The 115,343-nt window shown below is 63.8% G+C and carries 96 protein-coding genes and 1 riboswitch (1 of these 97 only partly in view); of the genes, 19 read left to right on the top strand and 77 right to left on the bottom strand.

What is annotated here, in order from left to right; translation table 11 throughout:
• From fabD to sppA, 6 genes are all read right to left on the bottom strand, one after another.
• Positions 1-262: the 5' end (the start) of an ACP S-malonyltransferase gene (gene fabD, locus H7688_RS20660; RefSeq protein WP_183363170.1), read on the bottom strand. It extends 668 nt beyond the left edge of the window; 262 of the gene's 930 nt are visible here — the first part of the coding sequence; the start codon lies at positions 260-262; its stop codon lies off the left edge, out of view.
• A 167-nt stretch (positions 263-429) separates the two neighbouring features.
• The gene (locus H7688_RS20655; RefSeq protein WP_183363169.1) at positions 430-1,413 is read right to left on the bottom strand and encodes a beta-ketoacyl-ACP synthase III; all 984 of its coding nucleotides are present in this window, start codon (positions 1,411-1,413) and stop codon (positions 430-432) included.
• Positions 1,410-2,468 (bottom strand): phosphate acyltransferase PlsX, encoded by a 1,059-nt coding sequence (plsX, locus tag H7688_RS20650; RefSeq protein ID WP_183363168.1) that lies wholly within the window; start codon positions 2,466-2,468, stop codon positions 1,410-1,412. Before plsX ends, H7688_RS20655 begins: the two co-directional genes overlap by 4 nt.
• Before the next feature lie 51 nt (positions 2,469-2,519).
• Positions 2,520-2,702, bottom strand: a complete 183-nt coding sequence (rpmF, locus tag H7688_RS20645; RefSeq protein ID WP_183355610.1) for a 50S ribosomal protein L32 — start codon at positions 2,700-2,702, stop codon at positions 2,520-2,522.
• Positions 2,703-2,714: 12 nt separating this feature from the next.
• Complete coding sequence (locus tag H7688_RS20640; protein ID WP_183363167.1) at positions 2,715-3,251, bottom strand: YceD family protein; 537 nt, start codon at positions 3,249-3,251, stop codon at positions 2,715-2,717.
• Positions 3,252-3,623: 372 nt separating this feature from the next.
• On the bottom strand, positions 3,624-4,502 hold the full coding sequence (gene sppA / locus H7688_RS20635; RefSeq protein WP_183363166.1) for a signal peptide peptidase SppA: 879 nt from the start codon (positions 4,500-4,502) through the stop codon (positions 3,624-3,626).
• A 190-nt stretch (positions 4,503-4,692) separates the two neighbouring features.
• Here sppA and H7688_RS20630 point away from each other — a divergent pair, with 190 nt between their 5' ends.
• Positions 4,693-5,157: a metallophosphoesterase family protein gene (locus tag H7688_RS20630; RefSeq protein ID WP_183363165.1), complete on the top strand. Its 465-nt coding sequence runs from the start codon at positions 4,693-4,695 to the stop codon at positions 5,155-5,157.
• 123 nt (positions 5,158-5,280) lie between these two features.
• On the opposite strand, the gene H7688_RS20625 is transcribed toward H7688_RS20630, so the two are convergent.
• From H7688_RS20625 to H7688_RS20575, 11 genes are all read right to left on the bottom strand, one after another.
• Positions 5,281-5,670: a hypothetical protein gene (locus H7688_RS20625; RefSeq protein ID WP_183363164.1), complete on the bottom strand. Its 390-nt coding sequence runs from the start codon at positions 5,668-5,670 to the stop codon at positions 5,281-5,283.
• Between the two features lie 167 nt (positions 5,671-5,837).
• Positions 5,838-6,224 carry a response regulator gene (locus H7688_RS20620; protein WP_183363163.1) on the bottom strand — a complete coding sequence of 129 codons (387 nt, stop codon included), beginning with the start codon at positions 6,222-6,224 and terminating at the stop codon, positions 5,838-5,840.
• A 16-nt stretch (positions 6,225-6,240) separates the two neighbouring features.
• Positions 6,241-7,167 carry an ABC transporter substrate-binding protein gene (locus tag H7688_RS20615; RefSeq protein WP_183363162.1) on the bottom strand — a complete coding sequence of 309 codons (927 nt, stop codon included), beginning with the start codon at positions 7,165-7,167 and terminating at the stop codon, positions 6,241-6,243.
• A 50-nt stretch (positions 7,168-7,217) separates the two neighbouring features.
• Positions 7,218-9,344: a hypothetical protein gene (locus tag H7688_RS20610; RefSeq protein ID WP_183363161.1), complete on the bottom strand. Its 2,127-nt coding sequence runs from the start codon at positions 9,342-9,344 to the stop codon at positions 7,218-7,220.
• A 24-nt stretch (positions 9,345-9,368) separates the two neighbouring features.
• Positions 9,369-10,370, bottom strand: coding sequence for a DmsE family decaheme c-type cytochrome (locus tag H7688_RS20605; protein ID WP_183363160.1), 1,002 nt, complete (start codon positions 10,368-10,370; stop codon positions 9,369-9,371).
• A 3-nt stretch (positions 10,371-10,373) separates the two neighbouring features.
• A complete protein-coding gene (locus tag H7688_RS20600; RefSeq protein ID WP_183363159.1) occupies positions 10,374-11,207 on the bottom strand; it encodes an ABC transporter ATP-binding protein in 834 nt (277 codons plus the stop codon).
• A gap of 487 nt (positions 11,208-11,694) precedes the next feature.
• On the bottom strand, positions 11,695-12,129 hold the full coding sequence (locus H7688_RS20595) for a hypothetical protein (RefSeq protein ID WP_246329909.1): 435 nt from the start codon (positions 12,127-12,129) through the stop codon (positions 11,695-11,697).
• Between the two features lie 40 nt (positions 12,130-12,169).
• Positions 12,170-12,577 (bottom strand): CoA-binding protein, encoded by a 408-nt coding sequence (locus tag H7688_RS20590; RefSeq protein ID WP_183363158.1) that lies wholly within the window; start codon positions 12,575-12,577, stop codon positions 12,170-12,172.
• 275 nt (positions 12,578-12,852) lie between these two features.
• Entirely contained in the window at positions 12,853-13,797 is a 945-nt protein-coding gene (locus H7688_RS20585; protein WP_183363157.1) for a tetratricopeptide repeat protein, read from the bottom strand.
• Position 13,798: 1 nt separating this feature from the next.
• Positions 13,799-14,614, bottom strand: a complete 816-nt coding sequence (locus tag H7688_RS20580; RefSeq protein WP_183363156.1) for a hypothetical protein — start codon at positions 14,612-14,614, stop codon at positions 13,799-13,801.
• A complete protein-coding gene (locus H7688_RS20575; protein ID WP_183363155.1) occupies positions 14,595-15,749 on the bottom strand; it encodes an acetoin utilization protein AcuC in 1,155 nt (384 codons plus the stop codon). The genes H7688_RS20580 and H7688_RS20575 overlap by 20 nt, the downstream gene beginning before the upstream one ends.
• Before the next feature lie 239 nt (positions 15,750-15,988).
• Between H7688_RS20575 and H7688_RS20570 the strand changes: the two genes are divergently transcribed.
• From H7688_RS20570 to H7688_RS20560, 3 genes are all read left to right on the top strand, one after another.
• A complete protein-coding gene (locus H7688_RS20570) occupies positions 15,989-17,209 on the top strand; it encodes an ammonium transporter (RefSeq protein WP_183363154.1) in 1,221 nt (406 codons plus the stop codon).
• A gap of 125 nt (positions 17,210-17,334) precedes the next feature.
• Positions 17,335-18,204, top strand: a complete 870-nt coding sequence (locus tag H7688_RS20565; RefSeq protein WP_183363153.1) for a response regulator — start codon at positions 17,335-17,337, stop codon at positions 18,202-18,204.
• A 303-nt stretch (positions 18,205-18,507) separates the two neighbouring features.
• Entirely contained in the window at positions 18,508-18,780 is a 273-nt protein-coding gene (locus H7688_RS20560; protein ID WP_183363152.1) for a PilZ domain-containing protein, read from the top strand.
• Between the two features lie 30 nt (positions 18,781-18,810).
• Here H7688_RS20560 and hypE read toward each other — a convergent pair whose 3' ends face one another.
• From hypE to hypB, 5 genes are all read right to left on the bottom strand, one after another.
• Positions 18,811-19,821: a hydrogenase expression/formation protein HypE gene (hypE, locus tag H7688_RS20555; RefSeq protein WP_183363151.1), complete on the bottom strand. Its 1,011-nt coding sequence runs from the start codon at positions 19,819-19,821 to the stop codon at positions 18,811-18,813.
• A gap of 63 nt (positions 19,822-19,884) precedes the next feature.
• Positions 19,885-20,976, bottom strand: coding sequence for a hydrogenase formation protein HypD (gene hypD, locus H7688_RS20550; RefSeq protein ID WP_183363150.1), 1,092 nt, complete (start codon positions 20,974-20,976; stop codon positions 19,885-19,887).
• Complete coding sequence (locus tag H7688_RS20545; protein WP_183363149.1) at positions 20,973-21,203, bottom strand: HypC/HybG/HupF family hydrogenase formation chaperone; 231 nt, start codon at positions 21,201-21,203, stop codon at positions 20,973-20,975. Before H7688_RS20545 ends, hypD begins: the two co-directional genes overlap by 4 nt.
• Positions 21,204-21,273: 70 nt before the next feature.
• Positions 21,274-23,559 carry a carbamoyltransferase HypF gene (gene hypF, locus H7688_RS20540; protein ID WP_183363148.1) on the bottom strand — a complete coding sequence of 762 codons (2,286 nt, stop codon included), beginning with the start codon at positions 23,557-23,559 and terminating at the stop codon, positions 21,274-21,276.
• Positions 23,560-23,575: 16 nt separating this feature from the next.
• Positions 23,576-24,226 carry a hydrogenase nickel incorporation protein HypB gene (gene hypB, locus H7688_RS23000; protein ID WP_443093460.1) on the bottom strand — a complete coding sequence of 217 codons (651 nt, stop codon included), beginning with the start codon at positions 24,224-24,226 and terminating at the stop codon, positions 23,576-23,578.
• A gap of 57 nt (positions 24,227-24,283) precedes the next feature.
• Between hypB and H7688_RS22995 the strand changes: the two genes are divergently transcribed.
• Positions 24,284-24,670, top strand: coding sequence for a hypothetical protein (locus H7688_RS22995; RefSeq protein WP_443093459.1), 387 nt, complete (start codon positions 24,284-24,286; stop codon positions 24,668-24,670).
• Positions 24,671-24,744: 74 nt separating this feature from the next.
• On the opposite strand, the gene H7688_RS20530 is transcribed toward H7688_RS22995, so the two are convergent.
• The 11 genes from H7688_RS20530 to H7688_RS20480 all read right to left on the bottom strand — a co-directional run bounded on the left by H7688_RS20530 (position 24,745) and on the right by H7688_RS20480 (position 35,277).
• The gene (locus tag H7688_RS20530) at positions 24,745-24,924 is read right to left on the bottom strand and encodes a twin-arginine translocase TatA/TatE family subunit (protein WP_183363146.1); all 180 of its coding nucleotides are present in this window, start codon (positions 24,922-24,924) and stop codon (positions 24,745-24,747) included.
• A 103-nt stretch (positions 24,925-25,027) separates the two neighbouring features.
• On the bottom strand, positions 25,028-25,513 hold the full coding sequence (locus tag H7688_RS20525) for a HyaD/HybD family hydrogenase maturation endopeptidase (protein ID WP_183363145.1): 486 nt from the start codon (positions 25,511-25,513) through the stop codon (positions 25,028-25,030).
• Between the two features lie 264 nt (positions 25,514-25,777).
• Positions 25,778-27,460 carry a nickel-dependent hydrogenase large subunit gene (locus tag H7688_RS20520; protein WP_183363144.1) on the bottom strand — a complete coding sequence of 561 codons (1,683 nt, stop codon included), beginning with the start codon at positions 27,458-27,460 and terminating at the stop codon, positions 25,778-25,780.
• 21 nt (positions 27,461-27,481) lie between these two features.
• Complete coding sequence (hybB, locus tag H7688_RS20515; protein ID WP_183363143.1) at positions 27,482-28,813, bottom strand: Ni/Fe-hydrogenase cytochrome b subunit; 1,332 nt, start codon at positions 28,811-28,813, stop codon at positions 27,482-27,484.
• Positions 28,813-29,742, bottom strand: coding sequence for a hydrogenase 2 operon protein HybA (gene hybA, locus H7688_RS20510; protein WP_183363142.1), 930 nt, complete (start codon positions 29,740-29,742; stop codon positions 28,813-28,815). Before hybA ends, hybB begins: the two co-directional genes overlap by 1 nt.
• The gene (locus H7688_RS20505; protein WP_183363141.1) at positions 29,726-30,841 is read right to left on the bottom strand and encodes a hydrogenase small subunit; all 1,116 of its coding nucleotides are present in this window, start codon (positions 30,839-30,841) and stop codon (positions 29,726-29,728) included. The genes hybA and H7688_RS20505 overlap by 17 nt, the downstream gene beginning before the upstream one ends.
• Positions 30,842-31,048: 207 nt before the next feature.
• Positions 31,049-31,381 (bottom strand): hydrogenase maturation nickel metallochaperone HypA, encoded by a 333-nt coding sequence (hypA, locus tag H7688_RS20500; RefSeq protein WP_183363140.1) that lies wholly within the window; start codon positions 31,379-31,381, stop codon positions 31,049-31,051.
• A 93-nt stretch (positions 31,382-31,474) separates the two neighbouring features.
• A complete protein-coding gene (locus tag H7688_RS20495; RefSeq protein WP_183363139.1) occupies positions 31,475-31,834 on the bottom strand; it encodes a PilZ domain-containing protein in 360 nt (119 codons plus the stop codon).
• A 245-nt stretch (positions 31,835-32,079) separates the two neighbouring features.
• Positions 32,080-32,952: a sensor histidine kinase gene (locus H7688_RS20490; RefSeq protein WP_246329908.1), complete on the bottom strand. Its 873-nt coding sequence runs from the start codon at positions 32,950-32,952 to the stop codon at positions 32,080-32,082.
• A gap of 90 nt (positions 32,953-33,042) precedes the next feature.
• Positions 33,043-33,408 carry an STAS domain-containing protein gene (locus tag H7688_RS20485; RefSeq protein ID WP_183363137.1) on the bottom strand — a complete coding sequence of 122 codons (366 nt, stop codon included), beginning with the start codon at positions 33,406-33,408 and terminating at the stop codon, positions 33,043-33,045.
• Positions 33,409-33,435: 27 nt separating this feature from the next.
• Entirely contained in the window at positions 33,436-35,277 is a 1,842-nt protein-coding gene (locus H7688_RS20480) for an MEDS domain-containing protein (RefSeq protein ID WP_183363136.1), read from the bottom strand.
• Positions 35,278-35,496: 219 nt separating this feature from the next.
• On the opposite strand from H7688_RS20480, the gene H7688_RS20475 reads away from it, so the two are divergent.
• On the top strand, positions 35,497-35,775 hold the full coding sequence (locus H7688_RS20475; RefSeq protein WP_183363135.1) for a hypothetical protein: 279 nt from the start codon (positions 35,497-35,499) through the stop codon (positions 35,773-35,775).
• Positions 35,776-35,869: 94 nt separating this feature from the next.
• Here the strand turns inward: H7688_RS20475 and H7688_RS20470 are convergent, their stop codons facing one another.
• Both H7688_RS20470 and rsgA read right to left on the bottom strand, forming a co-directional pair.
• Positions 35,870-36,589, bottom strand: a complete 720-nt coding sequence (locus tag H7688_RS20470; protein ID WP_183363134.1) for a spermidine synthase — start codon at positions 36,587-36,589, stop codon at positions 35,870-35,872.
• Positions 36,590-36,636: 47 nt separating this feature from the next.
• Entirely contained in the window at positions 36,637-37,527 is an 891-nt protein-coding gene (gene rsgA, locus H7688_RS20465; RefSeq protein WP_246329907.1) for a ribosome small subunit-dependent GTPase A, read from the bottom strand.
• A gap of 405 nt (positions 37,528-37,932) precedes the next feature.
• Here rsgA and H7688_RS20460 point away from each other — a divergent pair, with 405 nt between their 5' ends.
• On the top strand, positions 37,933-38,370 hold the full coding sequence (locus tag H7688_RS20460; RefSeq protein WP_183363133.1) for a GSU0071 family protein: 438 nt from the start codon (positions 37,933-37,935) through the stop codon (positions 38,368-38,370).
• On the opposite strand, the gene H7688_RS20455 is transcribed toward H7688_RS20460, so the two are convergent.
• The 5 genes from H7688_RS20455 to buk form a co-directional block, all read right to left on the bottom strand.
• Positions 38,339-38,992 carry an HAD family hydrolase gene (locus tag H7688_RS20455; RefSeq protein ID WP_183363132.1) on the bottom strand — a complete coding sequence of 218 codons (654 nt, stop codon included), beginning with the start codon at positions 38,990-38,992 and terminating at the stop codon, positions 38,339-38,341. The two genes, H7688_RS20460 and H7688_RS20455, sit on opposite strands and share 32 nt — an antisense overlap.
• Before the next feature lie 86 nt (positions 38,993-39,078).
• Positions 39,079-41,253 (bottom strand): alpha/beta fold hydrolase, encoded by a 2,175-nt coding sequence (locus tag H7688_RS20450; protein ID WP_183363130.1) that lies wholly within the window; start codon positions 41,251-41,253, stop codon positions 39,079-39,081.
• A 50-nt stretch (positions 41,254-41,303) separates the two neighbouring features.
• The gene (locus H7688_RS20445; RefSeq protein ID WP_183363129.1) at positions 41,304-42,050 is read right to left on the bottom strand and encodes a glycerophosphodiester phosphodiesterase; all 747 of its coding nucleotides are present in this window, start codon (positions 42,048-42,050) and stop codon (positions 41,304-41,306) included.
• Positions 42,051-42,060: 10 nt separating this feature from the next.
• Complete coding sequence (locus H7688_RS20440; RefSeq protein WP_183363127.1) at positions 42,061-43,593, bottom strand: phosphate acyltransferase; 1,533 nt, start codon at positions 43,591-43,593, stop codon at positions 42,061-42,063.
• Entirely contained in the window at positions 43,590-44,663 is a 1,074-nt protein-coding gene (gene buk, locus H7688_RS20435; RefSeq protein ID WP_183363125.1) for a butyrate kinase, read from the bottom strand. Before buk ends, H7688_RS20440 begins: the two co-directional genes overlap by 4 nt.
• A gap of 525 nt (positions 44,664-45,188) precedes the next feature.
• On the opposite strand from buk, the gene H7688_RS20430 reads away from it, so the two are divergent.
• On the top strand, positions 45,189-46,469 hold the full coding sequence (locus H7688_RS20430; protein ID WP_183363123.1) for a sigma-54-dependent transcriptional regulator: 1,281 nt from the start codon (positions 45,189-45,191) through the stop codon (positions 46,467-46,469).
• 263 nt (positions 46,470-46,732) lie between these two features.
• The gene (locus tag H7688_RS20425; protein ID WP_183363121.1) at positions 46,733-48,781 is read left to right on the top strand and encodes a methyl-accepting chemotaxis protein; all 2,049 of its coding nucleotides are present in this window, start codon (positions 46,733-46,735) and stop codon (positions 48,779-48,781) included.
• 63 nt (positions 48,782-48,844) lie between these two features.
• Here H7688_RS20425 and H7688_RS20420 read toward each other — a convergent pair whose 3' ends face one another.
• From H7688_RS20420 to H7688_RS20405, 4 genes are all read right to left on the bottom strand, one after another.
• Positions 48,845-49,726, bottom strand: coding sequence for a Rossmann-like and DUF2520 domain-containing protein (locus H7688_RS20420; RefSeq protein ID WP_183363119.1), 882 nt, complete (start codon positions 49,724-49,726; stop codon positions 48,845-48,847).
• A gap of 187 nt (positions 49,727-49,913) precedes the next feature.
• The gene (locus H7688_RS20415) at positions 49,914-50,135 is read right to left on the bottom strand and encodes a hypothetical protein (RefSeq protein WP_183363117.1); all 222 of its coding nucleotides are present in this window, start codon (positions 50,133-50,135) and stop codon (positions 49,914-49,916) included.
• Between the two features lie 150 nt (positions 50,136-50,285).
• Positions 50,286-54,764: a translocation/assembly module TamB domain-containing protein gene (locus tag H7688_RS20410; RefSeq protein ID WP_183363115.1), complete on the bottom strand. Its 4,479-nt coding sequence runs from the start codon at positions 54,762-54,764 to the stop codon at positions 50,286-50,288.
• A complete protein-coding gene (locus tag H7688_RS20405; RefSeq protein WP_183363113.1) occupies positions 54,761-56,530 on the bottom strand; it encodes an autotransporter assembly complex protein TamA in 1,770 nt (589 codons plus the stop codon). Before H7688_RS20405 ends, H7688_RS20410 begins: the two co-directional genes overlap by 4 nt.
• 306 nt (positions 56,531-56,836) lie before the next feature.
• On the opposite strand from H7688_RS20405, the gene H7688_RS20400 reads away from it, so the two are divergent.
• Together H7688_RS20400 and H7688_RS20395 are read left to right on the top strand one after the other, a co-directional pair.
• Positions 56,837-57,349, top strand: a complete 513-nt coding sequence (locus tag H7688_RS20400; protein ID WP_183363111.1) for a GNAT family N-acetyltransferase — start codon at positions 56,837-56,839, stop codon at positions 57,347-57,349.
• On the top strand, positions 57,346-58,470 hold the full coding sequence (locus tag H7688_RS20395) for a M20 family metallopeptidase (protein WP_183363109.1): 1,125 nt from the start codon (positions 57,346-57,348) through the stop codon (positions 58,468-58,470). The genes H7688_RS20400 and H7688_RS20395 overlap by 4 nt, the downstream gene beginning before the upstream one ends.
• An 83-nt stretch (positions 58,471-58,553) precedes the next feature.
• On the opposite strand, the gene H7688_RS20390 is transcribed toward H7688_RS20395, so the two are convergent.
• Together H7688_RS20390 and H7688_RS20385 are read right to left on the bottom strand one after the other, a co-directional pair.
• Complete coding sequence (locus H7688_RS20390; RefSeq protein ID WP_183363107.1) at positions 58,554-61,004, bottom strand: methyl-accepting chemotaxis protein; 2,451 nt, start codon at positions 61,002-61,004, stop codon at positions 58,554-58,556.
• 76 nt (positions 61,005-61,080) lie between these two features.
• Positions 61,081-61,836 carry a substrate-binding domain-containing protein gene (locus H7688_RS20385; RefSeq protein WP_183363105.1) on the bottom strand — a complete coding sequence of 252 codons (756 nt, stop codon included), beginning with the start codon at positions 61,834-61,836 and terminating at the stop codon, positions 61,081-61,083.
• A gap of 352 nt (positions 61,837-62,188) precedes the next feature.
• Between H7688_RS20385 and H7688_RS20380 the strand changes: the two genes are divergently transcribed.
• Together H7688_RS20380 and murB are read left to right on the top strand one after the other, a co-directional pair.
• Complete coding sequence (locus tag H7688_RS20380; protein WP_246329906.1) at positions 62,189-63,445, top strand: exo-beta-N-acetylmuramidase NamZ family protein; 1,257 nt, start codon at positions 62,189-62,191, stop codon at positions 63,443-63,445.
• Between the two features lie 122 nt (positions 63,446-63,567).
• Positions 63,568-64,518, top strand: a complete 951-nt coding sequence (gene murB / locus H7688_RS20375) for a UDP-N-acetylmuramate dehydrogenase (RefSeq protein ID WP_183363103.1) — start codon at positions 63,568-63,570, stop codon at positions 64,516-64,518.
• Here murB and H7688_RS20370 read toward each other — a convergent pair.
• The 11 genes from H7688_RS20370 to H7688_RS20320 form a co-directional block, all read right to left on the bottom strand.
• Positions 64,515-67,361, bottom strand: a complete 2,847-nt coding sequence (locus H7688_RS20370) for a response regulator (RefSeq protein WP_183363101.1) — start codon at positions 67,359-67,361, stop codon at positions 64,515-64,517. The genes murB and H7688_RS20370 overlap by 4 nt on opposite strands.
• The gene (locus H7688_RS20365) at positions 67,358-67,954 is read right to left on the bottom strand and encodes a TOL_0243 family YfiR-like periplasmic protein (RefSeq protein WP_183363099.1); all 597 of its coding nucleotides are present in this window, start codon (positions 67,952-67,954) and stop codon (positions 67,358-67,360) included. Before H7688_RS20365 ends, H7688_RS20370 begins: the two co-directional genes overlap by 4 nt.
• Positions 67,955-68,286: 332 nt before the next feature.
• Positions 68,287-69,042 carry a hypothetical protein gene (locus H7688_RS20360; protein ID WP_183363098.1) on the bottom strand — a complete coding sequence of 252 codons (756 nt, stop codon included), beginning with the start codon at positions 69,040-69,042 and terminating at the stop codon, positions 68,287-68,289.
• A 257-nt stretch (positions 69,043-69,299) separates the two neighbouring features.
• Positions 69,300-69,992 carry a lipid-binding SYLF domain-containing protein gene (locus tag H7688_RS20355; RefSeq protein ID WP_183363097.1) on the bottom strand — a complete coding sequence of 231 codons (693 nt, stop codon included), beginning with the start codon at positions 69,990-69,992 and terminating at the stop codon, positions 69,300-69,302.
• 70 nt (positions 69,993-70,062) lie between these two features.
• Positions 70,063-70,323, bottom strand: a complete 261-nt coding sequence (locus H7688_RS20350) for a YMGG-like glycine zipper-containing protein (RefSeq protein ID WP_183363096.1) — start codon at positions 70,321-70,323, stop codon at positions 70,063-70,065.
• 29 nt (positions 70,324-70,352) lie between these two features.
• Positions 70,353-70,796, bottom strand: coding sequence for a hypothetical protein (locus H7688_RS20345; protein WP_183363095.1), 444 nt, complete (start codon positions 70,794-70,796; stop codon positions 70,353-70,355).
• A 331-nt stretch (positions 70,797-71,127) separates the two neighbouring features.
• Positions 71,128-71,850 carry a hypothetical protein gene (locus H7688_RS20340; protein ID WP_183363094.1) on the bottom strand — a complete coding sequence of 241 codons (723 nt, stop codon included), beginning with the start codon at positions 71,848-71,850 and terminating at the stop codon, positions 71,128-71,130.
• Between the two features lie 132 nt (positions 71,851-71,982).
• Positions 71,983-73,440 carry an efflux transporter outer membrane subunit gene (locus H7688_RS20335; protein ID WP_183363093.1) on the bottom strand — a complete coding sequence of 486 codons (1,458 nt, stop codon included), beginning with the start codon at positions 73,438-73,440 and terminating at the stop codon, positions 71,983-71,985.
• 67 nt (positions 73,441-73,507) lie between these two features.
• The gene (locus H7688_RS20330) at positions 73,508-76,642 is read right to left on the bottom strand and encodes a multidrug efflux RND transporter permease subunit (protein ID WP_183363092.1); all 3,135 of its coding nucleotides are present in this window, start codon (positions 76,640-76,642) and stop codon (positions 73,508-73,510) included.
• Between the two features lie 218 nt (positions 76,643-76,860).
• Complete coding sequence (locus H7688_RS20325) at positions 76,861-79,932, bottom strand: MdtB/MuxB family multidrug efflux RND transporter permease subunit (protein WP_183363091.1); 3,072 nt, start codon at positions 79,930-79,932, stop codon at positions 76,861-76,863.
• Positions 79,929-81,350: an MdtA/MuxA family multidrug efflux RND transporter periplasmic adaptor subunit gene (locus tag H7688_RS20320; protein ID WP_183363090.1), complete on the bottom strand. Its 1,422-nt coding sequence runs from the start codon at positions 81,348-81,350 to the stop codon at positions 79,929-79,931. Before H7688_RS20320 ends, H7688_RS20325 begins: the two co-directional genes overlap by 4 nt.
• Before the next feature lie 369 nt (positions 81,351-81,719).
• Here H7688_RS20320 and H7688_RS20315 point away from each other — a divergent pair, with 369 nt between their 5' ends.
• Positions 81,720-82,433: a PilZ domain-containing protein gene (locus H7688_RS20315; protein WP_183363089.1), complete on the top strand. Its 714-nt coding sequence runs from the start codon at positions 81,720-81,722 to the stop codon at positions 82,431-82,433.
• Positions 82,434-82,451: 18 nt separating this feature from the next.
• Here the strand turns inward: H7688_RS20315 and H7688_RS20310 are convergent, their stop codons facing one another.
• Entirely contained in the window at positions 82,452-82,916 is a 465-nt protein-coding gene (locus H7688_RS20310; RefSeq protein WP_183363088.1) for a metallophosphoesterase family protein, read from the bottom strand.
• Positions 82,917-82,960: 44 nt separating this feature from the next.
• Positions 82,961-83,404 carry a tetratricopeptide repeat protein gene (locus tag H7688_RS20305; protein WP_183363087.1) on the bottom strand — a complete coding sequence of 148 codons (444 nt, stop codon included), beginning with the start codon at positions 83,402-83,404 and terminating at the stop codon, positions 82,961-82,963.
• A 615-nt stretch (positions 83,405-84,019) separates the two neighbouring features.
• Here H7688_RS20305 and H7688_RS20300 point away from each other — a divergent pair.
• Entirely contained in the window at positions 84,020-84,337 is a 318-nt protein-coding gene (locus tag H7688_RS20300; RefSeq protein WP_183363086.1) for a hypothetical protein, read from the top strand.
• 196 nt (positions 84,338-84,533) lie between these two features.
• On the opposite strand, the gene H7688_RS20295 is transcribed toward H7688_RS20300, so the two are convergent.
• From H7688_RS20295 to ccsA, 4 genes are all read right to left on the bottom strand, one after another.
• Positions 84,534-85,040 carry a hypothetical protein gene (locus H7688_RS20295; protein WP_183363085.1) on the bottom strand — a complete coding sequence of 169 codons (507 nt, stop codon included), beginning with the start codon at positions 85,038-85,040 and terminating at the stop codon, positions 84,534-84,536.
• A 101-nt stretch (positions 85,041-85,141) separates the two neighbouring features.
• The gene (locus H7688_RS20290; RefSeq protein ID WP_183363084.1) at positions 85,142-86,593 is read right to left on the bottom strand and encodes a B12-binding domain-containing radical SAM protein; all 1,452 of its coding nucleotides are present in this window, start codon (positions 86,591-86,593) and stop codon (positions 85,142-85,144) included.
• A gap of 161 nt (positions 86,594-86,754) precedes the next feature.
• Complete coding sequence (locus tag H7688_RS20285; RefSeq protein ID WP_246329905.1) at positions 86,755-87,150, bottom strand: HsmA family protein; 396 nt, start codon at positions 87,148-87,150, stop codon at positions 86,755-86,757.
• Between the two features lie 60 nt (positions 87,151-87,210).
• On the bottom strand, positions 87,211-88,047 hold the full coding sequence (gene ccsA / locus H7688_RS20280; RefSeq protein WP_183363083.1) for a cytochrome c biogenesis protein CcsA: 837 nt from the start codon (positions 88,045-88,047) through the stop codon (positions 87,211-87,213).
• 208 nt (positions 88,048-88,255) lie between these two features.
• On the opposite strand from ccsA, the gene H7688_RS20275 reads away from it, so the two are divergent.
• Positions 88,256-90,100 carry a tetratricopeptide repeat protein gene (locus H7688_RS20275; RefSeq protein WP_183363082.1) on the top strand — a complete coding sequence of 615 codons (1,845 nt, stop codon included), beginning with the start codon at positions 88,256-88,258 and terminating at the stop codon, positions 90,098-90,100.
• Between the two features lie 276 nt (positions 90,101-90,376).
• On the opposite strand, the gene H7688_RS20270 is transcribed toward H7688_RS20275, so the two are convergent.
• From H7688_RS20270 to H7688_RS20215, 12 genes are all read right to left on the bottom strand, one after another.
• Positions 90,377-90,793 carry a hypothetical protein gene (locus H7688_RS20270; protein WP_183363081.1) on the bottom strand — a complete coding sequence of 139 codons (417 nt, stop codon included), beginning with the start codon at positions 90,791-90,793 and terminating at the stop codon, positions 90,377-90,379.
• A 17-nt stretch (positions 90,794-90,810) separates the two neighbouring features.
• A complete protein-coding gene (locus H7688_RS20265) occupies positions 90,811-91,881 on the bottom strand; it encodes a WG repeat-containing protein (RefSeq protein WP_183363080.1) in 1,071 nt (356 codons plus the stop codon).
• A 29-nt stretch (positions 91,882-91,910) separates the two neighbouring features.
• Positions 91,911-93,272, bottom strand: a complete 1,362-nt coding sequence (locus H7688_RS20260; protein ID WP_183363079.1) for a cytochrome c biogenesis ResB family protein — start codon at positions 93,270-93,272, stop codon at positions 91,911-91,913.
• Positions 93,273-93,281: 9 nt separating this feature from the next.
• Entirely contained in the window at positions 93,282-94,118 is an 837-nt protein-coding gene (locus H7688_RS20255; protein WP_183363078.1) for a cytochrome c biogenesis protein, read from the bottom strand.
• Between the two features lie 26 nt (positions 94,119-94,144).
• On the bottom strand, positions 94,145-95,317 hold the full coding sequence (locus H7688_RS20250; protein WP_183363077.1) for a cytochrome c biogenesis ResB family protein: 1,173 nt from the start codon (positions 95,315-95,317) through the stop codon (positions 94,145-94,147).
• Positions 95,318-95,489: 172 nt separating this feature from the next.
• Positions 95,490-95,999 (bottom strand): hypothetical protein, encoded by a 510-nt coding sequence (locus H7688_RS20245; RefSeq protein ID WP_183363076.1) that lies wholly within the window; start codon positions 95,997-95,999, stop codon positions 95,490-95,492.
• 56 nt (positions 96,000-96,055) lie between these two features.
• Positions 96,056-97,312: a hypothetical protein gene (locus H7688_RS20240; protein WP_183363075.1), complete on the bottom strand. Its 1,257-nt coding sequence runs from the start codon at positions 97,310-97,312 to the stop codon at positions 96,056-96,058.
• On the bottom strand, positions 97,309-98,640 hold the full coding sequence (locus H7688_RS20235) for a DUF2318 domain-containing protein (RefSeq protein ID WP_183363074.1): 1,332 nt from the start codon (positions 98,638-98,640) through the stop codon (positions 97,309-97,311). Before H7688_RS20235 ends, H7688_RS20240 begins: the two co-directional genes overlap by 4 nt.
• A complete protein-coding gene (locus H7688_RS20230) occupies positions 98,640-99,314 on the bottom strand; it encodes an ABC transporter ATP-binding protein (RefSeq protein WP_183363208.1) in 675 nt (224 codons plus the stop codon). The genes H7688_RS20235 and H7688_RS20230 overlap by 1 nt, the downstream gene beginning before the upstream one ends.
• A 139-nt stretch (positions 99,315-99,453) precedes the next feature.
• Positions 99,454-100,614, bottom strand: coding sequence for an ABC transporter permease (locus tag H7688_RS20225; RefSeq protein ID WP_183363073.1), 1,161 nt, complete (start codon positions 100,612-100,614; stop codon positions 99,454-99,456).
• Position 100,615: 1 nt separating this feature from the next.
• The gene (locus H7688_RS20220; RefSeq protein ID WP_183363072.1) at positions 100,616-101,845 is read right to left on the bottom strand and encodes an ABC transporter permease; all 1,230 of its coding nucleotides are present in this window, start codon (positions 101,843-101,845) and stop codon (positions 100,616-100,618) included.
• Positions 101,846-102,301: 456 nt separating this feature from the next.
• Positions 102,302-102,724 (bottom strand): hypothetical protein, encoded by a 423-nt coding sequence (locus H7688_RS20215; RefSeq protein WP_183363071.1) that lies wholly within the window; start codon positions 102,722-102,724, stop codon positions 102,302-102,304.
• 522 nt (positions 102,725-103,246) lie between these two features.
• On the opposite strand from H7688_RS20215, the gene H7688_RS20210 reads away from it, so the two are divergent.
• The 3 genes from H7688_RS20210 (at position 103,247) to H7688_RS20200 (ending at position 113,694) form a co-directional block, all read left to right on the top strand.
• Positions 103,247-103,690, top strand: coding sequence for a tetratricopeptide repeat protein (locus tag H7688_RS20210; RefSeq protein ID WP_183363070.1), 444 nt, complete (start codon positions 103,247-103,249; stop codon positions 103,688-103,690).
• Positions 103,691-104,366: 676 nt separating this feature from the next.
• Positions 104,367-104,460: riboswitch (cyclic di-GMP riboswitch) on the top strand.
• A 210-nt stretch (positions 104,461-104,670) separates the two neighbouring features.
• On the top strand, positions 104,671-112,857 hold the full coding sequence (locus H7688_RS20205; protein WP_183363069.1) for an InlB B-repeat-containing protein: 8,187 nt from the start codon (positions 104,671-104,673) through the stop codon (positions 112,855-112,857).
• Positions 112,858-113,262: 405 nt separating this feature from the next.
• Entirely contained in the window at positions 113,263-113,694 is a 432-nt protein-coding gene (locus tag H7688_RS20200; protein ID WP_183363068.1) for an FKBP-type peptidyl-prolyl cis-trans isomerase, read from the top strand.
• Between the two features lie 111 nt (positions 113,695-113,805).
• On the opposite strand, the gene H7688_RS20195 is transcribed toward H7688_RS20200, so the two are convergent.
• On the bottom strand, positions 113,806-114,357 hold the full coding sequence (locus tag H7688_RS20195; protein ID WP_183363067.1) for a YkgJ family cysteine cluster protein: 552 nt from the start codon (positions 114,355-114,357) through the stop codon (positions 113,806-113,808).
• 172 nt (positions 114,358-114,529) lie between these two features.
• Positions 114,530-114,919: a hypothetical protein gene (locus tag H7688_RS20190; protein ID WP_183363066.1), complete on the bottom strand. Its 390-nt coding sequence runs from the start codon at positions 114,917-114,919 to the stop codon at positions 114,530-114,532.
• Positions 114,920-115,343: the final 424 nt, after the last annotated feature.

Raw genomic sequence — 115,343 nt, 5'->3', positions numbered from 1 at the left:
CCACGAAGCTCGCGGCAAGCGGGGACTCCTGCTTCAGTACCCGGTAGGCCGCGACACTGGCGGCCAGGATGGCCGGCTGGGTGTTGGCGGTGAGCTTCAGGTCCTCCTCGGGACCCTCGAAGCACATGGTGGAGAGTTTGAACCCGAGGGCGTCGTCCGCCTCCTGGAAGCTCTCCTTGGCGATCTTGAAGTTCTCGGCAAGCTCGCGCCCCATGCCCGGATGCTGCGACCCCTGGCCGGGGAAGATGAATGCATGACTCATGTCGATACCTCGCGATTTTCCGGCCGGTACCGCGCCGGGAGATGTCAGGCCGCAGCGAAGGCCGCCCTAGGAAACTTTTACGTAAGCGGCAGCCGGTGCTACGGCGCAAAGAAGGCGGATCTAAGACCCGCCCCCCAAGCTTTTAAAAGAGTAAGTTGTCGGTCCAGCTACCAGCGCAGGAGTGCGGAACCCCAGGTGAGACCGCCGCCGAATGCGGAGAGCAGCACCAGGTCGCCTTCCTTGACGCGTCCGCCGCGCACCGCCTCGTCGAGCGCAATGGGAATCGACGCGGCCGAGGTGTTGCCGTAACGGTCCAGGTTCACGAAGACCCGCTCGCCGGTCAGGTTCAGGCGCTTGCCCACCGCATCGATGATGCGCTGGTTCGCCTGGTGCGCGATGAAGAGGGTCAGGTCTTCGCCGGTCACGCCGTTTTTCTCCAGGGCCTCCATCGAGACCTCGGCCATGGCGCGCACCGCGTACTTGAACACCTCGTTCCCCTGCATGGTCAGGTACACAAGTCCTGCGTCCAGGTTCGCCTGGGTCGCGGGATTGCGGTTGCCGGAACCGGTCTGGTAGAGGATCTCCCAGAAGTTGCCGTCCGAGTACATGTGGGTCGACAGCAGGCCGTGGTCGCCATCTTCGACGGCCTCGAGCACCACGGCACCGGCGCCGTCACCGAAGAGCAGGCAGGTGTTGCGGTCCTTCCAGTCGATGATGCGCGAGAGCACCTCCGCACCGATCACCAGCGCCTTCTTGTGGGTCCCGGAGAGCAGGTACTTCTCGGCGGTGGCCAGGGCGTAGACGAAACCGGAGCAGGCTGCGGAGAGGTCGAAGCAGAAGGCGTTCTTAGCGCCCAGGTTCTGCTGCACCAGGCAGGCGGTGGCGGGGAACGGGAAATCCGGGGTGAGCGTGCCGAGGATGATCAGGTCGATCTCTTCGGCACTGACGCCGGCGGCCTCGAGGGCACGCTGGGCGGCCTGGGTGGCGAAGGTTGAGGTGTACTCCCCTTCCGAAGCGATGCGCCGCTGGCTGATGCCGGTGCGGGCGACGATCCACTCGTCGGAGGTGTCGACCATCTTCTCCAGGTCGAAGTTGGTGAGTACCTTCTCGGGAAGTGCCGATCCCGTTCCGGTGATCTTTGCTCGAATCATGAGACTACCCTCTCCTTAGCGTCGGCGGGGGCCTCGTTGGCCTCGCGTTCGCGCACACTCTTGGGGAAGCTCTCGTCCAGCTTTTCGGCCATCCGGGAGTTCACGCCCTTGAGCGCATAGTCATAGGCGAAGCGGATCGCGTTCTTGATCGCCTTGGGATTGGAGCCGCCATGGCAAATCATGCCCACGCCGTTGATACCCAGCAGGGGGGCGCCGCCGTACTCCGCGTAATCTACCGTTTTTCTGAAATTATTGAAAGCCTTGCGGCAGAGGAGGTAGCCGATCTGGGACAGGAGGCTCGATTTGATCTCGGCCTTGAGCATCTTGCCGACGGTCTCGGCAAGCCCTTCGGAGAGCTTTAAGACTACGTTGCCGACGAAGCCGTCGCACACCACCACGTCGACCGAGCCGTTGAAGACGTCGCGCCCTTCCACGTAGCCTATGTAGTTGAGCGGCTTTTCGCGCAACAGCACGCTGGTTTCCCGGGTGAGTTCGTTCCCCTTGCTGGCTTCCTCGCCGTTGGAGAGGATGCCGACCCGGGGGGACTGCAGCCCCATGACGAAGCGGGCGTAGACCTCGCCCATCACGGCGAACTGCACCAGGTGGTCCGGCTTGCAGTCCACGTTGCCGCCCACGTCCAGGACCAGCGTCGAGCCGGTCAGGGTGGGGAGCAACTGGGCGATGGCAGGACGATCGATGCCGCGCATCCGTTTCAGCACGAACATCCCGGCCGCCATGGTGGCGCCCGAGTTACCCGCGCTGACTACCGCGGCCGCCTCGCCCCCTTTGACCAGTTCGAAGGCGACGCGGATCGAGGAATCTTTCTTCTTGCGAACCGCGTCGGAGGCGGAGTCGTGCATCCCCACGACCTCGGAGGCATGCCACAACTCGATATCAAGTCCAGTGCAGTCGTGGCGGGCCAATTCGGCCTCGACACGCTCGCGGTCACCGACCAGGGTGAGCGGCACGCCGAATTCGCGCGCCGCCGCCACTGCACCTTCAACTTCGACATGAGGGGCGTTGTCGCCCCCCATCACATCCACTGCAACTCTCATATTTCCCCTACGGAGCGGATTCCGAACAGTCACGGCAGGTTCAACGCGACGTTAGACTTCTTCGGCTTTCAGCACCTGGCGACCTTTGTAGGTGCCGCAGGAGGGGCAGACGCAGTGCGGAAGCTTGGGAGCCTTGCACTGGGGGCAGGTCGAGACGGTGGGAGGGGTCAGGAAGTCATGAGCACGCCTCATGTTTTTACGCGATTTGGAGGTTTTCTTCTTAGGTACAGCCATCGGTTTCTCCTTTTACTTGTCTATGCTTAACTTCTTCAGGGCACTCATTTTCAAACTCACCGTACCACGATCGCAGCCGCAGTCGCCCTGGTTCAGGTCTGCGCCGCACTCGGTGCACAGCCCCTTGCAATCCTCGCTGCACAGAGGTTTGAAGGGTATTTCCATCATTACCTGCTCGGCGATCTCGAAGTCCACCTCGATCTCGTCTCCCTGGTAGGAGACCGAGATGAGGTCTTCGTCGCTGAGCTCCACCTCTTCGTCGAGCTGATCACCCGACGTCTGGGTGTAGAAAATTGTGAAGTTGGAACTGACCGGTTTCTCGTACTCGGCCAGACAGCGCGAGCAGGAGAGTTTCGCAGCGGTGGTCACCTTGCCGGTGGCACGTACGTGGTCGTATTCCCAGACCGCCGAAAGCTCCGTATGTACCGGCGCCGTGAAGCTGCACTCGCCGGCTTGTTCCATTTCAACCAGATTCGGATAGTGGGCCGCTGGTTCCTCTTCGTTGAGGTCGACCCGCTTTTTCTTAACCTCATCGATACGTATCTTCAAGGACGTAGTCCCCCTTTTTTCGAAGCAACTGAGTATATATACGCTAGCGTTTTTGTCAAGGTAAATCTAGGGGCTAGGGGCTAGGGGTTGGGGACTCGAGAAACAGGGACGAGGGACTGCAGGTTCGGGGCTAGGTAAAACCGAGAGTTAGTTAAGCACCTCCCTCGCCGGGTACGCAGGCGCCTTCAGTAATCTGAAGCATCTCGTTAAGACAGCAGGATGTTACTCTAACCCTTCCAGTCCCTGTTTATCCTCACCCTTTGCTTTTGCCTTTCCCTAGTCCCTAGTCCCCAGCCCCTGCTTTCAGTCCCTAATCCCCAGCCCCTAGCCCCTGCCTCTCAGTCCCTAATCCCTGCCCTTCACCCCCTGCCTCTACTGCATCCGGTAATCGACACTGACGCCGTCGCCGGTGCCTTTCAACAGCCCCAACTGGCCGGCGGCAGTTTCCACCAGGAGGTCCCAGGCCGAGGTCCGTTTCTTGGGCGGCTTTATAATGGAGGGCTCACCGGTCACCCCGCCCAGGCGGGCCGCCTCCTCGATGGCGTCCTGCATGCTCCCCAGACGGTCCACCAGCTTCAAAGCCAGGGCCTGCTCCCCCGAGAAGATCCGGCCGTCGGCGATGGCGGCCACCGTGGCAACCGGGAGTTTTCTCCCCTCGGCGACGGCACGCACAAACTGGCTGTGGGTGCTGTCGATCACCCCCTGCAACATGGCCCGCTCCTCGGCGGTCATCTCGCGGTTCGGGGAGCCCACATCCTTGAACTGGCCGCTTTTGATGGTGTAGGCCTTCATCCCCACCTTGTCCATGAGCCCTTCCAGGTTGGAGAACTTCATGAGCACGCCGATGGAGCCGGTGATGGTGCCGGGGTTGGCGAAGATCTTGGTGGCCGGGGCGGAGATGTAGTACCCGCCCGAGGCGGCGACGCTCCCCATGGAGACCACTACCTTCTTCACCTTGGCGACCTCGCGCACCTGGGCACTGATCTCCTGAGACGGCCCGACGACACCGCCGGGGGAGTCGACCCGCAATACCACCGCCTTGACCCGCTTGTCCTTTTTCAGGGCCCGCAACTGGCGCACCGTGTCCTGGCCGTCCACGATCACCCCTTTCACCTCGACCAGCCCGACGCCGTCGCCGCTCCCCCCCTCGTTGTCTCCCATGAGGGCGGTAGCGACCAGCACACAGATCCCAAAGAGCAGCAGGATCCCGCCTGTCCCGAAGGCGGTCCAGATCAGCCACCTGTTTCTCATGATACCTCCAGAAAATTTTTACTTGTCAGCGGACCTACACCTGTCCTATATCAGTGGACCGGCCCTTCATGAAAAAGCCTCCGGCCCGGAAGCACGGAGCGGTTCGGCCGAAGTAGCGAGGACCAGCAGGAATTCTAGCATTATTTCGGCGCAAGGCGCGAGCCGGTTATGCAACGACGCTGAGGAGATCATGAGGATACTGGTCATTTCGGACAGCCACGGCAACTTCCCCCTGGCACTAAAGGCTCATGAACTGGCGGGCCCGGTAGATCATATCATCCACCTGGGTGACGGGGCCGACGACGCGGAGCTTTTGGCGGAAGTCCTGGAAGTTCCCGTGTTGCGGGTGGCGGGAAACTGCGACTTCGATGCGAGCCTCCCCCGCGAACTCATCCTGGAGATCGGTCCCTGCCGGGTCCTGGCGACCCATGGCAACCACCAGGGGGTCAAGTCGGGGCTGAGCTTTTTGATCGAGAGAGGGATCGAGGTGGGAGCCGGGGTGATTCTCTACGGTCACACGCACCTGCCGGCAGTTCAGATCGAATCGGGGATGCTTTTGGTAAATCCGGGGACGCTGAAGCAGGGGTTTCCGGCGAGCTACGCCATCCTGACGGTACAGCACGGAGAGCCGAGGGCAGAGCTTTTCAACATCTAAACCAGAGCAGAGAGGGCGAACTTGCGTTCGCCCTCTCAGTTTCCCTTTCACCCTTTGCCTACCACCGACAGTGCCGCACGGGATTGCCCTACCCACCTTGCGACGCCTTAATCCGCAACTACTCTAGCAGCCGCAGCCGCAGTTGTGGCAGGCCCGGCGGTTCTCGTCGTCGGGGGGGACGGTCTCCGGCGCGAAGGCAATCCGGTTTACCGCGCGCTTGATGTCCTCCTGCGGGTCGAGGTGCGGGCTCTTGCCGATGACGTGACCGACGCAGACGTTGCTGATGCCGTCCGAGGGCGAGGCGATGCGCACCGCGTTCAAAAGGTCTGCGTAGCTTTTCACCTCGATGACCTGCCCGGAGCCGTCGCCGCGCTCCAGGGTGATCCCGAAACGGGCCAGGTCCTGTACCAGTTCCGCAAAGAAGAGCTCGAACCCGACACCGCTGATGGCGTCCTGCCACTCCGGCCTCAGGTGTTTCTGCTCGTAGCAGGTTAACCGCATCATCTTTCCCATCGAAACTCCTCCAGCACCACCGCCAAGACGTGCCAAACCTGGTTGGGCACCTCCTTCAGGGTCAGAAATAAAAGCCCCCGGGAGACCGGGGAGCTGGAACTGCGCCATCTTGTGGGGAATCGGCCCCGCATCGGGAGGCCCCCTGCCGGGGCCAGCCCCCTCGCGCCTCAGCCGCCTGCCGCCTTGCGCTGCATCGAGCTGAAGATCATGTCCAGGACCGCCTTCTGCTTGGCCTCATACTTGTTGAGGACCGCAAGACAGGTCCCCATCGGGAACTGCTCGTGCAGGTAGTCGGAATCGCGCCCGGAAAGGATCACGATCCGGTTCTTGTCCATCCCCAGCGACACCGCGAAGTTGAAGATCTTGGTACCGTCCATGACTGGCATTTCCAGGTCGACCAGCAAGAGATCCACCGCCTCCTGCCTGAGCACGGCCAGGGCCTGGAAAGGGTCGGTACAGGTCACCACCGCAAGCAGCGGATAGAGCGAACGGATCTGCTCCCTCAGGGCATCCAGGTACGGAGCATCGTCGTCCACAATCAGGATTTTTCTCATTACCACCTCAAACCGATTACTTAAGCACCCGGGTCGCCGCGGAGAGCACCGGGAACGGCACGTGCAGGTCCAAAGCCCGGGCCACCTTCATGTTGACCACGAGCTCGACCTTCTTGGGCGTGGCGACCGGCAGCGTGGCCGCCTTTTTGCCGCCGAGGATCCGCGCCGCATAGTCCGCCGCCACCTGCCCCTGCTCGGCCGGGTCCGCCTCGAGGGAGAGCAACGCCCCTTTCTGCGCCGCTCCCGGCATCTGCGAGAAGGTAGGTATCTTCGACTCGGCTGCACGGTGCACGATCTTCTCGAAGCCGCGCGACCCGGCGGTGCACTCGGTGACGTAGATCCCCTCGACCCGCGCGTTGAACATGGTGGCCAGCGCGGCATCGATGCCGCTGGTCCCCGCCAGGTTCACCTCCACCAGGATCACCCCGTACTGGGCTGCGATCTTGCGCAACTCCTTGAGCTGCACCATGGAGCCTTCCTCGCGCCCCGTGTACACCACCCCGAGTTCCTTGATCGGCTTGATCTCCAATGCGGTCTTCACCAGGGTGACCAGCGGCACCTTGCAGCTCACCCCGGCCATGTTGTGGCCCGTCGACGTGAGGCTGCGTGCCACACCGGCTTCCACCGGACCGTAGACGTCGGCGAAGACCACCGGGACGTCGCCCGCCTCGTGCAGTGCTGTCATGGTGGCCGGCGCGCCGTAGGTGACGATGAGGTCGGCGCCGATCGCATTGAATTTCCGGATGCTGTTGGCCCAGGAGATGGGGTCGGGATTGGGGGTCTGGGTGATGACCTCGATGTTGCTCTGATCGTACCCTTTCTGTACCAGTGCCTTGACGAAAGCCCGGTGCGCATCGCGGTAGCGCGGGATATCGCAGGTCAAAAGCGCTGCCACGAGCTTTCCGGCCGCACGGGTATCCGCGGCGGGGAGCAGGGCAGCCATGACCAACAGCAGCAGTATAGTACGGATCAGTTTCAGGGGCTACCTCTTTGTCACCACTTGGCTGCCAGGTAAGCCACCACGGCGTGCACCGTACCGTTTTGGTAGCTATAAGCCTGATTTCGTTCGTGGTAATCCTGCAGGGTGTACTCGAGCTTGCCGGAAAACTGCCTGGTGAAACGGTACTCGCCGCGCCAGGCGACTGAGCTTATCACGGTGTCCTGCCGGGTGATCTCGCGGATCCCCGAGGTGTCTCCCGAGTTCCCTGCGAAGGTCACCTGTTGCGGACTGAACGCCGACTGGGAACGGATCTGCTGCAGGGAGAGCGCGAGGTCGAGGTCCTCGGTCGCGGCCAGGGTCGCGTTGACCCCGTAGACGTGGGCGCGGCTTAGGTAGTTGCTGGCGGCCTCGCTCCCCACAGCGACGCCGGTGAAGAGCACCGCCTGGTCCACGGAATTGCTGAGCCAGCCGTAGTTTGCCGACAGGGCGAGCCGCTTCACGGGATTCACCCAGGCGCTCAGGTTCACGTCTTGGACCGCGCGGGTGCGCGACAGCGGGCTCGAGGCGCTCCAGCCGGCGGGATTGCTGAACGGGGGCGGGCTCACGATGAAGTGCTCGATGCTGTCGTTCCATTCCCGGCGCGCCCGGACGTTGGCACTCGCACCCCAGCGGCTGGCCGTGTAGGTCGCCAGGAGCTGCCCCTCGTGGTGCTGCTGGTAGGAGTTGCCGTAGGCCGGGTGGTCGGTGGTCGCGTAGGCGTACTTGGCGGTAATCCGCAACCCTTTGATCGGGTGGTAGAGCAAGGCCAGGGATCCCTTCTGGGTGGCAGTGTTGGCCGGCAGTGCCCAGGTGGTAGTACTGGGGAGGTCCGAGACGTGGTCGCGGTGCACCATCTCCCCGCGGTACTCGGTGTTGAGTGTGATACCTGTGAGCGGCTTGAAGGCCATGTTCACCAGCACCAGGTCCTTCGTGCTGTCCACCGGCGCTTTCACGCTTTGCTGCGGGTCGACGAAATTGCTGCTGAGCAGTGCGCCGCGGTTGTCGTTCTCCAGTTCCTGGCGGCGGTACTTGACCGCCAGCGAAAACTCCTTGCACGGGGTATAGACGAAGTCGCCGGCGGCGTTTTGCAGGTTCACCTGGGCGTGCTTGATCCCTGCGGTATCGATGAGCCGGGAGAGGTTCTCGCGCTGGTCGATGCTGTAGGACGCGCTCCCGACGATGCCGCCGGTGAGCGAGGTGTGCAGTTTCACGGTGTTCGAGAAGAAGATGCTGTCGGGGTTCTCGTTGTGCTGCTGGACGCCCCCGACGCTCTCGGGGGTAGCGACGGTACCGAAACCGCTGTTGCGGGCGAGGTAGTTCGCGGTGGGGATGGGCACCTGGTCCTCGAAGGCCCTCACCCTGAAGTCGTAGATGAGATCGACCCACCCCAGGTGGGCATCGACCCCGAGGCGCCCTTCCTGGGTCACCTGGCGGATCTGGCGTGCCTCGGCGAGGATCCGGTTGGTATCCCCCTCGAAGCCGGTGTCGGCATAGCGCTGCTGCAGGGTCCCCTCGCGCACCAGCCGCCAGTAGCCCAGGTTCACGTGCAGCGGGAAGTTGTGCAGCCGGTAGCGGAACTCGGCGATATCCTGGGTCACCGTGATGCCGTAGTCGGTGGCGGGATCCTGGAACGAGGTGTAGCTGGCCGGCTGGCCGAGCAGCGGGGGGTCCACCCGGGCCGAGTTGAAAGGCTGGGAGAACAGCAGCTCGCGGTCCAGGTTGTGGTAGAGCGCCTCGGTACGCAGGTGCAGCCGGTAGTCCCCCTTGTAGTCGATCAGGAGGTCGCCGTGGTAGTCGTTCTCGTTTAAGAAGTTCCCCTCGAGCTCGAAGTTGCCGTCCTTCTCGAGGGACCGGTAGAAGAGCCCCCCCGATCGCGAGGAGTGCAGATAGCCGTACGGGGCGGCGCGCCCACCGTAGTTGCGCACGTCGAGGAAGCTGTAGCCGATCTGCCCCCCCTTCTGCTCCAGGGTCTCCACTACCCGTTCGTCAGCCCCGTAGACCCGCCCTTCCTCGGCGACGGCTACCCGCTCGGCTTCCGGCGCGATCTCGCGCGGTTCGGCTTCGGCCTGGGCACTGCCGGCACTGAGCAGCAAAAGCAGCAGCAGTGAGGGGGCGCCGTATGCAGGATGCAGGTTTTTCATCTGGTCCTCGAGGCTCCTTTGCCGTTACTGACGCAGGGTGCCCCTCCCGGTGACTCCCTGGGAGGGGGTATCGGTGCCGTGGATCTGCGAGTGGCAGTCAGTACAGCGGTTGGTGAAGAGCTGCTTTACGTTGGTATTGGTGACCAGGTGCCCGGTGTGGCACTGCAGACAGAGAAAGGGGAGTGCCGCGTTCAGGAGGTGGTTGTTCACCGAACCGTGCGGGGTGTGGCAGTTGGCACAGTTCTCGGTGACGTCGCCATGCTCGTAGGCGAAGGGCCCCTGCTTCTCCATGTGGCAGCGGGTGCAGGTTTCCTTGGGGGTGTTCCCCTTCAAAAGCTTCTCCTGGGTCGAGCCGTGCACCTCGTGGCAGTCGACGCAGACCATCTTTTTCTCGCGCAGCGGGTGGTGCGAGTAAAGCGCGTTCTCGGCGCGCACCTCGGGGTGGCAGCCGAAACACATCTCGGCCATCTCTTCGCGGCTCACCTTCTGCTGGGGGCCCTTGTGGAGTTTGTGGCAGTCAAAACAGCTCACGTCGTTCACCGCGTGGGCCGAGGCGTTCCAGTGGGCCAGGGCGGGGATCGAGGCTGCGGAATGGCATTTGAGGCAGATGAGGGACTGGGCCTGGGGGGGGAGGTTCATGATGTCCAGGAACTTCGAGGTGTCGCACTTCTTTTGCAGCTGGATGTTCTTTTCGCGGTCGTCGTCCAGGTGGGCGATGGCGAGGCTGCCGGGACCGTGACAGGATTCGCAGTTCACCAGGGGGAGCCCGGTCTCCGGCTTGATCTGCTCGCCGTGCACCGAGTGGCTGAAGTCGCTGGTGATCTTGTCGTGGGCGTGGCACTTGGAGACGCAGTTGTTGGTACCGACGTACTCCGCATCAAGGCGTCCCACGATCATCCTCTCGTACTCGCGCACCGGGAGGATGGGCTTGGACTGCTTGAGCGAGGCGCACGAAACCAGCAAGAGCGCACTTGAAAGCGCTATGAGGAAGGCTCGTTTCTGGCGCACAGTGCCCGGCAGTGCCATGTTCTAATCTCCCCTGATCCCCTTGGTGGTGGTGTAGATGAAGCCGCGCACGATGGGGTTTTCACTCTTCTTGATCTCGCGTGGCGTCCCCACCTCGACGATGGTGCCGCCGTGCATCATGGCGATGCGGTCCGAGATGTAGAGCGCGAAGTTGAGGTCGTGGGTCACGATCACCGTGGTGTTCCTGGTACTCTCCTTGAGCTTCAGGATCGTGTTGGCCAGCTCGTCCGTGGTGACCGGGTCGAGTTCCGCGGTCGGCTCGTCGTAGAGGATCAGGTCCGGGTTCATGGCAAGCGAGCGGGCGATGGCCACGCGCTTTTTCATGCCGCCGGAGAGCTCCGAGGTGCGCAGCTGCTCCTTCCCCACCAGGCCCACCATCTCCAGTTTCTCCCGGATGATCTCCCGGATGCGCTGTTCCTTGCAGACCCGTTTTTCCCTCAGCCAGAGCCCGACGTTCTCCCCCACGGTAAGCGAGTTGAAGAGTGCCGAGGACTGGAACACCATCGAGTAGCGGTAGTCGCGCTGTTCGCCGCCGCGCGGCTGGTTGAAAATCGGGATGTCGTCGATGAAGATCTCGCCGGAGTCCGGAGATTCCAGCTTGACGATGTGCTTTAAAAGGACGCTCTTGCCGGTACCCGAGGGGCCGATGATGCTGAAGGTCTCGCCGGATTTGATCTCCAGGTTGATGTCTTTCAGCACGTGGTGGCCGTCGAAGTACTTGTTGAGCGCTTCGATTCGGATGCCGACGCCGCGGGTGTCGTCGAGGTTGATCGGTCGGTCCGCGTTGTCGGCGTGAAAGAATGAGCCGGTCAGACCATGTTTGAGCTTGGCAAACACTATAGTTCCTCGTCGGCGCAATAAGTTGGTGTCGGAAAAGGTGCCTGTGAGCTCGAACCGGTGCCGGTTGACTGCGGCGGGTTCTGGTGCCTTAAACGGCGCACATACTAGCAGAGATTACAGGTACCTGGCAAGAGGAGATTCTTGGCTGACACTAACCAGTTAGCGCATAAGCTGATATTTTCTGAATCGGGTACAGAGAAAGGGACAAACTCCTACAGTACCTGCCCGAATCGCACCTTGTACTAAGGGAGACAGCCATTGTCTACCGGCGTGTCTGCTTGTTCAGCGAGCTGCGTTTTTTACCTGTCAGCCGCTTCCCTGGTAGGGTCGCCACCGATAAGCGAGTGGTCGGCGCCGCGGTTGTGAGCCAGCAGGCTCTTCCCAGTACCTTGGCCCCTCCCCGCTTGAGCCAATGTGGACCCTTCAGGAATAATCGGCAGCGGCTCGAGAAACTGAAGCGGGACCGGAAAGCGTCGGCAGGTTGCTAAAAAAGGTACAGCGAGCGGTTGTAAAAGTGGCGCCGGTTGCGAAAGACGTAAAGGTTGAGCAGCATGAGCAGCACCGCGGCGACCAGGGTGTTCAGGCGCAGGTCGTCTTCGGAGATAGCTGATTCGGCGAAGCGGGCGTACTCGGAGGCGGAGATGCGGGCGAGGTTCACGCAGGCGTTCAGGATATCGAACAGGTTGTAGCCGATGATGAGCCAGACGGTAAGCTGCTGCCTTTTCAGGACGCCGAGCCACAGGTACAGCGAGATCATGCTGTCGGCAAAGACCAGCCACTGGGCGGCGGACCCGTTGTAGAACCGCCCCCACAGCGGAAAGGGGGCGCCGTAACTCGACATGGTGAGGATGAGGAACAAGAAGTAAGCCGCCGAAAGGGCACTAAGGCCCCAGGGGCGGCTTTCCGGTTGGTACGACATGGGTGGCTTCCTTACGGTTGGCTGAAGTGCTCGGCCCGGGTCACCGGGTGGTCTTGTGCAGCTTGTAGTGCTCCTTGAGCATGCAGTGGTCCATCACCACCAGAAGGCCGGCCGCCTCGGCGCGCTGGGCCGCCTCCTGGTTCACCACCCCTTCCTGCATCCAGATGGCCTTGACCCCTTTCTTGATGGCATCTTCCACCACCTCCGGGACGAACTCGGAGCGGCGGAAGATATCCACCACCTCGACCTCTTCCGGGATTTCCGAGATGCTCGGGTAGCAGCGCTCGCCCAAGACCTCCCGGCAGGCCGGGTTTACCGGGATGATCCGGTAGCCGGCCTTTTTCAGGTAGGAGGCCACCTCGTAGCTCGGCTTGCCGGGGTCGGGGGAGAGCCCCACCACCGCGATGGTTTTGTAGCTGGTGATGATCTGCTCGATCGGTTTAAACATGGCGAACCTCCTTTTTGGGTAAAACCGTCGGGTGGTTGAGTCGTTGAGTGGTCCCAGCTACCTTTTACTGGATGAGGGACCGGGGTGCCTGTGAACCAAGTCCGGCATCCCCCTTCCCCCCCCCGACTCAACTACTCAACGTCGTTCACGGTTTTAGCACCTACAGGATATCATCTCTTCCTCATGCCGCTTATGGCAACACAGAAAAAAATCACCGCCATTACCCCGGCTATGAAGATCCAATCGGCTGGACTAAAGCCAAACATCGCCCCCTCCTACTCGGTCAGTTTATCCAGGGCCTCGCGCGCCTCGGCGAAGTCCGGGTTCAGTTTGAGCGCCTGGCGCAGCAAGAGCCGGGCATCCCGGCCACGCCCCAGGTCGTTGCAGCACAGGGCGCACAGATAGGGGATCTCGGCCATCGGGAACTCGGCAGCGAACTTCTCGTCGGCCATGATGTCCCCGAAGATCGCCGCAGCCTCGTCGCTCGCCCCGTTTTGCTGCAGCGACAGCGCCACCGCCACCGCCTCCAGGTAATCGACCGCCGGCACCCGGGGGAGCTCGTTGTTCGCGATCTTCTCCAGGCGCAGGCGCACCACCTCGGCCGCTTCGGGGGCGAGCCCCGGCAAAAGCCGCTGCCACAGCTCGGCCGCCCGCGGGTACTTGCCGAGCAGGAACAGGACCTCCGCCAGGGTGGAGAGCACCTTGGGGTTGTCCGGGGAGAGCGCGAAAGCCCGCTCCAGGTGCTCCTCGGCACGGTACAGGGTGACCGTGGAGAGGTGCAGCGCCGAGAAGCGGCACCCCTTGTCCAGGAGCGTCGCGCCGATTTCCAGCGGGAAGTGGGCGTTGTCCGGCTCCACCAGGGCGAAGATGCGCAACAGGTTCACCCGGCGGTCCAGGTAGGGGATCTCGACGTCCTTTTCACCGAGCATGAGGATGTGGCTCGCCAGCTCGGAGAGGTAGTGCGGATACCCCTCCTTGAGAAGCTGGGCGTAGTCGGCGGCGTTCAGGCAGCCGGGGTCAGTGCGCAGCGCCTGGTAGATGCCGCGCCCCAGTGCGTCGTAGCCGAGCTCGCCGGAAAGGGCCAGGAAGTCCTGCTCCAGAAGCGGTATCGGCAGGTTGCCGACCTGGAGCACGACCTTGTCGTCCAGCCCGGTGACCACGGTCCCGGGAGGGGGGGTGAAATAGACGATCCCGGGGAGCGGGGTGGTTTTCCTCTCCATGCTAGATCTCCTTGCGTTCCCGTGACGGGAAGGTATCCACGCCGGCATGGACGCCGACGGTCTTGTAGATGCGCACGCCGTCCCAGGGCTCGTCGAGGATCCCGTCGTGGATCGCCCAACTGCGTCCCAGGACGCTCTTCTCGGCACCGGGCCTGCGAAAGGGGGTGGAGCCGTCCAGGCGGCGGGCCAGGATCCCCCCCGGGGCGAAGCCGGCATCGATCTCCTGCATGAGCCGCTTTCCCACCAGGTAATCGAAGCCGTAGTGCTCGTAGCGGATGGCGTTGTCGTAGGTAAGCGGCTCGGCGACGATGAACTGCATGTCGAGGCTCGCGGTGAAACGCTCCAAAAGCGGCAGGAACTCGCGGAACATGCGCAGCCCGTGCCGGGTCTGGTTCGGGAAGAGGCCGGCCGCCATGGCGCGCTCCTCCTCGGGGAGGTTCCTCCCCAGGGTGGCGAAACAGTTGTCGCGCCCCCTTTCGTCCAGGTCCACGTCGAAGCGCGGCGCAAAGGGGTCGCTTATGATGCAGAAGGAGAGTTCCATCTGGCGGTGCTGGGTGTCGCAGAGCTCCACGAAGAAGACCAGGTCCCGGTCCTCGGGCTTCAGGCGCACCTCGATGCGCACCAGGCGCAGCCCGTCGGGGGCGATGAAGCGCACCGAGCCGCCGGCGCCGTCCAAAAGTTCCACCAGGCGCTGCGGCAACAGGACGCGGTAGATCGCCTCCTTCTCTTCCGGCTCGAGCCGGTTGATGTCGTTCAGCGAGTAGAGCTCGCGCCCGCGCGCGTCCCTGAGGATATGCTCAGCGCTTGCCGCTGCCATAGGGACCGATCAGGACCGGGAAGACCCGGGCCCGTACCTGGGCGATGCTCTTTTGCACGGCGTCCAGCGCCACGTTGCGGTCGTCCTCCTGGGCCCAGTGCATGGCGTCCAGGAGCATGCGGTGCGGAAATCCCAGTTCCCCGCTCAGGGTGAGGAAGGACTGGGGGAGCCGGGGCGAAATCTCGCGATCGTTCATGATGGCCCAGGCGATGGTCCAGGCGCGCGCCACGTTCATCATGTCGTACCCCCCGCCCCCCACGGCGACCCAGGGGATGGCGAGGGCCCTCAGCTTTTTCATGATGTAGGCGTAGGCGTGGGTGGTGACCTCGAGCCGGGTCAGGGGATCGGTGCGGAAGGTGTCCGCCCCCAGCTGGGTGAAGAGCACGTCCGGGTTGTAGGCCGCGATGAGCGGGAAGGCCACCTCGTCGAAGGCCTTCATGAAGAGGGCGTCGTCGGTGTGGGCCTGCAGGGGGACGTTGACGCAGTACCCCTCCCCCGCCCCCACGCCGGTCTCGTCCTCGAACCCGGTCCCCGGGAAGAAGTACATGCCGCTTTCGTGCAGCGAGATGGTGAGCACCCGATCGGTGTCGTAGTAGGCGTTCTGGACGCCGTCGCCGTGGTGGGCGTCGAGGTCCAGGTAGACCACGCGCTTTCCCTGGGCCACCAGGTGGTTGATGGCGACCACCGCGTCGTTTAAGTAAGAGAAGCCGGAGGCGCGGCTTTTCTGGGCGTGGTGCCAGCCCCCCAGCGGGTTGAAGGCGGCGGCGAACCCCTCCTCGCTCACCAGCCGGGCCGCCTCCAGGGTCCCCGAGACCCCGAGGCAGGCCCAATCGAAGACGCCGGGGAAGATCGGGTTCTCCAGGTCACCCAGCCCGAAGCGGAAATCGGCACGCGACTCGCTGGCGGCGCTGAACTCGCGCAGGCGCTCCAGGTACTCGGCGCTGTGGCCGGTGAGCAGCTCCTGATAGCTCACCGGGCGCGGTCGGCGCAGTTCCATCCCCGGGAGCTGCAAAAGGCCGTAGGCCCCCATCAGGTCGTGCGCCAGGCGGAAGCGCTGTACCTTGAAAGGGTGCGCCTCCCCGTAGCTGTACCCGCCCAGGTCGGTGCAACTGATGAGTGCTGTCTTGCGCGACACGACTCCTCCCTCTGGAAACCGGTTGAATGTACCCCGTGCCGCAGGGGAGGTCAACCCCTATTCACTGCCCATTCATTAGGCATGAACGCCCAGCAAATAGGCAGCCCTGCCGTTTAATTAGGCGACAGCGACAGGTGCCCTCACGACATTCCAGCAGGTTAGCAACTTGGCAGGAAGCTTGCTGTCTCTGGGCGCCTTGGTCAGTGCTGACCTGGCCATTTACCAACGGAGGTAACTCAATGAACGGGATGTCAATGACGACCCCACTGGGCAACAGCAGCGATGTGCTTTTCCTCATGCTCGGCGCGGTCATGGTGTTCGCCATGCACGCCGGCTTCGCCTTTCTCGAGGTGGGGACGGTCCGCAAGAAAAACCAGGTCAACGCCTTCGTGAAGATCCTCACCGACTGGTCGGTCTCCACGGTCGTCTACTTCCTCATCGGCTTCCCGATCGCCTACGGCATCAGCTTTTTGAAGCCGGTCAAGCAGATCCTGGGCGAGAACCAGGGCTACGACATCACCCACTACTTCTTCCTGCTCTGCTTCGCCGCCTGCATCCCCGCCATCATCTCCGGCGGCATCGCCGAGCGCGCCAAGTTCTGGCCCCAGGTCACCGCCGGCGCCGTCTTCGCGGGTCTTAGCTACCCCCTCTTCGAATCGCTCATCTGGGGCAAGAACATGTCCCTCCTGCAGGACGTCTTCAAGTCCCTGGGCGGCGCCGAGTTCCACGATTACGCAGGTTCGGTCGTGGTGCACTCCATCGGCGGCTGGCTCGCCCTCCCCGCCGTCCTGATCCTCGGCCCCCGCATGGGGCGTTACGTGCGCGGCAAGTCGCACCCGATCCCGGTCAGCAACATCCCCTTCCTGGCCCTGGGCTCCTGGATCCTCGCGGTGGGGTGGTTCGGCTTCAACGTGATGAGTGCCGGACACCTCGAAAAGATCTCCGGCGTGGTGGCGGTCAACTCGCTCATGGCCATGGTGGGCGGCGTCCTGGCAGCCCTCGTTGCCAGCAAGAACGACCCCGGTTTCGTGCACAACGGCGCCCTGGCAGGCCTCATCGCGGTCTGCGCCGGCAGCGACATCATGCACCCCCTGGCCGCCTTCGTCACCGGCGCCATCGCCTCGATCATCTTCGTCTTCGGCTTTCACATCGAGCAGGAAAAACTCAAGATCGACGACGTCCTCGGCGTCTGGCCGCTGCACGGGATTATCGGCTCCTGGGGCGGCCTCGCCGCCGGTATCTTCGGCAGCGAGGCGCTGGGCGGACTGGGCGGCGTCACCTTCGTCTCCCAGCTCTTGGGCACCGTTTCCGCGATCGTCTTCGCCCTGGTGAACGGCTTCCTCATCTACGGCGTCCTGGCCAAGACCGTGGGGATCCGTCTCGACCCGGAGGCCGAGTTTGCCGGTGCCGACCTCTCCATCCACAACATCGGCGCCTACCCGGAAGACAGCATCCGCTAGGCACTACTTCAGCAAATGCAGCACCGAAAGGCCCGGAAACGGGCCTTTTTTATTTTGCTATTTTCGGGAAAGAGGATATATTCTTGGTGAGTTATTTCTAATTACAATAAAAGGTCCGGATAATAATGAAAAAGCACCTCGGCGAATTGTTGGTTGAATCCGGCATCATAACGGCGAAGACCTTGGAGCGCGCTCTCATCAGACAGCAGGGTACCGGCAAAAAATTAGGAGCCGTACTCGACGAGATGGGGGTGGTCTACCAGGAGGAACTGGTGGAGGCACTGGCCCGCCAGTTCGGCTTCCAGACCCTGGGCGACACGGCCTGCCACCAGATCCCCGAGGCGCTGCTCGAGTTGATCCCCCAGGAGATCGCCCTGCAAAAGCTGGTCTTTCCGCTACGCCATGAAGACGGCAAACTGACCCTTGCCATCACCGACCCCTTCGACCAGGAGACCATCGACCTTCTGGAAGCGAAGACCGCGCTGCGCATCGTTCCGGTGCTCGCCACCCGCGCGGCGATCCTGGATGCGTTGCGTCAGCACTACCTGCGTGACGAGTGCGCCGAAAACTGCCAGTTGACTGTGCTGGTGGTCGACGATTCGCAAGAGATCACCGACCTCATCAGCTCCGCACTGCGCAGCGAGGGGTACCAGGTGCTTACCGCGGGCGACGGCGTCGAAGGGCTGCGCGCCACCTTCGCCGAGCAACCGGACCTGATCCTGTGCGACTCGGCAATGCCCAAGCTGGACGGCTACGGCCTGATGCGTGCCATCAAGGCCAACCCGGCGTCCGCGCACATCCCGATGATCCTGTTGAGCGCCAAGGCCTCGCCGGAAGAGGAACACCGCGCGCTCAAGTCAGGGTTCCACGACTTCATCGGCAAGCCGATGACCACGGTCCGGATGGTGGCCCGGGTCAAGCGCGCTTTCGAGCTGGTGCAAAAGGTGAGATCCCGCAACACGGCCGCCCTAACCCGCAGCGTTCAAGGGGCCTGAGACGCCAGGTTCTCGGCCCCCCCACCCTAAACCGCCGTACCACACGGATCCCACCGAAGCCTTACGCCCCTTCTCCGCCTCCCCCCCGCCCGCGTCCCACCAGGGGCAGGTTTTCCCCATGAGAACGAGATTAAACCGCAAGAGTCAGCTGACTCATGCGAGCATCGGCGCCGCTCGAATCAGCAGCAGTGCAGCTTTATCTTTTCAGACCACGCCGCTTGCAATCAGACTTTATTAGATTAGACTAATCAAGGTCGATTTGGCGCCACGAAACCCTACTTTTGCTGTCACGCGGGAGGGCCGATGTACAAGGAGAAACGGAATTTTGCCAGGCTGGCACTGCATGCGAAGGCGAACATCCATGTGGATGACGAGATGGTCGAAGCCGAAGTGGAGAACCTCAGCATGAAGGGGGTTTTTGTGACCTCGACGCGCAAGATGGAGATCGAGGACAAGGTGTCGGTCACCATCTACCACACCCTGACGCCGCAGATCCTCTGCGACCTCAAGGCGAAGGTGGTACGGGTTACCGACCGCGGCATGGGTCTGCAGTTCGAGAAGACCCTCCTCGATTGAGGAGGGCCAGGTTTTCCGGTTCTTCGGGGGTCAGCAGATGCGTGGCAGTTGTTCGCCGGCCAGCATCTCGACCCCCCGCAGGCCGCCCACCGAGGTCCGCATCTGAACCCGCCCGTCGGCGGTCCCGGTCACTTCCCCGATGACAGCGGCGTCTTTCCCGAGCGGGTGGCGCCGCATGATCTCCAGAGCCTCCCCGGCACGCTCCGGTGCCACGATTGCCAAAAGTTTCCCCTCGTTCGCCACGTAGAGCGGATCCAGCCCGAGAATCGAGCAGACCCCTTTGACCCCCAAATTGATCGGCAGGCTTTCCTCGTCTAGGACGATGTTCACCTCCGACTGTGCAGCGATCTCCTTGAGCGTGGTGGCCACCCCGCCGCGGGTAGGATCGCGCAAGACGTGCAGCGACTCGCCCAGGGCGAGCAGTTCCTGGACCAGGCCGTTGAGCGCCGCGGAATCGGTGACGATGCCGCTGTCGATCTCCAGCCCCTCGCGGGCCGAGAGTACCGCGATCCCGTGGTCGCCGATGCTGCCGTTCACCAAGACCTGGTCGCCGGGCTGGGCCGAGGCGCCGTCGATGGTGAGGGTGTGCTCGATGACGCCGATCCCCGAGGTGTTGATGAAGATGCGGTCTCCCTTCCCCTTGGGCACCACCTTGGTGTCGCCGGTGACGATGCTCACCCCGGCGCTCTCGGCCGCGGCAGCCATCGAGTCCAGGATGGCGGCGAGTTCCGCCTTGGAGAACCCTTCCTCGAGGATGAGCCCCACGCTTAAGAAGCGGGGGCACGCGCCCATCATGGCGAGGTCGTTCACGGTGCCGTTCACGGCAAGGTCGCCGATGTTCCCCCCCGGGAAAAAGATGGGATCCACCACGTAGGAGTCGGTGGTGAAGGCGAGCTTGGCGCCGGCGAGCTCCACCAGCGCGGCGTCGTTCTGGCCGCGCACCGGGGTGCGGGAGAGTTTGGCGATGATCAGGTCGTCCAGCAGCTGGTGCGACAGCTTGCCGCCGCTGCCGTGGCCCAGGAGAATGAGATCGTTGTTCAAGCGGTGCTCCTTATCGTGTTCATCGGTCCGACCGGTCGGATAGGACCGATCAGTTTTGGGGTGCTACCTGCCGTACTTGTAGGCCGCGGCGCAGGTCCCCTCGGAGGAGACCATGCAGGCTCCCACCGGGGACTCCGGGGTGCAGGCCTTGCCGAACAGCGGGCAGTCAAACGGCGACACCTTCCCTTTGAGGATCTCGCCGCACAGGCAGCCGCGGTGCTCCTTGAGCGGCTCCACCTCGACCGGGATGGCCCGCTCGGCATCGAATGCCGCGTAGCGCTCGGCGATCTTCAACCCGGATCCCGGGAGTACCCCGATGCCGCGCCAGTCGGCATCGAAGGGGGTGAAGACCTCCGCCAGAATTGCCTGGGCCTTGGGGTTCCCCTCCCAGCTCACCACCCGCGAATACTGGATCTCCACCTTGGCCTCGCCGGCCAGGCGCTGCCTGACCAGCATCTCGACACCCTGCAGCACGTCGGCCGGCTCGAACCCGGTGACCACGCAGGGGACCCCGTACTCCTCGCAGAGGAACCGGTAGGCGTTGCCACCGATAATGGCGCTCACGTGCGCGGGGCAGAGGTAGCCGTCCACCGAGAGTTCCGGATCTGCCGAGAGGATCCCCATCGGCTGGGGCATGGTCTTGTGCGAGGCAAGCACGAAGTAGTTGGTAAGCCCGAGTTTCTGGGCGCTCAGGATGCTTCCGGCGATGGTGGGCGCCGTGGTCTCGAAGCCGACGCCGAGGAAGATCACCCGCTTAGACGGGTTCTTAATCGCGATCTGCACGGCATCGAGCGGCGAGTAGACGATGCGCACGTCGGCGCCCTTGGCACGCTCCTCCATGAGCGAAGAGCTGGAGCCGGGCACCCGGAGCATGTCGCCGAAGGTGGTGATGATCACGTCGGAGAGCCGGCTCAAGGCGAGCGCGCGGTCCAGGTAGCCGTTGGGGGTGACGCAGACCGGGCACCCCGGACCCGAGATGAGCCGCACCTGGGGGGGCAAGAGCGTGCGCAGGCCGAACTGGTAGATCGCCATGGTGTGGGTGCCGCAGACTTCCATGAAGGTGAGCGGCTCGCTCAGACCGGCGGTCAATTCGGTGATGCGCCGGGCCAGCCCCTTGACGATCTCCTTGTCGCGAAACTGGTCGAGGTAGTTCATCCCATGCTCTCCGGCGTGAACACCTCGCGCATCAGGGCCAGGGTCTCCCGGGCATCCTCCTCGTCCAGCTTGGAGATGGCAAACCCGGCGTGGACGATCACGAAATCACCCACCGTCACCTCATCGTTCAAAAGCATGAGGCTCGCCTCGCGCTTCACGCCGTCGACCTCGGCCACGGCCTGATCGCCGTCGATACTGATTACCTGCATGGGAACTCCAACACACATAAGCTAACTCCCTTGTTCGTGCACCGGGCACGCGTGAAAGTGAATGGTTTGCGACGGAGGCGCCGACGGTTCAGGCCGCCTCGGGGGGGTCCGGTCGCCAGCGCCGCGCCGCGATGGCTGCCTGCCCCAGTGCGATCCCGCCGTCGTTGGGCGGCACCAAACGGTGGCAGTAGGTGGTAAAGCCCGCCTGGTTCAGCAGGGTGGCGGTCTCCTCGGTCAAGAGCCGGTTCTGGAACACCCCGCCGGAGAGCACCACCCGGTCCCGGCAGCTTTCCCGGCGGATCCGGCTGCAGACCTCGACGACGGCCTCCGCCACGGTGCGGTGGAAGGCGCGCGCCAGCTCGGAGCGGTCCAGCCCCGCCGCGACGTCGGCAACCAAGGCCGCGATCATCGGGGCGAAATCGACCTGGTGGCAGGGGGCATCGGAGACCAGGAACGGGTAGCTCCAGACCGCACGCCCCCCCTCGGCCTGGGCCTCCAGCTCGATCGCCGCCTGCCCTTCGTAGCTGATCCGGTTGCGTACCCCGACCAGCGCCGCCACCGCATCGAAGAGCCGGCCGCAGCTCGAGGTGAGCGGCGAGTTGATGCCGCGCTCCAGCATCTTCAGAAACAGGGAGCGCTCCATGGCGCTCAGCTCCGGGAGGTGCGCCGGCATCTTCTGGAAGAGCCCCGCCCCGAAGCAGTCGTAGAGCGTGGAAAGCGCCATGCGGAACGGCTCCTTCACCGCGGCGTCGCCGCCGGGAAGCCGCAGGTACTTGAAGTGGCCGCGCCGCTCGAAGCTCTCGTAACCGCCGAGGAGGAACTCCCCGCCCCAGATGGCGCCGTCCTCACCGTAGCCGGTGCCGTCCAGGATCACCCCGATCAGCTCACCCTCCAGGTGGTTCTCCGCCATGCAGGAGGCGAGGTGGGCGTGGTGGTGCTGCACCCCGAGGCGCGGCAGGTCGAGCTTTTCGGCGAAACCGGTGGAGAGGTAATCCGGGTGCAGGTCGTGGACCACCACCTCGGGTGTCACCTCTAAAAGCCGCCCCAGGTGCGCTACCGTTTCCTCGAGGGACTGCAGGGTAGAGGCGTTCTTCAGGTCGCCGATATGCTGGCTCAGGTAGCCGCGGCCGTCCCGGGTCAGGCAGATGGTCCCCTTCAGTTCGGCACCCACCGCCAGCACGTTCGCCTCCGCCTGCTGCAGCATGACGCTGCGCGGCACGTAGCCGCGGGAGCGCCGGAAGAAGAGCGGTTCTCCGAGGCTCAGGCGCAGCACCGAGTCGTCGGTGCGGGTGTGGATCTCGCGGTTGTGGGTGAGGAACAGGTCGGCGATGCTCGCCAGCCGCTCCAGGGCGTCCTGGTCCAGGTGGGCTATCGGCTCGTCGGACAGGTTGCCGCTGGTCATCACCAGGGGACCGGCGCATCCCTGGATCAAAAGGTGCTGCAGGGGGTTTCCCGGGAGCATGATCCCGAACCAGCCGTTACGCGGCGCGACCTGCGGGCTTACCGGGTTACCCTCCAGCTTGCGCATCAGGACGATGGGGCGCTCGACCCCGGTCAAAAGCCGCCCCTCGAGTTCCGAGCAGTGCACCAGGCGCCGCACCGCATCGAGGTCCGTCGCCAAAAGCGCAAAGGGCTTCTCGTCGCGCTTCTTGCGCTGACGCAGGCGCGCCACCGCCTCCTCGTTCAAGGCGTCCACCGCCAGGTGGTACCCCCCTACCCCCTTCACCGCGACGATCTTCCCCGCCGCAAGCGCCGCGAGCGTCTCGTCGAGGGGATCGCCGGCAACCGGCGTCCCCGCGGCGTCGCAGAGGCTCAGCTGCGGCCCGCAGACCGGGCAGGCGTTGGGCTGGGCGTGGAAGCGCCGGTTCATGGGATCGTGGTACTCGGCGAGGCACTCCGGGCACATCGGGAAGCTTGCCATGGTGGTGGCGGGTCGGTCGTAGGGGATGCCGGTGATGATCGAGTAGCGCGGACCGCAGTTGGTGCAGTTGATGAAGGGATAGCGGTAGCGGCGGTTGGCGGGATCCGACATCTCGGCGAGGCAGTCGTCGCAGACCTCGCAGTCCGGCGAGACCTGCCCGCCGCTTTTCACCTTGGCGCTCTGCTCAATGGTGAACCCGGTGCCCCCCTGGGGAATGGCGGGAACCACCCGAAACGCACTGATCACGGCAAGCGGCGGCGCCTCGTTTTTGAGGGCCTGGCAGAAGGCATCCAGCTCCTCACCGCCCCCCTCCGCCTCGATCTGGACCCCGCGTCCGGTGTTGCGCACCCAGCCGGAGAGACCGAAGCGCCCGGCAAGCCGGTAGACGAAGGGGCGGAAACCCACCCCCTGTACGATCCCCTCGATCTCGATGCTGGCGCGCTTGCGGTTCATGAGCGTCCCTCGGGCGCTAGCCGCGCGCCTTGGCGATACCTTCCTGGAGCCAGGAGTACCAGGCGTCCATCCCCTCGCCGGTACGGCTGGAGACCTCGAAGATGGTGATACCCGGGGAGACCCGGCGCGCCATCTCCTTGCAGGCCTCGACGTCGAAGTCGAGGTGCGGCAGCAGGTCGACCTTGTTGAGCAGCATGATGTCGGCCGCGTGGAACATCTGCGGGTACTTGAGCGGCTTGTCCTCGCCCTCGGTCACGCTCAACACCACCACCTTGTGGTGCTCGCCCAGGTCGAAGGAGGCCGGGCATACCAGGTTCCCCACGTTCTCGATCAGCAAGAGATCCAGGTCGTCGAGGTCGAAAGTGTCGGTGGCGTGCAGCACCATGTGGGCATCCAGGTGGCATCCCTGGCCGGTATTCACCTGCTTCACCGGTACGCCGGTGGCGGCGATCCTGACCGCGTCGTTGTCAGTCTGCTGGTCACCCTCGACGACCGCCGCGCGGCAGGAGCCGGAGAGGTCCTTCAGGGTCCTTTCCAGGATGGTGGTCTTCCCCGACCCCGGGGAGCTCACCAGGTTCAGGACGAAGAGCCCCTTGGACTGGAACAGGGCACGGTTCGCCTGGGCCATCCGGTTGTTCTTCGCCAGGATGTCGGTCTCGATGACCACCTTCCTGGGGGGGTCGGGCTGGGCCGCCGGCGCCTCGTGATGGTGGTGCTTCCCCTCATGATGGTGGTGGTGCTTGCCGTCATGGTGGTGATGCTTGTGGTCGTGGCCGTGTTCATGATCGCCATGGTGGTGATCGTGGCCATGACCGTGCTTCTCTTTATGATGTTCATGAGCGTGGTCGTGATCCTCACCCTGCCCATGGTCATGATCGTGCTTATGGTAGTGGCTGTGTTCGTGATCGTGGCTGTGACCATCGCCATGATCGTGCTTGTGGCCATGGCGGTGCTCGTGACCGTGGTGGTGGTCATGGTCATGATCGTGATGGTGGTCAGGGGGAGCGCAACCGCAGTCGACGCACATGGTGTACCTCCGTGGTCTTGGGGCCGGCAGCAAAAGACCTGCCCCGAAGAGGAAAATCAGATTGACGGGCGGCTAGCCGCATAGTTACCCACGCGGGTGCCGCAAAACAGCGGGGTTTTCCGAACCGGCCCAAGCCAGGGCCGCCCCGGTGCCCCTCGTTAAGCCTGGTCCTGCTTCTTCTCGGTGATCTTCTCCGCCTCGTCGCCGGCAATCGCCTTCTTGAAGCCTCTGATGCTGCTCCCCAGCGCCTGGCCGAACTGCGGCAGTTTGCTGGGACCGGCAACCAGCAGGATGATGACCAACACGATGCACAACTCGGGCAAACCGAAACCAAACATGAACTATCTCCTTACCTGGTGCACCGGGTGCCCGGTGGCGCGATGTGCGCCCGAGGCCCGATGCTCGAAAATCACTAGGTACTGCTGCAAGGCCGGAAAGCCCCTAGGCGTTTTTCCTCTTCAGTTCCACGCCCACCGACTTGAGCTCCTCGACGACCAGGCCGGCCACCTTCTCGAGTCCCGCCTGAAGCGGCGGTGTGAGCTGGTCCCCCGGATCGAGACTTTGGGCGATAATGCCGTAGAAGGTCAGGTCCGGCTTGGGGGCGTCGCGCATCTCGGACAAGAGCAGCATCTCCTGCAGGCCGATCTGGTGCGGGGACATCTTCACCGGGATCTTCTTCAGCATGATGTCCTCGCGCTCGTAGCGGAAGATGTCACCGGGCTCCCCTTGGGTTGCCACCACGTCCACCAGGATGACCTTGTCGGCCTCCTCGAACTTGAAGTGCACCATGATCCCGAGCGTCCCGCCGTCGTAGAGTTCGACATTGTCGGGAACTTCGTAGTTTTTCTCCAGGTGCCGCACGAAGTGGACCCCGAACCCCTCGTCGGAGAGGATCAGGTTGCCGGCACCGTAAATCAGAATCTGCATGTAAATCTCCTTAAAAGCAGGGGCTGGGGACTGGGGAGCAGGGGCTAGGGAGAAACCGGATCCTGGCGTGGGTCCATCCCGCCGGTTGCCACCCTCCTGCTCCTCTCCGGTCTGGACAGGGTAAGGGAAGGCCAACTAGAGCTTCTCCTCAACCTCGACCTGCCTCACCGTGAGCGCCTCATGATAAAGCAAAGGGGCTGAGGGCTCAAGGAATATCTCCTTGGCTAGCCCCCAGCCCCTGGCCTCTAGCCCCTACGGTTATTCCTACAGTACCTTGACCTTGGTGATCTCCTTACCTTCCGGATCGATGGTGTGCACCGCGCAGGCGATGCAGGGGTCGAAGGAGTGGATGGTCCTCAAAACCTCGAGCGGACGGGAGCTGTCGGCGATCGGGTTGCCGATCAGCGATGCCTCGTACGGCCCGTGCTCGCCCTTGTCGTTCTTCGGAGCGGCGTTCCAGGTGGAGGGGACCACGGCCTGGTAGTTCTCGATCTTCTTGTTCTTGATCACGATCCAGTGGGAAAGCGTGCCGCGCGGAGCCTCGTGGAAGCCGACGCCGCGGTACTCGCCCTTGGGAATCTCGGTCGGGTTCGCGTACGCCTTGTCGCCGGAGGCGACGTTGGCGATCAGCTTGTCCAGGTTGTCCAGCGCGATGTCAGCCATAAGGTGGGCACGCGCGCCGCGGGCGAAGAGACGGCCCATGGTGGAGTGGATGTCGTTCAGGGAGATCCCCAGGGTCGACACGGCGCCGTCCACGAGCTTCTTGACCTTCGGGTTGCCGGCTGCGTAGGCAGCCAGGATCTGGGCCGGCGGACCGACCTGGACCGGCTTGCCGTCGAGGGTCGGGGCCTTGCACCAGGAGTACTTGCCGTTTTCCTGGAAATCGGTGTAGTTCGGCTTGGTCTCGCCGTCCCAGGGGTGCAGGGTACCGTTTCCTTCGTACCAGGCGTGGGTGACGTTTTCCTTGATGTTCTTGATCAGGTAGTCGTCGCGGTGGTCCTTCACCATCTTGATGCCGCCCACGTTGCCGCCCATGATCACGCCGCCCGGCAGGGTGAACTTGGTGTTCTTGGTGTCTTCCGGGAACTCCGGCACCGCCATGTAGTTGGTGACGCCTGCGCCGTACTTGAACCAGTCCTTGTAGGCGCCGGCCACGGCGAGGAGGTCCGGGTAGTAGACCTTCTGCACGAAGTCGCGGGTCTCTTCCATGAGGCTTCTGAGGTAGGCCAGACGCTCCACGTTCAGGGTCGCGATGTTCTCCATGTTGATAGCGGTGGCCACGCCGCCCACCACCAGGTTCTGGATGTGCGGGTTCTTGCCGCCCAGGATCGCGGTGGCCTGGCTTGCCTTTCTCTGGTAGTCGAGGGCCTTCAGGTAGTGGGTGACCGCCATCAGGTTAACCTCGGGGGAGAGCCTCATGGCCGGGTGACCCCAGTAGCCCGAGGCGAAGATCCCGAGTTTGCCGCCGGCCACGAAGGCCTTCAGCTTGTCCTGCACCGCCTTGAACTCCTTCTCGGAGTTGCCCGGCCAGTCGGAGATGCTCTGGGCGATGGAGGCGGTTTTCTTCGGATCGGCCTGGAGAGCCGAGACGATGTCGACCCAGTCGAGCGCGGAGAGGTGGTAGAAGTGCACGATGTGGTCCTGCACCGAGTGCTGGGCGATCATGATGTTACGGATGTACTGGGCGTTCAGCGGCACCTCGACATCGAGGGCGTGCTCCACGGCGCGGATCGAGGAGATGGCGTGCACGGTGGTGCAGACGCCGCAGAAGCGCTGTACGAAGCTCCAGGCGTCCTGGGGCTCGCGGCCCTTGAGGATGACCTCGATACCGCGCCACATCTGTGCCGAGGACCAGGCGTTGGTTACTTTGCCGCCGTTTGCTTCGACATCGATGCGCAGATGTCCTTCAATGCGGGTAATGGGGTCAAGAGTGATTCTGGTAGACATGTATTTCCTCCAAAAAGCTTGTTAGTTATGGGTATTGAGCGCCGCAGCGCCAGCGTAGCCGGCTTCCTTGACGGGCTCTGCCGCCGGAGCATGGCCATGTGACTTGCCGTGGGAGGTGTTGGGGAGCACCGGGAACAGTGCCACGAACACCTTGTAGGCGAGGATCTCGAGCGCCACGATCCCGACGGTGATCATCACCTCGGCAAAGGACGGGAAGTACCTCCACCCCTTACCGGGGTTGAAGCCGATCAGGTAGACGTTGAAGCGGTACAGCGCCCCGCCGAAGACGATCATGGCGGCGGAGATGAAGAGCCAGCGCGGCGAACGGCGCAGCTTCCCGGAGAACATGAAGAGGCTCCCGATGGCGACCAAGAGGAAGTCGCTCAGGAAGTACCGGGAGTAGAAGTCGAACTTGAAGGCCGCCGCCAGCTGGCCGCGGTAGATCAGGTCGCCCACCATCACGCTGAACCAGATGACGGTGACGTAGGGGACCAGGCCGGCCAGGCCGGAGAGTTCCTTGATCTCGAAGGGGCGCTTGAAGGCGTAGCTCGAGATGAGCGACTCGAGGATGGCGATCGAGTAGCCGATGAAGATGCAGTTCAAAAGGAACAAAAGCGGCAGGAAGCCGGTGTGCCACAAGGGGTGCAGCTTCGTGGAGGCGATCAAAAGCAGGCTCCCCAGCGAGGACTGGTGCATGGTCGGCAGCGTGATCCCTAGGACGATGAAGAAAATGAGGACCTTGTTGAGGCGCGGGTTCAGCCAGGCGGCACCCAGGCGCACCATCTCGAGCTTGTCCTCCATGGTCTTCTGGTCCGGGGCGATGCGCGGGTGCAGCCAGTTGCGGATCGCGTTCATCCTGGTCCACTTCGAGTTCTCGATCGAGGTGAGGATGGCCGGGATGAACTCGATCAGGAGCACGGTGGAGTAGGCCATGACGCAGAGCGCCACTTCGAACATGGCGGAGTTGGCCTGCCACTGGCGCGGTACGAAGAAGTTGTAGGCGTTCCAGGGGCGGCCCAGGTCGACCATGACCGAGAAGCCGGCCAGGCCGTAGCCGAACATGGAGGTAAGGATCGCCGAGCGGATGATCGGGTGGTACTGCATCCGGTTCCTGATGTAGACCAGGATGGCGACCGCGTAGCCGCCGCAGGCGATTGCCGTGCCGGTGGCGACGTCGTAGGTGATCCAGATACCCCAGGGGTAGCCGTCGCTCATGTTGGAGACCGCGCCGATCCCTTTCACGAAGCGCACGCCGACGAAGAAGAAGCCGGTAAGGACCACGGCGAGCAGGATGAAGAAGGATTTGGTGAAAATCCTCCCCTCCAGCTTCTGAAACTCTTCACTGTGTGCCATTACTTGTCCTCCTTCTTATGGGAGTCGTCCTCGCCGTGGCCGTGTTTTTTCATGTTCTTCACAGCGATGAAGCACAAGGTCGAGTACAGGGCCACCGGGGCGATGAACCCCTTGTAGATGGTGTGCTGGATCTTCTCGGAGAACTCGGCCGGCGCCTCGGGCTTGATGTCCGGGAGCCCCAGCTTGTTGAACGGCATGGAGGCGAGGTAGATGTGGTTGGTGCCGCCCCCCTCGTGCTCGCCGTAGATGTGGGCGATGTACTTGTCCGGGTTGTCCTTCAAGCGGGTCTGGGCCTCTTCGAGCAGGTCCTTTCTTTTGCCGAACTTGATGGCACCGGCCGGGCAGACCTCGGCGCAGGCCGAAATCCCCTTCTCGCGCAGGTTGGTGTTCTTGCACAGGTCGCACTTCACGATCTGCGGCAGCGCCTTCTCCCACTGGAACTTCGGGATGTTGTAGGGGCAGGCGACCTGGCAGTAGCGGCAGCCGATGCAGGTGTTCTTGTTGTAGTCCACGATGCCGGTCACCGGCTCCTTGGTCATGGCCGAAACCGGGCAGACCGAAACGCAGGAGGGCTTTTGGCAGTGCATGCAGGAGTACTTCACGTAGCTCCACTGCTTGTTGGACTCCTTGAACAGCTTGATCAGGGTGCGGGTCGAGCCGGAGAGGTCGCTCGGGGCATCCCACAGGCCGTCCGTGTCGAAGCGGGCCTTCTCGTAGGAGAGGCTGCCGTAGTCGGCGTTCACCCTTTTGCAGGCCGACATGCAGGCCTTGCAGCCGACGCACTTGGTGGCGTCGTAGAGCATGCCCAACTCCTCGTTGTTGACCTTTACCGCCTCGTTGGCCTGGCAGGTGGCGGCACCTGTCGCCACCAGCCCGGCGCCGGTGGCGCCGACCAGCTTGAGGAAGTCCCTTCTACTTTGTTTTTTCATCGACACCCTCCTGCTCTTCCCCGGCGGGCAGCTTCTTGGCCATCATGGCACCGGCGCCCAGGGCAGCGCCTGCGGCGAGCCCCACGAAGCCGGTGGTCAGCGGATCCGGACCCTTCCCTTTCTCTTTCAGATCTACCGGGGCGTAGCTGTCGAAAGGAGTCGGTTCGTGGATCTGCACTTTCTCGGCGATCGGCTTCTTGAAGAGGATGTCCGGCTCGGTGCAGCCGATGCAGGGGTGACCGATGGATACCGGCCAGGCGCCCACATCGTTGAAACGCTGTACGGAGCAGTTGGCGTAGGTCGCCGGCCCCTTGCATCCCAGTTTGTAGAGGCAGAAGCCCTGGGCGTGGGTCGGGTCGCCGTAAGCCTTCGCGAAGCGGCCGGCGTCGAAGTGCGGACGACGCTCGCAGTGCTCGTGGATGCGGCGGCCGTAAGCGAACTTGGGACGGCCCATCTCGTCGAGCTCGGGCACCTTCTTGAAGGTGAGGTAGTAGAGGACGGTGGAGAGGAAGTTGTAGGGGCTCGGCGGGCAGCCCGGGATGTTGATGATCGGCTTGTCCTTCACGATGTCGCGTACGCCCACCGCGCCGGTCGGGTTCGGGGAAACGGACTGGATCCCGCCGTAGGAGGCGCAGGTACCGATGCAGATGATGGCGGCGGCGCCTTCAGCGGCGTGCTGCAGGCTCTCCAGCGCGGTCTTGCCGGAGACCTTGCAGAAGATACCGTTCTGCTTGGTCGGGATGGCCCCTTCCACTACCAGGATGTACTTGCCGTGGTTGGCCTTCATCGAGTCGTGCAGCGATTTTTCCGCCTGCGCCCCGGAGCCGACCATCAGCGTTTCGTGGTAGTCGAGCGATATCATGTCCAGGATCAGGCTGGAGATGGTCGGGTGCGTCGAGCGCAGGAGCGACTCGGAGCAGCCGGTGCACTCCTGGAAGTGCAGCCAGATCACCGCCGGATTACCGTTTTTCTCCATGGCTTCGGCAACCTGGGTGTGCATGGCAAAGGGAAGCCCCATCATGGCCGTTGCGGTGACGGCAGCCTTCATGAAGCTCCTGCGGGTTACCCCTTCACAGTACATTTCAGTCTCTTCTTTCATAATACCTCCCGAGAAAAATCACGTCCCGCGTATACGGCAACTCCCATGCCAATCTGGTAAACAAAAATACTTTTAACAAAGTGCTGAAATGTTTACAAAAAAACGGCGCACCCGGAAATCGTCTCCGTAGTGCGCCGTCACCCTTTTGTATCCTTTTGTCCAAAACGTATCATTTTGACACGTCAGATCTGGGACAATTGCTCCCTTTTAAAGCAGTTCGAGCTCCTTTACCCGAAGTTCCTCCCCCTTCAAAAGGGCAAGCCCGAAGCCCCCGCAGTGGGGACAGGGATCGAAGAGCGTCTTCACCTTTGCCTCCTTGCCGCAGGAGCCGCAGTGCGCCAGCGCCGGCACGATCTCCATGGTGAGCGTGGCCCCGTCCAGAAGCGTCCCCTTGGTGCAGGCCTCGAAACAGAACTCGATGCTCTCGGGGACCACTCCGGAGAGCTCTCCGATCTCCAGTACCACATCGGTCACCCGGCGCCCCGAGGCGTGCGCCAGGCAGATCTCCACCATACTCTGCGTAATCGACATCTCATGCATGAACACCACTCCACGAAGCTGTAATTGGTCCGGGGATGATAGCAGAAAGGTGCGCGCGGCAAAAGGGGCTTTCTGCAGCGCGCCCCGAATCCTCTACCGCGTCCTGTTGAGCGGCAGCAGGTCACCCAGCCCGCGCTGCAACAGCATCCGGTCGAAGCGGACCGCGCAGCCGCTCTCGGTGGTGCGCACCACGGTGGCAGGAAGGTTGGTCAGGTTGCCGGGGACCCGGGCGCTCTCATGGATGCAGACCGTGACCACCTCGTTGAGCGAAAGCCGCGGGTAGATCTTCAAAAGCGCTCCCCCAAGGCTCATGTTCACGACCTGCGCCGGCATGGTGGCCTCCTCGCGCCAGATGGTGGCGGCGACGTTCACCGGATACCGGGTATAGCAGCGATTCTCGATCACCCCGCCGCACGACGGTGCTCCCCCTGGCTGGTACTCGGCGATGTTCATACCCCCTCCTCGCCCGCTCGCCCGGTGGCCTGACCGAGAGCGGTCTTTCTTTGTGGGTTCCGATAGGTACACGGCAAACCTGCGGCAGCAACCCGGGCGGGCGATACGCGCGTGGCGAGCGAGGCGACGGGTCTTCCGGCGCATGTGACCGGACCTGCGGCGTTCTCGAGGCTCGCGGTACCTTCGTTCCTGGGGAGACCGGCTCGCCGCAGGCCCGCGGCGGCTGGCGTATGCCTTGAACAGGTTCAGGTGATGCAGGACTGCAGGGTGAAGTAGAAGGTCGCTCCCTTGTCGACCTCGCCTTCGGCCCAGATCCGACCGCCGTGACGGGTGATGATACGCTGGACCGTGGTGAGGCCGATTCCGTTGCCGGGGAACTCGGCGCTGTTGTGCAGGCGCTGGAAGGCGTGGAACATCCGCTCGGCGTTCGCCATGTCGAAGCCGATGCCGTTGTCGCGCACGAAGCAGGTCTTTTCGCTGCCGCTTTCACGGGCTCCGAACTCGATGAGCGCCACGTCGCGCCTGCTGGTGAACTTCCAGGCGTTGCGCAGCAGGTTTCTCATGACGATTTCCAGGAGGTTCGCGTCGCCGAAGGTGCGGATGCGCGGCTGGATGGTGAACTCCACCGTGCGCTCCGGGGTCCCCTGTCTGAGATCCTGCGCCGTGTCGCTCGCGATCTGGGACAGGTCGACCACCTCGCGCTTCAAGGAGAGGTAGGAGAGTTGGGATAGTTGCAAAAGCGCCTCGATCAGCTCGTTCATGTGCTGGGAAGACTTGTAGATCCGCTCGAGGTAATCCATGCCGTCCAGGTCGAGCCGGCCGGCGTACTGCTGCTGCAGGGCGCGGGTGAAGCCGCAGATCCTTTTCAGGGGCGCACACAGGTCGTGGGCGACCGAGTAGTTGAAGGCCTCGAGGTCGCGGTTGATGGTCTCCAGGCGCTCGGTCTGCTCGGTCAGGAGCAACTCGACCTTCTGGGTCAGCTCGCTGATCTCCTCGTTGTCGGGACGCTCCTCGAGCATGGTGCGGATGGTCTTCAGGGAGGTGTGCACCGCCGTTTTCAGGTCGACCGCGTGGGACGTGTTGAGCATGCTCGACGCGATTTCCTTGTCGATGTTCAAGTATCTGCCTCCTCCGCTGCCCCGTTTTTCCCTGAAGATGCTGGCCATGCGGGCTCCTTGTGGTCGGTTTCCCAGCGTGGGCCTCAACCGCTAGGCGGTAGCTTCGAGTCGGGGATCTCGCAGCGCCCGCCGCAACCGGCACCCCTCGCCCGGCTGATGCCGGCAGCTGCACCCCGCAAGGTGGTGCAGCACGTCGACACCGCGAGGCGGCAGGCCCGAGATCCTCAACTCTTTCCCTGCCAGTTCCCCCTGGCGGTGCAGCACGCACAACAGGGCGCAGATGCTGGAGTCCAGCCGCTGCACCCCCGAGAGGTCCAGGGTGAGAAGCTGGCAGCGGGCCAGGGCGCGCTGCAGCTCCCGCTCCAGGTCGGCCACCTGGGTGAACTGCGCGTCTCCCCGCAAGGAGAGGGTCAGCTCGCCTGCACGGGCACCCGGTTGTTCGATCCATCTCACCACAGCGTCCCCCCTGCCGGCACTCCCGGGCTAGACACGGAAATAGAAGGTAGCGCCCCTCTCAGCCTCGTCAGCGGCCCAGATGCGCCCGCGATGCAGCGAGATGATGCGCTGTACCGTCACCAGGCCAAGCCCGCCACCCAGCCCGCTCAGGCTGCGGCTCGGCTTGTGGGGCGGCAGCTTCGTGGGGATACGCGGACCGTTGTCGCTGACGAAGAAGCTCCGTTTCCCCTCCACCTCGGTCGCACCGAAACGGATGAGCGGGTGGGTCACGCCGCAGGTCGAGTTCCAGGCGTTTTCGAGGAGCTGTTCCAGGGCCAGGTGCAAAAGCTGCCGGTCGCCGGTGGCTGTTACCCCCTGCTCGATGTTGAAGGTCACCCGGTGCTCGCCGCCGCGCCCCCCAAGTTTCGCGGCGATCTCGGCGGCGATCGCGCTCAGGTCGACCTGCTCGGGGCTCAGTCCCTCGGCCGCCAGCGCGGTGAACCGCTTGAGTGCCTGGACCCGGCCGGCACTCTCCCGGACCCTGCGGTGTATCTCGGCCAGCACTTCCTGCCCGCCGGAGGAGAGTGTCGCGGCGCAGAGCTGGCGCAGCAGGGTACACTGCTGCTCGATCCTGGTGAGTTCCGCACTCAGGTCGTGTGACACCGCGTACCCCAGGGCCTCGAGTTCGGCGCCGCGCACCCTGAGCTCGTCGCTCAGCGCACGGAATCCTCGCTCGGCATGGCGGGTCGCGGTGATGTCGATACCGATGATCCAGTTGGGCCACCCCTGGATCGGGACGTACCAGGAGAGGTTGGACCAGGTGATCGACTTGACGCCGCCGTCCTTGCACCTAAGCGGCCATTCCTCGTCCCGGTAATCCCCGCCGTCGCTGGGATGCGCCATCAGCACCTCCTGGCGATCCTCCTCGTCGACCTCGAGCAGCTCGAGCAACTGCTTCCCCATCACCTCCTCGGCCCGGAAGCCGGTGAGGTGCTCGAAGTGGTGGTTGCAGGAGGCCAGGCAGTTCTCCTGGTCCAGCGCCATGAGGACCACCGGCAGGTGCTGCAAAACCGTCTGCAGCCTCCTGCGGTGCTCGAGGAGCGCCTCGTCCTTTTCCTGGAGCTCCTGCTCGTTCGCCCTCAGGGTGTCCTCCTCCTGCCAGTTCTCGTAGATCTTGCGGGCCAGTGCCGAGTAGGCCTGTTCGAGTTCCTGGCGCAGGCGTTCCCGGTCGTTGGCGGCACCGGACGCGGCCTGGACCGCGGTAAGGAACAGGTCCAGCTCGCTGGTGTCCGCACTGCCAGCCTCGCCGTCCCGGGGGATGAAGAACGGGTTGCTGCAGAGCGTTTCGCCGATCAGCAGGTGCCGGTGTAGCCGCGCCAGCTCCAGGAGCTGTTCGGGGCGAAAACTCCCGCGGTGGTACAGGCAGAGTAGCCGCACCTGGTTACGCTCGGCGAAGCGGGTCAATTCCAGTTCGAACTCCGCCAGCACCCGACCCGGTACCGCGTCACCCCCGGCCCACCCCATGTCGCAGATGATCCGGGTCCCCTTGAAGCCGTCTCCCAGCGCCCGGGCACACAGGGACTGCAAAAGCCCCAGCACCCGTTGGGGATCGAAGCCCCCCAGTTGTAGCCAGGCTTCCCGTGCCGAGAGCACCATCAGGGCCCCGATGTCGTTTTTCTGGCTGGCCAGCGCATTTTTGAGGACACAGTCCAGCATCTCCTCGCCGGCGTTGAGATAGATGCAGCGCTGTCCCAGTTGCACCCCTTTCTGGATGAAGGGGACCACCGGCACCAGCAGTTCGGCCTCGGACTCATAGAGCAGGCAGAGGTGGCCCGCCCCCTCGTCGCGTTCCTGCTTGAGCTCTTCGATCGGTTCGTTGTTGTCAGACATCCGCTTCTCCCGGAACCGCGTCAATGAAGGTTAGAAAATTCTTAACCAATATACTGGAAACTCGGTTCAATGCAACAGCCTCGGGAACTTTGTGATACGGCGTGAAACGCGGGGAAGCGGCAGGTAGCCATTGCGGGTTTCTTGACGAAGGTCAAGGCGGCAAAGACGGGAAAGGGATACTCTTGCGCAACTTTACAACAGCGGTTGAAGGAGGCAGGAATGTGCGATTGTGGATCGGGGAGTAGAGCCGGAGGACCGTACGCGACCGGTCGTGAGCTGGTGGAATTCGTGCTGGCGGCACACGGGGGTGCGGTGGCGGACTCGGAGCTTCCCAACGGCGGCCTGCAGCTTGCCTGCCACGACTGTGGCGAGGACTTCGTGCTGCGGACCTTCGTCCAGGACTGCCCGGCCTGTGGCGGGGTGCATGCGGTGAGCCCGCCGCGGGCGAACGATGCCGGTGCGGTACAGTTTGCCGGCGCCGATTTCCGCCGCGGCTGAGGCGACCACCTAACTACCTGACGCTTCAGGCACCGGGACCGGGGCGGACGAGAGGCACTGCCAGTTCGCCCTGTTCCCGGGTGCCGGGTCACTGCTAGCGGCGCACCGCTTTCTTTCTCGGGGGGGGTGCCGCGGACGCGGACTCCTTCTTGCGGGCCAGGTAGACCACGTGACGCAGCCCGCCGTATCCGGGACGGTCGGTGGTTACGGCAAAACCGGCGGACGAGAGGCGTTTTTCGAACCCCTGGTCGTAGTTCTCTCCCCAGACCGCGAACATGCCACCGGGCTTCAAGGCCGCGCGGGTCATCTCGATGGCGATCGAGCCGTAGAGCGGGTCCTCGACCTTGTGCGAGCGAGCGTGCGGGCCGGTATAGAGGTCGAGCACCACGGCGTCGAAGTGGGTGCGGTTCATGGCGCTGCGCCTGATCACGTCGGCGACGTTGGCGATCTCGACGCTGACCCGGGGATCGCTGGCGGCGTTCTCGGTGAGAAAGGCAAGCGGCCCCCGGCACCAGTCGAGCACCACCGGGTTCAGTTCGGCCACCACCACCTGCGCCGAGGCAGCGAGCTGGTCCAGCACCGCCCGCAGCGTGAACGCCATCCCCAATCCCCCCACCAGGACCCGAGCGGCCGGCTCGGTCTTCAGGTGCCCGCAGGCTACCGCCCCCAACGCCACCTCCGAGCGGTGCAGCGAACTGTTCATGAGCACCAGTGAGTTCACGGTGATCAGGAAGTCACGCTCCCCGCGCTGCCGGAGCTCCAGTTTCCCCTCGGCGGTCGCCACGCTGTCCAATACCTTCCACGGTTGTGCCATCTGTTTGTTTCCCTTTACCTAGGCGACTATCTGTCGTTTGATGCGGATCATTTTTTCCAGCCGCGGCGCTGCGCGGCCTCCTCGGCAGCCTCGACCTCGTCGAGCAGTTCCAGGTAGGTCTGGTAGCGCTCCGCGCTCAAGGTGCCCGACGCGGCCAGCGCCGAGACCGCGCACCCCGGTTCGCTGCGGTGCCGGCAGTTGTGGAACCGGCACCCCTGCCTTTCCAGGGTTTCGAACCCCGGGAAGAACTCGGCCAGCTGCTCGCAGGTGATATCCACCAGGCCGAAGTCGCGGAACCCCGGGGTGTCCACCAGCTCCCCCCCGTCCGGCAGCCCGTGCAGCGAAGAGACCGTGGTGGTGTGGCGCCCCTGGTACTTGTGTTCGCTCACCTCCGCCACCTTGAGGTCGAGGTTGGGAATGAGGGCGTTCAAAAGCGAGCTCTTGCCCACGCCGGTGCTTCCCACGAAGGCGCCGCGGTGCCCCCGACTCAGGAACTCGCGGAGCGGGTCGAGCCCTCCCCCGGTTGCCGCGCTCAGGGCGAAGACCGGCAGCAGTTCCCGGTAGAGGGGGACCACGGTTTGCGCAACCTCATCCCCTTCGGGAAGATCACACTTGTTGACCACCAGGAAAGGTTCCAGTCCGGCAGCGCGCGCCGCCACGATGGCGCGGTCGGTAAAACCGGCTGGAGCCGAGGGCGCCACCACGATCCCCAAAACGTCCAGATTGGCCGCGACCAGATGGATGCCCCCCCGGGCATCGCGACGCCGCAGCTCGGTTTCCCTGTCAAGGCGCGTCAGCACCTCACCGGCAACCTTCACCCGGTCCCCGACCACGTGCCCGGAGTTGCGCTTCACCTTCACCATGCGGCGCGCGCCGTCTTTAAAGAGCACCTCGACCGCGATGCCGAAGTGCGAGACGATGACCCCCTGTGCCGTCACCTGTGATGTTCCCTTTTGTTCACCAACCACCTCGTGTGTTCGCCTTTGGTGCAGCCCGGTGCCCGTTTCGGGCCGGAACAGCTGCGAGGGTACGGCAGGCGCCGCGCCTTGTCAATGAATCGCTGGTTTGGCCAGTTTTTTGCTAGAAAACTCCTCAGGTGCTGCCAACCGTCAGACGGTTGACAGGGTAGAGCTTTTCTTCCATAGTTTAATCAGAAAAACGACTCGCTCCGGCAGCTGATTCGCGCCGCGGCAGAGCCTAGCTGTCCCGCTAAATTCTTGATTCAACGCGGAATTTTTCCAATCGCAGATTTCAGGAGCTTGAGCCGGGGCTGCCCAGTTCCTGAGCGTTCATTAGTTGACGGCAGTTCGGGGGAATTGGCGGGGAGACCAGAGGGACTGATCATGAAAAAAGATTCCGTCGATGAAGCTATAGATCTCTACGTGACCGAACGGATGGCCAAGGGGAAGGACACCGCCAGCAGCCACTTTCTGGCCTGCATCTACCTCAAGCAGCAGCGCTGGGAGATCGCCGAGTACCTGCAGCGTATCTGCGGCATGACCCGCTACTACATCGACCTCGCCACGGTAACCCGCAACCCCTTCAAGGGACCCGAGATCGCCTGGCTTGGTACCATGGTCTGCCTGGCAGCCTACGCCGTGATGCTGGTTTCCCTGGAAGAGCAGCGCACCCTGGGGATTCTGCTCCTCTCCGGCGTCCTGGTAAACGCAAGCTACCTGATGCGCCGGGTGGCGAACAAGTGGTGCGAGCTGCATGTCATGGTCGCCATCTACGACGAGATCGTCCAGATCACCGAGCACGAACTGGAGAGCATGGCGTAACCGGCAGCTCAGGCAGGGCCAGCGCCAGCTCCGCCAGACTCCCCACCGCGATGTCGGTCAACTCCGGCCAGCGAAAGGTCCGGCTGGTATCGACGTGGATCGTGGCCGCACCCGCGGCCCGGCCGGTCTCCAGGTCAAACCCGTAATCCCCCACCATCACCATTACGTTTGGCACCACCCCCCACTCCCGGGCCAGCCGGTAGAGCCCGTCCGGGTCCGGCTTGGCAAGCGCCTCTTCGCGTCCCAGGACATCCCGCTTTGAAAAGTAGCCCTCCAACCCGATGCGCCGCAAGGTGGCAAGCGCGATGTCCCGGGTGTTCCGGGTCAGCACCCCGAGCCGGGCACCCCGGCCGTGGAGCTTCTCAACCAGACCGAGGGCCCCCTCGGCCGCCTCGGTACGTCCCGCCAGTTCCTCTTCGATCGCCACCAGTTTTTGCCGCATGAGCTCGGCCTGGGCCAGGGGGAGCGCCTCCAGGTGCTCCAGGATGTCACTCCCCGATGGCACCCCCAGGGCCGCCCTGATGCTGGCGAAGTCGTGAATCGCCACGGTGAGGGTCCCGTCCAGGTCGAAGATCCAGTGACCCCGCCTGAGTATGTCCGTATGTCGTCCCGAAATAGTCATAGCCACCGTTGTAGCAGATCCCGCTTTTTTTGGAAATGCCCCAGCCCGCGGGGGGCTATCCGCCCGGAGACACCCGGGTACCCGCCTCAGGAGCCCTGCTCCGGTTCCGGAAGCCCGCCCATGAGTCCCCCGACAAACCCGCCGATGGCGGCGTACACCTCCTCCGCACCCGGCCCGGCGAGGATCCCGTGGCGCTCCCGCGGAAAGCGGAGGTAGCTCTTCTGGCTGCTCCCCAAGAGGCTGAACAGGCGCGCCGAGCCGCGCGGGTCCACCACCGGGTCGTGGTCGGCCTGCAGCACCTGCACCGGCACCTGGATCTGCCCCAGTTTCGGCTCGAGCTCCTTCATGAAGCGCCCCATCTGGTGCAGTGCCGCCACCGGCAGCCGGGAGTAGTTGATCTGGGGACGCTCGGGAACCGTCGGCACGAACTCCATCTTGGCGTCCTGGTAACTGATCAGGTCCATGACCCGGTTCCAGGCCGCGACCGCCGGGGTGAGACGCGAGGAGATGTCCATGAGCTGCAGAGGGGGGCAGACGGCGAAGACCCCGGCCACCCCCTCGACCCGGCTGGCACAGTCGAGCGCCGCTCCCCCTCCGAAGGAGAAGCCGCCCAAGACCACCCGGTCGCAGATGGCACTCATCAGCGCGTAGCCGAGGTCCACCGACTCGGCCCACTCCCGGCCGTGGCACTTGGCCAGGTCTTCGGGTGCGGTGCCGTGCCCCTTGAGGCGCACCTGGTAGACCCAAAGCCCGCGCGCGTTCAGGTAGCTTGCCAGCTCCGCGACCTCCTGGGGGGCCGACAGAAAGCCGTGCACCAGCACCACGCCGAGACGACGGGTGCGCCCGCGGCGCAGCACCGGGATCCCCACCGCGCGCTCCTTGGTCTCGCCGGCCCGGTAGTACTCCCGGTAGTCCGCGTCGAACTGCTCCAGGGCCTGCCGCTCCAAAAGGGAGGCAACCCGGCTCTTCACCAGCCAGTTGGGGTGCCAGGCGGTCAGGTGCACCTCGCGCTGCAACTGGGTGAGCGGCACCACCTCGTTGGCGATCACCCCCAAGGGGTTTTCGATGCGTATCCGCTGCAGGTCGAAGGGGGCCGAGAACTTGGAGCGATCCTTGGTCAGTACCCCCTGGTGCCGGGTCAGCACCCCGGTCTCGATGGCCAGCATCACGAAGTCGCGGTACTTGTGGTAGCGGTCGTCGGTCAAAAGCGGGACCTGACCGGTCCCCAGGCTGTCGTGGCAGGTGACCTGGCTCGTCTGCAGGTGTTCCGCGGCGAGCAGGAACACCTTGCGGCGGAAATCGTCCTCGCGGATGGTCTTGAAGGGGAGCGCGCGCAACAGCGAGGCGAACAGGTGGTCGTGGTTCACCGTGGTGAGCTCGTAGATCGCGGTCATGTAGCTCTGCATGAGCCGGTTGGCGGCGCGTCTCAGTTCGGGGAGCGAGGGGAGCTCGTCGTCGAAGTCGATTCGGTTTGCCGAGCCGATGTCGGCCCGGATAGCGGGGGTCGTGAGGAAGGTGCCTGGATCGAGCGGCTGGCCGAAGCGGATATCGATGTCCACTCCCGAGAAGATCATGCTCCCCTCGGTGAGCATCTCCTCCTTGAGGCGGGGGGAGAGGTCCTTCAAAAAGAGGTCCCCCAGGGTGCTCAGCACGTTTTCCCGGGCCCGGATCGGGTAGTAGGTGAGGTTCACCGGAACGATCCAGCAGGCGCCGGCGAGCACCGGCCCCAGGTCGCCGATCTGGAACAGGCCGCGCAGCCGCTCGAGCTCCGCGGGATCGTGCCGGGACAGGTGCCCCAGGCGCTGGCGGTAGAACTCGGTACGCAGGGCGACGGTCGCCGCGCCGGAGTGGGGGCGCTCGCCGCGCGGCTTCAGCAACAGGCGCCGGCGGAAGACCCCCTTGTCCTTCACCATGCGCCCCTCGGGGAAGATGATCCAGTTGGCCTCGCCGGTCAAAAGGGATTTGACGATGGTGCGGTCGCGGTGCGGGTTCCTGGTGGAGACCGCCCCCATCAGGTCAAGAAACACCTTGAGGGGACTGTCGAAGAGGGAGGCGTCCGCCAGGGACCAGACCGGGGTGTGGGTCAACTGGTAGATGTGGTAGGGGAGCAGCAGGGTTTCGATGCGGGTGAAGTGGTTCACCACGAAGATGACGGAGCCCTTGGGGATGTTCTCCTGCCCGTGCAGCCGCACCCTGAGCTTGGAGAAGCTCTCGGCTAAGGCGATCATCCGGCCGGTGGCAAGGTAGGCGTTGCGGTTCATGGGCTCATCCCGGTTGCGGTTGTGAGGTTTGCCGGGGGAGCCGGCGCGCCCTAACGGGCCAGTGCCTGGCGCAGCCACCCCGGCCGGTTGGTCATGATGGAATCCACCCCGAGCTCTACAAGCCGGCGCGCCGGCCGGGCGCGGTCCACGGTCCAGACGTGGATCTCGTGCCCCTCGCGCCTGAGCTCGGTCACGAACTCCCGGTCCAAAACGCTCCGTTCGCGGCTCGCCAGCCCGTCGGCCCGGCAGCTTCTCAGGGTCTCGAGCACCTGGCGCGGGTTTGGCTGCCAGCTCCCCCGAAAGCGGTAATCGGTGAGCCAGCAGGCCCGGTAGCCCGGGAGGCGCTCCTTCACAGCGGAAATCAGTTCGGCGCTGAAGGCGAGGATCCTAACCTTCTCGGCAGGAACCGCACTACCCAAAAGGGATTCCTCGAGCCTCGGGAGGATCTCGGGTCCGCACTTAAGCTCGAGGAAGCAGCGCTTCCCCTCGGGAAGTATCCCCAGGACCTCGGCAAGGCTCGGGATCCGCTCGCCGCGCCAGCGCTCCCCTTTCCAGCTGCCGGCGTCCAGGCGGCGCAACGCGCCGAAGGAGGAGTCGGCCACCACGAGATCGGCGTCGGCAGTCCGGGCGGTCCGCTCGTCGTGCAGGCAGACGATCTCGCCGTCTTTCGAGAGCCGGAAGTCGGTCTCGATGCCGTCGGCCCCTTCGGCGAAGGCGAGCCGGAAGGAGGCCAGGGTGTTTTCCGGGGCCTCCTGCGAGGAGCCGCGGTGCCCGACGATGAGGGTCGCTCCCGACATCGCCTGCCTCCTAGGGTGCCGACGCCAGCTCGGCGCCGGCGCTCGCCTGCCCCGCGCCCCGGCTCAGGAAGTGACTGTAAAGGGCGCTCGCGCTGATGGTCAGGAACTTGGTCAAGTCCGAATCGCTGCGCGAGGTGAGGATGATGGGGGCCTTGGCCCCCAGGACCACGTTGGCCACCTCGGCCCCCATGGTGAACACCCAGCTCTTGTACAGGAAGTTCCCCCCCGAGATGTGCGGCACCACCAGGATGTCGGCCTGCCCCGCCACCGGGTTCCCGACGATCCCCTTCTTGGCGACCGCCTGCGGGTAGAGGGCGAGGTCGTAGGAGAGCGGCCCGTACACGTCGGCGAGCTCCCAGTCCCGCTCCGAGAGGATGCGCTCCATGAGCGTGGTCGGTATCTTCGCCGAGGGGACCTCGTTCGCCTCCAAAAGCGCCACCTTGGGGCGTTCCACCCCGAGGGAGCGTGCCACGTCGACCGCGTTCTCGATGATGTCCACCCCCGAGGCGGGATCGTCGTGCAAGAAGAGCTCGGGGTTAATCCCGGGATCGGTGAGAAACACCAGCCGTTCCACGCCGGGGAGCTCGAAGATGCTCACGATGGAGAGCCGGCGCCCGGTGCCGATGCCGCGCTCCCGGTTCAGGACAGCCTTTATGAAGGGGGCCGTGTTGATGCTCCCCTTCATGAGCATGTCACCCTTCCCCTCGCGGATCAGGGCGACCCCCGCGCGGGCCGCCTCCTCCTCGTAGCGTTCGGCCGGCACCTCGACATCCAGGTACTCGTAGCGTTTCAGGTAGAGGAGCTCGTTTGAGCACTTGCTGCGGGTGCGCTCGACGCTCCCCACCAGGAAGGCGCGCTCGATGACCCCCTCCTCGATCCCCTTGTTCACCGCGGAGAGCGACACCGGGTCGGGGCAGACCAGGACCACGTTCTGCCGGGGCAAGAGCTGGGCCGCCTCGATGAGGCTCTTCATACCGCGCCCCTGGGTGAGGTGCAGCATCGACTCGCTCTTGTAGATGACCGCCACCATGCGCGCCTGCGGGGTGATCGCCTTCAGGGTGTGCGGCAGCACCGAGTCGAAGTAGAAGGAGTCGCCGGGCTCCAGGCGGTAGGCGGTCTCCCCCACGGTCACCTCGAGCTCCCCTTCCAACACGAAGAGGAACTCCTCGCCGGGGTGCCGGCTTACGTCGAGCTCCTGGCTCTTCTCCTGGAAGATGTCCACGATGAAGGGCTCGAGGTGCCTTCCGGCAAAGGCGGGCGCCAGGCTCTCGTAGTGCAGGAAGTCGCGCCGGGTCACCCCGACCCGCTCGTTCTTGCTGGTCTTGAGCGCCTTCTGCTCCACCTGGTCCTGACCGTAGAGCAGCCGCGAGATCCCGACGCCTAACAGGGTGGCCAACCGGAGCAGTTCCGAGATGGAGGGGGCCAGTTCGTCCGCGAGGACGCTCTCCAGGGTGCCGCGGTTCCAGGTGAGCGCCTGCGCCACGCTCTCCAGCGAGACCCCCTTGATCTCCAGCAGCTCCTTCAGGTGGCGACCGATCTTCATGCCTCCCTCCCCGGGTAGACCCGCGGCTCTTCCAGCCGGGTCAGCACCCTCAGAGCCCCTCCGATGAGCGCCTCGAGCTCGAACTCGCCGGGACGCAGGAAAAGCGGCGCGATGAAACCTACCTTGGCGGAGAGCGCGGCAACCAGCTCCTTACTGTGGGCGAGCCCGCCGGTCAGGACGATGCCGTCCACCGCCCCGTCCAGGGCCGCCGCGAGCCCCCCGACTTCCTTGGCGATCTGGTAGACCAGGGCGTCGAAGATGAGTCGCGCCTCGGCATCCCCCCCGGCCATCCGGTTTTCCACCTCACGCAGGTCCACGGTCCCCAGGTAGGAGTAGATGCCACCCTTGCGGGCGATGAGCGCCTTCAATTCGGGGATCGTGTACACCCCGCGTTCCAGAAGCTCCAGCACGCCGACCACCGGGAGGCCGCCGGTCCGCTCGGGGGCCAGGGGGCCGTCGCCGTTCAGGCCGTTGTTCACGTCCACCACCCGCCCCTTGCAGTGGGCGCCGGCGGTAATGCCGCCCCCCATGTGCACCACGATCAGGTTGATCTCCTGGTAGGGGCGCCCGAGCTCCTGGGCCACGTCGCGGGCCGCCGCCTTCTGGTTCAGCGCGTGGAACATGCTGCGCCGCTCGATCCCGGAGAGTCCCGAGACCCGGGCCACCGGCCAGAGCTCGTCCAAGACCGGCGGGTCGACCACGAAGGCCGGTGCGCCGGTGCGCTGGGCGACGCTGCGCGCTAGTATACCACCCAGGTTCGCGGCATGTTCCCCACTGACCCCGACGCTCAGGTCGTGGGCCAGGGCGTCGTTCACCAGGTAGACACCCCCCTCGACCGGCCGTAACAACCCGCCGCGCCCAACCACGGCATCAAACGCCACCTCGGAAAGCCCCTGGCTCTCCAGGTACCTGTCGATGCATTCCAGGCGGAAGGCAAACTGGTCGCCGACCCTCACGAAGCGATCGATCTCAGCCCTGGGGTGCTCCAGGTTCGCCTTCAGGGTCCGCCCTTCGTGGAGCACCCCGATCTTGGTCGAGGTGGAGCCCGGGTCGATTGCCAGTATCTTCATGACGCGCCTCCTGTTTGATATAACCAAACATAAAATTTGTTTACACCATACAGTGAAGGGCGGCGGGCCGTCAAGCAGAACCCCGCTCCCCGGCACGGTTTTCAGGGATTCCGATGGCACAGTCCCGGACCCGGGGAGTACCGGTACGGCAGAACAGGGTCGCCAGAGTCTATCTCATTTATCATGAGTGCTCAAGTGATCGGCTCCAAAACCCGAACTGAAAAAGGAGACGGCGCTTTCACTGACTGACCATACAGAAGCGGCTGACGAAACTCCAAAAAGGAGCTAATCCAGACTCGGAATTTAAGCGGCCTGAGTAGGTAGTTTCAGCACCCAAAGCGGGTTTAAAGAGTTGAAGCACCGCAGGTTTTAAAACAAAACAAAGTGTATACCGCATCTCCTAGTTTTCCCCCTAGCCTATAAGGAAATACCCGTTACACTTTAGCTTGACAAGCGCACCAGATAGTCAGAATCAGCGGCCAGGCGCCAGCGACATTCAGGCGAGACCGGCACGTGGAGAGCACCATGAAGCAAAAAATCCTGCTGATCGAAGATGACACCTCCAATCGCCTCGGCATCGTCAGATCCCTCTCCGAACTCGGCTTCGCGGTGAGTGTGTCCAGCAACCTGGCAAACGCCGAGGAAGACGTCCTGGCGCGGCGCTTCGACGCGGTCGTCCTGGGAGTTTCCCGCGCCTGCGGCAAGGCTTCCGGCTTCATCAGGGCGGTGCGGGTCTACGACCCGTATCTCCCTATCGTCGTCCTCACCGGCAGCGAGGAGATCGAGGTTGCCGTCGACGCGGTGCGCTGCGGCGCCGACAACGTGCTGGGGAAACCGGTAGACCTCGAGGCGCTGAGCGATGCGCTCAAGGCGCTTTTGGCCGACGAAGCCCGCAGGGTGCCGCGCGGTGCGGGGAAAGTCCCGGCCAGACGGGTCGAGGAACGTTTTTTCGGTACCGGCCCGGCGGCCCGGCGCTGCCTGGAACTGGCCACGCAGGCGGCCGCCGGAAGTTCCCCGGTCCTGATCACCGGCGAGACCGGAACCGGCAAGGGGCTCCTGGCCAAGTGGATCCACCAGAAGAGTTTCCGCGCCACCCGCCCCTTCGCCGCCTTGAACTGCTCCGGGCTTCCCGGCAAACTCGTGCGGGCGGAACTGTTCGGCACCCGCTCCGGCGGACAGGTTAAACCGGGGCTCCTCGAGCAGGCGGCCGGCGGGACCCTGTTTCTCGACGAGATCGGCGACCTGGACCTTGCCGTGCAGGGCGAGCTCCTTGCGGCGCTCACCGCTCGCCCGGGTGTTCCGTTCCGGCTGATCTGCAGCACGAACCACCAGCTCGACGCGCTGGCCTGCGCCGGCTACTTCCTCCCCGACCTCCTCTACTTCGTAAGCGGCAGCGTGCTCAGGATCCCCCCCTTACGGGAGCGGCTGCGCGAACTCCCTAACATCGTGCGTTTCCTGCTGGACGAACTGCGCGGGCCGCAGGCCTCCATCAGCGACGAGGCGCTCGCCACGCTCAAGGGGTACCACTGGCCCGGCAACCTGCGGGAACTTAAAAACGCGCTCGAGCAGGGGCTCATCGTCTCACAGGGCGCCCCCCTGGGCCCGGAGCACTTCAACTGGCTCAAACCCTCCCTCAAGGCGCGGGGCAGTCACCAGATGCTCACCATGAGCGAGGTAAAGGAACAGCACATCGCGGCGGTCCTCAAGCGCACCAGCGGCGACATGAATGCCGTGGCGCACTGCCTGGGGATCTCGCGCGCCACCATGTACCGCAAGCTCAAGCAGTTGGGCAACCGCTCCTTCTAACAGGGCGCCCATCCCCGGTTCACGCCGGACAGGGGATGGGTGCAAACACCTACTCTCCGCTTCTCGTTTTTCCCACCCGCCACTCCGCATTAGCACAGACAAAAATTATATTAAGCTCACCCCCGAGAAATACTCTCAATATCCCCAGTTTCCCTGTCGATATCACTCACAGTAACCAGAATCTGTGGACAGCCTGGCACCAGACCACTTCAAACGTGCAAGCGCGACGCTTTTTAACACTACGAGAAAAAGGGAGGATTGAGATGAACTTGTTTTTGAATCTGAAGCTTGGCGTGAAGCTCCTGTCAGGGTTTCTGACGGTGGCACTCATCGCAGGTTTCATCGGATGGTTCGGCATCAGCAAGATCAACCAGATCGAACAGGCCAGCGACACCATGTACCAGAGGGTGACCCTGCCCTTGGCGGAACTGGGAGACATGGCGGTCGCGTTCCAGCAGGTGCGCATCACCGTGCGTGCCATGGTGGAGACCAACAACCCCCAGGAGAAGACCCAGCACCTCGAGGCGATCAAGAAGCTGCGCGGGGAGGTCGGTGAGAAGGCGGCCACCTTCGAGAAGACCATCCTCTCCGACGAGGGGCGCCAGCTCTTCGAGGAGTTCAAGAAAAGCCGTGCCGCCTACGGGGCGGTGATCGACCGGGTGGTCCCCTTGGCGATGGCCAACAAGGACAAGGAGGCCATGGCGCTCATCAACGGCGAAGGGAGGAAGGCGGCCACCTACGAGAAGGAGATCATCGACAAGCTGCAGGACAGCAAGGTGAAGCAGGCCAAGCTGACCGGCGATGCCAACAAGGCCCTGGCGGTCTCCGCCGCCCGCCTGATGACCGGGGTGGCTCTGGGCGGGGTGCTGCTCGCCATCTGCCTGGGGCTTTTGATCAGCCGCATCATCACCCGCCCGATCAACGCCTGCGTCACCGCGGCGAACCGGATCGCCGCCGGCACCATGGAGGTCGAGCTTGATGCCACCCGCAAAGACGAGACCGGGGTATTGCAGGGGGCCATGCAGCAGATGGTCCTGGCGGTGCAGGCGCTCATCAAGGACGGCATCATGCTCTCCGAGGCGGCGGTCGCCGGCAAGCTCGCCACCCGTGCCGACGCCTCGCGCCACCAGGGTGAATTCCAGACCATCATCTCCGGCGTGAACCAGACCCTCGACGCGGTGATCGGCCCGCTGAACGTGGCCGCCGAGTACGTGGAGCGGATCTCCAAGGGGGACATGCCGCCCAAGATCCGCGAGGAGTACCGCGGCGACTTCAACGAGATCAAGAACAACCTGAACCTGCTGATCGAGTCCACGGAAAAGATCACCGAGGCCGCCAAGCAGGTGGCCGGCGGCAACCTTACCGTCCAGTTGGCCGAGCGTTCCGCCAACGACGAGCTGATGCGCTCGCTCTCCACCATGGTGACCAAGCTTTTCGAGGTAGTAAGCGACGTGAAAGGGGCCGCCGACAACGTGGCAGCGGGGAGCCAGCAGATGTCCTCGGGGTCCGAGGAGCTCTCCCAGGGGGCGAGCGAACAGGCAGCCGCCGCGGAAGAGGCGAGCGCCGCCATGGAGGAGATGTCCGCCAACATCAGGCAGAACGCGGACAACGCCCTGCAGACCGAGAAGATCGCGGTGAAGTCGGCCCAGGACGCCCAGGCAGGGGGAAAGGCCGTCCTGCAGACGGTAAGCGCCATGAAGGAGATCGCCGGCAAGATCTCCATCATCGAGGAGATCGCGCGCCAGACCAACCTCCTGGCACTCAACGCGGCCATCGAGGCGGCCCGCGCCGGCGAACACGGCAAGGGGTTCGCGGTGGTGGCAAGCGAGGTGAGAAAGCTCGCCGAGCGGAGCCAGAAGGCGGCGGCGGAGATCTCCGAACTCTCCTCAACGAGCGTCGAGGTGGCCGAACAGGCCGGCGACATGCTGACCCGGATGCTCCCGGACATCCAGCGTACCGCGGAACTGGTACAGGAGATCTCGGCGGCCTGCCGCGAACAGGACAGCGGCGCCGAACAGATCAACAAGGCGATCCAGCAACTGGACCAGGTGATCCAGCAAAACGCCGCGGCCGCCGAGGAGATGTCCTCCACCGCAGAGGAACTCTCCAGCCAGTCCGAACAGCTCCAGGAGACGGTGGAGTACTTCGACATCGGCCAGGGCAAGGGGAACCGGGCCAGCAAGACGGCAAAAACCGTCGCCAAGCCCGTAGTCAAGAAGAGCGCGGCCCCCGGCGCCAAGCTCACCCACTCCGGCAGCAAGGGAGCGACCCTGCTCATGGGCGAGATGGACGACCAGTTCGAAAGCTTCTAAAAACGCTCAGGCTGCAGCGCTCTCCGGGAAGGGGAGCGCTGCAGCCCCCTCCCCTTCCCCGCCTTACACCTTTTCCTCGTTCCGCAACAGTTCTCCGAGTACGGCAAGCCTCCCAGGGGTCGCGCTCCCCTTGGCACCGGCAAGTTCCACGGCGACCAACCCCAGCTGCCGGTAGAGTTCCGCTACCGAAGGGTCCCAGCTCTCCAGGGCGGCAAGCTGGTGCGTCACCGTCCCCAGGTCGGCGCGGGCTATCGGGCCGGAAAGCGCCCCTGCCGTCCCGATCCGGAAGATGTTGTCCACCGTCCCCGAGACCAGCGGTTCGAGCACCTGCCGCGCCACTTCTGGCTCCACGCCGGCGCGGCCGAAGGCCCGCAGCCCAAGTTCCACCAGCACGGTCAGGTAGTTGCAGGCAAGCACCGCCCCGGCATGGTAGACGGTCTTGAAGGCGGGATCGATGGCGAAAAGCCGGGCACCCAGGGCGTGAAACAGCGCCTCCACCAACTCCAGCGCCGCGGGATCACCCTCCACGGCACACCAGGTCCCGGGAAACTCCGCCGCGGCCCGCAGCGGATCGGCGAAACTCTTTACCGGGTGCAGGGAGGCGATCCGGGCCCCTGCCGCAACAACCGGGGCAAGGACCGAACTGGCAAGCGCGCCGCTGAGGTGGCAGACCACACACCCCTCGGGAAGCCTCCCCGAGGCGGCCAGGAGCTCCGCGCACCCGGCGATCGCGTCGTCGGGGACGGCGACCAGGTAGAGCTCGGCAGGACGCAGGTCTGCATAGTCGGTAACCGGGCGACCGGAGCCGATAAAGCGCGCCCCGGCGGCCCCGCTCTCAGGCGAGAGGGTCAGGATCTCCCCGACCTCGCAGAGCCGGGCCTCGTGCAGGAGGCGCCCGAGGGTGCGTCCCACTGCGCCGCAGCCGATCAGGTTGAGTGTCGTCATGAATATCACCTCGTTAAGCTGGCGGGTCAGGTTACCCGCAAAGCGGCAGGGTGTCAATCAGGAGGGAGGCGGATGCCCCCCTGACGAGAGGGGGGCAGAGGACATCTTGGTCCGTACACAAAAAAGCGCCCCCTCTCTCTTGCGAGGCAGGGGGCGCTTTTGTCGTACCGGATGGGGTGGGTATCACCTACTTGTCGCGTCCTTCCAGGCCGTAGTCGTCTCCCTCGACGCACTCGGTCTGCGCCTCCAAAAACGACTCGAGCTGCGGATCCTTGATGATCTCGGTGACACCGTGGTTCACCGACCAGGCCGCACCGCAGACGCTGCATTCGGTGATCCCCTCGGTGAATCCCTCTGAATGAAGGTTCGTGGCGGTCTGTAACTGGTTCCTGCATACCGGGCATTTCATGGCGATCCTCCTCTCACATCGTTTGCGGGAAGTAAGGGTCCGTCACTTAGAGTATGACGGGTGTTTACTGTTTGGCAAGGATGCCCCTGTAGTTGGTGCTGCCTCAGTGTCACGGACTACCCGCACACTTTCAGTCCCTGCTCGCAAAGATCAGTCGAACTCCAGCTTGTAATAGATATCGGCACCGCTTTCGCTGCCACTTTGGGTTTCGATCTGCCAGTGCCGGAAGATGTCGTAGCGCAGCTGGAAGAGGTTGCCGCCAGTGACCAGCGAGCGGCCGTAGCTCAGGTAGAGTCGAGGGGTCAGGTATTTTCCCACGGTGAGAAGCGACTCTGAGGTCTGCGCCCTGGGGGCCATCCCCGGCGGGGTCATCGCGATCTCCTTGTACCCCATGCGCCCGGTGGTGCTCTGATCCACCGTCTGCAGTCCCAAAACGCTCAGTCCCAGGCGGTCCTGGATCTGCGTCTGCAGGGACTCGGACTGGCCCAACGAGAAAAGCGAACTGGCCGCCCCGGCGACCAGGATCGCCTGATCGGCGCTGCTGCTTCCCAGCGGATGCCCGAGGACGATGTAGGCCATAATGTCCACCTCGGGGAGAGCCGGCTCGGAGTACAGCTTCACTACCTGCGACCCCAGTGTCCCGGCGACCGTCACCCCCGCCTTCACCTCGGTCCCCGCCTTCACATCCGTCACGGTGCGCAGCGCCAGGATGTCCAGGGTGGGGCGTTCCACCGGGTCGTTCACGTAGTAGAGCCGGCCGCGCACGATGTCGAGGTCGATGCCGTAGGTCCGGTAGCGCCCCTTGACCACTCGGATCTCGCCGCGGCTGGTGATGTGGTCGATACCGGCCAAGGCGAGTTCCATCTCGCCTCCCAGGGTGGCATCGATCCCAGCGGCCTTGACCTGGACCTTGTTCCCCAGGACGAGGCGGATCTGGCCGTCCACCTCGAGCGGGAACTTCTTGCCCGGGGCCGCCTCAGGCGCTCCCTCGAGGACCACGTCGGGACTGGTCCCCACGGCGGAGTGGGTGGGGGGACCGGAGATGAGCATTTCCGGCACGGCAATCTCGCCGCGGATGGTCACCCGGGACTCCTCCCCCTCGATGCGCAGGTGCGGCGAGGTGAGAAGCTGCAGCTCGGGAAGGTAGACCGTCTGGAAGCGCTCGCCGTTCAAGACGACGCTGTAGCTCGCCAGCCGCCACCCCTTGAGCCGGAAGAGCGCGTTCCCCTCGAGCTGCCCCGCACCCGATTTCGCCCTGAGCCCCTCGATGCGCACCTCGTCGCTCCCCAACGTCGCCTGGAACCCCAGGTCCTCGACCTGGATACCGGCGCTGGGGAGGTAGGCACCGGCGTTCGCCAGGGTCACCCCGCCGGTCAGGATCGGACTTCCCCAGGTGCCGGCCAGGGCGAGGGCAACCTCGAGGTCGCCATGGCTCTCCTGCACAAGTCCCGGGAAGAGCGAGGTGAGCACCCCCTGTTCGCGGACCCGACCGTTCAGGGAACCGGTGACCGGGGCTGCGGGGTTAGGGGTCACCGGGAGCCGGGCCGGGATCGGGAGCACCAGGCGCCCCTGGGCCGAACCGTACTGTGCCAGCGCAAGATCGAGGCTCCCGGTGAAGCTCTCGCCGCGCCAGTCGAAGCGAAGCGAGGCCGAGCGGAGCTTAGCCGTGAGCTGGGTGCCGCTCCCCTGCCAGCCGGCCTCCCCAGAAGAGAATTCGCTCGTGCCGGAGAGCTCCAGGCGCCGGCCGGGCAGGAGCCTGCCCCGCGCCTCGCCTCCCAGAAGCCCGCTCAGGTTGACGGAACCGGGGAGCCAGGGTTTCAGAAGCTCCGGCTTGATCCCGCCCCAGGCGAGGGCGAACTCGCCGGTCTCGGGGAGCGCGAGCGTCGCGGGTGAGGTGAAGGAGAAGCTTCCCCGCAAGACCGCCCCACCTTCCAGGGCGAGGTTCACGCTGGCGCGGGTCCCCCTGTCGTCGGCGTCCAGGCGCAGTCCCAGGCGCTCCAGGGCGAGCTGCCGCCCCTGGGACTGGTAGACCCCGCTCGCCTCCGCCTCGCCGGCAAGCTGCAGGTGCCCGGGCTCTCCCTTGCTGCCGCGCCAGGCGAAGTTCACCTCGAACTTCTGCAGCTGGGCCGCCAGCGAATCGGTTGCGTTGATCCAGGAACCGCGCCCGTCGGAGAGGGCCAGGTTCCCCTTCAGGTCGAGCCTGCCACCGGGCCTCAGCCTGCCGCTGGCCAGTCCGGCGAGCCGCCCGGTGAGCTGTACCCCCTGGGGGAGAAACGGGCGGAGGAGTGCCAGGTCGAGTTGGGAGACGCGCAGGCTCAGCTCCCCTTGGTCGGAAAGCGCCAGGGCGGCGGGGACCTTCGAGTCGAAGACCGCGGAGGCCGTACCGAGGCCGCCGGAGAGCACCAGGTCGAGGACGGCGTGGCTCCCGGCGCTCCCGCCGTCCAGCGAGGCGTTCAGCCGCTCGATCCCGATGGTCTGCTTGTTGGCGGTAACGGTGCCGGCGCCCTCGACACGGGCAGCAACCTTAACCTTGCCACCCGGCAAGAGGGTGAGGCTCACGGTTCCGGAGCTCACACCGGCGAGCTCGCTGCCCGAGAGCCAGACATTGGCGCGCGCCAGGTTGAGCCTGCTGAAGGTGCCGGCCAGGGTGCCGGTGGAGTCCTTCAGGCTCAGATCCCCCGAGAGTTCCAGCCGTTCCTGCGGCAGGCCGGTCACGACCAGCTGCGCCACCGAGAGCCGCTCGGCGCTCACGGTCAGCGGGGCCGGAGCGGCAAGCTGCCAGGGGCCGACCCGGTCCTGCCCCGAGAACGCGCGGAGGGTCCCGCTCCAGGTGCCCGCCTGGTACCCCCCGGAAAGCGCGAGGTGCGCCGATGCAAGCGGCCCCACGAGCTGGGCCTCGAGCGAGTGCTGCGCCAGGGTGCCGTCCAGGGCGAGCCGGGCGCTCTCGGCGCGGAAGCTGCCGGCCGTCACGCCGGTGAGGGCGGCATCGAGCTGCAGGGGATAGGCAGGGGCCTCCCCCAGGCGCGCCGCGAAGCTCAGCTGTGCGGCGCGGATACCGGCAACGACGAGGCCGGCCCCCGTTCCGGTCGCACTCCCGGAGAGGCGCCGGTCGCGCCAGCGCACCCAGGCGTCGGCGTTCAGGCTTCCGGCGCTGTTCGGGACCAGGCGCGAGAGGTCGCTCACCCGGGCAGTGAGGTCGAGGCGCTGGTCCAGGTCGCCCGAGCCTTTGAGATCGAAGCCGCGCCCGGTAAGCTGCAGGCGCTCTACCCGGAGGCGCTCGCCGGCAAAGGCCGCTGCCAGTCCCCCCTGGAGCTCCTGCCCGTGCAGCCGGCTCTCCAAAAGGCGCCCCTCCACCCTGCCGCGGGGCTGACCCTGTTTCGGGAGGACCAGGTCAGCTGTCAGGTCCAGGTTGACCTGCCCGTTCCAGGTGGTCGCAAGCCGCGCCGGGTTGAGCCCCCGCCCCCCCAGCCGGCCGCGCACCGTGAACGCCTTCCGCCAGTCGAGGTCGAGCGTCCCCGAGAGTGTGCCGTCCAGGGCCTGCCCCGCGATGCGGCTCAGGCTGAGGGCGGTCGCGGTCCCCTGGTAGCGCGCGGCGAGGGCGGCCGTCTGCCAGCCCGGCCCCTGATTTTTCAGGTCAAAGCTGCCGCGGTATCGTTCGGTCGTGCCGGTAAAGGAGAGCGTTCCGGAAAGGCGGGTCGGCCGGTGCAGGAACTCGTTGAGGTCGAGATCCCAGGCGGTGAGGTCGAGGGCGATCAGCGGGGCGTCGGCGGTGAGCGTCAGGCTCCCCCGCCCTCCGAGGGTGCCGCGCTCGCCGGGGCGCACCAACCTGAGACCACGCAGGAGGAAGGCGTGCTGGGTCATGGCGAGGCCGCCGGTCAGCTCGAGGCGCTGCCGGCCGCGGTTTTTCCCTGCCACGGCAAGGGTCCCGGCCAAGAGCTCGGGAGCCTTACCCCCCGAAAGCCTCGCCTGCAGCGAAAAGGAGTCCATGCCGTTTACCGCGGCGCGCGGCACCAGGGCGAGGTCGACCTTGAGGCGCGGGGCGAAGAACCCCGCCGCCAGCTCCCCGGTGGCACGCCCCTGGGGGAGCTGCGCGGTGAGCCCCGTGACGCTCAACTCCCCCTCGCGGTACTCGAGTGAAGCGGCGGCCCGCTGCACCTGCACCGCTTCCTGGGCCTGCTTGCGGTAGCTCAGCTGGCGAACGTCCAGGTGCTCCACGCGGCCGCTCAGGCGCCGGGTCATCCCGGAGAGCCTGGGCCAGGAGAGCACCGGTGCCTTGGTGGAGGAAGGGGTGTCGTCCTGGATAACGACGCCGGAGAGGGCGAGCCGCGACACGGCAAGCCGCCAGTCCAGGAGCTCCCGAGGGTGCCAGACGAGTTCCAGATCCTGTACCCGGACCGAAAGCCTGGGCTTTCCCAGTGTCACTCCCGAAAGGTGCAGCCGGTCCCACAGGCGCCCCTCCACCCGCGCCGCACTCACCCGGTACCCGGCAGCGCCCGCCCCGGTCGAAAGGGCAAAACGGGCACCATCGCTCGTCCCGACCAGCCAGGCGAAGCCGGCGGCCAGCGCCAGCACCGTGAGCAGCACGGCGAGCGGCACGGCGATGGCGAGGTAGCGCGCGAGCCGCTTCATAGCTGGAACCCCACGGTGAACACGATGCGGTAGCGGGTCCAGCCGCTGTCCAGCGGATGGGCCAGGGAGAGGTTCAGCCCCCCCACCGGGGTATAGTAGTGCACCCCGACCCCTAAGGCCTGGTAGAGCTTGATCCGGTTCAGGTCGCTGAAGGCGTTGCCGGTGTCGAAGAAGGTGGAGACCCCCCAGTTTTCGAAGAGGTAGCGCTGCAGCTCGGCGCTCGCGAAGATCAGGTGCCGTCCCCCCACCACCTGGCCGGTGGCGTCCCGGGGGCCCAGGCTCTGGTAGCTGTAGCCGCGCACGCTCTCATCACCGCCGGCGAAGAAACGGATCGAGGGGGGGACATCTCCCAGGGGGTCGGCGAGCAGGGTCCCCCCCAGCCGGGAGCGTAGCTGCAGGGCAAGGCGCCAGGGGAGCGGCAGAAGCGCGTTCCCCTCGACGATCGCCTGGGCGAGGGCCGAGTCCGAGCCGAGTGCCGGGTGCGCCCCCCTGAGGTCGACCATGTAGCGGTAGCCGCGGCGGGGCCGCACCAGGTTGTCGAAGTACTCCTTCGAGAAGCGAAAGCCCGGGAGCACCAGGCGCGACGTGGAGTCCTGGGCGCCGATGGTGAAGCGCTCCTCCTGCACCTTGACGTAGGCGGTCCCTAACTCGCCCCGTTTGAAACTGCGGTTGCGGTCTACCTCGACCGCGACGAGCTTGCTCTGGTAGGTCCCCACGTCCTCCTGCTGCAGGTTCAGCTGGAAAACCGTGGAGGTCTTGATGTCGCGGGGGCTGGGGATGGTGTAGCGGCCGGCGAAGCCTTGCAGGCGCTGGGCGGCGTAGAGGTTGAGGTCGAGGTCGTGCCCGAGGTGGAAGAGGTTCAGGTCCCGGAAACGGACCGTGAAGCGGGCCCCGGTATCGGTACCGTACCCCACGCCGGGACGGATGCTGCGCCGGGGCGCGGGGGCGAGCACCACCTGGACCGGCACCTTGTGATCCCGGGCCTGCTCCTTCTGCGGGTTCACCACCACCTGTTTGAAACGCTCGGAGTTGGTGAAGTTGAGCTGGGTCTCGGCAAGCTTCGCGTTGGAGAAGACCTCTCCTTCCTTGAAGGTCACGAAGCGGCGCAGGTACTCTTCGGGGTAATCCTGAGCCCCCTCGATGCTGACCCCATCGAAGTAGTAGCGCGGCCCGGTCTCCAGGGTAAGCGCGATGCGGGCCTCCACCTCGCCCGGGGAGATGCGGATCTCGTGGCGGGTGAAATCGGCATCGAGGTAGCCAAGCGACACCGCGGTCGCCTTGAGCCCCCCCTTGGCCCGGTCGTACTCCGGTTGCAGGAGGATGTCCCCCTTGGCGAGGGGAAAGGCGCGCGAGAGGCCGACCAGTTCCGAGGTGCCGGCCCCGGGACCGGTGACCCCCACCTCCACCTGGCTCACCCGTACCGGCGTCCCCGGCGCCACCCGGACCAGGAGCCGGTAGCGCCCCCGCCCACGGTCCTCCTCGACGGAGACCCCGACCACGGCGTGGTAGTAACCGAAGGGTTCCAGGGCCTGCCGGGCCTGCTCGGCGGCACGCCCCGCGAAGCGGTCCAGCCAGAGCCGGTCCACCTTGCCGTCGCGCACCAGCCCGGGGGGGAGCGCGAGAGCCTGCTGCACGTTCTTAAGCGCCTCCCCCTCCACGCCGGTCACCTCGAGCTCGAGCGGATCGGCGGCGCACGCCGGGCCCACCACCCCGAGAAGGAGCACCAAAGAGCAGACGATGAGGGGGAGCTTTGCGAAGCGGAACATGGCGGCAGCCTTTGCGAGAAAAGTAGCGCCGGGAGCGCGGGGCCCGGCGGGACGCTGCAATTCTACCACCTATCCTTAACGCTGCAGGTATGCCGTTTGGACTTTCATTGGAAAAAAAACGATACATCCCGCACCGTTTTGGTCCACCGCACGCATCCTCATGCAGCCTGTCCCAAAGAACCATATGTAATTCCGGAGACTTGAGCACCAGGGAAAAGCGAGGTGCCACCGATCTCCGTCTACCTGCCTAAGCCGTGCCAGTCTGATATAATGAACCCAGGTTCAATCCCCCCAAGGGAGAGCGGCATGTCAGAGAACAACCACAATGGCGAGGAACTACTGCGCATCCGGGAGATGATCATCGACGACCTCTCCGAGGTGTTTCACATCGGGGAGGAGCTCTTCACTGCCGAGTACTCGCAGAGCCTGTACCGGACCTGGGACGAGTACGAGATCACCACCCTGTTCAACTCGGACAACGAGCTGTGCATCGTCGCCGAGCAGGGGGAGCGTCTGCTCGGGTTCGCGCTGGGGACCACGGTGAAAAAGCACAACAGCCCCTGGAAGTACGGCTACCTGGTCTGGCTCGGGGTGCGCCGGGAGCTCCAGAAACTGCAGGTGGGCGAGCGGCTCTTCAAGGAGATCGTGCGCCGCATGAAGGAGCAGGGGGTGCGCATGGTGATCATCGACACCTCGGCCAACAACAAGCCGGCCATCAACTTCTTCGTGAAGCACGGCTTCGACAACATCCAGGAGCACGTCTACATGACGCTCAACCTGTCGCGCAGGCACAAGAAGAGACCGGTGAAAAAACCATGAACGAGCGTCTTGAACGGGTACTGGCCGCCGTCGATCCGGTGCGGCTCAAACAGAGCTTCCTGGAGCTCCTGGACCTCTACTCCCCTTCCGGAAAGGAGGAGGACATCCAGCTCTACCTCGAGGAACGGCTCACCCGGGCGGGGTTCACCGTCCGGCGCCAGGAGGTTGAAGAGGAGCGCTACAACCTGGTGGCCACCATGGGGAAGGGAGAGCCGGGGCTTTTCCTGGTGGGGCACGTGGACACGGTCCCGGCCTGGGACCTGGAGGAGTTCGGGGCCCGCGAGGAGGGGCCAACCGTCTTCGGGCTGGGGAGCGCCGACATGAAGGGGGGGTGCGCCGCTATGCTCGAATGCTGGCTCGCGCTCAGTGAGACACTCCCCGAGGCGGAGCGCCCGTCGGTGGGGCTGCTCTTTGCCATCGGCGAGGAGGAAAACGGCGACGGGAGCGCCCGCTTCCTTAAGAGCTGCCGCCCCCCTTGGGCGGTAATCGGCGAGCCGACCGGGCTTGCCGCCTGCTTCGCCCACTACGGCTACCTCGAGGCGGGCTTCGTGACCCACGGCGTGAAGAGCCACTCTTCGCTTCCGGAATTGGGGCACAACGCGGTGGAGTCGATGCTGCGGGTGCTCTTGCACCTGGGTAACGACGCGCTCTTCCGGCGCGAGGAGTCCGAGATCGTCTACTCGATCCGCGAGATGCGCTCCTCCCAGAAGGGGTTCGTGGTTCCGGACCGCTGCGAGGCCTGGATCGACCTGCACCTCCCCCCCGAGCGCGCGCCGGAAGCGCTGGAAAAGGCGATCCGTGACCTGATAGCCGGCGCCGACCGTTACATCCCGGGGCTCGAGGTGAGCGTCGCCTTCGACTTCGCCTCGGCCGGCTACAACCTGGGGACCCAAAATGCCCTGGCCGAGGCCCTCAAGGAGCTCTACCCGCGGCTCGGGCGTCCGCTCAAGCTCGACGCCTTCCGGTCCCACTCCGACGGGAACCTCTTCTACGCCGCCGGCTGCCGGCCGCTCATCCTCGGCCCGGGGGCGCTCGAGGTCTGCCACACCCCCGAGGAGCAGGTCCCCTTCGCCGAGGTGCTCGAGGCGGCCCGGATCTACGCCGCCCTCTGCCTCGCCTGAATCCCGCCACCCGCGCGAAAAGGCCCGGAACGCTCACGCGCTGCCGGGCCTTATTTTTGCCTGCCGGGTTGAACCGAAAAAACCTACACCTTGAACCACCCCACCATGCCGTCCAACTCTCCCGCCAGCTGCGAGAGTTGGCTCGAGGAGTGCTGGATGTCGGCGCAGGAGCTCTTCAGTTCGTGGTTCACCTGGGCGATGCCGTCCATGTTGTCCGCAACCTGCACGCTCGTGGAGGACTGCTCCTCGGCGGCCACCGCGATACGCTGCACCATGTCGCTGACCCGCTCCACGTAGCTCACGATCTCGCCGATCGCCTTCAGGGTGTCGTCCACCTCGAGCTGCACCCGTCCCACCGAGCTGCGCTCGTCCTGCATGAAGCGCACGGAGGCGGCCACCGACCCCTGCATGGTCTTCACCGTCTCGGAGATCTCGCTGGTCGCCACCGTGGTGCGCTCGGCCAGGTTGCGTACGCTGTCGGCCACCACGGCGAAGCCGCGCCCCTGTTCTCCGGCCCGGGCCGCCTCGATGGCGGCGTTCAAGGCGAGCAGGTTGGTCTGGTCGGCGATGTCGTTGATGAGCGTCACCACGTTGCTGATCTCCTGGGACTGCTGCCCCAGGCTCTCCACCTTGGCGGCCGCCTCCTTGACCGTCTCGGCGAATTCGGCCAGTTCGAGCACCGTGTGCTGCATCGCCTTTTGCCCCTGCTCGGCGATCTGCCGCATGCTCTGGGCCGCCTCGGAGGTGTCGGAGGAGTTCCGGGCCACCTCGACGGTGGTCTGGGTCATCTCGGTCATGGCACTCGCCGACTGGTCCACCCGGACCGTCTGCGCCTCCGAGCCGCGCTCCAGGAGCTCTGCAGTTCCGGAGAGCTCGCGCGAGTTACGGGCCAGGGAGGCGGTGGCCGCCTTGATCTTGCCGACCATCTCGCGCAGGTTGCGGACCATCTCCGCCATGGCCCCCTGCACCTTGCCGATCTCGTCCGCGTTGTGCACCGAGATCTCCACGGCCAGGTCGCCCCGGGCCACCGACTGGGAGACCTGGATCAGCTGGTTCAAGGGACGCGAGATGGAGCGGTAGACCCAGGCCCCGAACAGGATGCCGAAGAGGACCGCACCGAGGCTGATGGCGCCGATGAGGCCGGTCGAGTAGTGCACCATGCGGTTTACCGAGGCGATCGCCTTCTCCTGGTCCCCCTGTGCCGCGCTCACCGTCTTCTTGCCGCTCTCCGACTGCTTGCGCACCACCTCGCGCAGCTTCGCTGTGGCGGCCTGCGCCTTATCCTCCATCTCGAGGCGGTTGCGCATCTTGAAGAGCACGCCGTCCTTGGCGAAGAGCACCCCCTTGATGCTGGAAAGCGCGCTGCCGGCCCCGCCCAGGGTGGCAATCTCGCGCTTGGCACCCAGGCGGGAGAGCGACTTGGCGAGCCCCCCCTGCAGGGCCTCGATGCGGGCGAAGACGCGGGTCAGCTCGCCCGCCAGGAGATCGACGTCCTTCACCGAGCGCGCCGTGGCGACCCGGGTGGCGAGCGCCTCCACGTTGAGTCCCAGGCTCAAGAGTTCCGAGTTCTCCGCCATGATCGAGGTGGCGAGGTTGCTGGAGCCGAAGTAACCGGTCTGCTTGCGGGTCTCGTTGGAGAGGTTGTCGCTGGCCATGGCCCCTTCCTGCTCCGCGGTCAGGACCACTGCGTTCAGCCGGTCGGTGACCTCGGCGGCCAGGGCGTCGCGCTGCGTGGTATCCGCCCCCTGCTGCCCGGCTACCAGGGTCTGGGCCTTGATGAAGAGCGGCACCTTGACGCTCAGGGTCTTCAGGTCGCCGGCCAGGGTGGGGGATACCTTCAAGAGGTCGTTTTGCTGGGCCTTGGTCAGGGCCGAGTTGCACTTGCCCTGGGCGATCAGCACCGCCTTCTTGTTCTGGGTCTTCAGCACCTCGAAGAAACCGAGCTGGAAGTCCTTCAGGGTGAGCTTCAACTGTTCGACGTTGTGCACCCGGGCCGACACCTCGCGGGTGGCGTCCACCGACCTGGTGTAGGAACTCGAGGCGCCGGACTGCAGCCCCTTGATCCGGTTGTCGAGCTCCTTCAGGCGGTTACTCGCCTCGGCGAGCTTGTCCGAGATGCTGCGCGCCGCGGCCTGGGACTCCTCCTCGGCCTTCAGCCTGCCGTCGGTGATGGTGAACAGCTCGCCGGCGATGGCCGAGAGGTCCTCGTGGGCGGCAAGCTGGGCGTCACCCGAGAGCGACTTGAGCGCCGACTGCCCGGCCTGCACCTCGCCCAGCGCCCGCTCGGCCTCCCCCTTCGCCGAGGCGAAGTCGTTGCGGTTTTTCGCGGCGGCGACCTTGGTGAGATCGGCCGTGGCACCCTGGATGGCGCGCTGGAATTCCACGGTGCGCATCTGGAAGGGGGTGCTGCGCTGGGTGAGATCCTGCAGGCGGCTCTTCACAAAGCCCATGCCTACGATGCTGGTCACCGCGACCGCGGCGATGATCATGATGACGATGACTACGTTGAGGGTGAGTTTGGTTTTTATCGTCATTGCGTGAGTGCTCCAGGTATCCGTTACGGCGAAGATGTCGGGGGGCGCGAGCCCCCCTTAGCAGAAACAGGTGCGGCTACAGTTTGAGGTACTGCTTCCCCTCGCCCTGGATGTAGTCGATGAGCTTTTGCAGCTTGCCGCTCGGTTTCCCCTTGGTGATCAGGTTCACCGGGCGGGAAAACTCCGGGGTATCGACGGCCTTGATGGTGGCGTCGAGCATGCTGGTCGGGCCGAAGGCGATCGATTCGGGGGTGGAAGCGACCTTGTCGCGCACATCCTCGAAGCGGCCGGCATCGAGCACGTCGGCCAAAAACGGCTGGTCGCTCAGGGCGAGTTTGCGGTAGGCGGCGTTGGTCGCCGGGTTGATCTTGGAGAGCACCACGATGATCGGCGCGTCGCTTCCCCCGACCTCTTTCCAGTTCACGATCTTGCCGGTAAAGATACCCAGCAGCTGCTCCTTGGAGAGCTTGCCGACCGGGTTGTCCTTGTGCACTACCGTGAAGATCTTGCTCACCCCGAGCGTAGTCGCCTGGAAGGCCGCTGGATCGGGAACCTCCAGCTTCTCGCTCTTCATGGCCGCCAAGAGATCGGCATAGGCGACGCCGGCCGTCGAGGCATCCAGTTCACCGGCGATGAGCTGCTTGAAGGAGAGCGTCGCGCTGCTGAAGTTGAGGTTGACGGTGATGCCGGAGGCCTTCTCGAAATAGGGCTTCACCGGGCGCATTACGCCATCCAGAGGTGCCCCCCCGCCGCCGACCTTGATCTCCTCGGCTCCCGCCACCCCCGCTTGAACCAGACACAGTGCTGCCAACGCCACGATCATCTTTCTCATGCTGCTTCCCCCTTTAGCTTTGATAAAAATACCCGATAGATGCTGCGTAGTCAGAATTAACCGACAACGGTAGGGCGTTTCCCTAATACAGCCACGTCAGTTAGAAAGCTGTCACAGTTTTCCTCTTTCGCGAACTTACCGTGTCAGTGTTCTTACCTAGAAGTTTGTATACCTTAATCGTCATATCTCAGAAAAACTTTAGTAAAGAATCCCTGTAGGAATCAGTCTTACAATGGAAAATTACTCAATGAATTGGCCTACAAATACAATCTTTCGTTCAAATAAATACTTGATCCAGCGTACCTTAACGGTTAAGCTGACAAACTCTTACCCCCAACGAAGGCGGTTACCTGTGCAACGTTGCATCATGCTGTTCCTGCTGTTGTTCCTTGCCATCCTGCTCTCTCCCGTCCGTTCCGGTGCCGCCGTGGTGAAAACCGGTGCCGAGCTCCTCGCCGAGAGCGGCTTCGCCCCCCTCAAGGGGAAACATTTCGCCCTGATCACCAACCAATCCGCCCTGGTGGGCGGGGTGCACCTCATCGAGCTCCTGGCCCGCCAGGGTGTGCAGCCGGCCCTGATCTTCACCCCCGAACACGGCCTCACCGGCAGCGCCGAGGACGGCGTCAAGCTGAATGACTCCAGCATCCACGGGATCCCGGTGAAGAGCCTCTACGGTGCGGTGAAGCAGCCGCAGCCGGCCGACCTGAAGGGGATCGACCTCCTGGTGTTCGACATCCAGGACGTGGGGGTCCGCTTTTACACCTACATCTCCACCATGGGGCTCGCCATGCAGGCCGCAGCCCAAGCGGGGATCCCCTTCTGGGTCCTGGATCGCCCCAATCCCCTGGGGGGCGACGACGTGGCCGGTTTCGTGCGCCGCGAGCTCCCGGCGAGCTTTACCTCGCTCTACCCGATCCCCATCGCCCACGGCATGACCGTCGGCGAGTTGGCGCTCATGATCAAGGGGGAGGCGATGCTGCCAGGGCTCGAGCACCTCGAGGTGAGCGTGGTGCGCATGCAGGGGTGGCAGCGCTGGATGCGCTGGCCAGACACTGGGCTTACCTGGGTGGCGACCTCACCCAACCTGGCGAGCTTCGAATCGGCGCTGCTCTACCCCGGGATCGGGCTGTTGGAGGGGACCAGCGCCTCGGAGGGGCGCGGCAGCGAGGCCCCCTTCCAGGTGGTGGGGTGGCCGGGACTCGACCCGCAGGTGCTGGCGCAGCGTCTCAATGCCGAGCAGCTGGCGGGGCTGCGCTTCGAGCCGGTCCGCTTCACCCCGGTGAGCCAGCCGGGAAAATCGAGCGCCCCGAAGTACAAGAACCGCGAGTTGGGCGGGGTGCGCATCGAGATCAGCGACCCGCACCGGGTCACCCCGGTGCAAGTAGGCGTTGCGGTGCTGAGTGCCCTGTACGGGACGCTCCCCGAACCGGCACGCCGGGTGCTGTTCCGCCCGGGGTTCGACGACATGGCCGGTTCCTCCGAGCTGCGCCAGGGGGTCCTGGCGGGACTCCCGGCCGCGGCGGTGAGTGCCCGCTGGGGAGCCTCGGTGCAGCGTTTCCGCAAGGAGCGCCAGGGCTACCTGCTCTACGAAGAGGGTCAGGCACCCTAGAAGACGCGAGCCGCCGGCCGCACCTGGAAAGCCCCGCCCGAAAAGCGGGGCTTTTTTGCACCCACGGGCCGGTTTCCGAAAAGCGCCTTGCTCCCGGGCGCTTACCTGTTAAGGTAGTAGCCATGATCGAGCTCAGAGAACATTTCCCCCTCGCCCCCTGCACCACCTTCGGCATCGGCGGGCCCGCCCGCTTTTACGCCGAGGTCGCCGGCCTCGCAGAGCTGCGCGAGGCACTCTCCTTCGCACGCGCAGAGGGGCTCCCCTTCTTCCTCATGGGAGGTGGCAGCAACCTCCTGATCAGCGACGCGGGGTTTCCCGGGCTGGTGATCAGGAATACCGGTCGCGCACTGAACCGGGAAGGGACGGATGTGGAGGTCGAGGCGGGGGTGGTTCTCATCGATCTGGTGCGGAGCTGTGCCAGCTGGGGACTTGCCGGGGTGGCAACGCTGGCGGGGATACCTGGGCTGGTGGGTGGTGCGCTGCGCGGCAACGCCGGAGCCTACGGCGGCTCGCTGGGGGAGGTCTGTACCTCGGTGCGGGTGCTCGACGCGGGGAGCCTCGAGGAGCGCATCGTGAGCCGTGCGGAGTGCCGCTTCGGCTACCGCGACAGCCGCTTCAAGCAGGACCCGGCCCTGGTGGTGCTGGGAACCCGGCTCTCCCTTGCGCCGGCACCGGTCGAGGAGCTCGAGGAGCGGGTGGCGGAGACCCTCGCCAAGCGGGCGGCACGCCGCCTGGATTGCGAGCAGAGCGTCGGCTCCTACTTCACCAATCCCGTGGTGAGCGACCGGGCGCTTGTCGCGCGCTTCGAGGCCGAACAACGGGTTGCGGCCCGGGAGGGGAGGCTTCCCGCCGGCTGGCTCATCGACCAGGCGGGGCTGCGCAACCTCCGGGTGGGGGGCGCCCAGGTAAGCGGGATCCATGCGAACTACCTGATCAACACCGGGGGGGCGAGCGCGCGCGACGTGCTTGAGCTGGCGCGCCTGGTCAAGGAGCGGGTCCTGAGCCAAACCGGGGTGCGGCTCGTCGAAGAGGTGAGCCGGATAGGTTTCAGCGCCGGGGAGCTTGCCGACTAGGCCGCGACCAACTCCGCGCTCACCGCGCGGAACTCGGCGAGCCCCTGTTCCAGCCGGGCAAAGAGCCGGTCCTGACCGGCCAACTCCCCCGCCTTGGCGCGGGTCTCCATCTCCAGTGCCACCGCGCGCATCGCCTCCGCCCCTATGCTGGCGGCGGCCCCCTTGATGCTGTGGGCCTTAAGGTGGATGCCGGGCCCGTCCCCCTCCCGGATCGCCACCCCCAGCGCCGCCAGCAGCTCTTCGGTACTCTGCAGGTACTTCTCCACGAACATCCCCAGGAACGCCTGATCCCCCCCGATACGCTGCAAGAGCCCTTCCCGGTCGAAGACCACCGGCGCGGCGGCCCCAGCCTGCCCCGGCTCGGGCCGCCGCTCTACCGTCCCCTGCACCTCCCGTGGCGGCTCGGCTGCCTCCCTGGCGAGTGCCGGGATCCAGCGCTGCAGCATGGTGCGCAGCTGGTTCAGGTCGAAGGGCTTGCTGAGGTAGTCGTCCATGCCTGCTGCCAGGCAGCGCTCGCGGTCCCCGGCGATGGCGTTGGCGGTGAGCGCGACGATGGGGATGCGCGGGAGCCCCTCGCGCGCCTCCCACTCCCGGACCACCGTGGTAGCTACGAAGCCGTCCCGGCGCGGCATCTGGCAGTCCATGAAGATCAGGTCGTGCCCGCCGCGGGCCGCGGCCTCCGCCACCACGATACCGTCCTCGGCCAATTCCATGCGGCACCCCAGGAGCGTGAGCATGTGGCGCACCACCTCCTGGTTGACCGGGTTGTCCTCGGCGACCAGGATGGAGGCGTCGAAGGAGACCGGCGTCGGGTCCGGGGAACGCTCGCCGGCGCCGCCCCCCTCCCCTGCCAGTACCGAGCTGAGGCACTCCTTAAGGCGGGCACTCCCCAACGGCTTGTTGAGAAAGCGCAGCACCCCCGCGTCGAGCGCCGCCTGGGCCCGCTCTTCGCTCCCGAAGGAGCTCAGCATCACCAGGGGGAGCGCGGCGAGCGCCGGGTCCGCCTTGATGGTGCGCACCAGTTCGATGCCGTCCATGCCCGGCAGGAAGAGGTCGAGAAGCGCCACCTCGAAGGGGTCACTGCCGGCCGCCTGGCGCAGGAGTTCGAGCGCCTGGGGGGCGTCGCCGGCCAGGGAGCTGCGCATCCCCCACCCCGCGACCTGGTGCTGCAGCACCTCGAGCGTGGTCGGATTGTCGTCCACCAGGAGGATCTTCACGCCGTCGAGTTCCGGGACGCCGTGGTGGTCCGGCTGAGCCGGGAGGTCCTGCTGTTTCAGACGTGCCGTGAACCAGAAGGTGGAGCCGGCTCCCAGCTCGCTCTCCACCCCCAGTTTCCCTCCCATGAGGCCGGCCAACTGGCGCGCGATGGCGAGCCCCAGCCCGGTGCCGCCGTAGGTACGCGTGGTCGAGTAGTCGGCCTGGGAAAAGCTGTCGAAGATGCGCTCCTGCGCCTCGGGGGCGATCCCGATACCGGTGTCGGTAACGGTGAAACGTAGCAACACCTCGTCGCCCAGCCGCTCCGCAACGCCAACCCGCAGTTGCACCTCCCCTTCCCCGGTAAACTTCACCGCGTTCCCCACCAGGTTCACCAGTATCTGGCGCAGCCGTACCGGATCCCCCTCAACCAGGCGGGGCACCCCTTCATGCACCAGGGCGGTGAGCTCGATCCCCTTGCGCTGCACCCCCGGCCCGAACATCTCCGCCACCTCGTCCAGCGCCTCGACCAGGTCGAAGGCGACCGTCGCCAGCTCGAGGCGCCCCGCCTCGATCTTGGAGAAGTCCAGGATGTCGTTGATGATGGAGAGCAGTGACTCTCCCGAGCTGCGCACCGCCTCGGCAAAGCCCCGCTGCTGGCCGGAGAGCCCGCTCTGCAGCAAAAGCCCCACCATCCCGAGGACGCCGTTCATCGGGGTGCGGATCTCGTGGCTCATGTTGGCGAGGAACTGCGACTTGGCGAGGTTGGCGGCCTCGGCCGCCTCCTTGGACAGTTTGAGCTTGTCAACCGTCTGGCTCAGCTCGGCGGTGCGCTCCAGCACCTGGTCCTCCAGCTGGTCGCGCTGGGCCGCCAGCCGCGCTTCGCGATCCTCGATCTGGCCGAGCATCTCGTTGAAGCCGTCGATGAGGGTTCCCAGTTCATCCTCGCCCTGTTTTTCGGCGCGCACCGAGTAGCAGCGCTCCTGGGAGACCCGCTTCATCACCTGGGCCAGGTGCAGGATCGGATCGGAGATGACCCGCTGCAGCCGGGAGGCCAGGAAGTAGACCAGGGCCAGGCCGCCGAGCATGACGGCGACCACCAGGCCGAAGAAGCGCAGCAGCCGGTCGGCAAGCTCGCGGCAATCCGAGCGCAGAACCACGGTGCCGATCTGCTGGCCGTCCAGGACGATCGGCGCCGTGCCGTAGAGGTCGGAGGCAAGGGCAAACGGAGAATCGGCTGCCCGTACCTTTGCGAAAAGCCGGGCGGTATCGACCCGGATGCCGTCGGAGCCGGTGACCACGAAGCCGAGCCCGGCGGGCTGCACCCCCTGCCCCAGGTAGCTCGCCAGTACCGAGCCGTCCTTCAAAAGCACGAAGGCTGCCATGATGGAGGGTTTGGCACGCAGCCCCGAGAGGGTCTCGGTCGCCGCGACCCGGTCGTTGAAGGCGACCGCGGCCGAGGTGTTGTTACCAATGATCTCCGCCAACGCCGCCATTTCGGCACGGGCACCGGTGCGGAACTGGGTCGCCTCGTTGAACACAAAGGCGCAGGCCACCACGGCCAGCACCGCGCAGTTGGTGAGCACCAAGAGCGCGATCAGCTTGCGCCGAATCGAAAGGTTTTTCAGGTTGGGAAGCATTCGTATCATTCCAGCACCTGCCTGGCCAGCTTGAGCAGCTGCGAACTGATCCTGAGACGCACCCTGGTGGCTGCGGCCATATTCACCTCGAAACCGACCCTATTTTTCACCGAGACCAGGTTGATCATCCCCCCCGCCTGGCAGAACCCTTCCTGGTCCGCGACGGTGAGCACCCGGTAGTTCTGCACCGTCTTGAGGATCTGTGCCAAGCGCCCCCTCTCCGAGGCGCTGATAAAGAGCAGGTCGCAATCCCGGGCCTCCTCGGGGGTACGCAGGTGCACCACCGCGATGCGCCGCCCCTTGGCGGTCTTGCCGCGCACCTCTTCGATCGCCTCGCCGAACGGGTCCTTGCCGAGGATCCCCAGGGTCAAGCTGCCGGACGAGGTGGTGCTGTCGCTGGGCCACTCGACGAATTTCAGGAAGTTGTACAGAAATGCCGCCTTCACCTGGTACTCCGCACTACCCGCCGCGCGTACCGGGCCGGTAAGCCCCACGAGCAGGCCGACCAGCAGCACCAGGGCGCCGGCGAGCGTGCAGAGCCGCCGGAGTCGACCTCCTGCGCCGCTTGGTGCACCCGTTTTATCTGCTGGCGTGGTTGTCATGGAACCCCAAAACCGGTTAAGTCGACGTTAAGGTAAAACTCCAGCATCAGTAACGACAGGAAACGAGCATACACTCGGGAGAGCGCCGCAGCCGGGATCTCCCGGATCGGCAGGCTTCCCCGCTCTCCATCCCGCTCCAGGAGAAGAGGAACTCTTTGTCACTTCTCGGTCAGTCCGTGAACAAACTTGAATAGATACCGTGACCAGCATGGAGAGTATGGCTATTTTTCCTACAAGGGGTCGGCTGGAAAATTCAGGAGGGAAAACAGCTTGCGGCACAGCTGGCGCAAGGGACAGTTGCGGGGCGAGGGAGGAAGTAGCCGCCGGTGCGGCTACTTGGGGGACGGCTTGCTGAAAAAAGACTTCATACTTTCGACTTCCACCAGCACCTGGCGCGAGAGCTTGGCGTACTCCTCGGGGGTCTTGGCCAGCTCCAGGTGCCCCATCAGGTCGGAGAAACGGCGCAACTCTTTGAGGCTGTTCTGCTCCACGAGCTTGGGCATCAGGGTCTGCCAGGCGAGGTGCATGCGGATCACCACGTTGGAGAGCTTGTCCAGCTTTTTCACCTCACTCCAGATCTCCAGCTCGCGGCCGTTGTAGTCGAGCAGCAGCACCTCGGTTGGCAGCACCGGCTTGAAGGGGACCGCGACCGTCGCCGCGATCAGGGTGATGCGGTTCGAGTAGCGCATGGTGTCCAGGCGGTTTTTGGTCTGCACCGCGGTGTCCAGGTCTGCGATGGTGCGTCCCAGGCGCGGCAGCAGGATGCTGTTCCCCTCGTCCTGGAGGTAGTCGAAGGCGGCGGCATTCTTTTTGAGCAGCTCGAACTTCTTGGGCACCCGGTCCATCTTGCCGGCGAGGGCGAGGGTGAAGATCTCCACCGCCGAACCGGACAGGGTGTCCAGACCCGAGACGATGAAGTTGGCGCGGCCGGTGGGAGCGAAGACCTTGGCAGGTTCGCGGGAAGGTACCGGGGCGGCTCCCACGGCCCGGGCCGGTACCGGCACCAGGGCGGCCACGGTGACCGCGGCAAGTACCAGCCAACGCAGTGAGGTGGTAAGGGTGGCGCCAAGACATCTCGGGTAGGTCATGCAGGTAGTTCCTTTGCAACGAGCGGGAGGCTCGACGTGACAGACGGGCTTTGAAGGGGCTCCAGGCGGCTTATTTGGCCGGCGGGAGAGAACAATGTAGCAGGATCAGCGGTTTGGGGCAAGATCTCACTTGTGCTGTATCGGTACCGGACCGGAACTACTGGAGAAATTTTTCAGGGTTACCTCAGGTGCGGCTTGCCGGCTGCCTTAAGGACCAATGAAAAGCCGGGAGCTTTGACTCAGCTCCCGGCGCGGGTCTATTTCATCGTCGAGTAGGTGTGCAGCAGCTGTTTTAAGTGTTTCACCTCGGGAGTGGCTTTGCCCCCCTTGCCGGAAAGGACGTCGGCGGCACGTACACCGCCTCCGTAGTATTCCGCGGTAGCGTCCTCATCCACCTGCAGGGATGCTCCTTCCAGGGAAACCCCGGCAAAAAGACCGCGGCTGCGCGAATAGGAGAGGATCTCGCTCTTCAGCATGATATCGGTGGCGGCCTCGGCGCTGCGCCCCACCGGGCCGGCAGCCACGGCGGCGTCCGCACCCAGGGTGAATTTACCCTTCAAGAGTCCCTCTACGCCTTTGCGGTGCTTGAAGACCAGGATGACGTCGGTTGCCTGTCCCCCTACCTGCCAGCCGATACTGCCGCCGGTCAGGCTCACGAAAGCCGGATCACTCCAGCCGCCCCCTTCCTGGCGCACCACGACCACACCGGTGCCGTGACGCCCTCCCACGATAAAGGCCCCCTTGATGGCGTCCGGGACGATGACGATAGCCTGGGCATCCCGCAAAAGTGCCGGCGGAATCCCCTTCTCGGGAATCTTCATGATGGTCTGCAGCACGTTGGCCGAATCCCTGACGTCCTTCACGTTATCCCTGGCCAGCGCAGCGGTGGTCAGCGCCCCGATGAGCAGCAGGGCGAGCGCTGCCACGGTGATGCTTCTTACGACCTTCATGGTGTACCTCCTTGTGGTACCGGATCGGGATCGCCCCTTCCGGCTACTTGCTGCTCCACCCTTGGCGTACTCAGTACCTGTGCTCGTAGTGACGGCGTCCGCCGCGATGGTCGCCGGGGTCGCCGAGGATATAGCCCGTCAAGGCGCCTGCGGCACCACCAAGCACCGCGCCCACGGCCGGGCTCCCGCCGGAGATCCCTCCCAAAAGTGCGCCGCCACCGGCTCCGATGGCGCCACCGCTCAAGGTGCCCTGCTGCCGGTTCGACATGCCGACGCAGCCGAACTGCACCAAGGCCAGTATGAGGAGAGTCACGATCCTGATTACTCTCATGGTTACCTCCTTGGACCTGCGGTCCGGCGCTACTGCTGGCTGGTGGCCAGGGGTCGGTCCGCAATCCCCGTTTTAAGTTTCGGTTTCACCAATTGACGCCAAACCACCCGCAGTACCGGCATGTCGACATCGTCCGGATTGTTGCGGTAGTAGGCGTCCACCGCCTGGATGATGGTACTCATGGGGACCCCGCGCAACCCCTCGGCCAGTTTCGCGGTAAAGTCCGGCCGCTTGAGTTCGGGGTGCCGCTGTACCACGTTCTCCTCGATGGTGACCACGTGCCCCACCCCCCAGATGAAGGCGACCTTGGTGTCGAGCTGCAGCGTCTGCCATTCCTCCCCGGTCAGGACCGGCATTTCCTCGAGCTCCCGGCTCAGGTCGGTCGGCGTCATCTCCTCCACCCCGAAGGCTGGCCGGCCGCCGAACGGGACCACAAGCAGCGACCACAGGCCACAGACAAGAGCCAGTTTCACGCGCATCCTCATATTCCACCTCCCTCAAGCAGAATCATTAGCATCTTTTAACTATTGATAGCATTACCGCTGCGCAATGTCAATGAAAGGGGTCTCATAGGAGGTAGTGCGCCACATCCGGAACAAAGAGAGCATCTCAGAGTCCCGGAACTGACTGACAGACGAGGTAGAACGCGGTAAAGGGCAGGACTGCTAGGAACAGGGAACAGGGGGAGACTGGTTGGGCAACGAGGAGTAAGCGTCAAGCAGAGAGAGAACAGCGCCAGGAGGTGCTGTCAAATGGTACAGGCAAGGTGGCGCCAACGCCTGGCGCCACCTCGCGGGGGAAAAGCTATTGGGGAAGGGTGGTTACCGCAAACGTGGTGTTGTCTATGACGTAGGTTGTGGCATCGACGGTCAGAGAGGTCGTTCCCGTGGCACCCGACGGAATCCGCAGCAAAATGTGATGGTTCGCGAGGCTCAAGATGGGGAAGGTGGCCGTAGAGCTTGTGAAGGATATCACGTCACCGTTGTTGGCGTCGGTCACCGCGAAAGAGGTAGTGTTGCCGCTCATCCTGATGTTGTGCCCTCCCGAGTCCAACGCGTTGAGGAGCCCGGTCGTGATCTGCGTGGTATTTGCGGGCGGGGTGGGGTTGGTACTCGCCGTGAAGGTCGGGGTGGCCATCGTCTGGGTGACCGTTGTGAACGTCCCCGGCTGGGTCCCTATGGTGAGGGTGGATACCTGCGTGCCTCCCAGCACGCTCGAGGCAGTCTGATAGACCTTGACCAGATCCTTGTTCTTTACGGTTCCGGTGAGACTGGTGGCGCGCACGCCATTAATCGAGAAGGCACTGCCGCTCGAGATGCTGACGGAGCCCGCTGTGGAGTTATTGGCGAACCCGGAGATGGTAACGGTATTGGAGGAAATCTGCCCCTGGAGGGGTACTCCGAACTTCGAGGTAAAGCTGAAGGCATTGGGTGTCGGTGCTGGAGTAACTTTGGGGAACCAATCGATGCCACACCCGGAAAAACCGACAAGCGCCAGGAGACAAAGAGCTTTTAACGCAGTATTCACAGCAGCCCTCCCTAATTAACCGAAATCTATTCCGGCTGGATAGTATAGCAAGGGTCCGGCTTTGACAAGCTCAAAGACCGACAAGAGTCCCTATGACAGCCGGACTGAACTCCGTGAGAACCTTTGAGAACCTTAGGGAGCTTTTGCTCCATCGGCCAGCGCCGCGGCGTCCCAGCCGCCGCCCAAGGCGCGGATCAACAGCACGCTCGCGGTCAGGCGCCGGCCGAGGATACTCACCGCGCTGCGCCGGTTGGCGAGTTCGGTACTTTGGGCGACGGTTACGTTGAGGTAGCTGATCACCCCGGCACGGTACTGGTTGAGCGCCACGGTGACGGTTTCCGCCGCGGCGCGCACCGCATCCTCCTGGGCCAGCGCCTCGGCCTCCAGGATGCGCAGCGCGGCGAGGTTATCCTCGACCTCCTGGAACCCGGCCAGGACGGTCTGCCGGTAGTTGGCGACGGTCTGGTCGTAGGCGGCCAGAACCTGCTCGTTCTGCCCTCGGCGCAGTCCGCCGTCGAAGAGCGTCTGCGACAGCACCGGCCCGACAGACCAAAAGTGGCTGGGCCAGCTGAACCAGTCTGCGAAGCTCGTCGACTGCAGCCCCGCAGAGGCCGAGAGCCCCACCGTCGGGTAGTAGGCGGCCTTGGCCACCCCGATCTGGGCGTTGGCAGCGGCCATGCGCCGTTCGGCCCCGGCGATGTCCGGCCGGCGCTCCAGGAGCTCGGAAGGAAGCCCGGTGGGGATCTGGGGGACAACTGACGTGAACTGACGCACCGGGAGCGCGAAGTCCGAGGCGGGCTTGCCGATCAACAGCGCGATGGCGTGCTCGAGCTGGGCGCGCTGCACACCGAGGTCGATCGCCTGGGCGCGGGCGGTCTTCAGCTGGGTCTCGGCCTGGAGCAGGTCGCTCTTCGCCACGACGCCCCCCTTGTAGCGGTTCAGGGTGAGGTCGTAGGCCTTCTGGTAGCTCGCCACCGTCTCGTCCAGAAGCTTCTGCTGCAGGTCCTGGACCCGGAGCAGGAAGTAATCCTGCGCCAGTTCCGCCTGGGCACTCAGCCGGGCCGCCGCCAGGTCTGCCTCGCTTGCCTGGTAGCTGTCGCTGGCCGCCTCGACGCTGCGCCGGATCCGGCCCCAGACGTCCGCTTCCCAGGAGAAGTTGAAGGGGAGCGAATAGGCCGTGCCGCTCACGGTACTGCTCTGGCTTCCCCCGGAGGCGTTCGTGGTGGTTACGCCGCGTTGCGAGCGGGTAATCGAGGCGCCCACGGTGAGGGTCGGGAAGTACGCGGCACGCTGTTCCTGGATGATGGCGCGGGCCTGACGCACCTGGGCCTCGGCGGCCTTCAGGTTCTGGTTGGAGATCACCACCTGCTCTTCCAGGGCGTTCAGATCCGGATCGTTGTAGAGCTGCCACCAGGTCGCGCTGAGCTTCCCGGTGCCGCCGGGCTCGGCGAGCTTCCACCCCTTGACCTCCTTGAAGGCCACCGGTACCGGGGCCTCGGGACGGACGTAGTTGGGCCCCACGGTGCAGGCGGCGAGCGCCGGCAGGGCCAGGGCGAGGAGCAGGCTCAGTTTTTTAAGACGGTCGGTCATGGTCAGTTCCTTATCGAGGACCTAAGGGACGCAAAAAGGACCTCAGGGACACAAAATAACGCAAAAATCAGTGATCGGCATCCGGGGCGAGCTGGTTGCGGCTCTCCTCGTAGAGGCGGCGCGTTTCGCTTCTGCCGCGCTTTTTATCGAGCCAGGCACGCAGGCGGTCCAGGTAGAGGTAGACCACCGGCGTGGTGTACAGGGTCATCATCTGGCTGAAGATGAGCCCCCCCACGATGGAGATCCCCAGCGGGCGCCTGAGCTCGCTCCCCACCCCGGTACCCAGCGCCAGCGGCAGTGCACCGAAGAGCGCCGCCATGGTGGTCATCATGATGGGGCGAAACCGCAAGAGGCAGGACTCGAAGATCGCCTCGTCCGGTTTCTTCCCCTCCTGGCGTTGGGCGGCCAGGGCGAAATCCACCATCATGATGCCGTTTTTCTTGACGATGCCGATGAGGAGGATCACCCCGATGATGGCGATGAGGCTCAGGTCGGTCTTGAATAAGAGCAGCGCGAGCGCCGCCCCCACCCCCGCCGAGGGGAGCGTGGAGAGGATGGTCATCGGGTGCATGTAGCTCTCGTAGAGCATGCCGAGCACGATGTACACGGTGACGAGCGCCGCCAGGATCAAAAGCGGCTCGTTGGCGAGCGACGCCTGGAAGGCTTGCGCGGTGCCGGCGAAACTCCCCTGCACCCCGGCCGGCATGCCGACCTCCCGCGCCGCCGCCTCGATCGCCTTCACCCCTTCGCCGAGCGCCACCCCCGGCGCCAGGTTGAAGGAGAGCGTGATGGCCGGGAACTGCCCCTGGTGGTTCACGGCAAGTGCGGAGGCCGTCGGCTCGAAGTGGGTGAAGGTGGAGAGCGGCACCAGGGTCCCGCCGGTCCCGGGCACGTAGATGTCCTTCAGGGTCTCCGGGCTCTGCCAGAAGGCCGGGTCGACCTCCATCACCACGTGGTACTGGTTCAAAAGCGTGTAGCTGACCGAAACCTGGCGCTGCCCGAAGGCGTCGTAAAGCGTGTTGTCGATGGCGGCGGGGGTGATCCCCATGCGGGAGGCGGTGGCGCGGTCGATGACCAGAGTCGCCTCGCGCCCCTTGTCCTGCAGGTCCGAGTTAAGGTCCACCAGTTGCGGCACGGTGCGCAGCTTGCGCAGGAGCCGCTGCGAGGCGTCGTTGAGTTCGGTCGAGTTGGTCCCCTTCAGGGTGTACTGGTAGAGCGAGGCGCTGATCCTGCCGCCAACCCTGAGGTCCTGCACCGGCTGCAGAAAGGTGGGCGCACCGGGAATCTGGGAAAGCTTGGGGCGCAGCCTCTTGATGACCTCGGAGGCGGTTGCCTTCCGTTTCTCGAAGGGCTTCAGCGCTATGAACATCCGCGCGGTGTTGGTGGTCGAGCCCCCCCCGCCGGTGAAGCCGGTAACGTACTCTACATCGGGGTCCTGGCGGATCACGGCGACCACCCGGGCCAGCTTCTCGCTCATCGCCTGGAACGAGGTATCTTGGGCAGCCTGGATGGAGCCCGAGATGCGGCCGGTATCCTGTTCGGGGAAGAACCCCTTGGGGACCAGGCGGAACAGGAACACGTTCACCACCAGGGTGATCATGAGCACGCCGAGCATGATCCGGGTATGGCGCAGCGCCCAGCGCAGCGTGGTCTCGTAGTGTCCGTGCAGCCAGGTGAAGGAGCGCTCGGAGAAGCGAAAGAGCCAGCCGTGCTCGCGTGGCACTTCCGGTTTCAGAAGCTTCGCACTCATCATCGGGGTAAGCGTCAGCGACACCACCAGCGAGACCAGGATGGCCGCCGAGAGCGTCACGGCGAACTCGCGGAAAAGCCGCCCCACCATCCCCTCCATGAGCAGGATCGGGATGAAGACAGCGATGAGCGAGATGCTCATGGAGACCACGGTGAAGGCGATTTCCTTGCTCCCCTTCAAGGCCGCGTCCAGGGGAGAGAGCCCGGCCTCACGGTAGCGGGTGATGTTCTCCAGGACCACGATGGCGTCGTCGACCACGAAGCCGGTGGCGATGGTAAGCGCCATGAGCGAGAGGTTATCGAGCGAGTAGTCCAGGAGGTACATGACCGCGAAGGTGCCGATGATGGAGACTGCCACCGCCACGGCGGGGATCACCGTCGCCCGCACGTTGCGCAGGAACCAGAACACCACCAGGATGACCAGGACACCCGAGACCATGAGCGAGAGTTCCACGTCCTTCAGGGAGCCGCGGATGGGCGGGGTGCGGTCCAGCACCACGGAGAGGTCGACGCCGCCGGGGAGCGCCGCCTTCAGCTGGGGCAGGAGCGCGCGCACGTTGTCCACCGTCTTGATGATGTTGGCGCCCGGCTGGCGGAACAGGATCACCATGACGGCGGGTTTCGAGTTGACGATCCCCATGGTGCGGATGTCTTCCACCGAGTCCTGGACGCTCGCCACATCGGTGAGCCGTACCGCAGCCCCATTTCGATAGCTCACCACCAGGGGAAGATACTCGGCCGCCTTGCGCAACTGGTCGTTGGAGCGGACCTCCCAGCTCTGGTCGCCCTTTACCAGGTTCCCCTTGGGGCGGTTCACGTTGGTCGCGGAGATGGCGCCGCGCACGTTTTCCAGGCTCACCCCGTAGCGGTTCAGTGCCAGCGGATTCACATCAATGCGCACCGCGGGGAGTGAGCTTCCCCCCACGAAGACCTGTCCCACCCCTTCCACCTGCGAGAGTTTCTGGTTCAGGATCGAGGAGGCCGCGTCGTAGAGTTGCGGCTTGGTCATGGTGTCCGAGGTGAGCGCGATGATCATGATCGGCGCGTCCGACGGGTTCACCTTGCGGTAGGTCGGGTTGCTGGGGAGGTTGGCCGGCAGGTAGCCGCGCGCCGCGTTGATGGCCCCCTGGACGTCGCGGGCGGCGCCGTTGATGTCGCGGTTCAGCTCGAACTGCAGCGTGATGCTCGTGGAGCCGCGGTTCGAGGTGGAGGTCATCTCGGTCACCCCGGCGATGCGGCCGAACTGGCGCTCGAGCGGGGCCGCCACCGAGGTGGACATGGTCTCCGGGTCGGCGCCGGGGAGCGAGGCGCCCACCGAGATGGTCGGGAAGTCGACCTGCGGCAGCGGCGACACCGGCAAGAGTCGGAAGCCGATGATGCCCGCGAGCACCAGCCCGATGGTAAGGAGCGTGGTGGCGACCGGTCGGCGTATGAAGGTGGCGGAGATGTTCATGGTTTCCTAAATGCAGGGACTAGGGACTGGGGATTAGGGACTTGGGGAAACCCAGAAAATCTAAAAACAGGGACTAGGGATTGGGGACTGGGGGTTAGGGAAAAACCCTTAACATCAGCTCCAGCTCCGCTCGATTCCCGAAATCCCGTTTAAGCTTCTCGGGCTTCTCAAGCCCGTCTTCCCCCTAGTCCCTAGCCCCCAGTCCCTAGTCCCTGTTTTTACCCTTTCCTCATCCTGCGCGACATGCGGTCGAAGGCCAGGTAGATGACCGGGGTGGTGTAGAGGGTCAGGATCTGGCTGATGATGAGCCCCCCCACGATGGAGATCCCCAAGGGACGCCTCAACTCGCTCCCCACGCCGGTTCCGAGCGCGAGCGGCAACGCGCCCAACAGCGCCGCGAAGGTGGTCATCATGATCGGCCGGAACCTCAAAAGGCAGGCCTGGTAGATGGCCTCCTCGGGGCTCTTCCCTTCCTTCCTCTCGGCCTCCATGGCGAAATCGACCATCATGATGCCGTTTTTCTTCACGATCCCGATCAACAGGATGATGCCGATTACCGCGATGATCGAGAGCTCGCTGCGGCAGACCATGAGCGAGAAGACCGCGCCGGCACCCGCCGAGGGGAGCGTGGAGAGGATGGTAATCGGGTGGATGAAGCTCTCATAGAGCACCCCCAGGACGATGTACACGGTGATAAGCGCCGCGAGGATCAGGAGCGGTTCGTTGGTGAGCGAATCCTTGAAGGCCTGCGCGGTCCCCTGGAAGCTCCCCTTGATGCTGGCCGGCAGCCCCATCTTGGCGGTCGCCTCCTCGATGGCGGCCACTGCCCCGCCGAGCGACACACCGGGGGCCAGGTTGAAGGAGGCGGTCACGGCGGGGAACTGTCCCTGGCGGTTCACCACGAGCGGCGTGGTCCCCTCGCTGGCGCGGGTCACCGCGGAAAGCGGCACCCTGCCGCCGGTCGTGCCCGGGAGGTAGATGGTCGAGAGCCCCTGCGGCCCCTGTTTGTACTCGTCGGCCACCGAGAGGATCACCCGGTACTGGTTCAGCTCGGTGAAGATGGTGGAAATCTGGCGCTGCCCGAAGGCGTCGTAGAGCGTGTCGGTGATGGTCTGGGTGGAGACCCCAAGCCGTGCCGCGGTAGAACGGTCGATGTCGAGCGCCATCATGAGCCCCAGGTCCTGCTGGTCGGAACTCACGTCGCGGAGCTCGGGACGCTGGGAGAGCGCCTCCACGATCTTGGGAGCCCAGGCCTTCAGCTCGTCGGTATTGGGGTCCTCCAGGGTGTACTGGTACTGGGTCCGCGCCACCCGGGCGTCGACGGTGAGGTCCTGTACCGGCTGCATGAAGAGCTGGATCCCCGGCACCTTGGCGAGCTCGGGCTGCAGGCGGCGGATCACCTCGGTCGCGGAGAGGTCGCGGTCGGCAAGCGGCTTCAGGTTGATCAGGATCCTGCCGCTATTGAGCGTGGTGTTGGTGCCGTCCACCCCGATGAACGAGGAGAGGCTCTGGACCGCAGGGTCCTGCAGGATGACCCGGGCCAGCGCCTGCTGACGCTCGGCCATCGCCGCGAAGGAGATGGACTGGGGCGCCTCGGAGATCCCCTGGATGGCGCCGGTGTCCTGCACCGGGAAGAACCCCTTGGGTATCCAGATGTAGAGGAGCACGGTCACGACCAACGTTGCCACCGCCACCAACAGCGTAGTTCCCTGGTGTTTCAGGACGAACTGCAAGGACCTGCCGTAGCGCGCGATGATCCGCTCGAAGAACCGGCCGGAGGCGTGGTAGAAGCGCCCCTGTTTCTCCTCGGGGACATGCTTTAGCAGCCGGGCGCACATCATCGGGGTGAGTGTCAGGGAGACCACCGCGGAGATCAGGATGGTGACCCCGAGAGTGATGGCGAACTCGCGGAAGAGTCGCCCGACCACATCCCCCATGAAGAGGAGCGGGATGAGCACCGCGATGAGCGAGACGGTGAGCGACAGGATGGTGAAGCCGATCTGCTCGGCACCCTTAAGCGCCGCCTGCAGCGGGGTTTCCCCCTCCTCCACGTAGCGCGAGATGTTCTCGATCATGACGATGGCGTCGTCCACCACGAAACCGGTGGAGATGGTGAGCGCCATGAGCGAGAGGTTGTTGAGTGAGAAGCCCAGGAGGTACATGACCCCGAAGGTCCCCACCAGGGAGAGCGGCACCGCGACGCTCGGGATGGCAGTCGCCGGGAGGTTTCTCAAAAACAGGAAGATGACCAGCACAACGAGCCCCACGGCGAGCAGGAGCTCGAACTGGACATCCTCCACCGAGGCGCGGATGGTGGTAGTGCGGTCGGTGAGCACCTGCACCTTGATGCCGGCGGGGAGCGAGCTCTTGAGCTGCGGCATGAGCTTCTGGATGCGGTCCACCACCTCGATCACGTTGGCGCCGGGCTGGCGCTGGATGTTCAGCACCACCGCCGGAGACTGGTTCATCCAGGCGGCCTGGTTCACGTTCTCGGCGTCGTCGAGGACCTGGGCCACGTCGGTGAGCTTTATCGGCGAACCGTTACGGTAGGCGATGATGAGCGGCTTGAAGTCCTTCGAGGAGTAGAGCTGGTCGTTTGCGCCGATGATGTAGGCCTGGCGCGGTCCGTCGAAGCCACCCTTGGCCTGGTTCACGTTGGAGGCGGCCACGGCACTTCTCAGGTCCTCCAGGGTGAGCCCGTAGGAGGCGAGCGCGGTCGGGTTCGCGTGGATGCGCACCGCCGGGCGCTGGCCACCCGAGATGGAGACGAGCCCCACGCCGGGAAGCTGGGAGATCTTCTGGGCGAGCCGGGTATCCGCCAGGTCCTCCACCTGGGGTAGCGGCAGCGAGTCCGAGGAGAGCGCCAGGGTGAGGATCGGGGTATCGGCCGGGTTCACCTTGGAGTAGACCGGCGGGTTGGGGAGGTCCTTCGGGAGGAAGGTGAAGCCCGCGTTGATGGCGGCCTGCACCTCCTGCTCGGCCACGTCGAGGGAGAGGTCGAGCGAGAACTGCATGGTGATGACCGAGGCGCCACCGGAACTCGTCGAGGTCATCTGGGTGAGGCCGGGCATCTGGCCGAACTGGCGCTCCAAGGGTGCGGTGATGGCGGTGGCGACCACGTCCGGCGAGGCGCCGGGGTAGAAGGTGCGCACCTGGATGATCGGGTAGTCCACCTGGGGGAGCGCGGCGACCGGCAGGAGCCGGTAGGCCACGGCACCGGCCAAAAGGATGGCGACCATGAGAAGCGTGGTCGCCACCGGGCGGAGTATGAAGGGACGCGAGATGTTCATCGAGCCTGCCTTGCAGCCGGAGCGTTCTGGGCTCCCCTCCCCTGCGGCACGGCCGGTGCGCCAGAACCGCTCGGGGCGCCCGGACCTGCCGGGTTACCGGTGCCAGCGGGGTTCGCCAGGCTCCCCTGCGCTCCTGGGGCGGCGCCGTGCGAAGCGCCCTGACCCTGGCCACCGGGCCCTGGCTGCCCCGGTTTACCGCCCTGCCCTGCCTGACCGCCCTTGCCACGGCCGGCCTTGCTGGGATCCCTCAGATCGACCTTGCTCCCTTCGCGCAGCCTTTCCGCGCCATCCACCACCACGAGGTCACCCTCGTTCACACCGGCGCTGATCGAGGTGTCGTCCCCCTGCACCACGCCGACGGTCACCGGGCGCACCGTCACGGTACGGTCCGGCTTCACCAGGTAGACGAAGGTCCCCTGCGGCCCGCGCTGGATCGCCGAACTCCCCACCAGGACCGCCTGGCGCTTCACCTCGAGCAAGAGCCGTGCGTTCACGAACTGGTTGGGGAAGAGCTCGTTGTTCAGGTTCGGGAAGAGCGCCTTCAGGCGCACCGTACCGGTGGTGGGATCGATCTGGTTGTCGACGGTCAGAAGCGTGCCATCGGCAAGCTTCTGTTTCTGCTCCCTGTCGTAGGCCGCAACGCCCAGCTTCGCGCCGGTTTTCAGCTTGGCGAGGACCGGCGGCAGGCTGTCTTCGGGGATCGGGAAGAGCACCGCGGAGGGCTGCAGCTGGGTAATCAGGACCAGACCGTTGGTGTCGGAGGCGTGCACCATGTTGCCGGGGTCCACCTGGCGCAAGCCGACCCGACCGCTCACCGGTGCGGTGATCCGACTGTAGGTGATCTGCAATTTCGCGTTGTCGATCGATCCCTGGTCTATCTTGATGGCGGCCTGGTACTGGCGCACCAGCGATTCCTGGGTGTCCAGCTGCTGGCGGGGGATCGAGTCCTGGGACCAGAGCAGGCGGTAGCGTTCCAGGTCGACCTGGGCGTTACGCAACAGCTCGCGGTCGCGGGCCATCTGCCCCTCGGCCTGGGTAAGCTGCACCTGGAAGGGGCGCGGATCGATGAGCGCCAAAAGCTCCCCCTTCTTGACCAGTTGCCCCTCGCGGAAGCGGACCTCCATGAGTTGACCGTCCACCCGCGACTTCACCACCACGGTGTTGAGCGGGCTCACCGTCCCCAGGCCGTTCAGGTAGACCCCGACATCCCCCTTGCGGGCCGGCAGGGCCAGGACCGGCGCGGGCGGCGGCGCAGGCTTGGCAGCGTTCTTCGAGGTAGCGGCCTTTTGGCGCCCGGCGAAGAGGTACCAGCCCAGGGCGACCACGGCGACAACCAGGACGGGGATCCACCAGCGCCGTTTTCTGGCAGGGGGCGGGTAAGAGGAATCGCGCTCAGTACTGTTAAGCAGTTCGGGCATGGTCTGGCACTCACCTTATAAGAAATAGGTAGCTACAGGTCACATCGATGGGGAGACCGTACAGCCGTATTGGAAGAAAGAATACGTTAACATACCGGCACCCGGCTGTAAATTTATACCTGCTGTCGTTATGGCTGCAAAGTATCAGGACAATGGGGAAGAATTGTGAAGGCAATGTGAAGATTAGGCGAGTTTCAATCGTTGCTGAGTGTGGCAGCCGTGAACTTTGCCGGTGCGCACAGTTTATCCCTGTTGATGACGGCATTTTTGTTAAAGATGTTGTAACTCAATCCGATAACTACTCCAGAGCCGTTTCCGCAGGGGCGGCCTCCCCGGTCCCAACTCTGACCCTGACCCAAGGTGACCTCCATGAAGAAACAGCACTACAAACTGATCACTCTCGCCGACGGCAAGACCGATGCCGATGCCATCAGGGAAGTACTCGGCGCCCTGATGGAGAACCGCGTGAATAACGACCTGGTGTTGGTCAATTATTACGACGAGGTTCCAGTGAGTTACCGCTCCACCGTGACGGGGCTGGAAAGCGACGGCGTCGAGATGATCGTCCACGAGCACCAGGCCCTGATCATGAAGCACGAGAAGAGCACCTTGATCAAGAGCAGCCACTTCGAACACGGGTTGGGGGTACACTGCTTCGCAAGCTACGTGAACGTCCCGAAACGGCTGGTGATCCTGAACAACTTCAGCTATGCCCAGATCCGGGCCGAGCGCCGGGAGGCTGTCCGGGTCAAGGTGAGGGATACGGTGGTGGCACGTTTTGATACCGAAGAGGGGACACTTGCGGGAAACCTGGTGGACATCTCGGGAATCGGCCTGTCGCTCGCCTGTGAGGCTACACCGATGCTGCACCCCGGACAAACCGGCGCGTTTTCCTTCATGCTCGGCGGGACGGCGGTCCAGGCGCCGGGGAGCTTCGTGAGGGCCAACCAGGTCGATGACGGCAGTCTCTGCATGTTCAAGATCAGCCCGGACCGCCGCAACGACGGTTTGATCAGCCAGTTCATCTATCAGCGCCAGGTCGAGATCGTGCGCGAATTGAAGGAAATGGTGGAGGTAGCCTAAAGCGCCGCTCTCCCAGGATCAGCGCAGCGCCCCCAGGTCAACGATCTCCGCCCGTAGTTCTCCGTGCTGCAGCGTAAGAAGCGCCACGCTCACCGGGAGCCGAAAGCGCCGCGGCCCCGCACTCCCGGGGTTCAGGTAGAGCACCCCGTCGCGAGTTTCGACGAGTGCCCGGTGCGAATGCCCGGTGACGATCACCCGCACCTCCGGGTCGGCCGGCTGTTCCAAAAGCTCGTGGCGGTCGTGCAGGATCAGCAGGCGAACCCCTTCCAAGGTGATCTGCTGGCGCTGCGGGAACTCCGCAACCCAGGCACCGCGGTCGACGTTGCCGCGCACTGCCGTCACCGGCGCTACCGCCCTAAGGGCGTAGATCACCTCCGGTGTTCCGATATCCCCGGCGTGAATGATGTGGTTCACGCCCCTCAGTATCCTGAGCGCCTCGGGCCTGAGTAGCCCGTGTGTATCCGAGATGACCCCGATCAGCATCACTCCCTCTGTCCCAGGTTCGCCGGTCGAAAGTATCCGCCCTCTTATTTGCCGCTGGCCTTGAGCGCCCGTTCGAGGTCACGATACTCCTCGCAGTTGCCACAGATCGCTTTCAAAGCGGCCAGATCTTCCCGCGCCTTCTCCGGTTCCTTGTTCAAAAGATACGCCTCGCCCCGGTACTCGTGAGCTCCCAGGTGCTTCGGATCGAGCGCCAAAGCCCGGTCATAGGCCTTGAAGGCCTCGCGCAGGTTCCCGGTTTTGCGGTAGGAGAAGCCCAGGTAGTTGTAGGCGTCAGCGCTGCGCGGATCGCTTTTCAGGTACTTTTTCAGCGAGGTGATCGCTTCCTGATATCTGCTGTTGTCGATGCTCTGCTTGATTTCCTTAAGACTCGGAGCGCTCTCCCGTTGGGAAAAGCCTTCAGAGCCGCCCCCACTTGCCACGGCGACTGCCGGCACTGCCAACATTGCCAGAACGAATAATCCTTTCATGACATCCCTCCTCAAGGCCAAGTGACGTCCGAAGCAGAACCCCAAAAACACCAAAGCCGCCCAAGCCGGTGCTGCACGGCTAAAAGCGGCTGGCTGGATAGCGAACCCGAAGTTCCTCGGCCGATCCGTGAGCTGGTAGACACCTCATTTCGATGTGGATCCTCCCGGCTAAAAGACCGAGTGGATACTATTACTTCTTTTGTAGGCGCGACTCGCCACAGCTGTCAAGGAAAAGCTCCTGAGCACACAGTCCGCTTCGTTACTGTCAACGCCACCTCGTACAGGTACCCAAAGACGTAGCTCACGCGCCCTTGCAACATACCAGCTGGGGTGTTTGACATAGCATGGGCCCATGCTAATACTTGTGTGTCGCGGTTCCGGACCATTACTCGCCGGTATAGCGCCGGTAGGATGCTAGGGGTTAGGGACTGGGACTGGGGAATCAGCTGACGAGCTGGGATGGCAACAGCAGGACGTGGACTGGTCCCCAACGGTTCAGGGAAAAGATCCAGAGAGAAGTCCCCTCTTCATCCTGCGGGAGGGTCCCACGTTGAGAAAGCCAGGCACCATATCACCACAGATGGCAGCGTCACAAAGCGCCACGGGGAGGAAGACATGAGAAAGTATGTGCTGATCGTCGGGTTGCTGGTCTGGTCACTGCTGCCTCTGCAAGGTCTGGCGGCAACGTTCGAGGAGCCGGTACAGCTCCCCCCGGGGCGGACCGACCAGCGGGACAAGTCCCAGGAAGACGACTGCGACTGCTGCCAGAAGTGCAAGGCAGCCAAGAAGCCGATCACCACCAGCGAGGAAGGGACCGAGGATGACAACAAAAGCGGCTGCGAGCAGTGCTGCGAGCGCTGCGGTAGAAAGCTCCCCGGCTCCCCCCAGGACACCCCGCCGGACATTATCGAAAAGGGGAGAAGCAGGGATTAGAGGCAAGGGACTAGGGGCTAGGGACTGGGGACTGGGGACTAGGGACTAGGGGCTGGAGATCTGGATCTCGCAGAGGCTAGCGTTCGGGTGCCGAAATAAAAACCAGTCCCGTTCAAGGGGTTCCCGCCTTTCCCCTAGTCCCTAGTCCCCGATCCCTAGTCCCCGCCTTTTCCCCAGTCCCTAGCCCCTGACTCACTCACATCTTCCTGCTGTCGTAGGCCCAGTGCAGGAGCGCCTGGCGCTGCTTGCGACGGCAACTTAAGACTCCCTCCGGGCAGTTCTTGCGTAATTGCCCGATGTGCCTGGCGATCGCCTTCCAGCGCTTGATCTGGCGCTGGTCGTCCGGTCCCCGCCGCCCCAGGTAGTACCGGCAGTACCATTGGAACCAGCCGCGCGGATCGTCGCTGTGGATCCACCCTTTTTCCCGCCAATATGACAAAGGCTTCGATGCGTTCACTCCGAAGAAGTTGAGTTTCGGATCGTGGAACTCATGGCAGAGCTTCGCGTGTTCGAACCAATCAGCAGGAAACTCGTCGCGGCAATCGGTCAGGTACTTCCCCCCGAACACTCCCAGTTCCAAAAGCTCCTTGGGTGTCAGTTCGGGCCTGAATTCCGGATCGAAGTTCTCCCCAACCGGCTCGGTGAGGTAGTACACGTAATCGGTCTGCATCAGGTCGTTCACCACGACCTTTTTTGCTTTCATGAAGAACCTCCGGTACTGACTGAAGCAGAGCCCTCAACTCGGCACGGTCCGCACCATGCGCTTCCCTTGTTTTCGAGGGTGGTGCCGCGGTCCACGCCCGCCTATTTCTTCCCACCGAGTTTTCCCGGCATCATCGCCTTTACCAGCATCCCGAACTTCTTCATGACAAACGGGCTCGCCATGATGAGCTTGGTGGCGCGCACCATGTAGCCGCGCCTGAACTCGTCCTTCATGGTCATCACCTCGAACATCTTCCCCATGTAGAACTTGCGGAAACAGTCGGTGAGCGCCAGGTCGAGCTGGGCAAGGGTCAACTGGTGCGGCTCGAGTACCGGGTCGATCAGGTTGAAACGCGCCAAATCGCTCTCGCGGATCAGCTCCTTGAGTTCCTGATAGAGCGGGGTACCGGGCCAGGGGGTGAGCGGAAGAAAGTTGGCCGCGTCGGGGTTGAGCAGTTGGGCGAACTTGAGCCCATGGGCGACGCTCTGCGCGGTGTCGTCGGGGAAGCCGAGGACCAGCGAGATCTCCGAGACGATGCCGTGCTCCCGCAACAGTTCCACCGCCTGCTGCGCCTCCTCGACCTGCTGCCCCTTGTGCACCTGGTCGAGCCGGGCCTGTTCCAGCGATTCCACCCCTATGGAGACATGGATCACGCCGGCCTGTTTGTACTTGGCGACGATGTCACGATCCCGGATCAGGTCGGAGACCCGGGTCTCGAGGATCAGGCGGACCGGCAGCGCGCGTTCGATGAGCAGGTCGAGCAGCCTCTCCCAGCGTTCGGCGTCGCGGGTCGGGTGCTCATCGGTGAGCTGCAGCAGGTCGACCCCGTAGCGCTCGTGAAGCAGGGCAATCTCATCCACCACGGCCTCGGGGTTGCGGCCGCGCCAGGAGTGTCCCCAGAACGTCTGCTGGGAGCAGAAGCTGCAGTCGTGGGCGCAGCCGCGCGAGCTGCTGAGCGAGCCGAACCGGGAATCGGGCAGCACCTGGTAGCGGTAGTTGTCCCAGTCAAGGAGGTCCCAGGCTGCAGGGAGCCGGTCCAGGTCGGTTTCGGGAGCCCGCCCGGGGCTCACCACGACACTATCCCCCTGGCGCAGGGCGAGGCCGGCAACCGTTGCGGGGTCGCCGCCCTGCGACAGCGTTTCCAGGAGTTCCCGGAAGGTCCCCTCCCCTTCCCCGAGCACCACGAAGTCCACGGCGGGAGAGTTTTCCAGGATCTCGCGGTACTTGAAGCTTGCATGCACCCCGCCCAGCACGGTCAGCGTCGCCGGATTGATCTTCTTGGCGAGTTCCAGGATGCGCAGCGCGTCGTTGGCCGTGGCGGTGACGGCACCGACCGCAACCAGCTCCGGAGCGGCGGCAGCCAGGTGCGCCTCGATCTCCGGGAAGCCGTGGTTCAGGACCTGGGCGTCGTAGATCTCCGGCTGCGCTCCAGCCTGGCGCGCCGCACCGGCCAGGTAGACCAGGTTGAGCGGAATCCAGCGTCCCAAGACATCGGTGAGACCGTAGTGGTAGGGAGGGGTGACCAGCAGGACTTTTTTGGAGAGAGAGGACATAGGACCACTTACAATTGACGATTGACAATGGACAATTGACGATTAACTGCAAAGTCTAAACAAGAGAAACGTCATCCTAATATACTAGTGATAAATGTTTATCTGTCTAGTTCTGCCATTCAGCTTTTCATTGTCAATTGTCAGTTGTCAATTGTCCACTGTTACCGTCCGTGCATCCTCATCATTCCGGAGATGGCGCCGGAGAAGAAGGCAATCAGCCAGCAACTGTAGATGGTGAGACTTACCCGGTGAAAGACCCGGTTCACGGACTCGGTCTTGTGGGCCAGGGCGGCGATGAGCGCCAACAGGAAGTGGAAGGCCATCCCGCCCAAGGACGCGATGCCGGTGATGTTGTGCCACTCCGGCGCCTTGCCGAAGCTCTGCGCGAAGATGTTCATCTGGTGGGTTCCCAGGTAGTCGCACAAAAGACCGATACCGAAGATCACCAGGTGCTTGGCGTGCAACCCCTGACGCCGCCCGCTGAACACGGCCCAGGTGTAGAAGATGAGGGCCAGGTTCATCCAGATCACGGCCTGCAGGAGAATGGTTTTTTCCATAGGGGTGCCTCAGACTCGACGGCGCAGCGGCAGGAAAAGCGCAGCCGCACCGGATGCGGCTTAACGGACCTGGAAGACGTGCAGGCTGGAGTTGACCACGAAGGTGACCCCGAAGAAGGAGATGACCACGGTGGTAAGGGCCAACACCGCGAGCCAGGCCTGCTTGCTCCCCTTGCACCCCATGGTGACCCTGAGATGGATGATGACGCCGTAGATGAGGTAGGAGATGAGCGACCAGGTCTCAACCGGATCCCAGTTCCAGTAACTCCCCCAGAGCCCTTCGGCCCAGATGGAACCGGCGACCAGCATGATAGAGTCGGTGACGAAGCCGAAGACGATGTAGCGGAAGATCAGCTCGTCCAGGCGCTCCAGGCTGGGGAAACGGTCGTAGAAGGGGTGCAGTTCATGGTCGCCGGCAGCGGGGCGTTTCAGGAGATACATGACGCCGGCGGCCATGGCCAAGGTGTAGGAGCAGAAAGAGAGCCACGCGAAGTAGACGTGGATGTAGAGCCAGCCGGTCTTGAGGCTCGCGGCCATCGGGTTCAAGGTCGGGCTGCGCATCACCCCGTACCCCATCATCACCACGACCAGCGGCACCGTGGCTGCGGCCAGGGGCTGCAACTCCTTGTTGCGCCGGGCCACGAACAGCGATCCCGCAATGATGAACCAGCCACCCATCAGCGAGTATTCGTAGTCGCCCGACCAGGGGAGATGGCCGGTACTGGCAAAGCGCGCCGCGATGGTAGCACTGTGCAGCACCAGTCCCGCCGTAAGCAGCGCGGTCAGCTTGGGGAGCGGACGCTCGTTCTTGAAAACGATGGAGTAGATGAATCCCCCGCACACTATCGTATAGATGCTGAGGGTGATCCAGAAGAGTATGGTTTCCCAGTTAGACATGCCCGTGCGCCCTGTAGAGAAGTCCTCATGGCACGTGGATTTCCGTGCTGCGTGACCATAGCACCACCGTTTCGAGGTCGTCAACAGAATTTCCAGATACTAGGAGTAAGAACACGCAGATAGCTAGCGGTTAACTCAGGGGTTGCCGAAGCAGTTGCACGCCATCACCTCCTGAGGTAGTATCGGCCAGTCCATCCTTGGAGACACGATGCAGAAAACCGATTTCCCCAGAGCGCTTGGTAAAGACACCAGCCGACTCAAGCTGGTGCTCGCCCCTTTGCTGCTGGTCTGCCTTACCGCGGCGGTCTATGCACAGGTCGCACAGCACCGATTCGTCTCCTTCGACGACACGCTCTACCTGACGGCCAACCCGAACCTGTCCCGCGGGCTCTCGGCCGAGGGGATCCGCTGGGCCTTCACCTCACTGTACGGAAGCAACTGGCATCCGGTGACCTGGCTCTCGCACCTGGTTGACGTCCAGCTCTTTGGGATGGCACCCGCAGGACACCACCTCGTCAACGTGGCGCTACACATCGTTGCCGTGCTGCTACTCATGTACTTTCTGCACCGGGCAACCGGTGCCTTCTGGCGCAGTTGGCTGGTGGCAGCCCTGTTCGCACTGCACCCTCTGCACGTCGAGTCAGTCGCCTGGGCCGCCGAGCGCAAGGACGTCTTAAGCGGCCTGTTCTTTTTTCTCACCCTCATCCTGTACCGCCGCTACGCCGAGCGGCCCGGACAGCCGGGCTACCTGCTCACCCTGACTGTCTACCTGCTCGGGCTTATGGTGAAGCCGATGCTGGTCACCCTGCCACTGCTCCTGGTACTGGCCGATTACTGGCCGCTTAAACGCCTCGACCTCAGCGGCACTCCCCGCATCAGCTGGACTCAGCTGAAACCCCTCGTCCTCGAGAAAGTGCCGTTTCTCGCCGCAGCCATCGCCTCGGTCCTCGTTACCGTCGTCGCGCAGCAGCGCGGAGGGTCCGTCATGGACCTGCAGCGCATCCCGTTACTCCTCAGGCTCGAAAACAGCGCGCTCTCTTACGTTCGGTACCTGCTCAAAACCGCCTGGCCCAGCGACCTTGCCGTATTCTACCCGTTTGCCGACCAGCTCCCCTGGTGGCAGGTGCTTGGCGCGCTCTGCTTCATCATTCTCACCTCGTACCTGGTGCTCCGTTTCGGCCGCCGCCATCCCTACCTTCCCGTCGGCTGGTTCTGGTACCTGATCACCCTGGTACCGGTCATCGGGCTGGTGCAGGTCGGTGGGCAGGCAATGGCCGATCGCTACAGTTACCTGCCGCTAGTCGGGATCTTCCTGGCAGTGAGCTGGGGGCTTGCCGAGCTCACCGGGCAGTATGAGCCGGCGCGCCACTGGTTTCCTGCAGCAGCGGCGCTCGGAATCCTGCTGCTGGCAACTGTCAGCTGGCACCAGGTGGGTTACTGGAAGGACAGCATCACCCTGTATCGGCACACGATTGAGGTGACCCGGGACAACAGCATCATCCTGGACAACCTGGGAGTCGAACTCCTCGAGCAGGGAGACCTGGCGGGAGCCATCGAGTCCCATCTGGCGTCCCTGCGCATCAATCCGCAGTTCGCCACTGCCCACTACAACCTGGGGTTCGCCCTGGACACCAAAGGGGATTTGGATGGCGCGATGCAGGAATACCGGACGGTGCTGCGCCTCAACCCCAACCATTTCGAGGCGCTTAACAACTTGGGGTATGACCTGCAGCAGCGTGGCGACCTCGCCGGAGCGATCGCGTCCTTCGAGCGAGCCAGCCAGCTGCGTCCGGAGCTCCCCATGCCCAGGATCTCGCTGGGAACAGCGCTGGTGAATGCAGGCGAGCTCCCCCGGGCCATCTCCGTATTCCGGGAGGTGCTGCTGATGGCCCCCGACAACCTCAAAGCCCGCAGCAACCTTGGCGTGGCGCTGGCGCGCCAGGGGAACCTGGAAGCGGCGAGCCGCGAGTTCGAGACCGTTCTCCAGATGAACCCTCAGGACCCGGTAGCCCGCCAGAACCTGGAGCGCGCCCGGGCGCAGCTCGGGAAGTAGCGCATCGTCCCAACACGCGCATGCCCCGGGCTTCCGGAATCAAAGAAGCCGCAGGAGCTCGGCCCAACCTCCCCCGCGGGCAGCTTATCCGTTCTTCCCTAACCTCCGTATCTCCCCGATAGTCCTGATAGTTGCTGAGCATACCTCCAAGCCAGCAGCGCATCAGCGTTCGTACTACGAACGGTCTTATAGACCCCAAAAAAAACGAGCCGCGATGCACTGGGCACCGCGGCTCGTTGTCGTCAAACGCCGCGTATTGTCCTCAAGCCACAGGGGCTAGGCGAGACGGGCTCGATACTCATCGGGGAGACTCTCCTTCAAAACGGCAACCTTCTTCTGCATGCGCCGCCAGGCTACCACACCCCAGACCACCGCGGTGAACATCATCACGTGCTTCACGGCCAGCGCCGGTACCTGCAGTTTATCGGCTGCGTTGGCCCACTCGAAGCTCGTGTAGAAGATGGTGCGCGGCACCCCGCCCAGCACCACCCACCACAGCGCGAACTTGAACAGCTTCACCATCTTCTGGTTGGTCTTGAGGAAGAACAGGGTCGCCTCGGGAGTATCCATCACCCTCTGGATCTGGATGATGGCGTGCAGGGCAAACCCGCTCCCCACGAGCAGGCCGGTGGCCATGTCGTGGAAGTAGTTGTTCATCATGATGGCGACGCCGAGTCCCGGACCGATCTGCATGCTGAGTTCCTTATTCCTTACTGGTCTTTTCTGAAGTGGGTGTTGTAGTGGGTGTACTGGTCGATGGCGCGCTGGTCCCACACGAAGCGGGGCTCGGCCACCAGTTTCCCTTCCTTGTTGATCAGGCCGCATTTGCCGTTCACGCGCACCGGAGCGTAGCCGTCAACGAAGATCGAACCCGATTCGAACTGCGGCTTGATCACCATCTTGCCGGTCTTGTCCATGTAGCCCACCTGGTTTTCCACCATGACCGGTGCGAGCCCCTCGGAGAACAGCGTGGGATTGGGATAGCTCTTGTCGGTGATCGGCTTCCCGGTGCGGTCGATGAGGGTCCAGTTTTTCTCCTGGCGTACCGCGGCGACACCGTTGTTGAAGCTGGTTCCCTGGTCGTACTGAGCCGGGATCACCAGGTTGCCGGTCTTGTCGACGTAGCCCACCTTGCCGAACTTGCCGTTGACTTTCACCATGGCAAGACCGTCGCGGAACATCGCCGCATCGTAAAACTGCGGGGGGATCACCATCTTGCCGCTCTTGTCGATGTAGCCGTGGTTCTTGCCGACCTTCACCGCCGCTAGCCCCTCGGAGAAGTGGGAGGCATCGTCGAACTGCGGCTTGATGGCGAACTTGCCTTCCTGGTCGATGAACCCTGCCTTGTTGCCGCCCTTCTCCGGGACGATCACCGCCGCAACCCCTTCGGTGTAGATGAAGGTTGAGACGAAGTCGTAGCCGGTGATCTCCTTGCCGGACTGCCCGATGTAGGCGTAGCGGCTCCCCTTGCGCACCGCGGCGCGACCGTTGAGAAACGGCGAGGCGGACTCGAAGGTTGCCGGGATCACCAGCTTGCCGTTCACGTCGATGAAGCCGTTCTTGCCGTTGACCTGCACCACCGCGAGCCCCTCGGAAAACACCGAGGCGGAATCGAACTGGGGCGGGATCACCGTGGTACCGGTGGGATCGCAGTACCCGTACTTCCCGTTGAAGTTCACCAGGAAGCGGTAGGAGTTGTCCAGCTTAACCACCTTTTCCTCGCGGTGGCAGCCGGTAGCGACGCAAAGCGCAACCAGGCACAAAAGAATCAGACGTTTCATGGTATCTCCTCGGTACAGAATCAAAACAGCTAGCCGGCCAAAGGTGGGCCGAACAGTTCCGCAAAGAGCTTGGCAAATTCGTCTTCGGCGAGTTTCTTGTAGTACTCGGATTTGCCCGCCACCACCAGGCAGCGCTGCCCGTTCTTCTCGCGGAACGCCCCCACCAGTTCGCGCCGGTAGAAGAGCAGGCGCCAGATCACCGCGATGGAGGCGATGGCGAAGCCCAGGTAGACCAGCGAGAGACCGCGCTGCTTGATGACGTAGAAGCGGACCCAGTAAGGGCAGTCCTTCATCTCGAGGCGGTAGCCGTCCACCAGGTTTAGCCCCCCCAAGAGCGGCACGTCACCCTCGGCAGCCTTCTTCCCGTCGCGTTCGGCGACCAGGAAAAAAGTGGGGTTGTTGAATTCCATCGACTTGGTGCTGCGCTTGCCGTCCTTGAACTGGTAATCGGGGTAGTAGCGGGCCGTGAAGATAAAATCTCCCAGACGAAAGGTGTCGGCCTTGCCCCCCACGACGTCCAGCTTGAAGAAGTTTCCCCCCACCTCGCGCCCCGACGGATCCTTCAGCACGAACAGCGGGGCCACCCCCAGGTGCTTGAAGACGAAGGAGGAGTGCGCGGTCGACAGGGGTTTGTTGATGTCGACGACATGCTCCGCACCGCTGGTTTCCTTCACCTTTACCGTGATCCCGGTCGGTGTGTTGCGCACCACCTGCGGTTTGACGCTGGTGACGGTGAAGGCGACTCGGGGCAGGCTGCCGACCTTGGGGAGCTTCGGGCTGGGGGTGACGTTGTACTGAGCCAGGGAGCCGTCGAAGGGCTCACCCACGGCGAGATCGACGAAGCCGATGAACTCGGTGTAGAAGCTGATCAGCCCCCCCAGGAGGATCAGGAAGAAACTCAGGTGGAAGAGTACCGAGGCGATGGGGGAGAGCCGGTTCTTCACGGCGTAAAACCCGGAGCCGTTACTGACCATGGCGAAGCCGCGCTTCTTGAGGGCGTTCACCATGCCGGCTTCGTCAGTCCCCTGCGCTACCGAATAGGCTGCCCGGAAGACGTACCCCCCGCCGGTCTCGGGATCCACGATGCGCGCTTCCGGCATCTCGATCCGTTTGAAGATGAGGGGGATGCGCTGCCACATCACCAGGGACAGGTTCAAAAAGAACAGCCCCCAGAGGGTGACCGTGACCCAGGAGGTGTAGATGCTGGTCAGCTGGAAGAAGTCGAGCCAGGCCACCAGCTGCGGCGACTGGGTCTTCCACTGAAAGTAGATATCCTTCAAGAGGCTCTTTTGCGGCACCCAGAGCCCGAGCGCCAGAAGGGCCCCGAGCAGGGCGATCAACACGATGGTAAACCGCAGGGAACGCAAGTATTTCAGAAGCTTGTCGAGCATCGTCGCCGGTTACCTTACCTGGAACATGTGCAGACTGGTATTGACCACCAGGTTGACGCCGAAGAAGCAGATGATCACGGTGCTGAGCGCGCAGATGGCGAGCCAGGCCAGCCGGTTCTCCTTCCAGCCGAAGGTCACCCTAAGGTGAATGGTGATGCCGTAGGTAAGCCAGGAGATCAGCGACCAGGTCTCGACCGGGTCCCAGTTCCAGTAGCCGCCCCAGAGGTCCTTGGCCCACAGCGACCCGGCAGCCATCATGATGGTATCGGTGATGAAACCGAAGACGACGTAGCGGAAGATCAGCTCGTCCAGGTGCTCGAGGGACGGGAAACGGTCGTAGCTCGGGTTAGGGACCGGCTGCTGCAAGTTCTTCTTTTTCTTGAGGTAGAGCACGCCGGCGGCCATGGCCAGGGAGTAGGCCCCGAAGGCGAGCCAGGCGAAGTAGACGTGGATGTAGAGCCAGATGGTCTTCAGGCTCGCTGCCTTGGGGGTGAGGCCGGGGTTCTGCATGTAGCCGTACCCCATCATGATGATCACCAGCGGCAGGGTTGCCACGGCGAGCCCCTGCAGCTGCTTGTTGCGCCAGCCGACCCAGAGTGTGCCGCAGATGATGAACCAGCCCCCCATCAGCGCGTACTCGTAGTGTCCCGACCAGGGGAGGTGCCCGGTCGCCTCGAAGCGGGCCCCGATGGCGATGGTGTGGGCCACCGCGCCCACCGCCAGCAGGGTGAACATCCGGGGCATCACCTTCGGGTTCTTGAAGATGAAGGAGTAGAGGAACCCGCCGCAGGAGAGCGAGTAGACCACGAGTGCAACCCAGTAGAAGATCATTTCCCAATATGCCATGTTACCCTCGTATCTCGTGTAAAGGTTTAACCCTGCGTCAGGATCTCTTGAGCGGCAGTGCCCACCGCACCGACCCGGCAGCTGCCGGCGACATTTTCCAGCCAAACCCGTTGCCGACCTACCGCCAGCCTCAGAATCAGGCCGAGCACCGCAAGCACCGCGCCGGCCATCAGCAGGGGTTTGTGGCGGCGGTGCACCACGTGCAGTTCCGACCAGACCCCCATGCGTTCCACCGCGAAATCGATGTTGCCGGAGCTCTGCATCCGGTCACCCTGGAAGACCAGTTCCTTGTCGACCAGGACCAGAGAACCCTGGCGAAGCGTGAGCTTGAGCCGGCTCGTCTCGGGCTGGTAGAAGACCTCGCCGTCCAGGTTGTTGTTCACGAAGGCCCCGTAGAAGCTGTAGCCGTGTTCCGGGGTCACCAGCGGATCGAGCAGCACCGACCCGGCGAAGACCTGGTTCACCTTGTCGATGGTGACCAGGAGCTTCGGCTCGTAGACCATCTTCGACATGTAGATGTCGAAGCTCCCCAGGGGGAAGGGATCCGGGCACTTGAGGATGGTCTTCTTCGCATCGCCGTTGGGGAACAGGAAGGCGACCTCGGTGGCGCCGCGCGGATAGTCTTTGTTCGGATTGATCTGCCGCACGATCTTCAACTGGGGCAGTTGCTTCGGGGAGCCGGTCAACGGACCGGTGAGCAGGTCCCGGTAGGACTCCAGCTTGTTGAGGTCGGTGGCGCGCCCCTGGCCGTCCAAGAGGGTGCCGGAGAACTGGTAGAGGTTGTCGAAGGCTCCGGTCGCCAGGGTCAGCAACAACCCGCCGTAGACCAGCACCGTTCCCCAGTAGCCGAAATCCGGCTTCTCTCCGTAGCTGCCGTTCTCGACGAACCGGAAGCCGCCCGCCGTCAAGCGCTCGCGCACCCGCTCGGGGGGCTCTGCCGGGTCCAGCGTGTAGCGGGGGGTACCGGTCGCACCGTAACGGATCCCGCTACCAAGGCGCACCAGGTAGTAGGCCAGCCGCAGGGCAACCAGCAGGGCCAGGCAGATGTTGTTGACCAGCAGCGGGATCTTGACCCCCGGCAGTGGCAGGGGGAGGTGCCAGGCGACCTTCAGCACCGCCAGCAGCGGGATGACCAGAAAGATGGCCAGAGGCCAGGGGGATACCAGGACCCCTCTCAGTAGCGTTGCTCCCTTGTTCATGCGCTGGAATACTTCCTTGTCTGGGTTCAGGAACCTGCGCTACGACAGGTCCTGCCCTGGGTTGGGAGCCCCTGGGGGCTGCGGGGCCGTCAGCCGCCCTTCGGGAAGGCTCGACGTATCGGTAACGTTTCGGCTATGTGGCCGCAAACTTTAAGGGAAACTTCCCTCGGCACTACCCCTTAGGCTTCAACTCGGTCTGGTTGATCCCGGTCAACTCGAAGGTCCCCTTCTTGGAACGGCCGATCACCAGCCTTAGCTGCTTGACTTTCTTCTCGTACTGCACCGCATAGACGAAGACCTGGAACTTGTCCTGGGGACGGACACTGTGCTCGATGAGCTTGGCATCCTGGAAGGTCCCGGTCTCCGCCACCTGCCGCTTCCAGAGGTCCACGAAACGCTCCTCGGCACCAACCTCCCGGAACCCGGCAGAGGCCTGGCGGTAGATCTCGGCGAACTGCCCTTGCTTGACCTGGTTAAGCACCCGGTCGCGTACCGGCGCCGCCTCGGCCTCGTCCCGCTTGTCGGCTTGGGTGGCAGCCGCCTGCGGAGCGGCACCGGCGGCAGCCTGGGGCTGGGGAGCGGCCGGGGCCGGAGCCTGGGCGTTTTCCTGTTTCTTGCTGCAGCCCACCAGGGCGACCAGCAGGACGAGGGCGAGAGTGATGCGTGAACGGGTAGTTTTCATGGTGTCTCCTGTTTCCAGGGAGCCCCGCGCGAGGCGTCTCCTGTTGTTTGGTAATGTCAATGGGCGGAGTCGTCCGCGATCCGGTCCAGCGCCTCGTGGAACAGCTCGTTGTGCCGGCGCCTGCGCCCTTCGGCTCGCGACAGCGCAAGGCCGGCTCCCCCCCGCCAGGTGATGTAGAGCTCCCGCCTGGGGCCCAGAAGGCGAACCGTCACCCAGTAGCATAAGGCAAGGAGGAAAAACGCGCCCGCCAGCCAGATAGGCACCACGCCGCGGTCCTTGATGAGGTCGGTGACGACGACGCGCCGGGCGTCCAAGAGTGCCAGCCGGTAGCCGTCGCGAGCAAACTCGCCGCCGCTTGCCAGGGTGCCTGCCGCGACCTCTGCTGCGCCTTTCAACAGCTTGAAGTTGATGACGAGCTTGCCGGTACTGTAGGGATCGCTCCCGTCGGCCGGGGCCTGAAGGCTGAAACGCAGGCGATAGCCGGTATCCGGCACTGCGACCTCGGCCTCTTTCCCCGGAGGGTAGATGGACAAGGGCGCCTGCTGCTGGTAGCCGGCGGGAAGCTCCGGTGCGCTGAACCGGAAGGCGACACCTACCCCGAGGTAGCGGGGATAGACGAAGGCCCCCTTGAAGCGTGCCGGCGGATAGATGCCGTATTCCTCCCGGCGACCGGAGCCGGGGTCGCTGCTTTCGATGACCAGGCGCTTGGAGAGGACCAGTCCGTCAGCCTTGGCGTAGCTGATCCGCGAGACCACACCCTCCCCGGGTCCAGCGCCCGGCAGCGACTCGCCTTCTACCACGGTGCCACGCAGCGATACCCGCGTGGTCAGGCTGACCAGGATCCCGCCGAACAGGCAGAGCACCCCAACCAAGTAGAGAAAGCGGGCCGGGAAACCGTTCAGGCCGCGCCAGGCTGCCGTGCCCCGCTCGCCTACGCGTGTCCGGTAGCCCGCGGACTCGAGGTTCCCCTTGACGCGGGTGACCGTCGCCGGGGAAGGAAGTGCACCCAGCGCCAGGGGAACCTCTTCGTCGAAGAGCCCCGGCAGGACGGGGAGCTCCTGCCCCGCAAGCAGGCGGCGCCGGAACCAGAAGGCCCGGGTCTCGGCAATGAGGCAGCAGGCACTGTTCAGCGGCAGGAGGGCGAGCAGCGCGGTAAGCACCGGGTTCGAGCGCACCAGCTGCATCAAGACCACCAGGGCCTCGTCGGTCCAGAAGGCGACCAGCGCATAGAGCACCAGGAAGATGGCGATCACCGCGGGGGTCACGGCACGGGAGGAAATCAGGCGCCACAGGCGAACGAAGAGCTTTCTCATTTCCCCTTCTCCGTGGTGCGCGTGGTGGACTGGACGGTCCCGCTCCAGGTATTGATCAGGGTCACCCCGCTCAGGTGGATGCCGTCATCCTGCTCGGTGAAGGGGACCGGCACCGGGTTGCAGCCGCCGGGCTTACCCACCGTCTCGAGCGGGATCAAGGTCTTGCAGTAGTAGCAGAGCACCGTCCCCTCCGCCTGGCCGTAGCCGTCCGGCTTGCAGATGGCGCAGGCATCCAGGTCGACCGTCAGCTTCCCTGAAGGGGTCAAGAGCACGAAGAAGCGCGCCGTTTTGCCGCCCCGTTCGAAGACGTACTTGTGCAGCTTGCCGTCCATGAGGTCGATCTCCCCCTTGCGCGGCAGGAAGATCTCGCCGCCGGCATTCGCGGTGACCGGGACCGGTTTGGGATCCCAGTATTCGACGCTGGGGTAGAGGCTGCGGTACACGGCGGAAGCCAAAAGCACAAGCGCAAGCCCGGGGAGCACCAACCTCATCCGCCGCGTCCTGATCGCCTCGGCGAGCACCCGGCGCCGCTGGGCCCCCTGGCGCAGGTGCGCCACCGAGGGGAGCCTTTCCAGGCCGATCGCCAAAAATACCATGACAACCGGGGTGAACCAGATGATGAGCCCGCCCCAGAACCCGACCTCCTTGCCGAAGAGCAGGCCGATGTACCCCCACAGGTAGCTGTGGATGAACAGGTGGTCCGGGATCAGCATCGACTCGAAGAACTGGTGCACGAAGTCGTGGGTGAACTTCATGACCTTCATGGTGAGTGGCGCGAACAGGTCGAGCCGGGTCGACCAGGAGGCGCTGAAGAGCAGGAACGCCACGGTAAGGGCGAGGTACCCCGCGCGCGAGGTGCTAAGCCCCGCGGGGAGCCGGGACTCCAGGAGAACAGCCGCCAGCACCAAGACAGCCGCGGCGGCGGCCAGCGCTCCCCAGACCCACGACGGGACGGCCGGGCCCAGGCGGCAACCGGCTACCGCGCCGGCCGCGGCGGAAGCCAGGAAAAGAGCGCAACTGCGGCTTACGGGGCGGCTGCTCAGACGCTCGAGCCAGCCGACGGGGAGGCTCCCCCCGAGGCTCTGGTACAGGGCGGTGAAGCTCACCGCGCAGAACAGGAGGAACGAGAGCGCCAACAGGGCGCGCACCAGGCTGAAGGAGAACTGGCCGGAAACGCTACCGGTCGAAACCACGGCGAACCCGGTGCCGACCAGAAAGCCCGCGAGGGCCGTCCCGGCCAGCATGCCGCGCCGCGTCGCTCCCCGAAGAGCGACGGTCGCCATGCCGAAGAAGGCGACCAGATGCGGTACCAGCTTGAGTGCGATCATCAGGACCGGGTCCTCTCTTCGCGCACCAGGACCCCGTCGGTGAGGTAGATGGTACGGTCTCCCCAGGCGGCGACCTCTTCGTTGTGGGTCACCATGACCACGGTGAAGCGCTCCTCGGCGCGCAGTTCCTTCAAAAGCTCCATCACCATGAGCGTGCTCTTGTGGTCCAGGTTACCGGTCGGCTCGTCTCCCAAAAGGAGTTTCGGGCTGTTGATGATGGCCCGCGCGATGCAGACGCGCTGCTGCTCCCCACCCGACAGCTCGCCCGGGCGATTTTTCAGCCGGTGCCCGAGCCCCACGCGCTCCAGGGCGTGCCGGGCCTCCGCCTCGTCCGGGACACTATGGAAGTACTGGGAGAGCATCACGTTCTCCAGCGCCGAGAGGTAGGGGACCAGGTGGTGCTGCTGGAAGATGATCCCGACGTACTCGCGGCGGAAACGTGCCAGGCCGTCCTCGGTGAGCGTCGAGAGGTCCTGCCCCCCAACGACGAGCGCCCCCGCCGTGGGGCGATCAAGCCCCCCCACCAGGTTCATCAGGGTACTCTTGCCGGAGCCTGAGTGCCCCATTACCGAGAGCCACTCCCCTTCGGGAACGCTCAGGTCGATCGGCTTCAAGGCGCAGATCTCGCCGTAACTTCTTGTCAGTCCGGATGTTTCGATGGTTGCCACTGCCATGGAGAAGGACCCTTCGTCTCGTGCCACGAAAAGGCACACCAGACACTGAAAAAACTAACGACTCTTCAGGAAACTGACGGGGGCACGGGCTCACTCACCGTTAAGGTGCGTCCCAAGGTGCCCGAATCCTGCCTGCCCGTCACTCGCCGCGCAGGCTGCGCACCGGGTCGAGCTTGAACACCGAGACCATGGGGCCCACGCTCCCCAAAAGCGCCAGAAAGAGGCTCACCGCGAGCGATACCGCGCCCATCCAGGGGATGAACTCGGCCGAGGCCGCAAAGACCGTGCGGGTGATGAAATGGGCGATGCCGCTCCCCAAAAGGTAGCCGGCAACCCCGCCGGCGCCCCCCAAGAGGGCCGCTTCGGCGCAGAAGATGAGCAGCACCTCGAGCCGGGTTCCGCCGATCGCCTTCATGAGGCCGATCTCCTTGCTCCGTTCCAGGACCGTGGTGCTCATGGTGCCGGTGACCGAACTGCCGGCCGAGACCAGCACCACGGCGGTGACCAGCATCATGAGGAGCTTTACCTTGGCAAGCAGCCCCTCGGAGGTATGGGCCGTCTGGCGCACCTCGTTCACCTTGGCGCTCGGCAGCTGGCGCTGCAGAGACTGGGCGGCACTCTTCAGGCTGTCGCCGCTGGCGGTCACCATGAGGCGCACCTGGGAGAGTTGCCCGGTAAGCCCGAGTGCCTGCTGCAATTCGGGAAGCGCCATGAAGAGGAGGCCATCCTCCTCGCCCCCGGTGGAGACCGTCCCCGAGATGCGCAGGGGGATCGGGCCGGCGGTTCCGGCGAGTTCGATCCGGTCGCCGGGCTTGAGCTTCAGGCGGGTCGCCAGGTCGCCCCCCAGGACCGCCTCGCCCGCTGCGGGCCAGGCCCCTTTCACCTGCCACCAGGGGAAGAGCCGGCGGATCTCGGCGAAGTCGACCCCTTCGGCAGGGAGGTCCGCGTTTTGGTAGCGCAGCGCTCCGCGCAGGTGCAGGGAGCGCTCCGACGTGATGCCGCTGGTCGACAGCGCCCGCTCCACCTCGGACTGACCCAGGTAGCTCGGCTCGGCGATGCTGCCGAAGTTGAGCCCGCCGCTTCCCACGTCGAGGCGTGCCGCCTGGGGCACCACCACCAGGTTGGCGCCGTACTTGCGCACCTCCTCGGCGATGCGGCGCTCCATGGAGAGCGAGACGATCCAGAGTGCGGTCGCGAGGCTCGAGGCCATGGCGAGCACCGCCAAGAGGAGCACGGTCCGCCCGCCGCGGTGGGCCAGCGCCTGGAACATCATCTTCAAAAGCCAGCGACGCCTGTTCATGTTACCCCTTGAGAACCCGCACCGGCTCGATGAGCAGCGCGCGGCGCAGCGGCGCAATACTCCCCGCGCAGGCCACCAGGAAGGCGGAGCCGACCGCCATGGGGATGAGCCAGAGCGGAGATGCGATGGTCGAATTGAAGACGGTGTGGCTGATGAGTGCCGCCAGCTGGTTGCCGATCAGATAGCCGATCAAGCCCCCCACCACGGAGATGATAAGTATTTCCCCCAGGAAGATGGAGGAGATCTGGAAACGGTCCGCCCCCATCGCCTTCATGAGGGCGATCTCGGGGCTGCGCTCGGCCATCGAGGCCATGAGGCTCGTGGAGACGGCGGTCGCCGAAGCGCCCAGTGCCAGCAGGGTCAAAAGGAGCATGACCGCGTTCAGCTTGGTAAGGAGCGCCCCCTCGGCACTGGCAATCTGCCAGATCGGCTTGGCGCGGCTTCCCGACATCACCTCTTCGACGTTCTTGGCAACCGAGGTGACGTAGGCCGTGCAGTACCACTTCTCGTACTCGTCCTTGGTCATGGTGCTCGGATCTTTTCTCCCGAAGTCGTCCATGGGGACGGTGAGCGCACTCACCAGGACCCGGGATATTTTCCCCTGCTGCCCGAGCAGTTGCTGCACCGTCACCAACGGAGCGAAAAGCTGCTCCTCCTCGAACCCCCCGGTGGTCACCACGCCGCAGACCCTGAAGCGCTGCACGGTACCGCGCACCGTCGCCGCGAGTTCGCTCCCCTGGACCAGCTTGAGGCGCCGGGCCAGCGCGGCCCCGACAATCGCCTCATCGGCCGCCTCGGGCCAGCGTCCCTTGAGATCCCACCACGGGGCCATCCCCTTGATCCCCTGCTCGGTGCTCTCCTCGCCGGGGACCTGTACCTCCTTGGAGAACCAGGTGCCTGCGACAACGGAGCGCTCGTGCCGGCCGGCAGCGGCGAGGTCGGCAACACCGAAGAGGTACGGGGTGAAACCAGTGATGTTGTACTTCCAGAAAACTGTCTTGATTTTGGGGAGATCGTCCTCGCGCAGGTACCCGCCCCCCTCCAGCGCAGTCGGCTCGAGGAGGATGTTGGCCCCGTAGCTACGCAGCTCGAGAGCCATCTTGTGGGACACTTCGCCGGCGATGCCCAGAAAGGCCGTGGCAACCGCGGCGCCCATAGTGATGGAGAGGAGTACCAGGAGTACCGACTTGGGTCGTTTCAGGAATGAGTTTTTGAGGATGCGAATCAGCACAGGTATCTTTCAACAGGCAGTGACAGATAGGCTAAACGACCGGGTTAAGGCCCGAATATTACCAGCAATCTTCCGCCGCCGTCAATGGCAATTATTTTGCATTATGCGACTTTTGCGGCAATATCGGGACACCAGGACACGCACCGTTAACCGTAACATTGGAAGGTGGCAGCACGTCAGGCGGTAACCGGTTTACACCGGATGCGGAGGCAGGAGGAAAACGACCGGGGGGATCGGATCGAAAACACCGGGTTACGCTGCAAAAAGCCCCTACCCCTGCCCGCTGGCTTGATACAAGCCGTGGCAAGAGTAGGGGCGCTCGGGTAACAACAAGAAAGGTGCAGCGGTGATTGTGACTAACCGTTCCGGCAGCACCGGCCAGCGAACGTCACGTGAGGCAGCCGGGCGGAAACAGCGCAGCGAGCCGGTCAAAGCGCTCGACAACGAGCGCAGCGGTTACTTCTTCTCGAACTGCAAGACCGTCATGTCAGCGCGCTTGGGGACGTAGAGGAAGGAGATGCGCGTCTGCTTGTTCTCCCAAACATAGGTGGACATGTGGCTCGACTTCGGGCCCTGCTTCCCCTTACCGAACTGCTTGATGTACTTCTGCAGCATTTTGTCGACGCCGGTTTTCATGACGTAGCGGCTCTCGAAGGTCACAGAAACACTGGTCAGCAGCCCTTCCTTGAACGCAAACATCCTGGAGGCGATGGTTTCGTCGGGATTTTCCTGGGTGTACACCATCTCCTTGTTGTACTCGGTCATCTTTCCCTTGGGATAGACTTCCATGATCTTGTGAAAAAGGGTCCCCCACTTTATCTCTTCGTAGCCGTTGGGAAGCGCAGCGGCAAACGAATTGGCCGAAAGTGCCAGCAACATAACGGTAAACAAACAAACCACAATCTTCTTCATGACGGACCCATCCCCTTGTTTGGTAGTGTGCCGAAGGCGTGACCATATGTAACATCAATCGGTTCCTTTTTGAAGCGTTATGTTCCGCCGCCCCTGGTGACCGGCACAGCGCCCCCTATTGCAACCAAGCCGCCCACGAGGCTTTTGCAAGCTATCGCTACCCGCTCGAGACCAATAGGAGCGCCCCATGCGTAGCTGCCCGGCTCGTTCCAACCAAGGTCCCTAGCCTAGGCTCCTGGGGCACTACCTTGACCCGGGCAGGCGATGTACCGGTTGTGCACAGCTGCCCCGTCGGCGAATTTCGAGTAAAATCAGCATCTTTAACTCACAACCCCGGAAGCGGCTGTTCAACCGTCACCCGACACGCCCCTCCCAATAAAGCGTAACTGGCTGTTTCTCAACATGTTTTACTCGGATCCGATTTGGCATTCTTGTTGCTCTCCAGGAACAACGAGGGGTGGCTTGCGAACACTCCGACGGGAGGGTCCTATGAAAAAGTATCTCATCGGCAGTTGTCTTTGTGTGGCTCTACTTGCCGCCGGATCCCGTCCGGTTCTGGCAGATTACGAGGCGGGGCTGCGGGCCTACAAGCAGGGGGATTACACCCGCGCTTTCCAGGAGTTTTCCAGCGACGGCAGCGCCTCATCTCAGTTCATTCTCAGTCTCATGTACCAGAAAGGAGACGGGACGCGCCAGGACAGGAAAGCATCGCTCGCCCTGTTGCGCAGTGCGGCCGAAAAGGGGCTGGATGTTGCCCAGGCCAGTCTGGGACTCATCTACCTGGAGGGCGCTGGGGTAAAGGCGGATGAGAAAACTGGCCTTGAGTGGCTGGCTAAAGCCGCCGCGCAGGGACTTGCCGAGGCCCAATCCGCACTCGAGATGGCGGGACTGGAACACCCCACCCTGATTGGCACTCAATTGGCCTCGAAATAGCAATGATCAACTGTGCCCGTCGGGCCGCGTTCCGAGGCACATCGACAGGTCGTTTTGGTGCCCGGCCGCCAGATCAGCGGCCGGACACCGTGTCCACCTCCGGCAGTCTTCGCGCCCGCGAAAGGTTGACATATCTTAATTAGCCACACAGTATTTCCCGCCCCACCCCCTGTACCCGACACCGTTCACTCGATTGCTACCGCTCTGCAGACACCAATTTCCTGCCATTCCGCGTTTCCGCTGGCATTGCTGCCTTTCCCCTTTGCTCCAATATCACTCAGCGATATAACAATCTACAAAGCTTGCCGAAGGAGCCGTTCACCCCTTACCCGACCACCTGTTCCATTGGCATAACCATTACAATCCAGCACCTTACTAATTTAGGAGCAGATTCTAACCACCATGCATACCAGAGGCCAGACTCAGTTATATGGCGTACGCCTCAGTGTAATAACGCCCCCTTGAAAGCAACACCGCAAGCAACATCACGCCGTGATATCGCGCTTTGTAAACATTACATAACCTTAGGAGTGGACCAGACAATTACACGGACTTTGGCACGATTCCTGCTCAGGCAGACGTCGCAACGTCTTGGCTCAACCGGTTCAATGTTCATTAAATCATTTTATCATCCCTCTTCTGTTTCCCGAGGGGGAGCAGCACCCATAAAGCTCACTCCGTACAATGGCAAACCCGGAGCAATCCGGCGACGCAAAGCCATGGATCCACGTCAGGCCCGAAAAGCCGGCGGGGACAGCCAGGTTACCGTAGAAAGTAGCGGAGTCGGCGCCAGGCCACTACAGCCTGGAATCACTAGCGCCCATCTCCGTGATGGGCTTTTTTTTGGGCAAGATCGCTGACTCAGTCACGGTGCAAAGATCACGAAAATCGCGGCACTCGATCACTTACGACACTGAATGAATTACAGCTTCTTAGCATACCGACCTGTTTTGCCTTCAATTTAATTTCAGGAGGAATCGATGCACGATCAATGGAGTAGTAACGCTCGAAGTTCGAAGAGGAAGGAGTGGTGGCTCTTCGCCATCATGCGGTTGGTAGCTCTGCTCATTGTGGCAGGCTGCCTCGTTCCGGCTCCGGAGGCGACGGCGAAGAACTTTGCCGCCCAGCCCAGCGTGACCGCAACACGCTACGGTAACACCATCACCCTGTTACCAAGCGGTCAGGTCCTGATTACCGGGGGCTACGACAACACCAACTGCCTCAATACGGTGGATGTCTACGACCCGGCGACGGGTAACGTCACCGCGGGTAGGAAAATGAACGCAGCGCGTATGGAGCATACCGCGACGCTGCTGGGCAATGGCAAGGTGTTGATTGCCGGAGGTAGAAACGGAACGGCCGCAGTCAACAGCGCAGAGGTCTACGATCCCGCCAACGGCACCTTCACCCCGGTCGCGGCCCCTACCCTGGGCCGGGTCGGCCACTCTGCCACCCTGCTTCCCGACGGCAAGGTGTTGATAGCCGGCGGCACCAACAACAACAAGTACATCGCCACCGCAGAAATCTACGATCCGCAAAAAGGTTCCATCTCCCAAGTAGCCGCCCTGAACACCCCCCGCAGCGGCCACACCGCAACCCTGCTGAGAAACGGCAAAGTGCTGTTCGTAGGCGGCATGAACGGCGCCAGCTATGCCGGCGACGCGGAAATCTTCGACCCGGCCACCGGCAAGTTTTCCCTGTCGGGGCGCCTCAACGTCAACCGCATCGCCCATACCGCCTCGCTGCTTGAGGACGGCAGGCTGCTGGTCGCAGGAGGACGCAACGAAAACGGTATCGTCGGCAGCGCCGAGACCTTCGACCCGGCGACCGGGAGCTTCAGTACCGTGGGCACCATGGCCTCGGTTCGCGCCGACCACACCTCGACGCTCATGCCGGACGGATCGGTCCTCATCGCCGGCGGTCGCAACACCCTTGGGTACCTGAACAGCGCGGAGGTATTCTATCCTGAACTAGCGGCCTTTACCCCGACCGCCAACATGACCTCCGTGCGCGACATCAGTTCTGCGGTCCTGCTCCCCAACGGCAAAGTACTGGTAGCCGGGGGTTGGGACGGCACCTCGGCCGCCTCTGGTGCCGAGGTCTTCGACCCCGAACTGGTACAGGCCAAGTACCGGCTGCACCTGGTCACCCTGAGCAACAACACCGACGTGGTCAACTTCGCACCGGGGCAGAGCTGCTCCGGCGGTTGCGTGCAATTCTTTCCCAGCGGCACCTCGGTGCGGCTGACCCCCGCACCGGCCCCCGACTCTACTTTCGTCGGCTGGTCGGGGTGCGATGCCGTACAGGGCAGCGACTGCATCGTGACGATGTCGCGAGACCACCTGGTGAAGCTGAAAACGACCCAGGCAGCACCCGGCAACACTGATCTTAGTTACCCCGTCGTGGCCTTGGCAGGCCCGCACGGCACCATAGCCCCGGCCGGCATCACGATGGTGGACAGGGGGCAAAACATCAGCTTCACCATCACCCCTGCCAGTGGTTACCATATTGCCGACGTCCTGGTCGACGGCGACAACAGCATGGGTGCCATATCCTCCTTCACCTTCACTAACGTGAAAAAGGCACATACCATCGCCACGACGTTCGCACTGGACGACGCCGTCACCATCACAGCAAGCGCCGACGCCAACGGGAACATAGCACCCGCGGGGGCAACGGTCCTTGCCATCGGCTCGAGCCAGACCTACACCATAACCCCCGCCTCCGGCTTCAAGGTCGCGGACGTGCTGGTTGACAACGTCTCCGTCGGGGCCGTCACCACCTACACCTTCAGCGATGTCGGCGCCGACCACACCATCAGCGCCTCCTTTACCCCGAACGTGTACAGCATCACCGCCACGGCTGGGGCAAACGGCAGCATCACCCCGGCAGGAACCAGCACCGTGAACCAGGGGAACGGCCAGAACTACACCATCACCCCGGCTACCGGGTTCCAGGTGGCGGACGTCCTGGTCGACGGCGCATCCGTCGGTGCGGTAACGAGCTACAGCTTCAATAACGTCACCGCGAACCACACCATCGCTGCGAGCTTCGCCCCGATCGTCTACGTGATCAACGCCAGCGCCGGGACCAACGGCAGCATCACCCCCGTCGGCACCACCAACGTCAACAGCGGTGCCGACCAGTCCTTCACCATCACCGCTGCAGCGAACTACAAGATTGCCGACGTCCTGGTCGACGGGTCTTCGGTCGGCGCTGTCGCAAGCTACAGCTTTAGCAACGTAACCGCCAACCACACCATCGCCGCGAGCTTCGCCCCGATCGTCTACGTGATCAACGCCAGCGCCGGGACCAACGGCAGCATCACCCCCGCAGGTGCGACCAACGTCAACAGCGGCGCCGACCAGACCTTCTCCGTCACCGCGGCGCCGAACTACAAGATCGAGGACCTCCTGGTTGACAATACCTCGGTCGGCCCTCTGGCCAGCTACAGCTTCACCAAAGTCACCACCAACCACACCATCACCGCCAGTTTCAGCCCGATCGTCTACGTCATTAAGGCCAGCGCCGGTACCAACGGCAGCATCAGCCCCGCAGGCCCGAGCAACGTCAATAGCGGCAGCGCCCTCACCTACACCATCACCCCGGCGGCCAACTTCAAGGTGGCCGATGTAGTGGTGGACGGGACCTCCGTTGGCCCGGTGACTTCCTTCAGCTTCAAAAACGTCACGACGGACCACACCATCGCCGCGAGCTTCGCCCCGATCGTCTACGTCATTACCGCTTCTACCGGGTCCAACGGCAGCATTGACAATGCCGGCCCGATCAACGTGAACAGCGGCAGCAGTCAGACCTATACCATCACCGCAGCTCCCAACTACAAAGTTGCCGACGTCCAGGTCGACGGTGTTTCCATCGGCGCGGTGACCAGCTACAGCTTCAGCGACGTAACCGCGAACCACACCATTACCGCAACGTTCGCTCCGATTGTCTATGTGATCAACGCCACGGCAGGTGCCAACGGCAGCATCGACCCCGCCGGACCGAGCAACGTGAACAGCGGGACCGGCCTGACCTACACCATCACTGCCGCACCGAACTACCAGATCGCCAATGTCCTGGTGGATGGCAGCTCCGTCGGCGCAGTCTCCAGCTACAACTTCACCAACGTCACCGCTGACCACACCATCAGCGCAAGCTTCACCCCGATCATCTACGTCATCAGCGCAAGCGCAGGTGCGAACGGCAGCATCACCCCGGCAGGCCCCTGCAACGTGAACAGCGGCACCAACCTGACCTACACCATCGCCGCAGCGGCCAACTATAAGATTGCCGACGTCCAGGTGGACGGTGTTTCCGTCGGGGCCGTCACCAGCTACAGCTTCAGCAACGTAACCGCGAACCACACTATCGCCGTCACCTTCACCCCGATCGTGCACGTCATCACCGCCAGCGCGGGAGCAAACGGCAACATCGACCCGGCCGGCCCCGTGAACGTGAACGGCGGCAGCAGTCAGAGCTTTACCATCACCGCAGCGCCCAACTACAAAATCGCCGAGGTCGTGGTAGACGGGAGTTCCATAGGTCCCGAGGCGAGCTACGGTTTCGTCGAGGTCACCGCCGACCACACCATCAGTGCCAGCTTCACCCCCATCATCTACGTCGTGACCGCCAGCGCCGGGGCAAATGGCAGCATCACCCCCGCCGGGGCAAGCAATGTGAACAGCGGCACCGGTCTGTCCTATACCATTACGGCGGCACCCAACTTCAAGATCGCCGACGTCATGGTGGACGGTAAGTCCGTCGGGGCGGTGGCGGAGTACAGCTTCAGCAATGTCACCGGCAACCATACCATCAGCGCCAGCTTCACCCCGATCGTGTACGTCGTAACCGCCAGCGCAGGCACCAACGGCAGCATTACCCCTGCCGGCGCAAGCAACGTGAACAGCGGCACCGGCCTCTCCTATACCATTACGGCGGCACCGAACTTCAAGATCGCCGACGTCATGGTGGACGGTAAGTCCGTCGGGGCCGTGCCGGAGTACAGCTTCAGCAATGTCACCGGTAACCATACCATCAGCGCCAGCTTCACCCCGATTGTGTACGTCGTGACCGCCACCGCAGGCGCCAACGGCAGCATCGACCCGGCCGGTCCGGTCAACGTGAACAGCGGGACCAGCCAGTCCTATACCATCACCGCGGCACCCAACTATAAGATCGCCGATGTCCTGGTGGACGGGACTTCGGTCGGCGCCGTGCCGAACTACAGCTTCAACAACGTCACCGGCAACCACACGATCGCTGCCAGCTTCACCCCCATCGTGTACCAGGTCACCGCCAGCGCAGTGGCCAACGGCAGCATCACCCCGGCGGGCGTCACCTCCGTCAACAGCGGCTCGGATCTGAGCTACACCATTACCCCCTACCACGGCGCCACCCCGCTGGACAGCTACAAGGTAGCCGCCGTCCTGGTCGACGGGACTTCCGTCGGCGCCGTCACCAGCTACACCTTCAGCAACGTGATCGCGAACCACAACATCACCGCATCGTTTGCTCCGCTCGCCGAGAGCGTCGACTACTACATCATCAGCGCCACTGCCGGCGTTGGCGGCAGCATCAGTGGTTCCAGCGAAACGGTCCTGTTCCCCGGAGAGAACAGCCCGGTCTACACCATCACCCCGTCGACCGGTTACCAGATCGCCCAGGTCCTGGTGGACGGCCAGCAGATGGGCAAGATCACCAGCTACAGCTTCGCCTCCGTCTCGGCTAACCACACCATCACCGCATCCTTCGCCCCGATCCGGTTCGACCTGAACGCCAGCGCAGGGGCAAACGGCAGCGTCACACCGGCCGGCACTACCAGCGTGGACTACGGCACCGGCCAGTCCTATGTCATCACTCCGGCCACCGGCTATAAGGTGCTGGACGTCCTGGTCGACGGTTCGTCCGTTGGTGCCGTCACTAGCTACCGCTTCAACAACGTCACCGCGAACCACAGCATCAGCGCAAGCTTCACCCAGATCGTGTACCAGGTAAGCTCCAGCGCCGGGCCGAACGGCAGCATCGCACCGGCAGGGCAGACCAGCGTGAACTACGGGGCCAGCCAGCCCTACGTCATCACCCCCGCTACCGGGTTCAAAGTGGCTGATGTCCTGCTCGACGGTGGCTCCGTCGGTGCCGTCACCAGCTACACCCTGAACGACGTCACCGCAAACCACACCATCGCCGCAACCTTCACCCCGATCGTGTACCTCATCAACGCGAGTGCCGGGGCGAACGGCAGCATCACCCCGCAGGGCCCGGCCAGCGTGAACTACGGCAGCAACCAGGCCTACAGCATCGTTCCGGCAGCCGGTTACAAGGTCTTAGACGTCCTGGTCGACGGCGTGTCCGTCGGGGCGGTGACCGCTTACAGCTTCACCGGAGTAACCGCAAACCACACCATCGTCGCAAGCTTCACCCAGATCACCTACGACCTGATCGCGACCGCCGGTGCCAATGGCAGCATCACCCCGGCAGGCGTCACCAGCGTGGTCTCCGGGGCGAGCCAGACCTACACCATCACCCCTGCCGCCGGCTTCAAGGTGGCCGATGTCGTCGTCGACACTCAGTCGGTCGGCAAGGTAACCAGCTACACCTTCAGCAGCGTCACGGCTGGGCACAGCATCGTCGCGGCCTTCACGCCGATCACCTACGACCTCACCGCCAGCGCAGGCACGGGCGGGAGCATCGATCCGGCAGGCGTCACCACCGTGAACAACGGCGCAGGCCAGACCTACACCATCACCCCCAGCTCCGGTTACAAGATCTCCGACGTCCAGGTTGACGGCATTTCCGTGGGCAAGGTTACGACCTACAGCTTCACCGGCGTGACGGCAAACCACACCATCAGCGCCTCCTTCGCACCGCTGGTCGTCAACGTCGACTACTTCGTCATCAGCGTCACCCCGCCGACCAACGGGTCCATCACCCCGGCGGGGAACACCAACGTCCTCGCAGGGACCGACAGCCCGCTGTACACCATCACCCCGGCGGTAGGCTACGTCATCGCCTCAGTGGGCGACAACGGCGCGCTCCTGATCCGTCCCCCTGCTGGACCGTATACTTACACCTTCCAGAACGTCACCAAGGCGCACGTCCTCAGCGCAACCTTCAGGCAGGCGACTTACGCCATCACTCCCATCGCAGGGGCGAACGGTTCCATGACCCCCACCAGCACCGTGTTCCCGACTTACGGAACCAACCAGTACTGCACCTTCACTGCGAACGCCGGTTACCATGTCGCCGACGTCCTGCTCGACGGCGTGTCGGTCGGCGCAGTCGCCAACTACACCATCATCAACATAACCGCCCCCCACACCATCGAGGCGCGCTTCGAGGCCAACGTATCGGTCACCATGACCGCGAGCGCCGGGGAGAACGGCAGCATCAGCCCGGCAGGGGTCACCACCGTCTTGAGCGGCACCAACCTGACCTACACCATGACGCCGGCAGCCGGGTACCGCGTGGCCGATGTGGTTGTCGACGGTGTTTCGAAAGGTGCACTGAACAGCTACACCTTCTCGAAGATCTCGTCGGTGAACCACACCATCTACGCGACCTTCACGCTGGATGTCTACAGCATCACCGCATCCGCTGGTGCTAACGGCACCATCGACCCGCAGGGGGTTACCAGCAACATCGCCCCGGGCAGCACCTTGGTCTATACCTTCACCCCGACGATCGGGTACAAGGTGTCCAACGTCGTGGTCGACGGTTCGTCCAAAGGGAGCCTGACCAGCTACACCTTCAGCTCTATTACGGCTAACCACACCATTACCGTGAGCTTTACCCCGATCACCTTCACCATCACGTATTCCGCAGGGTTTGGCGGCACCGACTACCCGGGTTCCGTCGCCTATGTAAACTACGGCACCAGCCCGACCTACAAAATCACGGCCAGCCCTGGTTACCACATCTCCGACGTGTTGGTCGACGGCGTCTCGGTCGGGGCGGTAGCGAGCTACACCTTCACCAGCGTTCTGGCGGATCACACAATCGCGTCCGTCTTCGCCGAGAACCCGACTGTTACCGTCACCGCCACTGCCGGCCCCAATGGCAGCATCAGCCCGGCCGGTGCCACCTCGATCCTGGCAGGCAAGAGCCTCACCTTCACCATGACCGCCGATCCCGCCTACCGCGTGGCCGACATCGTGGTGGACGGCGTATCCAAAGGACCTGCTACCAGCTTCACCATGAGCAACATCTCGGCCACCAACCACACCATCAACGTGACCTTCATGCTCGACGCCTACATCATCAGGACCAGCGCCGGGGCTGGCGGCAGCATTTCCCCGTCGGCGGATGTGAGCGTCGCCAAGGGAGGCGACAGCCCGGTATACACCGTGACCCCGAATACCGGCTACATGATCGTGTCGGTAGGCGACAACGGCAAGCAGCTGGCCAAGAACCCCAGCGCCCCGTACACCACGTCCTTCACCAACGTTACGGCCGATCACACCCTGAGTGCTACCTTCAGGCTGATCACCTACACCATCACCCCCATCGTCGGCGCCAACGGGAGCATGTCGCCGGCCAACCCCGTATTCCCGACCTACGGTTCGAGCCAGTACGTCTCCATCACACCGAGCGCCGGATACCACATCCTCGACGTCCTGGTGGACGGTCAGTCTGTCGGTCCGGTCAGCAGCTATACCTTCAGCAACATAACCACTGACCACACCATCGAGTCGCAGTTTGCTCCGAACCCGGCGGTAACCGTCACCGCAACCGCCGGCCCGAACGGCACCATCACTCCGGAAGGGATAAGCACCGCCTACACCGGCAGCAGCCTGACCTACACCATGACCCCGGCAGCCGGGTACCGGGTAGCCGACGTAGTGGTGGACGGCGTGTCCAAGGGGGCGCTGACCAGCTACACCTTCGCCAGGATTTCCGGGACGAGCCACACCATCAGCGTCACCTTTACCCTGGACGTGTACACCATCGTCTCAACCAGCGAAGCAAACGGCAGCATCGACCCGCTGGGTACCACCATGGTAACCGCGGGAGACACTATCACCTACACCATCACCCCGGCCGACGGATACAAGGTACTGAACGTCGCAGTGGACGGTGTCTTCATTGGCCCGGTAACCACCTATACCTTCAGCTCGGTATCGGGTGATCACACCATCAGCCCGTCATTTGCCCTCATCGGGCCGTAACCTGCCGTTGAGGCGCACCAAAAGGAACCGGCAGTAACAGAAGGGCTCACGCGCAACAACGTGAGCCCTTCTGTTTTTGGTTCATCCGACAGTGTGGGGGAAGCAGTCCAGGCGGATCCCAGAGCCGGGTTGGACCGTCTTGTCGGGAGGGCGGCCGCAGCGCGAGACACAAGGGTAACGACGCGCGTTCCTGAAGCAGCATTTGCGTGAAGAAAGTGGCCTGATTAGGCAAGAAAAAGGGCCGGGAGCAGAAGGCGATCTTGGTATGGAGCGAGGAGACCCGTTCAGCGTGCTCGGCCGGGGTACCTGCAGGTGGAGGCTTAAATATCGCAATTGACGGAGTACAAATTACGATGATAGGATGCCGCGTCCAGTAGCCCTAAATTCAGCCACCAAGGAGCAGATATGAAGAAACTTATCGTCGGTGCTATTGCCCTGACTCTCGCGGTCCCGGTTTTCGCTGCGGGAGATGACACTCTTCAGAAAGCAGCCAAAGAAAAGGGAGCGGTGCAGACACCCTCCGGCATGGTGTACATCCCCATCAAGGAGGGAAGCGGCGATTCGCCCAAGGCCTCCAGCGTCGTCGGGGTCAACTATCGCGGCACCTTGACCAATGGGAAAGTGTTCGATAGCTCCTACGAGAGCAAGATAATCCCCCGGTTCCCGCTTTACGGTGTCATCCCCTGCTGGACCGAGGGAGTCCAGATGATGAAGGTCGGCGGCAAGGCGAAACTCGTCTGCCCCCCCGATCTAGCCTACGGCAGCCGTGGCGCAGGACGGGACATCCCCCCCAATGCGACCCTCATCTTCGAGGTAGAACTGCTCAACATCCAGTAGCACCCGCAGAATATCTCCCCCCTCAAAAGCAAAAGGTCTCGGCATAATCGCATTGCCGAGACCTTCTATTCTGTTTCCCCTCCAGGGTCAACCTGCTCAGTTCCCCAAGCTTCAACCGAACAGATCTCTAATATCGTATACCGGCTTGCGCCCGTTGAGCCGCACCAGAACTTCATTCAGCTTGGCATAGAAATAAACCGAGTATTGGCCGTCGCTGCTGCCATAGATGAAATGGGGTTCGCCTGTTCTGCAGAACTCCGGGTCATCCAGCGTGTACAAGGTCCGGCAGTTGAAGGGACGGCAGGAATAGATGGTACAGGCTCCCGAAGCGTCCAGAAAGGGGCACGGTGTGGGGTCGGCGTGCGCGGCACCAGTTTTGGGCTGTTTTCTTACCCTGCCGGTGGTCTCCTCGATCATTTTTGCTTCCAGATCGGTTATCCCTACGCCTATCTTGCAGCAATGGGAACAACCTTTACCACATACCGTAAAGGTCGAGACAAAGTCAGAGAACTTGTCGAGAAAACTGTAGATCTTCCGCAGCTTCAACGTGGCCCGTTCATTTACCGTCTCCAGTTGCTTCAGTAAAACGGTAAATTCATCGAAGAACTCATCGGGCACTGTCGGGATCGGGAAGGTCTCTTGAGCTTGGTCATCAGTTGTCATGGTCGTTCACCTTATGGGGTTTCTAGAAGATTTCCGGCTGGCGGATCACCCGCAGTTTACGTTTTGGAAGTTCTGCTGCAGAATCGCGGGGTTTATGAAAGGTGGCAGTTTCCATTCCTGAATCATGCCGGCGCACCCAAGATCCGTGAACGGGGACCTTTTCAGGGGACCGTCACTGAACCGGGTTTTTAACCTTCACATACCTATTTTTCAGCAACTGCCTTTCCGCATAGTACTGTACATCGGTCCTGCCATCCCTTTTGACGAATTTCTCTTCGATACCGTACTCGCCATAGGAATTTCTGATGGCATACCTTAACAAATACGTATCACACTTGCTATAGCTTTCATCCTTCACGATCTTTTCAAAACTCAAAAGCCGTGCGCTTTCCGGGTGCAGAAGATTCTTGCGTGCAGTATCAAAGGCAACCTGTGCGGGGTCATGCCTGAACCTTCTGTAGGCTTCCCACACAGCATTAGTACCTTCCTCTGGAAGAAATAAAAAGAGCGCCACCGCCAAAAGAATAAGCCCGCAGCATCCCCTTAAAAAAGGCGTTGTCATCTTGTACACCCCTTACTCAACACCGAGTCCGACCGGCTCGCATAACATAAAAAGCACAAAACATTGCAGATTTATAATCCTCTCACACTTAACTTGCAAGTATTTTAATTATCTGCAACGTATACTCTACAACACTTTCCTGAACGTGGTCCTAGAGAAGATCCGCAAAAAGGGAGCAGGTGATTGCCAAGAAGAGGGTACGCGAGCCCGAGAGAGATCCGGGACCAGACATTTTACATATAATCAAAACGTTACGGCCCTAAGGAGGAAAAGTGCGAAGGTGGATATCCGACAGGGATCCGCTTGGTTTTTCCGATAAGAGCCAAGCGGATCCAGGATAACTTGGACAACTGGAAAGGGCCTCGTCCCGCCCGGACTCAGATCGGGCGGGACGAAGGGACTACAGACCTGCACGCTGCATCCC

Origin of the sequence: Geomonas limicola, assembly GCF_014193675.1 — a bacterium.
GTDB lineage: Bacteria > Desulfobacterota > Desulfuromonadia > Geobacterales > Geobacteraceae > Geomonas > Geomonas limicola.
This window is presented reverse-complemented; position numbering and strand designations above follow the sequence as displayed.

Excerpts from the sequence above, each read along its gene's own strand:
- H7688_RS20300 (WP_183363086.1), top strand. The coding sequence starts at position 84,020 with ATGAGAAAGTATGTGCTGATCGTCGGGTTGCTGGTCTGGTCACTGCTG.
- H7688_RS20560 (WP_183363152.1), top strand. The coding sequence starts at position 18,508 with ATGTACAAGGAGAAACGGAATTTTGCCAGGCTGGCACTGCATGCGAAG.
- H7688_RS20355 (WP_183363097.1), bottom strand. The coding sequence starts at position 69,992 with ATGAAGGTCGTAAGAAGCATCACCGTGGCAGCGCTCGCCCTGCTGCTC.
- H7688_RS20265 (WP_183363080.1), bottom strand. The coding sequence starts at position 91,881 with ATGAAACGTCTGATTCTTTTGTGCCTGGTTGCGCTTTGCGTCGCTACC.
- H7688_RS20270 (WP_183363081.1), bottom strand. The coding sequence starts at position 90,793 with ATGCAGATCGGTCCGGGACTCGGCGTCGCCATCATGATGAACAACTAC.
- H7688_RS20585 (WP_183363157.1), bottom strand. The coding sequence starts at position 13,797 with ATGGAGAGGAAAACCACCCCGCTCCCCGGGATCGTCTATTTCACCCCC.
- H7688_RS20580 (WP_183363156.1), bottom strand. The coding sequence starts at position 14,614 with ATGGCAGCGGCAAGCGCTGAGCATATCCTCAGGGACGCGCGCGGGCGC.
- H7688_RS20440 (WP_183363127.1), bottom strand. The coding sequence starts at position 43,593 with ATGAAGATCGGTCGCCACCTGAAGGAGCTGCTGGAGATCAAGGGGGTC.
- H7688_RS20335 (WP_183363093.1), bottom strand. The coding sequence starts at position 73,440 with ATGACCGACCGTCTTAAAAAACTGAGCCTGCTCCTCGCCCTGGCCCTG.
- H7688_RS20305 (WP_183363087.1), bottom strand. The coding sequence starts at position 83,404 with ATGAAAGGATTATTCGTTCTGGCAATGTTGGCAGTGCCGGCAGTCGCC.
- H7688_RS20235 (WP_183363074.1), bottom strand. The coding sequence starts at position 98,640 with ATGATCGCACTCAAGCTGGTACCGCATCTGGTCGCCTTCTTCGGCATG.
- H7688_RS20430 (WP_183363123.1), top strand. The coding sequence starts at position 45,189 with ATGAAGCAAAAAATCCTGCTGATCGAAGATGACACCTCCAATCGCCTC.
- H7688_RS20655 (WP_183363169.1), bottom strand. The coding sequence starts at position 1,413 with ATGATTCGAGCAAAGATCACCGGAACGGGATCGGCACTTCCCGAGAAG.
- plsX (WP_183363168.1), bottom strand. The coding sequence starts at position 2,468 with ATGAGAGTTGCAGTGGATGTGATGGGGGGCGACAACGCCCCTCATGTC.
- H7688_RS20545 (WP_183363149.1), bottom strand. The coding sequence starts at position 21,203 with ATGTGTGTTGGAGTTCCCATGCAGGTAATCAGTATCGACGGCGATCAG.
- H7688_RS20360 (WP_183363098.1), bottom strand. The coding sequence starts at position 69,042 with ATGACCTACCCGAGATGTCTTGGCGCCACCCTTACCACCTCACTGCGT.
- H7688_RS20275 (WP_183363082.1), top strand. The coding sequence starts at position 88,256 with ATGCAGAAAACCGATTTCCCCAGAGCGCTTGGTAAAGACACCAGCCGA.
- H7688_RS20415 (WP_183363117.1), bottom strand. The coding sequence starts at position 50,135 with ATGAAATGCCCGGTATGCAGGAACCAGTTACAGACCGCCACGAACCTT.
- H7688_RS20350 (WP_183363096.1), bottom strand. The coding sequence starts at position 70,323 with ATGAGAGTAATCAGGATCGTGACTCTCCTCATACTGGCCTTGGTGCAG.
- H7688_RS20400 (WP_183363111.1), top strand. The coding sequence starts at position 56,837 with ATGTCAGAGAACAACCACAATGGCGAGGAACTACTGCGCATCCGGGAG.
- H7688_RS20475 (WP_183363135.1), top strand. The coding sequence starts at position 35,497 with ATGTGCGATTGTGGATCGGGGAGTAGAGCCGGAGGACCGTACGCGACC.
- hybA (WP_183363142.1), bottom strand. The coding sequence starts at position 29,742 with ATGAAAAAACAAAGTAGAAGGGACTTCCTCAAGCTGGTCGGCGCCACC.
- H7688_RS20630 (WP_183363165.1), top strand. The coding sequence starts at position 4,693 with ATGAGGATACTGGTCATTTCGGACAGCCACGGCAACTTCCCCCTGGCA.
- H7688_RS20330 (WP_183363092.1), bottom strand. The coding sequence starts at position 76,642 with ATGAACATCTCCGCCACCTTCATACGCCGACCGGTCGCCACCACGCTC.
- H7688_RS20215 (WP_183363071.1), bottom strand. The coding sequence starts at position 102,724 with ATGTTGCTGGCACTTTCGGCCAATTCGTTTGCCGCTGCGCTTCCCAAC.
- H7688_RS20445 (WP_183363129.1), bottom strand. The coding sequence starts at position 42,050 with ATGTCGGGAGCGACCCTCATCGTCGGGCACCGCGGCTCCTCGCAGGAG.
- hypF (WP_183363148.1), bottom strand. The coding sequence starts at position 23,559 with ATGAACCGCAAGCGCGCCAGCATCGAGATCGAGGGGATCGTACAGGGG.
- hybB (WP_183363143.1), bottom strand. The coding sequence starts at position 28,813 with ATGGCACACAGTGAAGAGTTTCAGAAGCTGGAGGGGAGGATTTTCACC.
- H7688_RS20200 (WP_183363068.1), top strand. The coding sequence starts at position 113,263 with ATGAAGAAACTTATCGTCGGTGCTATTGCCCTGACTCTCGCGGTCCCG.
- H7688_RS20315 (WP_183363089.1), top strand. The coding sequence starts at position 81,720 with ATGAAGAAACAGCACTACAAACTGATCACTCTCGCCGACGGCAAGACC.
- H7688_RS20365 (WP_183363099.1), bottom strand. The coding sequence starts at position 67,954 with ATGACAACCACGCCAGCAGATAAAACGGGTGCACCAAGCGGCGCAGGA.
- H7688_RS20605 (WP_183363160.1), bottom strand. The coding sequence starts at position 10,370 with ATGGCACTGCCGGGCACTGTGCGCCAGAAACGAGCCTTCCTCATAGCG.
- H7688_RS20565 (WP_183363153.1), top strand. The coding sequence starts at position 17,335 with ATGAAAAAGCACCTCGGCGAATTGTTGGTTGAATCCGGCATCATAACG.
- murB (WP_183363103.1), top strand. The coding sequence starts at position 63,568 with ATGATCGAGCTCAGAGAACATTTCCCCCTCGCCCCCTGCACCACCTTC.
- H7688_RS20290 (WP_183363084.1), bottom strand. The coding sequence starts at position 86,593 with ATGTCCTCTCTCTCCAAAAAAGTCCTGCTGGTCACCCCTCCCTACCAC.
- H7688_RS20625 (WP_183363164.1), bottom strand. The coding sequence starts at position 5,670 with ATGGGAAAGATGATGCGGTTAACCTGCTACGAGCAGAAACACCTGAGG.
- rpmF (WP_183355610.1), bottom strand. The coding sequence starts at position 2,702 with ATGGCTGTACCTAAGAAGAAAACCTCCAAATCGCGTAAAAACATGAGG.
- H7688_RS20405 (WP_183363113.1), bottom strand. The coding sequence starts at position 56,530 with ATGTTCCGCTTCGCAAAGCTCCCCCTCATCGTCTGCTCTTTGGTGCTC.
- H7688_RS20255 (WP_183363078.1), bottom strand. The coding sequence starts at position 94,118 with ATGGCATATTGGGAAATGATCTTCTACTGGGTTGCACTCGTGGTCTAC.
- H7688_RS20480 (WP_183363136.1), bottom strand. The coding sequence starts at position 35,277 with ATGTCTGACAACAACGAACCGATCGAAGAGCTCAAGCAGGAACGCGAC.
- H7688_RS20195 (WP_183363067.1), bottom strand. The coding sequence starts at position 114,357 with ATGACAACTGATGACCAAGCTCAAGAGACCTTCCCGATCCCGACAGTG.
- H7688_RS20225 (WP_183363073.1), bottom strand. The coding sequence starts at position 100,614 with ATGAACAGGCGTCGCTGGCTTTTGAAGATGATGTTCCAGGCGCTGGCC.
- sppA (WP_183363166.1), bottom strand. The coding sequence starts at position 4,502 with ATGAGAAACAGGTGGCTGATCTGGACCGCCTTCGGGACAGGCGGGATC.
- H7688_RS20370 (WP_183363101.1), bottom strand. The coding sequence starts at position 67,361 with ATGATACGAATGCTTCCCAACCTGAAAAACCTTTCGATTCGGCGCAAG.
- H7688_RS20590 (WP_183363158.1), bottom strand. The coding sequence starts at position 12,577 with ATGTTTAAACCGATCGAGCAGATCATCACCAGCTACAAAACCATCGCG.
- H7688_RS20505 (WP_183363141.1), bottom strand. The coding sequence starts at position 30,841 with ATGAAAGAAGAGACTGAAATGTACTGTGAAGGGGTAACCCGCAGGAGC.
- hypD (WP_183363150.1), bottom strand. The coding sequence starts at position 20,976 with ATGAACTACCTCGACCAGTTTCGCGACAAGGAGATCGTCAAGGGGCTG.
- H7688_RS20615 (WP_183363162.1), bottom strand. The coding sequence starts at position 7,167 with ATGGCTGCCCTGCTCCCCGCCGCGGATACCCGTGCGGCCGGAAAGCTC.
- H7688_RS20610 (WP_183363161.1), bottom strand. The coding sequence starts at position 9,344 with ATGAAAAACCTGCATCCTGCATACGGCGCCCCCTCACTGCTGCTGCTT.
- H7688_RS20210 (WP_183363070.1), top strand. The coding sequence starts at position 103,247 with ATGAAAAAGTATCTCATCGGCAGTTGTCTTTGTGTGGCTCTACTTGCC.
- hypA (WP_183363140.1), bottom strand. The coding sequence starts at position 31,381 with ATGCATGAGATGTCGATTACGCAGAGTATGGTGGAGATCTGCCTGGCG.
- H7688_RS20455 (WP_183363132.1), bottom strand. The coding sequence starts at position 38,992 with ATGACTATTTCGGGACGACATACGGACATACTCAGGCGGGGTCACTGG.
- buk (WP_183363125.1), bottom strand. The coding sequence starts at position 44,663 with ATGAAGATACTGGCAATCGACCCGGGCTCCACCTCGACCAAGATCGGG.
- H7688_RS20595 (WP_246329909.1), bottom strand. The coding sequence starts at position 12,129 with ATGTCGTACCAACCGGAAAGCCGCCCCTGGGGCCTTAGTGCCCTTTCG.
- H7688_RS20190 (WP_183363066.1), bottom strand. The coding sequence starts at position 114,919 with ATGACAACGCCTTTTTTAAGGGGATGCTGCGGGCTTATTCTTTTGGCG.
- H7688_RS20495 (WP_183363139.1), bottom strand. The coding sequence starts at position 31,834 with ATGAACATCGCCGAGTACCAGCCAGGGGGAGCACCGTCGTGCGGCGGG.
- H7688_RS20420 (WP_183363119.1), bottom strand. The coding sequence starts at position 49,726 with ATGACGACACTCAACCTGATCGGCTGCGGCGCAGTGGGACGCACCCTC.
- H7688_RS20390 (WP_183363107.1), bottom strand. The coding sequence starts at position 61,004 with ATGACGATAAAAACCAAACTCACCCTCAACGTAGTCATCGTCATCATG.
- H7688_RS20425 (WP_183363121.1), top strand. The coding sequence starts at position 46,733 with ATGAACTTGTTTTTGAATCTGAAGCTTGGCGTGAAGCTCCTGTCAGGG.
- H7688_RS20410 (WP_183363115.1), bottom strand. The coding sequence starts at position 54,764 with ATGAAGCGGCTCGCGCGCTACCTCGCCATCGCCGTGCCGCTCGCCGTG.
- H7688_RS20310 (WP_183363088.1), bottom strand. The coding sequence starts at position 82,916 with ATGCTGATCGGGGTCATCTCGGATACACACGGGCTACTCAGGCCCGAG.
- H7688_RS20285 (WP_246329905.1), bottom strand. The coding sequence starts at position 87,150 with ATGGAAAAAACCATTCTCCTGCAGGCCGTGATCTGGATGAACCTGGCC.
- H7688_RS20320 (WP_183363090.1), bottom strand. The coding sequence starts at position 81,350 with ATGCCCGAACTGCTTAACAGTACTGAGCGCGATTCCTCTTACCCGCCC.
- H7688_RS20205 (WP_183363069.1), top strand. The coding sequence starts at position 104,671 with ATGCACGATCAATGGAGTAGTAACGCTCGAAGTTCGAAGAGGAAGGAG.
- H7688_RS22995 (WP_443093459.1), top strand. The coding sequence starts at position 24,284 with ATGATGGTGGTGGTGCTTGCCGTCATGGTGGTGATGCTTGTGGTCGTG.
- H7688_RS20530 (WP_183363146.1), bottom strand. The coding sequence starts at position 24,924 with ATGTTTGGTTTCGGTTTGCCCGAGTTGTGCATCGTGTTGGTCATCATC.
- H7688_RS20260 (WP_183363079.1), bottom strand. The coding sequence starts at position 93,272 with ATGCTCGACAAGCTTCTGAAATACTTGCGTTCCCTGCGGTTTACCATC.
- ccsA (WP_183363083.1), bottom strand. The coding sequence starts at position 88,047 with ATGTCTAACTGGGAAACCATACTCTTCTGGATCACCCTCAGCATCTAT.
- H7688_RS20250 (WP_183363077.1), bottom strand. The coding sequence starts at position 95,317 with ATGAACAAGGGAGCAACGCTACTGAGAGGGGTCCTGGTATCCCCCTGG.
- H7688_RS20525 (WP_183363145.1), bottom strand. The coding sequence starts at position 25,513 with ATGCAGATTCTGATTTACGGTGCCGGCAACCTGATCCTCTCCGACGAG.
- H7688_RS20470 (WP_183363134.1), bottom strand. The coding sequence starts at position 36,589 with ATGGCACAACCGTGGAAGGTATTGGACAGCGTGGCGACCGCCGAGGGG.
- H7688_RS20570 (WP_183363154.1), top strand. The coding sequence starts at position 15,989 with ATGAACGGGATGTCAATGACGACCCCACTGGGCAACAGCAGCGATGTG.
- H7688_RS20230 (WP_183363208.1), bottom strand. The coding sequence starts at position 99,314 with ATGGCAGTGGCAACCATCGAAACATCCGGACTGACAAGAAGTTACGGC.
- H7688_RS20245 (WP_183363076.1), bottom strand. The coding sequence starts at position 95,999 with ATGAAAACTACCCGTTCACGCATCACTCTCGCCCTCGTCCTGCTGGTC.
- H7688_RS20240 (WP_183363075.1), bottom strand. The coding sequence starts at position 97,312 with ATGAGAAAGCTCTTCGTTCGCCTGTGGCGCCTGATTTCCTCCCGTGCC.
- H7688_RS20395 (WP_183363109.1), top strand. The coding sequence starts at position 57,346 with ATGAACGAGCGTCTTGAACGGGTACTGGCCGCCGTCGATCCGGTGCGG.
- H7688_RS20385 (WP_183363105.1), bottom strand. The coding sequence starts at position 61,836 with ATGAGAAAGATGATCGTGGCGTTGGCAGCACTGTGTCTGGTTCAAGCG.
- H7688_RS20460 (WP_183363133.1), top strand. The coding sequence starts at position 37,933 with ATGAAAAAAGATTCCGTCGATGAAGCTATAGATCTCTACGTGACCGAA.
- H7688_RS20620 (WP_183363163.1), bottom strand. The coding sequence starts at position 6,224 with ATGAGAAAAATCCTGATTGTGGACGACGATGCTCCGTACCTGGATGCC.
- H7688_RS20450 (WP_183363130.1), bottom strand. The coding sequence starts at position 41,253 with ATGAACCGCAACGCCTACCTTGCCACCGGCCGGATGATCGCCTTAGCC.
- H7688_RS20295 (WP_183363085.1), bottom strand. The coding sequence starts at position 85,040 with ATGAAAGCAAAAAAGGTCGTGGTGAACGACCTGATGCAGACCGATTAC.
- H7688_RS20520 (WP_183363144.1), bottom strand. The coding sequence starts at position 27,460 with ATGTCTACCAGAATCACTCTTGACCCCATTACCCGCATTGAAGGACAT.
- H7688_RS20325 (WP_183363091.1), bottom strand. The coding sequence starts at position 79,932 with ATGAACATCTCGCGTCCCTTCATACTCCGCCCGGTGGCGACCACGCTT.